This window comes from Denitrobaculum tricleocarpae (assembly GCF_007004665.1).
GTDB lineage: Bacteria > Pseudomonadota > Alphaproteobacteria > Kiloniellales > Kiloniellaceae > Denitrobaculum > Denitrobaculum tricleocarpae.
In genome coordinates this window covers 391,996-506,247 of record NZ_ML660054.1, presented here as the reverse complement: position 1 = coordinate 506,247, position 114,252 = coordinate 391,996, and the positions used below count along the sequence as shown (strand labels likewise).

Below are 114,252 nucleotides of genomic sequence, written 5' to 3'. Positions count from 1 at the left end.
AAGACCTACGGACCAGTGGATATCTACCGCTCGAACTTCCGGCCCATGAAACACACGCTTTCCGGACGCGACGAGAAGACCATGATGAAACTGGTCGTTGACCGGGCAAGTCAGCGTGTGGTGGGGGTCCATATGGTCGGTCTCGACGCACCCGAGATCGTTCAGGGGCTCGCGGTTGCTGTCAAAGCCGGCGCGACAAAGCAGATGTTCGATGCCACCGTCGGTATTCATCCCACGGCCGCTGAAGAGTTTGTCACCATGCGTGAGCCCGTCCCGGAAGCAATTGAAAAAGCTGCGGAATAGAGGCTAGTTCACGCAAAATTTGAATTCCTGGTGAGAAATCGGGGCCCGGCGCGCTAAGTCTTATTCAGGCAGGCAAGAAAAGGCCTGGTTGCTGGGGTGCAGTTTGCCCTGCGCACAAGCACTGCCTTTTCGGGTGGTAAAGGCGCTGAAAGCCTTGTAAAACCCTCGCTCCGTGCCGTTTTGCGATTGCGGTGCCCGTTGAAATTGATGAAGAACGAGGCCGGTGATGACCGCCAACTGGACCCCTGTTTCCTGGCGTGACAAGACGATCCGTCAGGTTCCGGAATACCCTGATCAGGCTGCCGTGACGGCAGTCGAAGAGACTCTTGCCGCTTATCCGCCGCTGGTGTTTGCAGGTGAAGCCCGCAAACTCAAAAGGCATCTTGGCGAAGTGGCCGAGGGGAAGGCCTTTCTGCTGCAGGGCGGCGACTGCGCGGAAAGCTTCGCTGAGTTCCATCCCAATCATATCCGCGACACCTTCAAGGTGCTCCTGCAGATGGCGGTGGCACTGACTTTCGGGGCGGCCTGTCCGGTCGTGAAGGTGGGGCGTCTGGCGGGTCAGTTCGCCAAGCCAAGGTCCGCGGGGACCGAGACCATCGATGGTGTGGAGCTGCCGAGTTACCGGGGCGACATCGTCAATGGTATCGAGTTTACCGATGGTGCGCGCCAGCCGGATCCTGAGCGTCTGCTGCGGGCCTATAATCAATCCGCTTCGACGCTCAACCTCTTACGGGCTTTCGCCCAGGGCGGTTTCGCGGATCTGCATAAGGTTCATCAGTGGAATTTGGAGTTCGTGGCGGGTTCCGCCCAGGGCGAGCGCTACGCGGAGCTGGGACGGCGGATCGACGAGACGATCGCCTTCATGAAGGCCTGCGGCCTGACGCCTGAGAAGAGCCCGGAACTGCGTGAAACCGACTTCTATACCAGCCACGAGGCACTGCTGCTGAACTATGAGCAGGCGCTGACCCGTGTCGATAGCCTGAGTGGCGAATGGTATGACTGCTCGGCGCATATGGTCTGGATCGGCGACCGGACCCGAAACATCGATGAAGCTCATATCGAGTTTGCGCGCGGTATCAAGAATCCGATCGGGATGAAGTGCGGTCCCTCCATGGAAACTGACGACCTACTCCGCCTGATCGATGTTCTTAACCCGGAGAACGAGGCAGGCCGCCTGACCCTGATCGCTCGCATGGGCCATGATCAGGTCGAGGAGAAACTGCCCCGGCTGGTGCGCGCGGTGGAACAGGAAGGCCGCAAGGTCGTCTGGTCCTGCGATCCCATGCACGGCAATACGATCAAGTCTTCCAGCGGCTACAAGACCCGGCCCTTCGACCGGATCCTTGCGGAGGTCAAAGGCTTCTTCAACGTCCATCGCGCAGAAGGAAGCTATGCCGGCGGCGTTCATTTCGAGATGACCGGGCAGGATGTGACCGAGTGCATCGGCGGCGCGCAGGCGATCAGCGAAGACCGGCTCGGCGACCGTTATCATACCCATTGCGATCCGCGGCTGAATGCCAGTCAGGCCTTGGAACTGGCATTTCTCATTGCCGAGCAGTTGAAACAAGAACGTGAAGAGCTGCGCAACGGCAACGGTGTGATTGCCGCCGCTTCGTAACAGCTGCACGCAGCGGGGATTTAAAAGCCAGGGCGGTTTTTGTTGAATGAACTCGACAAAGCCGCTCTACTTTTATCTGCCGAATTTCTCCTGCCGGGACAGCAGGCTAGCTGTGCCCGCTCAAATCAAAGGGACGGATCAGTCTCATGCCAGATGATGCTCTGGAACGCCAAGCCGGACCCGACAATTCGCACAATGCCTCTGAATGGCCGGTGCGTGAGCCGGATATCGTCAATTGGACCGACCACTACTTTCTAAGGACGAAGAAGTCGGTTGAGAAGTTTGGCGATGTTTCAGCGGTTTATGCCCTGTTCATGCGCCGCCCGGTCATCTCTGCCCCGCGCCTTGCGATCGACTGGCTCAATACGATTGCCAGGAAACGCGGCACGGAGTTCGAAATCGACCTGCGCTTCGAGGAGGGCAGGTGGGTCGGTGCCGGCGAGCCGATCATGTATGTCTCCGGACCTCTTTATCATCTCGTCGACCTCGAAACCCTGGTGCTGCAAAAGCTTGGACCGACATGTGTCGCGGCCTACAACGCTTTCACCATGTGTTCCGATCTGCCGAAGGTCGGTTTCCTGGCGATGGACGCGCGGCACTGCGCGGGCACCGAGATGGCGGAGCTTATGGCCTATGCGGCCTCGGTCGGATCGCAACGGGCAAAACGAAAAGCCGGAGCCGTCGGCTTCATCGGCAACGCAACCGACGCCACGGCGCCGTACTTCGGCACGGACGGCGGTAAAGGGACCATGCCGCACGCCTTTATCGGCTATGCCGGCTCGACCCTGCGCGCCGCCGAGATGTACGACGAGGTCTTCCCCGATGACCCCATGACGGTCCTGGTCGACTATTTCGCCCGAGAGATAACGGATTCCCTGACGGTCTGCCGCCGCTTTCCTGAGCGTGCAGCAAACGGCCAGCTTGCCATTCGCCTCGATACGGCGGGCAGCCGTTTCGTCGAAACCCTTGACCCGCCGAGTTCCTACGCCGTTCTGGAGCGCAATGTGCCACAGGCAGTACGGGGATACAGAAACGAGGCGGAGCTGCGCCATCTGGTCGGGCCCGGTGTTTCGGCAGCCGCCATCTGGAAGCTGCGCGAAGTTCTCGACAACGAGGGTTTCTCCAAGGTGAAGATCGTTGGTTCTTCCGGTTTCAGCCCTGTGAAGTGCCGGATGATCGCCGAGGCCCAGGCACCAATTGATATTGTCGGGACCGGAAGCTATTTACCTAGTAGCTGGTCCGAGACCTACGCGACCGCGGATATCATCGAGTATGATGGTGAGCCGCGGGTGAAGGTCGGACGTGAGTTTTTGCTCCGCAAGTAGCTGACGGATTACGCTTTTGACGCAGGGCTCGCGCACATAGTCTTGCGCGGGGATTGAAGATGGATAGTGAAGGCATGGCGATCACATCGGTTGACGAGTTGGTCGAGAACTTTGAGTTCCTTGACGACTGGGAGGATCGCTATCGCTACATCATCGATCTGGGCCGCAAGCTGCCCGAATTCGATGAGGCCGACAAAAGTGAGCAGAACCGTATTCAGGGCTGTACCAGCCAGGCCTGGATTATCGCCGAGGTTTCGTCAGACCCTAAGCCGATTATTTCTTTCCGGGCGGATAGCGACGCGCATATCGTCCGGGGGCTCTTGTCCGTGCTGCTATCGATCTACTCCGGCCGGACCGGTGAAGAGATCCTGGCGGTCGATATCAAGGACGTGCTGCGCCGGCTCGACTTCGAGGCCCAGATCAGCCCGAACCGCGCCAACGGCTTTCACTCGGCAATCGAACGTATCCGGGCCTTGGCCCGCTTGAACGCGGGGGCCGCGACGGAAGCCGGCTGACGGGAGACTCTCAACTCTTTCATGCGCCTGCGGAGGGGTGCTTGTTCCAGCGCTCGACCGTCTTCGACGTCACCATGTCTGCAACCTCTTTATCGAAATTGAGAAAATGCTCGCTTTTGAGGTGCAGATCGAATGCCGCCTCGTCACCGTAGATTTCGTAAAGGAAAAAGCGGTTCGGCCGATCAGGGTCGCTGCAGACGTCAAACAGCAGACAATCCTGCTCCTTCGTGACTGAATTATGGGCCTGCGTCCTCAGAGCTGCGGCAAAGCTCTCCCTCTGCTCGGCATGGCATTCGAAAACGACCGTAATGACAAACATATCTCTCAGCTTTCCTGTTGTTATCCTGATTCGATGCGATAGTGACGTGAGACCAAATTCCCGGAGTTGGGTTCGTGTTTCCAGCGGCTACAGTCAACGGCGTAAAGAGTCTCCAAAGAACACTCAGTCGGGAAGAGGTCCCTTCGACTTTTTTTATCGTGCAATAATGCATTAGATAATGTATGCATTATTTTGTCATGGCAAGTTGATTGGCGGAAAGTCTGGCGATTGGTAACCCTCGTGAAAAAAAGCGGGGCGCCGAAATGAAAGAGCGCTATGGAGCGTGATTGAGAAAAATGGAGTCACGTTTTTCGCTGGTCCGGTAAAGAATGAAAAGGCTCACGAGTGAGAGCTATTGGGCAGGTGATGGGTATTTGGGAATCGATGTCGGAACTGACGTTCATTGGATTTTTGGGGGAAGGGCTGAAGCGTCCGGAGTGTGTACTCTGCACGTCTGACGGCCGGGTGCATGCGTCGAACTGGGATGGCGGAGTCAGTATTCTGCCGCCTGACGGTGTGCAGGTCGACCTGGTTGGCCAAGCCGGCGGGCTCGAGGTGAAACCGAATGGCATCTGTCTGATGCCCGACGGCTCCTATCTTCTGGCCCATCTCGGCGCGGAAGAGGGCGGTGTTTTCCGGATCGATAGGACCGGCGTCATTCGACCGTTTCTTCTGGAGGTGGACGGGGTCCCACTGCCACCGACGAACTACGTGCATCTGGATGCCATGGGGCGCGTCTGGATTACGGTCAGCACGCGCAAGATGCCCAGGAGTCTCGGATACCGGCCTGATGTCGACGACGGCTTCGTTGTTTTGGTGGATGACGGAAAGGCCCGCATCGTCGCTGATGGCTTAGGCTACACAAACGAATGCATTGTTCACCCGGACGGCCGGCGTCTCTTCGTGAATGAGACCTTTGCCCGGCGCTTGTCGTCTTTTGATATTGCAGATGATGGCAGCCTGACCAATAAAACGACCGTTGCGGAGTTCGGAATGGGGACCTTCCCGGACGGTTTGACTTTCGATCAGGAAGGCGGGATCTGGATCACCAGTATCGTCAGCAACCGGGTCATCCGCATCTCGCCCGATGGTGAACAGCGGGTCGTTTTGGAAGACAACGATCCGGCACATCTGGCATGGGTCGAGGCGGCTTATCTGAACGGCACGATGGATCGGCCGCATCTGGACAATTGCCAGAGCGAGCGGCTTAAAAATATCTCGAGCCTCGCGTTCGGCGGTCCTGATTTGAAACGGATCTATCTTGGCTGTCTGCTGGGCGATGCCGTGGCGATTTATGAGTCCCCGGTCGCCGGGTATGCCCCCGCGCATTGGAAGTTTTAAGGTCAGACACGAACGCGGCGGTCGTGAAACGCCGGCGCGATAAACAAAGTCCTTTCGGACAAAAAGCAAATGCTTGCTACAAGCGGTGTGAGGTACGGATGTCTTCGTCAAATTCTCTTTCGGTTGCGGTGTTACCCGGTGACGGGATCGGGGCAGAGGTCATGGGCCCCTGTCTCGAAGTCATCGATGCGGTCACGTCACGGGTTGGCGATATTTCGCTCTCGTTCAAGGAAGTGCCTGCCGGAGCTGCCTGTTACCGAGACCACGGCGAAGCCTTGCCGAAGGAGACGCTTGAGGAAGTCCGAAATGCGGACGCGATCCTGCTGGCGGCCATGGGCATGCCGGACATCCGTTATCCGGATGGGACGGAGATCGCGCCGCAGCTGGATATCCGCTTTGAGCTGGACCTCTATGCCGGTGTGCGCCCGGTTCGCTCTATTCCCGGCGTGCCCGGCCCCCTGTCCGACCCGCGGGCGCAAGCGCTGGATTTTGTGCTGATCCGCGAGTCGACGGAAGGGTTGTTCGCTTCCCATGGCAAGGGAACCATCGAGGATAACCGCATTGCCCGCGATACCATGGAAATCACACGCGAGGTTTCGGAGAAGCTGTTCGATTTCTCCTTCAACCTCGCCCGCAAACGCAAGGCTGCCGGCCATGAGGGACGCTTGACCTGCGTGGACAAAGCGAACGTCTTCACCTCTTTCGCATTCTTCCGCAGCATTTTTGACGAGCGGGCGGCTGAAAACAACGATCTGATCGCCGACTACGCCTATGTCGATGCCATGGCGTTAAATCTGGTGCGCAACCCCTGGGTCTACGACGTGGCTGTCACTGAAAACATGTTCGGGGACATTCTCTCGGATCTCGGTGCAGCCCTGATCGGCGGTATGGGCATGGCGCCTTCCGCGGATGTCGGTGACGAACATGCCGTTTTCCAGCCCTGCCACGGCAGCGCGCCCGACATTGTCGGCAGTGGTAAGGCCAACCCGACCGCCATGTTCCTCTCCGCCGGCATGATGCTCGAATGGCTTGCAGACAAACATGACCGGCCCGCATACGGCAAGGCGGGGGCGTTACTGACCGCCGCTGTCGATAAGGCCTTTGCGGCCGGTAATCTTTTGCCATTCGAGTTGGGCGGCGAAAGCGGGACAACTGACGTGACCAATGCAGTGATTGCTGCTGTCGATCAGGTCTGTGACGAGATGGATTTGGGTTAAGCGGGCGGAATGGAAATATGACGGATGCCGCGAACAAACTTTTGAGGGTTGCCTGTGTCGGGGCCGGCTATTTCAGCCAGTTTCAGTACGAAGCCTGGCATCGGCTGGAGGTCGATCTGGCTGCCATCTGCAACAAGACCGAGGCGAACGCCCAAAAAATTGCCGATAGCTATGGCATCGAACAGGTTTTCACAGACTTCGAGCAGATGCTCGACAGCGTGAAACCGGACCTTGTGGACATCATCACGCCACCCTCGACTCATGTCGCCTACATCGAATTGGCGGCGGCCCGCGGAATCCCGGTGATTTGCCAGAAGCCCTTTACGCCCAGTCTTAAGGAAGCCGAATACGCGACGAAGCTGATGGAAGACGCCGGGGCGATGCTGGTCATCCATGAGAACTTTCGCTTTCAGCCCTGGTACAGCGAGATCAAACGTGTCCTGGAGGCCGGCACTCTGGGCGATCTCTATCAGGTGGCTTTTCGTCTGCGGCCCGGCGACGGACAGGGGCCCGAGGCCTATCTTGCCCGGCAACCCTATTTCCAGGAGATGGAGCGCTTTCTGGTCCATGAGACGGCTATTCACCTGATTGATGTCTTTCGCTATCTCTTTGGCGAGATGCGATCGGTGACCGCGGCGCTCAGACGACTGAACCCGGCGATCAGAGGTGAAGACACCGGCGTGATGCTGTTCGAGTTTGAGAATGGGGCGGCTGGCCTCTTCGATGGCAACCGGCTTGCCGATCACCCGGCCAAAAACCGCCGTCTCACCATGGGCGAAATGCTGTTGGAGGGATCAAAAGCGAGCCTGCGGCTTGACGGCGATGGCCGCTTGTTCCTGCGTCAGCATGGTGAAGACCAGGAACGCGAGATCGACTATGAGTGGCAAAACCGGAACTTTGGCGGTGATTGCGTTTTCGCGCTCCAGCGGCACGTGGTCGAACACCTTCAAGATGGCGCGCCATTGATGAACCGCGCCCGCGATTATTTGACCAATATACGAATCGAGGAAGCAGCCTATAGTTCCAGTGAGCTCGGCAAGCGAGTGACGTTATAGGTTAGAAGCATCGAGGTCATAGATGGTCAGTGAACTGGCGGGTTTGAAACAAGCACTGTCCGACGCGGAGACGGCGGCTGCCGGTCTGCCGGGACGACGGCTGTCTTACTCGGATCAAGCCTATAGTTTGCTGCGGCGCAAGATCCTCGACAACGAGATTTCAGCAGGGTTCCAGGCGACCGAGCAGGAGATTGCCCAGGCGCTTGGCATGAGCCGGACTCCGGTCCGCGAAGCATTGGTCCGCCTTGCCAACGAAGGCCTGGTCGAGGTGCGCCCCCGCCACGGCATGCGGGTCTTGCCGGTTTCGGGCGAAGATATGCGCGAAATCTACGAAATCCTGACCGGCCTCGAAACCGTCGCGGCCGAATCCGTTGCACGCATGGGGCTGAGCGAGGCTCAGACGGCCGGTTTGGAGCAGGCCGTCACCGATATGGACGAAGCTCTGGCGCGTGAGGACCTGCGGGCCTGGGCGGAGGCTGACGAACGTTTTCACATGCTGTTGGTTGATTTCTGTGGGAATCGCAGATTGCGGTCCCTGGTCGGAACCTATTGGGATCAGGCACACCGGGTACGGATGATCACGCTTCGATTGCGTCCGAAACCGACAAAATCCAGCCAGGACCATGCAGATCTGCTAGATGCGCTGCGCCGGCGGGATGGTGAGGCGGCCCGCCGCATCCACCGAAAACATCGCGAAGGCAGCGGCGAAATGCTGATTGAAATTCTTGAAACCCACGGTTTAACGGCCCTCTGATACCGCTTGATTTGGATGGTGACGCCGGGTTTTCTTGAAAATCGGACCTCAGGCCTTTTTCTCATCCTTGCTGTGATCGTCCGGTAGAGCTAAGTAATCTGCTATGACTGACATGCTGAAAATATGCCTCGCCCAGCTCAATCCTACCCTGGGCGATATTGAGGGTAATCTCGCGAAAATCCGTGCGGCGCGCGTGGAAGCTGGGGCGCAGGGCGCCGAGCTGATGGTGGCCAGCGAGATGTATATCACCGGGTATCCCGCCGAGGACCTTGTGCTGAAGCCCATGTTCCTGGATCGGGTCGATGCGGCGCTGGAAGCACTGGCCGCCGATACGGCCGATGGCGGGCCGGGGCTGCTGATCGGTGCGCCCTGGCGCGAGGACCGTTCTGCCCGTTCGCCCCTGCGCGGAAAGGTCTTCAACGCTGCGGTCCTGATGGATGATGGTCAGATTTTGGGCACCCGCTACAAGCATGACCTGCCGAACTACGGTGTGTTCGATGAGGTCCGCCTCTTTGCCGCCGGTCCTTTGAACGGTCCGATGAACTTCAGGGATGTCCGCCTTGGGGTCATGGTCTGCGAGGACATGTGGTTTCCGGAGGTCTCAGAGTGCCTGACCGAGTCCGGCGCGGAGATTCTGATCTGCATCAATGGTTCGCCCTACGAATTGGAAAAAGAAGACGAGCGGCTTCAGTTGGGCGTTGCCCGTGTCGTGGAGACGGAACTGCCGCTGGTCTATGTGAACCAGGTCGGCGGTCAGGATGAACTGGTCTTCGATGGCGGGTCTTACGTGCTTGGGAGCGACAGCGATCTGCGGGTAAAGCTCGCCATGTACAGTGAGGCGGTCGTCACCACTCAGTGGGAACGTGCGGCAGATGGTTGGGTCTGCGAAGAGGGCCCGCGCGTTGCGCCCGCACCGAAGCTGGAAACCATCTACAGCGCACTTGTTCTGGGCCTGCGGGATTATGTCGAGAAAAACCGCTTTCCCGGTGTCCTGCTCGGACTTTCGGGAGGCATCGATTCGGCGCTGTCCGCGGCCATTGCCGTCGATGCGCTTGGGGCGGATCGTGTGCATTGTGTGATGATGCCGTCTCCCTACACCAGCCAGGAAAGCCTGGACGACGCAGCCGAAGCCGCCGAGCTCCTTGGGGTCAAGCTGGACAGCGTCAGTATCGAGCCGGCGATGGACGCCTTCGATGCCATGCTCAAGCCGCTCTTTAACGGCACGACGCCGGGCATCACCGAAGAAAACATCCAGTCGCGCTCGCGTGGACTGACCTTGATGGCCTTGTCGAACAAGCTGGGACATATGGTGCTTTCCACAGGCAACAAGTCAGAGGTCTCGGTCGGCTACGCGACGCTCTATGGCGATATGTGCGGCGGCTACAATGTCTTGAAGGATCTTTACAAGACGACGGTTTTCGAACTCTCGCGCTGGCGCAATCAGTCCCAGGCCACCGGTCTTTTGGGGCCGGAAGGCCGAGTGATCCCCGAGAGGATCATTACGAAACCGCCCACTGCCGAACTTAAACCCGACCAGAAAGACGAAGACAGCCTGCCGCCCTATGACAAGCTGGACGATATCCTTGAGTGCCTGATCGAGGGTGAGGCGGGGATCGACGAGATCGTAGCGCGTGGGCATGACCGGGAAACCGTCAACCGGATCTGGCGCCTTCTGGAACTCGCGGAGTACAAGCGGCGCCAGGCCGCGCCCGGCGTGAAGATCACGCGCCGGGCATTCGGGCGGGACCGCCGTTATCCCATCACCAATGCCTTTAAAGGTCCTTTGTAAGCCATGAAAGTCCGGTTCGCCCCCAGTCCGACAGGTCTGCTTCATGTTGGAAATGCCCGCCCGGCGTTGCTGAATTGGCTTATGGCGCGCAACGCCGGTGGTTCGTTTCTGCTGCGCATCGACGACACCGATAGCGAGCGCTCGCGCGACGAATATACCCAGGCAATCAAGGATGACCTTCTCTGGCTGGGTCTGGAGTGGGACGAGGTTGCGACACAGTCGGAGCGTCTGGAGCGCTACGATCTTGCCGCTGAAAAACTGAAGGCCGCCGGGCGGCTTTATCCCTGCTACGAGACACCCGAGGAACTCGGTCTCAAGCGCAAAATCGCTCTGCAGGCAGGGCGCCCGCCGATTTATGACCGCGGTGCCCTGAAACTGAGCGATGATGAGCGGACGAAGTTCGAAGCCGAGGGCCGGAGGCCCCACTGGCGCTTCAAGCTCGAGCATGAGGACATCGAGTGGGAGGACCTGGTTCGTGGTGCGGTGCATTTCAACGGCGCGCACCTGACCGATCCGGTCCTGATCCGCGAAGACGGTCGGCCGCTCTACACGATCTCGTCGGTGGTCGATGACATTGAACTGGACGTCACGCATATTCTGCGCGGTGAGGATCATGTCTCGAATACCGCCGTCCAAGTCCAGCTCTTTGAGGCGTTGGGCGGCAGCATTCCGACCTTCGCGCATCTGCCGCTCGTGGCCGACGCGAGCGGGCAGGGGCTGTCCAAACGGATCGGCAGCCTGAGCCTTCAGTCGCTGCGCGAGAGGGGCCTGGAGCCCATGACCCTGAACAGCTATCTGGCGCGTCTGGGATCGTCGGACGCCATCGAGCCGGTGACGGATCTGAGCCAGCTGGCGAAACAGTTCGACATCACCCACTTCAGCCGGGGTACGCCGCGCTTTGACCCGGAGGAGCTGGATCTTTTGAACGCACGTCTGCTCCATCTGATGAGCTTTGAGTCGGTTAAGGCGCGCCTGTCCGATGACTTCAACGAGGTGCTCTGGAACGCCGTGCGGCCCAATTTGACCAAGTTGAGCGACGCCAAGCTGTGGCACGATATCTGCCGGGGTGCCGTGAAGCCGGTCATCGAGGACGCGGACTTCACGCAGTCCGCCGCCGAGCAGCTTCCGCCCGAACCTTGGGATGAGGCAACCTGGGGCAGCCTGACGGGCGCTTTGAAAGCTTCCAGCGGACGCAAGGGGAAGGCGCTCTTTATGCCGCTCCGGCTCGCGCTCACAGGTCTTGATCATGGACCAGAGCTCAAGGTTCTGCTGCCGTTGATCGGACGGGAACGGGCGGCGGCACGCCTCAAAGGCGAAACCGCCTAGATTGGCGGCTTGACTTGTTTTCAATCAGTCCGAATTAATGTGGCCGCATACCTGCGCTCAACAGCCCTACCGGTGAAACATGGCACTTCAGATATACAATACGCTTGGACGCAAAAAGCAGCGCTTTGAGCCGATCGATCCGTCGAATGTACGGATGTATGTCTGCGGGCCGACCGTCTACGATTTCGCCCACATCGGCAATGCGCGCCCTGTGGTGGTTTTCGATGTGGTCTTCCGCCTGCTGCGTTGGATCTACGGCGAGGATCACGTCACCTATGCCCGCAACATCACCGATGTCGAAGACAAAATCATCGATGCCGCCAAGGCAAAGGGTGAGTCGATTGAAGACGTCACAACGCGGACCACGCAAGCCTATCACGATGACATGGCCGCACTCGGAGCTTTGCCCCCGAGTGTAGAGCCGCGTGCGACCGACCATATCGCGCAGATGATCTCGATCACCGAACAGCTGATCGAGAAGGGCCATGCCTATGCGGCTGAAGGTCATGTGCTTTTCAACGTGCCCTCGATGGCGGACTACGGCGCGCTGTCCGGGCGGAACCGCGATGACATGGTTGCGGGGGCGCGGGTCGAGGTTGCACCTTACAAAAAAGACCCCGCCGATTTTGTTCTCTGGAAACCCAGCTCTGAGACCCAGCCCGGTTGGGACAGTCCCTGGGGGCGCGGCCGGCCCGGCTGGCACATCGAGTGCTCGGCCATGTCCGAAGAGCATCTGGGTAAAACCTTTGATATCCATGGCGGCGGTCTGGATCTGACCTTTCCCCACCATGAGAACGAGCTGGCGCAGTCAAGCTGTGCGCACGGCGTGTCTTACGTGAACTACTGGATGCACAACGGCTATGTAGTGGTGAACGGTGAAAAGATGTCGAAGTCGCTCGGCAACTTCTTCACGGTCCGTCAGTTGCGGGACGAGGGGCTTTCGGGCGAAGCGATGCGCCTCACCCTGCTCTCGGCGCATTACCGCCAGCCCTTGGACTTCACCCGGGAAAAGGTAGCGGAATCGAAAAGCCAGCTGGATCGTCTTTATGGTGCCTTGCGCACGGTCGAGGGGATCGCGCCAAGCGGATTGGAGCCGCCTGCGGCGCTTGTTGCCGCCCTTGAGGACGACGTCAACACACCCTTGGCGCTTGCCGCTCTGCACGAAGTCGGCACGGCGCTCAACAAGGCGGCCCATGCCGAGGCCCGCGACGAAACCTTGCTTGCCAGGCTGAAGGGCGAGCTCTTGGCTGGCGGGCGGTTGCTCGGTTTGCTGGAGGGCGATCCCGAAAGCTGGTTCCAGGGCGATGCAGGCGATGACGATGCGGCAGAGATCGAAGGCTTGATCCTTGCGCGCGCTGAAGCCCGCAAGGCAAGGGACTTCGCCAAGGCCGACCAGGTCCGCGATCAGCTCGATGCCATGGGGATCGTCCTGGAGGACGGCGCCGGCGGGACGACCTGGCGCCGGAAGTGAAGCTTCTTAAAGGCCAGTTTCGATAGTCTGTTCATTCAAATGTCCCAAGCAGGACCGGTGCCATAGAGGCCGCCAGCAGGACGGCCATGAAGATGTTGAAAACGGCGACTTTGCGGCCATCACCAAGGAAGTGTTTGAGGGCAACACCTGAGGCTGCCCAGAGGCTTATGGAAGGAACGTTGACCAGCGCGAAGAGAAGGATCATCACGATCAGGCTGGGCATATAGTTCTCCGGGTCGGTGTAGGAGACTGTCACTATCAGCGCCACCGCCCAGGCCTTTGGGTTGACCAACTGAAAAAGAGCCGCCTGCAGAAAGGAAATGGGCTGGCCCAACTCATCCTGATCTTTACTCCCTAAAGAACGGCTTCTCGCGATCTTCAACGCCAGCCAAAGAACGTAGGCTGCACAGGCGAATTTCAGTATCGTATAGATAATGGGCGCCCGCTCCAGAACCTGCCCGAGCCCGAGACCAACGCAAAATACCATTGTCAGAAATCCCGAACAGATCCCGAGGATCAGCGGGACAGACCGCTGGAAGCCGAAATTGACGCCGGAGGCCAGCAGTAAAAAATTACCGGGACCAGGCGATACGGACATCACGAAAGCGAAGCCCATGAGGGCGATAATGGTCTCTTGCGGCATGCAGGTTCCTCCCGTGAATTCAGGCAACCTTGACATGCCGGCAAAGGCAAAACACTCTGACATCATCTCAGTTTTTTATCCAATCGTCTCAAGATGTAGGAAAATTGGACAATTTTGATGTTCTTTCTGACGTTTTCTCAAACCTGAGAATTCGCAGCAGCCTCTACTTTCTGGCCAAACTGCGTGGCGACTTTTCGATCGAGGTGCCGCCCGAGCGTCGCCGCATCCGGTTCCATTTTGTTCGGGAAGGGCGTTGTTGGTTGCGCATGCCTGACGGAGAGGCCAGGGAACTGAGCGATGGCGATCTTGCCATTGTACCGAATGGGGCCGGGCAAGTGCTCTCAAGCGCACCGGCAATCGATCCTGTGCCTCTGGCTGAAGTTGTTGCTGACGGCGCGCTTGAGCAAGGTGTTCTGACTTATGGCCAGGGCAGCCGCCGCACACGACTGCTTTGCGGGTTCTGTCACTTTGACGAAGTGATCGAGCATCCTGTCCTCGCGAGCTTGCCTGAGATTATGATCCTGCGTCCGGAAGACTTGGGAAGAGAACCCTGGATAAGCGCGGTGCTCAGACTTCTTGCCATGGAAGCCGAGCTCGACGGGCAGGGAACGACGGGCATCCTGACGCGCCTCCTGGAAGTGCTGTTCATCCAGACGGTCCGACGGATGGCCGCCGCGGCTGAACGAGAGAGCAATCCCGGCAACTTCGTCATGGCACTCTCAGATAGACAGATCTCCAAAGCGCTTCACGCAATTCATCAGCAGCCCCATCGGAGTTGGAAAATTCAAGGACTTGCCGAAATCGCGGGCATGTCGCGCGCCCGTTTCGCCCAGCGCTTTAGCGACGTGGTTGGGATTCCGCCGATCGGCTATCTAACGCGGTGGCGCTTGATCAAGGCTCGAAACCTGCTGGTGAGCTCTAACCTCGACATGGCGGAGATTGCCAGCCGCTGTGGTTATGCCTCGACACCCTCGTTTTCCCGGCGCTTCAAGGAAACCTATGGTGTTGGACCGGGCGCATTCCGCCGGGCCGGCATAATGATGTGAGTTGACGTCATCAGGGAGAAGGCAATGTATCTGTGCGTTGACAGCTTTTAGGCGTCTGCGATATCCGGTGCGGATTTTTCCAGCTCCTCGAGCCGTGCGATGCCGTGACGCATGTCACTCATGATAAAGTCAGCCCGCGCCACGACTGCTGCGCCCTGGCTGATGGTGCCGAACTTTGTCTCCCACGCATCCATCTTGGTGGTGAGGCCGCAGAGAACGCCACCGACCGTCTTGTGATGGCTTTTGATCATGGTGCGGATGCGCTGAAAAGAATTGGCGGAGACATTGTCCCAAAGATTTTTCGTATGCTGATCGAAGCGTTCGAAGCGACCTGTGATCGACGTGATGATGCTGTTTAGGCGCGGTTCCATGAAATCGCAGGTCTCGAGAAAACCCGTGGTGCGTTGCAGCTGCAGATTCGATTTTAGATCGCCGATATTCTCCAGAAAGGACATCACATCGGGGACCACCTGGTCCATGCACTCCTTAAAGTAGGCCAGCGACAGGAAAGTGTCTGCGTAGTCTTCCAGGAAGGCCGGTACTTCCATCAGGTCGATTTCCAGCTTGTCTGCCAGCTTTTGCAGGTTCCGTTGGGCTTCCTCGCGGTTTGGGGAGGCGAACATCGCGACCAGCTGGCCAAAGTCCTGGATGTTCTCTTCGCCGGAACCGTAAACCTGCTGCAGGAGCGGACCGGTAAAGGTCTTCATATACCCGGCCAGCTCTTTGCTCTTTTCTTCCGAGAGGGTCAGAGCCTCGTGGTCGTTCACGTCGATGCCCAGGCGCCTGAGTTCGATACGCAGGCTGTAAACGTCATAGCTGCTGAGGCTCGCCAAAGCGCGGATGCGCCGCAGGTCGACATGTTCTTTGTTCGGATCCCAGCCGTAATAGGTCGGCAGCTGATCCGGCTCCAGCTGGCCGCTGCCGGTGCTCTCATCCTGAAACATCTCGACGACACCCTGGAGATGTACGTTTTTTACGATCCGCGCGCGCTGAAGCGGCGCTGTCTCCAGTGGAATGCAGGACAAGGGCAGAATGCGCAGCGAATCCCGCGCAAGCAGATCGGCTGCTTTTGAATTCTCGTCCTGTTCGGTTTCGACCGCCGCTTGAGCTTGAGACATCTGTACCCGTCGTGTTTCCGCAAAACTGCTGCAACTTGGTAAAATGCCGGAAAGGTGTTGAGGATGGATTAAGCTCGAAAGATCGCCGATGGCGAAGAATGCATGGAAAATGAAGAGCTTATACACTCTCGGTGGTGTTCTGGCTGAGGCTGTTCAATCGCAACTTCTGGATCGTAGCCTTTGCCGAAAGAGCTATCCATAGCAGCAGAGCTGATCTTTGTCTTCGCGCGATGCTGTTATCGCAGATAAGAGCGCAAACCCTACAGCGATGTGCGCAGATTCCAGAGTTCCGGGAAGAAAGTGTAATCCAGGGCCTTCGAGAGATAGTTGACCCCGCTGGTGCCGCCCGTCCCGCGCTTGTGACCGATGATGCGGCTGACGGTTTTCAGGTGCCGGAAGCGCCATTGCTGGAACGAGTCTTCCTGGTCGACCAGCTTTTCGGCCAGATCGTAGAGTTCCCAATGGGTTTCGGGCGAGCGGTAGACCTGCAGCCAGGCCTCTTCAACCGAGCGTGCGGCCTTATAGGGTTGGCTCCAGTCCCGGTTGGTGACTTCACTGTCGATGGGAAAGCCCCGGCGCGCCAGCAGGAGCACGACCTCATCGTAGAGGCTCGGCGCGTCGAGAACGGCCTTCAGACGATCATGGATTTCCGCTTTGTGGCGGTGCGGTGCCAGAAGTGCCGGTTTCTTGTTCCCCAGCAGGAACTCGATCTCGCGGTATTGAAAGGACTGAAAGCCGGAGGACAGACCGAGCTGGTCCCGGAACCGCAGATAATCGGCGGGGGTCATGGTGGAGAGGACGGACCAGGACTGAATCAGCTGGGATTGGATGCGCGCGACCCGCGCCAGCATCTTGAAGGCGGGTGAGAGGTTGTCGGCGCGGATGCAGGTAACGGCGGCGTGCAACTCGTGCAGAATCAGCTTCATCCAGAGTTCGGTGGCCTGATGGATGATGATGAAAAGCTGTTCGTCATGTTCCGCGCTGACGGGATTTTGACTGGTAAGCAAACGATCCAGGCCGAGGTAATCGCCGTAACTCATGGACTCGGTAAAATCGCTGTGTGCGCCGTCCGGGAGACTTGCGGCGGTGGCTGTGGACTTTTTGTCTTCAGGCATCTCGTCCCTCTCACTTCCAACAGACATGGATCGGGTCGCGGTTAAAGTGACGGCCTGGTCAAGTGACCGCCTGGCGTTTATGGAACTTTGGCTGGTCCCAGCTTCCTTCGGTCATGATATCACGCAGGATCTGAACCGCGTCCCAGATGTCGCCGTAGCGCAGATAAAGCGGCGTGAAGCCGAAGCGCAATATATCCGGCGCGCGAAAGTCGCCGATGACATCCTGTTCGATCAGTGCCGCCATGATCGGATAACCCTGTTGGTGTCTGAAGGAGACCTGACTGCCACGGATCTCCGGATCCCTTGGGCTAAAGAGTTCGAAACCGAAATCCGCGCAGTGTGTCTCCATCAGTTCGATGAAGAGCTCGGTCATGCGCACAGACTTTTCCCGGATCGCCGTCATGCCGGCCTTCTGCAGGATGTCCAGCCCCGCATCGAGCGCCGTCATGCTCAGGATTGCGGGGGTCCCGCAGAGATTTCTGGAGATCCCTGCCGCGGGGCGGTAGTCGCGGTCAAACTGGAACGGAGCCTCATGGCCCATCCAGCCGGAAAGTGGTGGGCGCACCTGATTTTGGTGCTGTTCGGCGACAAAGAGAAATGCAGGCGCGCCGGGGCCGCCGTTCAGGTATTTGTAACCGCAGCCGACCGCAAAATCGGCCTTTGCGCCTCGCAGGTCGACGGGGAAGGCGCCCGCCGAGTGCGCCAGATCCCAGAGCACGAGCGCGCCCACACCATGCGCTTTCGACGTTATCTCCGCCATATTGTGACGGCGGCCGGAGCGGTAGTCCGTTTGCGTCAGCATCACAAGCGCGACACTGTCGTCGATTGCCTCCAATGCTTTTTCCGGTTCGACCAGACGCAATTCATGGCCTTTGTCGAGAAGTTCGATCAGGCCCTGGGCGACGTAAAGATCCGTCGGAAAGTTTCCTGTGTCGGACAGGATTACTCTGCGGTCTGGCCGCAGGCGAAGCGCGGCGGCCAGCAGCTTGAAGAGATTGACCGAGGTGGAATCGGCAACCACGACCTCATGTGCCGCGGCGCCGATCAGATCGGCGATCTTGGCGCCGCAGCGCTGGGGCAGCTCTATCCAGCCGTGTTTGTTCCAGCTCCTGATTAAATCCTCGCCCCATTCTTCCTCAACGGCTTTGGCGACGCGTTCAGGGGTCGTGCGCGGCATCGGTCCCAGCGAGTTTCCATCCAGGTATATAGTACCGGCCGGGATGCGGAATTGCGCACGCATGGGGCCAAGGGGGTCGTTGCGGTCCCACTCCAACAGGTCTTCTCGGGTGACAACACTCACGATGGTATTGGTCCTCTCAATACGGCGCGCACCGGCGCAGCGTCCAGATTGGCAAGCTTGATCGGCAATGCGATGAGTTCGTAGCGGCCTTCAGGCACGTTGTCGAGTACCAGACCTTCGAGGATCGCCATCCCGGCTCGGCGGACGGCATGGTGAGCATCCATGGTTTTGGAGGTCTGTGGGTCCAGGGACGGGGTATCTGTTCCGATCAGTCTAACGCCTGCCGCCGAAAGTGCATCGATGCTCTCGGGTGCGACCGCCTTAAATTCCTCGTCCCATTGTTCCAGCGGCGTTTCCTCATAGGTCTTCAGAAGAAGGCGTTCCACGGGTTGCTCAAACGCGGGCGCAATATCTGTCGGCTGAACAACACGCCCGGCGCCGGTCACATCCAGAACGACGCAGGGACCAAGATAGAAGCTTAAGTCGACCTGGCCTGACGGCAGGCCCGCGGGATCATAATGCAGCGGCGCGTCTGCATGGGTGCCGCTGTGCGTTGACAGCGTGACTTTGGACACGTTCACCGGACAGTTCTCGTCAATCTGCCAGGTCCGCTCTTCGCGGTAGGCTGTATCGCCGGGCCAAACCGGGAGGCCGGGTCGAAGCGGTTGCGTGATGTCCCAGAGTTTCATGCGCGTCAAAAACCCCTGTGGTGGCAGTTCATGGATTAGCTGCCATCAGGCCCTGGATGGCCTGCCGCAGAATCATACGGCTTCGGAAAATGACCATTTCCTGCCAGTCAGGCGTGCCCGGGTAATAATGATTTTTGAGCCTCTTTTTGATCGCGCGGGTCTCCTCTGCTTGCCAGTCCACATCTCCGCGGGCATGGAGCCAATGGTCGGCACGGAGCGCGGCGCGGCCTGCGTCGGGGCTATAGGTGCCATATTCAAGCGCGACGTAGGTATGAATGTCACCCACGATGCCGGTCCAGCCATACTCGGAGAGTCCGACTTTCGGCACGGATGAGGAGGTTCCGAGATCAGGCTCCGTCAGGGATTGACCGTACCAGTTCTTGGCACGCTTATGGCCGGGTGTGTGTGGTTGGTTTCCGCAGATGGGTTCGCCATATCCGAAGGGGCCGAGGCCCGTGTGGTAATCAATGATTGCGATTTGATCGCGTTGCGGCAGGTCGTAGTCGCGCATAATGCTCTCCAGCGTCCGGCGTGACCAGGTGGGCGCGTTGCCGCCGTAAAACATACCTTCCGGGTGGCTGTATTGCCCGCCGCCGCGGGCAACATGAAATGCCGTCTCTCCGTGTTCGGCACGCCAGCGCGCAATTTTTTCTTCAGCCGCATCGAAAAGCGGGCCCGAGAGCTCTGGCGGTAAAAGGACATCTCGCAGAGCCTCGAATCCCGGGTTCACCGGGTGCGGTTCATCAAAGTCGATCCAGTTACGGTTGAGATCGCAGCCTTCCTCGGTGACCCGGCGCAGCCAAGCGAAGCCGTGTGGGTTGATCGCGTGGACGATCAGCATCGCAATGCCGTCGGGCAGGCTCCCTGGGCCTTTGTTGCGCATCCAGTCCAGTTGCGCGCCGGAACCGCAGAAGCCTTCCACACCATGGGTTGCCGACAAGGTGACGATGACATTCCGCGCGTCTTTATCGCCGATCCAGGCGGTATCCGCCGCCAGTTCCTCTCCCTCGGGTCCTAAATTGGGGTTCTGGTATGACCGCACCTCCAAGCCGAGCTGCCGGCAGTGGGTAAGAAACCTCTGGCGGGCAGACGCATAGTCTGGGGCGAAACAGGCTTGCAGTTCGGTTTCCACGTTGCGGTATGCTCCGGATCAACTTGTGATTTCCGTAAAATAGAGCAATGGGGCGTAGACGAAAGAGGGAACCTCCAATCTTGTCCCAAGGCGTCAACGACACGAAGAAGGGCGGGCGGCTGTGAATGATAAGCCGCCCGCCCCTGAAGGTAAGACTTTCAGTATTTGAATTCAAAAGCGTCGCGAGACGCCGATGCGGATCACAGCGGCACCGATGCCGATGTCATGCTCCGACCCCGCTATCCGGCGGTCGTCTTCACCGAAGCTGTAGCTGATGCCTTCGAGACGGCCCGACCAGTTTTTGTCGATTGCGTATTCGGCACCAAGCCCGAGAGCCAGACCGGCACGGACACCATCGTCATCATCTCCCATGGTCTCAACGTGGATATCCGAGAGAGCAAGACCAGCAGTTCCGTAGAGGTGCAGGTACTCCCAGGCATAGCCGGCACGGACGCGTGTCGATGCGACCCAGCTGCTGTCGAGAGTCGCGGTGCCCAGGACGGAGTCGTTCGCACTATCGTCACTACCCAGAAACTGCGCATCAACTTCGGCGCCGATCAGCCACTGTCCGCTGTCGGAACGGCCGAAGGGCGAGAAGTTGTAACCACCCAAAAGACCGATCGCGACACCGCTGTCATCCAGGTCCAGGTCTTCGCCATTGGCATCACTGTCGATCGACGCCGCGGTTCCCTGCAAACCAAGGGTCAGGCCGACGTAAGGTCCCGTCCAATTGTCTTTCACCTCTTGCGCCGAAGCCGTGGCCGGCGACAGACACAGAGCTGCCAGGCTCAAGAGAATCGAGCTTGAGTGTGATTTGGCCCCTGATTTGGCCGCAGTGGCGGCGCTCGAAAGGGAGGATTCCCGCTTCAAGAAGTTCATTTTAGATCCCATTGCTATGTGTTAAACGACGCTATACATTCGTCGAATGAGAAATAATTATTGTTTTACGATAAAAAATACAAGAAAAATAATAATTATAGACCTCTTGTGCCTTGAGCGCTGCCGAGTGGAGCCTGAAAGAACGGCGTGCTGGAAAGCACGAAAGCGCGAATTTTTTTGGCGGCCCATGGTGCGCCGCGAGTTGGAGAGACTTTTAATGATGATGCAAGAGACGCTATCGGAGCGGGTGCAGGCAACGAGCCGGATACGCTCCTGGGCGCGGGGTGCAGAGATTGTGACGTTTATCGGGATGGCTGTTATCGTCTGGTATTGCGGTGACGCGCTCTATTCGCTGATTTTTGGTTCCTCTGAAGATGAAAAATTGCTCACTTTTGTCTATTCCTTCCTGGAGACCAATCCGGAGTTCGCGCCGGTGTTCGAGGCCGGACAACCAAAGTATCCGCCACCGGAGAAGTATTCTCTGACGGCGCGCACAGTCATTTTCCTGAGTTCGAACCTTATCAACGTTCTGGTGCTCTTTGCCCTTTACTGGGCACGGGAGCTGTTCCGGGGCTATGGGCGCGGCGAGATCTTTAACGAGATCTCCGCCCAGCGCCTGGGACGGGTCGGATGGATGATCACCTTCCTCGCGCCGGTGGGCTTCATCTCCGATTACACTCTATTGAAGACAATCCTCGTTGCCGCCGCTCCGGGAGAAGCCGCGCTGACCTTCGGTGCTCCGGATTTAGCGCTGATTGCATACATCAGTGTGGGCGAACTTGACGCCTTTGCAATTGTGATCGGGCTCCTTATCGTGTTGGTGGGCCGAATCCTCAGCGAGGCGTCGAAAATCTCGGACGAGAACAGGTCGTTTATATGAAGGCGTTATGGGATGGCATTCGGACTCTTGCCGTCGCTGCCGTTGAACAAGGACAGAAACCGGCCTGATTATGCCGATTGTTGTGACCCTCGATATCATGCTCGCCAAGCGCAAGATGCGCTCAAAGGATCTTGCACGCCATGTCGGGATTACCGAGCAGAATATCTCCCTGCTCAAGTCCGGGAAGGTCAAGGGCATGCGTTTCGAAACCCTGGACAAGATCTGCGAAATCCTCGAATGCCAGCCGGGGGATCTGCTGGTCTACGAGCCGGAGTGTGAGCCCTAAGACGGCAGGCGCGAGTTTGCTGGAGCCGCAAATGCCCAGGCCGTCGGCGGCGAAGCGGGTGTCGACAGAGACCTCGCCGCTGTTCGCTGTGAACTCGACTGCATTGGACAGCAGATTCGGAAGCATCTGCCGGTTTGCGTCCTCGGCCTGCTTAGTGGCGATCTGCAGGGACTTATCGGTTGCCTAGCGTGCGGTATAGTCCTCCATTGTCTGAAGTACGCGACCCCAGTCGTGCTCGCGACCGCGTGCAATGGAGGTGGTGGTAGCGATGTAGATAACCGAGCCGTCGTGTTCAGAATCGGGACCCTCTGTCTCGATAGGTGCGACCTTGAGAAGCGATAGGACGCATTAACCAAGATGATTACCAAGCATTAGCAGCGCAAAATGACGAGACGTCTCCCTTAGGCTGGCGCTGCGAAAGTTGACGCTTCGCCGCCCATGTGGTGAATAGCGCGGGCATTCAATCCATGGTGACGGACCAATGACCGACAATCGTGTCTACCTCTTCGATTCCACATTGCGCGATGGCGCGCAGACTCAGGGCGTTGATTTCGGAGTTGCCGACAAGATTGCCATTTCCATGGCTCTGGATGCCATTGGCCTCGACTACATCGAGGGGGGCTGGCCGGGCGCCAATCCGACCGACGATGCCTTTTTCAAGGATCCGCCTGCGTTCGAAAAGGCCGGTTTCGTTGCCTTCGGCATGACACGGCGTCCAGGGCGCAGCGCGGAGAACGATCCGGGTCTGTCTGCGCTCCTTAACTCCAAGGCCGATTCCATCTGTATGGTGGGCAAGGCCTGGGATTTCCATGTGGACGTGGCCCTCGGGATTTCGCAAAGCGAAAACATCGACATGATCGGCGAGTCCGTGGCGCATTGCCTGACCCGAAAGGGCGAAGCCATGTTCGATGCCGAGCACTTCTTCGATGGTTACAAGTCCAATCGCCAGTTTGCGATGGATTGCCTGAAGGCGGCACACGGCGCGGGGGCGCGCTGGGTCGTGCTCTGCGACACCAATGGCGGCACCTTACCGGCTGAAATTGAACGTATCGTCGGGGAAGTTTGCGAAGAGATCCCGGGCACCCATGTGGGCATCCACTGCCACAACGATACGGAAAACGCGGTGGCCAACTCGCTGCTGGCCGTCAAGGCGGGTGCCCGTCAGGTGCAGGGGACGCTGAACGGCCTGGGCGAGCGCTGCGGCAATGCCAACATCGTCTCTCTGATCCCCTCCCTGATGCTCAAGACCGATTTCGAAATCGGCGTGTCGGATGCAAACCTGAAGCAGCTGACCCACATTTCGCACCTGCTGGATGAGCGCCTGAACCGGGCGCCGGCGCGAAATTCTGCCTACGTGGGTGAGAGCGCGTTCGCGCACAAGGGCGGGTTGCACGTTTCGGCCGTGGAGAAGGATCCGCGGACGTACGAGCATATCGATCCGGCGCTGGTCGGCAATCAGCGCCATATCGTCGTGTCCGATCAGGCGGGCCGTTCGAACATCCTTGCGCGTCTGCGGGAGATCGGCATTAACATCGACAGCGGCGACGCCAAGGTGTCCGCCCTGGTCGAGCACGTCAAAGCCCGGGAGTACGAGGGCTACGCTTACGACGGGGCCGAGGCGAGTTTTGAACTGCTGGCGCAACGGGCGCTGGGCGCGGTGCCGGAGTACTTTTCGCTCAACCGCTTTCGGATCATGGACGACCGGCGCTGGAACGCACGCAATGAGCTGGTGACCGAATCCGAGGCAACCGTGACCCTTGAGGTTTCCGGACAACCGAAGATGGAAGTCGCCAACGGAAACGGCCCTGTTAACGCGCTGGATACCGCTCTGCGCAAGGCGCTGGTGCCGGTCTATCCGAGCCTGGAGGACATGCACCTGGTCGACTTCAAGGTCCGTATTCTGACGCCCGCTGCAGGCACCGGTGCCGTGACCCGGGTGATGATCGAGAGCGCGGACGGCGAGGGGCGCCGCTGGACCACGGTCGGCGTTTCCACCAACATCATCGATGCATCGTTCAACGCGCTGCACGACGGCATTACCTGGAAGCTGATGCAGGACGGCGCCGCGGTGCCCTCCGGCCGGTAAGGACAGGGGTCGAACGGTGGCCGGAACCAACAAAACCGAAGCACTTATGCAGGGTGGCCCTGCCGTCATCCTGGTCAATCCGCAGTTGGGTCAGAACATCGGCATGGTCGCGCGGGCCATGCTCAATTGCGGCCTGACGGAACTCAGGCTGGTTGCGCCGCGGGACGGTTGGCCGAACCCGGATGCCGAGGCCTCGGCGGCGGGCGCGACGCTGGTTCTGGAAGAGGCGAAGGTGTTCCCCACGACCGGCGAAGCCGTCGCCGATTTGCAGCGGGTCTACGCCACGACCGCGCGTGCCCGCGGCATGACCAAGGTCGTCGAGACGCCCCGCGCCGCCATTGGCGGAATGCGCGCGGTCTCGGCAAAGGGACAGTCAGTGGGTGTGCTCTTCGGTCCTGAGCGCGCCGGTCTCAAGAACGACGATATCGCCCTGGCGGATACGATCCTCGAAGTGCCGCTGAACCCTGGCTTCTCATCGCTCAATCTGGCCCAGGCCGTCTTGCTGGTGGGCTACGAATGGTTCCAGGCCGCCGATGAAACACCCGCCAGCGAGCTGGTGCTCAATTCGACCCGTCCGGCCACCAAGGGCGAACTGATCAACTTCTTCCAGCGGCTCGAAAAGGCCCTGGAAGACTCCGGCTTCCTTTATCCCCCCGAGAAGACCCCCATCATGGTGCGCAACATCCGCAACATGTTTCAGCGCGCTGACCTGACGGAGCAGGAGGTGAACACCCTGCATGGGATCATCTCGGCGCTTTGGGAGAAGCGGCGTTAGAGTGGTTTGTAGGTCTTGGCGTTTGTGGGGTGTGATTCCGTTGTCGCTAAGATGTTCTGTTGATGGCTAGGAGAATATATTTACTTACTATACAACTCAGAATAAACTCTAGCGAAGCGGATTTCTGATGAACGGTTTAGGAATGGTTTTCGAAAATACTTACGCGCTCTTGATAACAATATCCGCAAAGACTGTCGAAAAAATTGTTTTCATTTTGACGAGTTTTGCATTTGTCTTCGCTTCAGGTATTGCTTCCACATCAGTTTTCAGCTCAGAGGAATATATTTATTCAGTCAATGATAAGAAAATAAACATCGAGGAGTTTATAGATTTTATTGCAAATGTTGATTTAAATACACAAGATAGTAATTTAGATCGAATTATAAAAATTCCCAAATATCTTTTAAATAGATTTAATTGGGTCGACGAAGCTTGTGTGTTTTTGTCGGACGAACAGAATTTGCGTGATTATGGTTCGTTTCCAGAAATGAATGAAGAGTTTCATCTTAAGCTAGTTTCGTTTGAGATGCGACTCTGTACCCGAGTATTGGCACAGCGTATTGATAAAGCTGATGTAATCTATGCTGGTGTGATTGACGAATTTGAAAATCGTATTTTAGATCGTGCCGAAGAATGTGGCTACAATAATAGTCAAGATTTTCCGTCTTATGCAGCTGGTTATTTGATTTTAGGTCGTCAAGATTTCGAAAAAATAGATGGCTTTGTTTGTGGCGATTATGTTGCTTCTCCTGATTATTACCATGAAATAGACTTTGTTCTGAATGTTTTCGTTGTTAAGTACATATATATGAATAAAATTTTTGGAGATAAAGTCTTGGCGGATAAGTATTTTGCTTATGAAAAGAGAGTCATAGAAAATCGCAAACGCGAATTTCAGGAATACCTTGCAACGCCAGAGGGCCAGAAGCAGCTGCAAGAAATGCAAGCATTGGAGAAAGAAGAAAACGAACGACGACGTATGCCGAGAGATATCGAGAATTAACTAGTGAGGCCGAGGGGAGAACAAGAATGGCTGACAACCGACATGGCGATATTAGAGACGTAGCACCTCATGTAGGCGCCATAACTAGAGTCAAAACCTTAGAACACTACATTAGCAACGATTTGATTATAGGAAGTGTTGCGACTCTGCCAAGTGATGTGAAGGTTTTGTATCCCGCTTTCCCGAGCCAGATCATGAAGGAGTATGCGAATTATCAAGAAGCGTACTATTTGAGATCCAAGCTGCCAAAAAGCAGCGAGCTTTGGTATGAGAGACCAACCGGTAACTTTGTTGGTCAATTCATGTACGCCGAGGTATCGGATATTTATGTTGACCATCACGGAAACTATTACCGCGGCCATATGAAAAAAACTTTCGTGAAACAGCACGAAAGTATGGGGGACCAGTTTTCGGACGGACGAACGGCTTTTCCTGACCCCGACAGCCCATTCGCCAAACAACTTCTCCCGGGGCACACGTACCCTGTTGAAGTAGATGAGTTTTTTAGCATAACCGAACCAACGCCCGATGAACTTATCGAAGCGAAAGCTCATCGACAGAAAGCGCTTGATGACGGTTGGATCACGAAAGAGCATGAGCTGCTTTTTGAGCAACCGCCAGAACCTTTGCACTGTTTTTTAGCGGGTACGGAAGTTGATATGTGGGATGGCACCACGAGGCCGATAGAGGAAATCAATCTTAACGATTTGGTCGTATCGTACGACGATTCTGGCAATCTCGTGCCTGGTCGGGTGACGCGGACCTTAGTCAATGAAGTTCGGCATATACTTGATCTGCACGGCCTTATGATCACGCCAGGTCACGTGACACTTTGTGGCGATGGTGAATTTGCCGGTCAGCATGTGCCGATCATAGATATTCTGCGTACAGATGGTGCATTGGTTGAGAAGAACGGTAGTCTGGTTCGTGCCGCGACTGGTTCGCCCGTTGGCTCAATCGAAGACAGAAAAGTCTGGGCGGTTGCCGGCACAAAGAAAGGCAATAAGATAGAGGTCGCTGATAAAGGTCAGATCCGTCTTGGCACGCGATTCTTAACGCAGGATGGTCGGGATCTGTCCGTTTTAGATATGATTGAAGAGATGGGCGCGGTCTTAAACGATGCCGGAATGCTGGTTGGAAAAGGCGATGGCGCTCGGGGTTTTGTGTTCCATTGGGAACACACGCCAATGTTGCCTAAACCCGAAGACTATGTGCTTCAGCGGAGTGAACTTAGCCTCAACGACATTTACGCCATTAATGAGTGGGAGGCGGTTGGACCACAAACACCTGCTCCTTCGCTTTTGGGCTCTGCGGATAGCTTGAAGATAAAAATGTAGCGCTCAATGTGTCGTCGCCGTCACAGGCACAGATTACAGTCCAGTTTGGCGTCGCGTGTTTTGTTGCTATTCATCCCTTCGCAACAGCATTGCGACGCCGGTATCTTTGTAGGCTGTACATCGAGTGCAGGAAGAGGGTCGTGACCACCACCGCCCCGCCAATCAGGCTGTAAAATCCCGGTTCCTCGGAAATCACCATCCAGACCCAGAGTGGGCCCAGCACCGTCTCGATCAGCAGCAGCAGGCTGACCTCCGGTGCCGGCAGATAACGCGGGCCGATGGTGATCAGGGCGAAGGAGAGCGGGGCGACGATGAAGCCCATGGCGCCGCCCGCCAGCATCTGCGTCTCGCTCATATCGGGGAAGGCGGCGAAGGGCAGGGCGACGCTTGCCGCCATGATCCCGCTGACCGCCATGGCCGGGATCATATTCACCTCACGCGAGGCCCGGACAATGGTGAAGTAGGCACCCATGAGGGTGGCAACACCCAGCGCGGCGAGATCTCCCATGAGCGACCCGCTGCCGCTGCTGTCCAGGGTGAGCAGTGCAATCCCGGCAAAGGCGACGAAAATGGCAATCCAGGTGTGGCGGCCGACCGCTTCCTTCAGGAAGATCAGGCTGAAGACGGCGGCGAAGAAAGGCGCGGAAGCAAGGATCACCAGGGTGTTGGCTACCAGGGTGTAAGACACCGAGATGATAAAAAGGATCGTGCTGAAGCAGAAAACCGTTGCGAGCAGCAGTCCGAGCGTTCCGATCGAGCGGAAGACTTCGAAGGTCCGCTGGCGGTAGACGAGTGAGATCAGCAGGAGTAGCCCCAGGAACTGAAGCGAGCCACGCCAGACCACAACCGTCCAATGGTCAACCTGCATCAAGCGGATCAGCAGGGAATCAGGCGTCAGGATCAGAACGCCCAGCGCGGTGATCAGCAGGCCTTTGGAATGGTCTGAAAGGGCGTTCAGAGGGGGCTCCTGTGGCAGAATTCCGGGATTTTCCAGCTTATTGGGGTCGGAGATGGATGTCTGTTTGACATTTGCCGGGCGATTCGTATAGTCCCGGCTTCAATTCCCGGGAAAGTGGGCCAGAGAGACTGCTCTGAACCCCGTCCGGAGCGCAACTGAAGATTGTCGCGCGCCAGGGCCTACCGGGACAACATGGCCTCAAATGGGCCGCAAATAAGGAATGAGTTCGTATGTCGAAGCGTCTTGCCTCGAAGTATAAGATCGACCGCCGCCTGGGCGTCAATCTCTGGGGCCGTCCCAAAAGCCCAATCAACAAACGTGAATACGGCCCCGGCCAGCATGGTCAGCGCCGCCGTAAGCCGTCCGATTTCGGCACGCAGTTGATGGCCAAGCAGAAGCTCAAGGGTTACTACGGCAACATTGGTGAAAAGCAGTTCCGGCGTTATTTCGCCGAAGCGTCGCGCCGCAAGGGTGATACGGGTGAGAACCTGGTCGGCCTGCTCGAGCGCCGCCTGGATGCCGTGGTTTACCGCGCCAAGTTCGTTCCCACCGTCTTCGCTGCCCGTCAGTTCGTGAACCACGGTCATGTCACGGTCAACGGCAAGAAGGTCAACATCTCTTCCTATATGGTCAAAGACGGCGACGTGGTTCAGGTCAAGGCAAAGAGCCGTGAACTGCCGCTGGTTCTCGAAGGTGTCGAGTCGGTCGAGCGTGACCTGCCCGACTACATCGAAGTTGATCACAAGGACATGAAGGCAACCTTTGTTCGCGCGCCCAAGCTGGCCGACGTGCCTTACCCGGTTCAGATGGAACCGAACCTGGTCATCGAGTTCTATTCGCGCTAACGCCGCGAAGAGTTTCGCCGGAAACGGCAAAAAAAAAGGGACCCCCGCTGCATCTCCGCAGCGGGGGTCTTTTTTTTGACCGGGCGGCGTGTGTTTACTCGAACAGCAGGAAGGTCGAGTAGGCCACCAGGATCGCCGGAATGGCACTGTAAAGCGTTGCCACCATGGCGGCCTTCGGCGCCAGCGCCAGAGCCGGGAAGAGGGCGTCGCCGTCGTTGGAGATAGCGTTGCCCAGCTGTGCAGATAGCGGGATGGTCCCGGCCAGATAGAGCGTTGTGACCACGACCTGCGGGCCGCAGCCGGGCAGGAACCCGACCAGAACGGCGAGCAGAGGGACCAGCGGCGCCCAGGTCTGGGCCATCACCGACAGATCCCAGCCGGTGGCATAGACACCAACCTCGTAGATTAGGAAGCCAACGATCACCCAGACGGAGACGAAGTTGGTCGTGCTCACCACGCGTGAGGAGGGGGAACCCGTCACCAGCTTGTTTTCAACGCCGCGCGCTGTGAAGCTCCACATCAGGATCGAGAGCACCGCGCCGATCAGGCCAATGGTCTCCGTCGGCTGATAAGCCTGCAGTGCGCCGAATAGGGGATCAGAGTCGATCTGAAGCAGTTGCAGAATGCCAAGCGCCAGTCCCGGCAGGATCAGTGCCACCCAGATCAGTTGGATTTTACCCGGCTTCCAGCCGGATTCGCTTGCGCAGGCCGCAACTGCCTGCGGCCGCTCCGGGCGCATGAAATCCACACCGTGCAGCCGGTCGACCACATAGCCGGATACGACACCAATCAGTGCGCAGAACGCAAAGATCATCGTACCGTCCAAGGGAGCCTGAGCCAGCAAGAGGAATGCAGGGTCACCCATCGTTGCTGTCAGAACGGCCACAAGGGCGCCGAAAGAAAGGCGCCCGTTGACGAACTGGGTCACCACCATGACCGCGCCACCGCAGCCGGGTATGGCGCCCAGCATCGCGGCAATCGGAATTTGCCAGGCTTTGTGACGCTCAAGCAGCTCATCGGTCCCGACTTTCATCCGGCTCTCGATCAGCGCGAAAATGGCGAGGGTCGCTGCTACAAAGACGCTAACCTGCAGGTAAGCGTCCGCCATCGCCGGGATTACGACCTCCGGCAATGCGAGCAAGGCCGCAAAGATGAGCCCTGCAAGCAGAAAACTGCCCGCTTTTTGCGGCAGGCCCGATTGTTTGATCTGGTTTGCGCAGGCCCTGGTGGAGGCGACGAGAACGGTCATTGAATTACTCGATCAAGGTTGAAGCTTGATCCAATATTAGACGGCCCAACTGCAATTGCAAATTAAAATTATTCTAAACTACAAAACTTCCCGAGAATATTTTTGTGAAGCGTTGGGGGAGATCAGCTATCTGTTGAACAGATATTATTTAACCAAAACAGGGGATTGTAGGGTTTTTCAAAGAAAAAGGCTTCGCCAAAACGAAGCCTTTTCATAGGGACCATCACGGACGACGTTCCAAATCACGCGGCGGTCTGGGTCTCCACGCCTGCGTTCGCGAGGTGATCCTGCAGTTCACCCGACTGGAACATTTCGCGGATGATGTCGCAGCCACCGACGAACTCGCCCTTTACATAGAGCTGCGGAATGGTCGGCCACTCGCTGAATTCCTTAATGCCCTGGCGGAGGCCGGGGTCCTGCAGCACGTCGATCCCTTTGAACTTCACACCCAGGTGCGAGAGAACCTGGACCACGGTGGCGGAGAAGCCGCACTGGGGGAAAACAGGCGTTCCCTTCATGAAGAGAACCACGTCGTTATCCGAGATATCTTGCTTGATGCGCTCTGCAACGGGGTTATCCATCTTACTCTTTCCTCTGAACGGGGCCACTTGGACCTGGATTTCTACCAATCGGCGCGCATTCGCTGCGCCGGATCATACTTCATTTGTGAACGGCGTCAGCCGTCCGAAGGGGTCGAGGTTTGCAGGGCCAACGCGTGCAGTTCGTTACCCATGCGGCCCCGAAGCGCCTGATACACCATCTGATGCTGCTGAACCCGTGACTTTCCCTGGAATGCCGCTGAAACCACATAGGCGGCATAGTGATCGCCGTCGCCGCGAAGATCTTCAATTCTGACCTCTGCGTCAGTAATCGATTCTTTTATCAAGCCTTCGATTTCAGCCGGATTCATTGGCATAGCGATTATCCTCGTCTTGTCTTTTGCAGGGCGGCTTTTGGCATCCCAACGCCGATGATTTCCTGATTACAGGATTCGTCTCAGTTAACTGTACCTGCCATGTAATCAGGGAGCCAGCCCTCATGCGCGCGCGACAAGTCGCCCAGGGATATGGGGCTGCCACCCGGCAAGGTCAACGTTTTCCCGCCGGTTCGCCCGATTATGCCAGCAGGAACACCAGCCGCCTGAGCGGCCTCCAGCAGTGTCTGGGCATTGGGCGTCGCAATCAGATAACGCGCCTGATCTTCCCCGAACAGCCAGGCATGGGTCGGAAGGTCACTTTCCGCAGCTTGTTCGAGCGTGGCACCGATCCCGCCTGCAAGCGCCATTTCAGCCACGGAGACAGCAAGCCCACCGTCTGAAAGGTCATGGCAAACAGTGACTTGTCCGGAAACGATAAGCTGGCGCACGAAGTCGCCGTTGCATTTTTCCCGCTCAAGATCGACAGCAGGCGGTGCACCATCAGACCGGCCCTCGATCTCGGAAAGATAGGTCGTGGATCCCAAATGGCCCGTCGTTTCGCCGATTAGCAGGATATCTGCGCCTTCTTCGGTAAAGGCGATACCGGCCGTTTTGGCCGCGTCCTCGATGACGCCCACGCCGCCGATCGCGGGGGTCGGCAGGATCGCGGCGCCATTGGTCTCGTTGTAGAGCGAGACGTTGCCGGAGACCACGGGGTAAGCCAGGGCGTCACAGGCCGCGCGCATGCCCTCGATACAACCAACGAACTGGCCCATGATTTCGGGGCGCTCCGGATTTCCGAAGTTCATGTTGTCGGTGATGGCTAGGGGGGTCGCGCCGACGGCGGTCAGATTCCGCCAGGACTCGGCGACGGCCTGGGCGCCGCCACGGGCCGGATCGGCCACGCAGTAGCGCGGCGTGCAGTCCGTCGAGATCGCGAGCGCACGTCCGGTGCCGTGCACACGGACCACGGCGGCATCGCCGCCGGGGCGGGCCTGGGTATCGGCCATGACCATGTGATCGTATTGCTCCCAGATCCAGCGCCGCGAACAGAGGTTCGGAGAACCCATCAACTGATACAGCACCTTGCCGGTATCGCCGGGCACCGGAAGGTCTTTCGCATCCAGTTCTTCACGCGCCGGGGTCGGAACCCAGGGGCGGTCGTATTCCGGAGAAGCCTCGGCCAGAGGGTCGATGGGCAGGTCGCCGACCACGTCGCCATGCATGCGCAGGACCATGCGTCCGGTCTCGGTCAGGCTGCCGATGACGGCGAAGTCCAGATCCCACTTCTCCATGATACCGCGGGCCATGTCCTCGTTGCCCGGCTTGAGCACCATCAGCATGCGCTCCTGGCTCTCCGAGAGCATCATCTCGTAGGGCGTCATGCCGTCCTCGCGGCAGGGCACCTGGTCCAGGTTCAGTTCGACGCCCATGCCTCCCTTGGAGGCCATCTCGAAGGAGGAAGAGGTCAGACCGGCGGCGCCCATATCCTGGATTCCGATAATGGCGTCGGTTTCCATCAGTTCCAGACAGGCTTCGATCAGCAGCTTTTCGGTGAAGGGATCGCCGACCTGCACGGTGGGCCGCTTCTCGTCCGAATCGTCGTCGAACTCCGCCGAGGCCATGGTCGCGCCATGAATGCCGTCGCGTCCGGTCTTGGAGCCCACGTAGATGACCGGATTGCCGACACCCTGGGCGGCAGCCTTGAAGATCCGGTCGGCAGGCGCCAGGCCCACGGTCATGGCATTGACCAGAATATTGCCGTTGTAGGAAGGGTCGAAGTTGACTTCGCCGCCCACGGTGGGCACGCCGACGCAGTTGCCGTAGCCGCCGATACCCGCCACCACGCCGGAGACCAGATGCCGGGTCTTGGCGTGTTCGGGGGATCCGAAGCGCAAGGCGTTGAGGTTGGCGATCGGACGTGCACCCATGGTGAAGACGTCCCGCAGGATGCCGCCGACGCCGGTGGCCGCGCCCTGGTAGGGTTCGATGAAGCTCGGGTGGTTGTGGCTCTCCATCTTGAAGACGGCGGCCAGGCCCTCGCCGATGTCGATGACGCCCGCGTTCTCGCCCGGGCCCTCGATAACGTGCGGTGCCTCGGTCGGAAGCGTCTTGAGCCACTTCTTGGACGACTTGTAGGAGCAATGCTCCGACCACATCACGGAAAAGATTCCAAGCTCGAGCAGGTTCGGCTCCCGCCCCATGATCTCGAGGACCCGTTGATACTCAGTCTCGTTCAGGCCGTGTTCCGCCACGACCTCAGGGGTGATCTCGCTCACGAAAGGCTCTCCAGCAGGCTTTGGAACATTCCCTTGCCGTCGGTTCCGCCGAGTTGCGGATCGGCGAGGCGTTCGGGATGGGGCATCAGGCCCAGAACGGTTTTACGCTCGTTGTAGACACCGGCGATGTTGCGCGCCGAGCCGTTGGGATTGGCGTCGGGATCTAAGGCACCGTCCGGTTGCACGTAGCGGAAAGCAATCTGGCCGTTGCCCTCCAGCCGGTCGAGTTCGTCCTCGCCCGCAAAGTAATTGCCGTCATGGTGCGCCACCGGTATCCGCACCACCTGTCCGGCTTCATAGGCGGAGGTAAAGAGGCTCTGGCTGCTCTCGACCTTCAGATGGACGTCCTTGCAGACGAATTTCAGATTGGCATTGCGCATGAGTACGCCCGGCAGCAGACCGCTCTCGGTCAGAACCTGAAAGCCGTTGCAGATCCCCAGTACCGGCACACCGGCTCCTGCGCGCTTTACGACTTCGCGCATGACCAGGGACTTCGAAGCCATGGCGCCGCTGCGTAGGTAATCGCCGTAGGAAAAACCGCCCGGCAGGACGATCAGATCGACATCTTCGAGGCTGCTCTCCTTGTGCCAGACCATGACCGGTTCGACACCACTGACGTCGCGCAACGTCACCTGAACGTCACGATCGCAGTTCGATCCGGGGAAAACGATAACCGCGGCTTTCATTGCGTGAATTCCTGTTTTTGGGCTGTTTCCCGGCGGACACTCTGTCGCGTAGAGATGCCTGAGCCTGAAAAGGCGCCGCTGTCTGTCATTGGCCGCAAACTCTAGCGCAAGCGCTCAGTCAGCAAGCTCGATCGTGTAGTTCTCGATCACGGTGTTTGCGAGCAGCTTCTCGCACATGGCCGCGACGTGGCTGCGGGCCTGTTCCGGATCGGATTCGCTGAGATCGAGTTCGATCAGCTTGCCCTGGCGGACTTGTTCGACACCCTGAAAATCGAGGGCGGAAAGGGCATGCTCGATGGCTTTGCCCTGAGGGTCGAGGACACCGTTTTTGAGGGTGACGTATACGCGAGCTTTCACGCGGGACTCCGTGGCATTTGTGGCTATGGAAGCGCGCGAAATCTAGCGACAGACCCCCGCTGTGACAAGGCGGCTTGAGAGCCTTTTCCTCACAAAAAACACCTCTTTAGGCCGTTTTGTGAGACTTGGCACAAATCCTTTACGTCTGTGTCAATATATTGACGTCTCTTGCAACCCAGCGGGACTTGGCGGCTTATGAGAGCCTGGTCTGAAGCGGGGGAGTCGGGTCCGGTGTAAGACTTCGCGGCGCGAGTTGATCTCGTGTGTGCGATAATGCGACGGCAACGCGGAGAAAGAGAATGACACGGCCCGTAATTTCACCCGTAACTTCAATCTTGATGGCATACCTGTTGCTCATGCTTTCCGCGACCAGTGCCGGGGCGCAGGCGGCGGACGAGGGCGCAGCGAAGTTCGTGCAAGACATGGGCGATCAGGTGATCTCCATCGTCGCCGCGGAGGATATGACCGCGGATTCCCGCAAAGAGGCTTTGGATGCCGTTTTGCGCAATGGCGTTGGGATCGAACGAATTTCTGAATACGTCGTTGCCGGGCAATGGGAGAAGGCCAGCGCAGACGAGCGTGCCCGATTCCAGGACGTCTTTTCGGATTATCTGGTTGCCGCCTATTTACGTCTGGTGACCGATGCGGGCCCCAAGAGTTTCGCGGTGACCTCGGCGAGGGAACAGGGGGCGGGGCGAAGCAGTGTCGCAACCTACATCGAAAATACCTCGGGTGAGCCGCTCAGTCTTTCCTGGATTGTCTCGGACGAGAGCGGAAACTATGAGATTACCGATGTCATGGTGGAAGGCGTCAGTCAGGCCAAAACCTACCGCGACGAGTTTGCCGGAGTGGCGGCCAACAGAGGTGTCGACGGACTGACCGACGCACTTGAGCGAAAAGTCAAAAAATCCAATTAAAGGTCTGATAGTAAACCGGAAATCTGCGTTCTCCATATATTGGATTAGGCGGACATCTGGCGTTTCGCGGCTTCCAGCTTATCGAGAACACCGTCTGTCAGCTCGATGTTCTTGCCCGAACCCGTGACGGCGGCTTCCGCATCCTGCTTGATCTGATCGAGGCGATCGGCGACCGAACTGAAACGTTCGGCCTGGGCGCCGGCCTGGCTGGCGGTCTGCTTGGCCACATTAACCGCTTCGTCAATGGCTTCGGAGATTTTTCCGGTCTGGGACTGGCCCTGCGCACTGGCTTCCAGCGCGTGTTTGAGATTCTTTGAGAGCTGTTCCAGGTGCTTGAGAACCTCATCGATACTCTGTGAAAGATCGCCCAGGACGCCGTTTATCTGTTCGGCGGACTGTCCCGCGTTATTGGCGAGGGTCTTTACCTCTGCGGCAACGACGGCAAAGCCCTTGCCGGCGTCCCCGGCACGGGTCGCCTCGATGGTCGCGTTCAGGGCCAGCAGGTTGGTCTGTTTGGCAATAGCGCCGATCCCCTGGGAAATCTCCGTAATCTGGCTGAAGTCTTCTTGCAGCCGATTGATGGAGGTGACGACGTTGTCCGAGAGGGTCACGCCTTCTTCCGCGTTGGAGGCAATACTGCGGGCATGAATGACAACTTCGCCGGCATTTTGGTGGGCGGCATGCAGGCTGCTGTCGATGGCGGAGGCAAGATCCTGGATGGCGCCGACCTCGCTTTTTACGTCCTGCGACGCCGTGATCAGGTCGGTGATGAAGGCGATTCTGGCCTTGGATGCGGTGTTGACCTTGACGGCGTTGCCCTTGATCGTCCCGACCATCTCACTGGCCTCAGTCAGCAAACCGGGATGGAGGGTGGGCCTGGAATGGCCAGAATCAACGAGAGTGCCGCGCTGTGGCGCGGGTGTGACTGGCGGCTCGGCAGAGGCGCTGGCTGCGTGGTTTGGCGACGGCGCATCAGAAGAACGCTGCAAAGCGCCTGAACGCTTCGCCTGAACCGCTCCGGCCGTCGCGACGACGAAGGGGACGACAAAGGTCAGCGCGGCTTTTCCAAAATCGAGTCCGGCTCCGGCCAGGATGGCGTCACCCTGGTTGATCGCCGTCAGGACCGGACCGACGACGAGGGCTGTCACGAGGGATCGTAGCGGTGTCCCGTCTGAGACCGCGAGCTGGAGAAGGGAAGGCTGTGACATCGGTACCCAACGGCAAGGAGTTCAGTGCGAACCTTCGTCAAACCGCATTTGAGCGAACATTCGTACAGGCATAATCGGCATAAACTAAGATGCCTTGCCTTAATCTAGGGTAAATGCCGGTTTAACCATGCCAAGAATAGCCGCAATCACGGGGTTTTGCCGGGGCGTGAGCGCGTCAAAGGGCAAAGGGCCGACCCTGGTCGGCCCTGCTCATTACTGCATGACCTGGGGGCCTTGCATATCAACCGGCCCGGCCTCGGGCAGGACTCCTAAGCGGCGCGCCACCTCCTGATAGGCCTCTTCAACCTTGCCGAGGTCTTTGCGAAAGCGGTCCTTGTCCAGCTTTTCATTGGTGTTGATATCCCAGAGACGGCAGGAGTCCGGGCTGATTTCGTCGGCCAGGACAATGCGCATTTCTTCCTCGTCCCAAAGCCGGCCGAATTCCAGTTTGAAATCCACCAGTTTCATTCCGATGCCGTAAAAAAGGCCGGTCAGGAAATCGTTGGAGCGCAGAGCATACTGCATCATTTCGTCGAGATCCTGGGTCGAGGCCCAGCCAAAGGCCGTCACATGCTCTTCAGAGACCAGCGGGTCTCCGAGCTCGTCGTTCTTCAGGTAGTACTCGACGATGGAGCGGGGCAGCGGCGTGCCTTCCTCGACACCCAGTCGTTTGCAGATCGTGCCTGCGGCGACATTCCGCACCACCACTTCGATGGGAATAATCTCGACTTCGCGGACCAGTTGTTCGCGCATGTTGAGGCGCCGTACGAAGTGGGTCGGGATACCGATTTCCGCCAGACGCAGCATCAGGTGTTCGGAGATACGGTTGTTCAGAACCCCTTTGCCGGTGATGGTGCCCTTCTTCTGGTTATTGAAGGCCGTTGCATCATCCTTGAAATACTGCACTACCGTGCCGGGCTCGGGACCCTCGAAAAGGACCTTGGCTTTACCCTCATATATCCGTCTGCGTCGCATCTTTTTTGTCCGATCGGGAAAGGTTCGCCCTGGTTCGAAATCCAGCCGGTAGCGCTGTAGAACGACCGGTTTGTAACGGCAATCGACCATGACGGGGAGCACCATATAGCAGGTGATCCGGCCCGGCACAAATGGGCTGTTGGAAGCGGTGCCGGGCTGAGATTGGCTGGAGGTTTAAGTCTTTGTTTTTCTGATTCTTTCGCGGTGTAGAATATAGAGGCCACTGGCGACAACCACACCGGCGCCCGCGAAGGTCCAGCCGTCGGGAATGTCGCCCCAGATGACCAGTCCAAGCAGAACGGCCCACAGCAGGCTGACGTATTTAAAGGGAACCACAAGAGCAGCCTCGGCGAGCCGAAAGGCCTCGATCATGAGGAAATGGGCGAAACCAAGCAGGATGCCGCACAGCAGGAAGAGGCCGAGATCTGAAGTTTGAACCGGTGCCCAGCCGCCTAAGAAAGTCATGCCGCCTGCGAACGTCACCGCCAGCGTAGAATAGAACATGACCGCGACCGAGCTGTCATGCTGCGACATCTTCCGTGTCAGGATATCCCGCAAAGCGCCGGTGACGCTGGCGGCCAGCGGAAATATCGCGGCCCATTGCGCCACCTCGCTCGTGGGCCGGATGATGATCAGAACGCCGATAAAGCCGATGATCACAGCCAGCCAGCGCCGCCAGCGGATCACCTCACCCAGCAGTGGGGCGGCCAGTGCGGTGACGAAGAGCGGTCCGGCAAAGGTAATCGAGATGGCGTCGGCAAAGGGCAGGTGGCGCAGGCCGTTGATGAACAGGAAAGTTCCGGCAACCATCAGAGCGCCGCGCAGCAGGTGAGGCTGGATGCGTCTGACGCGGAGGCTTTTCGCTCCACCAGCCTGCCAAACGAAGAACGCGATGGGCAGAAAGACGAACACGCCGCGCAGGAACATAATCTGGCCAACGGGGTAATCCCCGGTCAGCCATTTGAGCACCGCGTCGTTGAGGGTGAGGAAAAAGCCTGCGCCGATCATGCAAACTACGCCCTTGAAAGGCGAAATCGATCCGAGGGATATGCGCTGCGCCCTCACGCGTCGTCCAGTTGGAGTGGTTTGTAAGAAGTGGTGCGCGGAGATCCGTCGGCATAGAGCCAACGGATACGCGCCTTTTCAGGCTCTTGGCTATGATACTCGGCGGAGGGTAGCGCAATCAGCGAGCTCGAAACGGTCTCGAAGCCGTTGTCCAACTGAACGGACATGGCGGCGTAGGGATCGCCGCCTGAAGCGCTCGCGTCGCGGCGCAAGAGACGATGCCAGGTCTCCCAGCCGCTGGGCATGAAGTTGCCGTCATTGCGCGCATCGGACTCCGGATCCGGTGCTTCGGCATCCTGGAAGTCTCTCAGATGCTGCCGGCTACGGGCAGATTCCGGATCGTTCAGGTCGTAGGCCGAGATCATCGAGAGGCCCTCGGGGATCGGAAAGCACTCGACTTGGCGGGTGTTTTCCCTGCCCATGTTCCTGAGCCAGAAGGCGTCCCGGTTGTCTGCGACGATCAGATTAAAACTGCGGTAGGCCGCGGGATTGAGGTTGGAGAGCGCGTCCGCCGCGGTTTCGGCGTCGCTGTGCTCCATGGCTTCCAGCACCAGCTCGCCGCGGCTGCGTTTGCCGTCCTGCGGCCCCAGGCTGCCGATCCGGTTGAGAACGCTGGCAAGAAGGCCATGTTCGTTGACCGCGAGCCAGGTTCCTCCTGCTGTTTTGTCCAGGCCGCCGACCACGGAAGGCCGGTCGTTCCAATGCTTTGCCGGGGCCGCCGAGGGGCGATCCCGCATTTCGTCGCGATTGCCTGCAAAAAGAAGCGGCCACTTCTGTCCGGGCCGCCGGAGAATGACAGCGGTGCACATTATAAAAGTGCATCCATTAAAACTGGAGAATCAGAGCGCAAATCGGTTTTCCTGAAGTTGTTTAATGACTATATGTGAGAAAAGACCTAAACGCCTAACACCTGTGACCGCTGCGAAGCGAATGTCCGCGGCAGTCACACTTAAGCAGCGAGGAGAGACGGCGAGATGAGCACCTTCAGTGAACGCGAGAAAGCGTTCGAAGACAAATATAAGCACGATCAGGAATTGCAGTTCAAGGTCGAAGCGCGCCGCAACAAGCTGGTTGGACTTTGGGCCGCCGAGCAAATGGGCCTCAGCGGCGGCGATGCCGATGCCTACGCCAAGGAAGTCGTCATGGCCGATATGGAAGAGCCGGGCGATGATGATGTGAAGCGTAAAATTCTGGCCGATTTTAGCGAGAAGTCAGTCAATATCTCAGCCCATCAGCTCGACAAGAAGATGGAAGAGATGATTGCCGCGGCCAAAGAGCAAGTCATGGCCGAATAGCGGCCGCGTTCGGATGAAAAAGAAAAGAGCCATCGGTGTGACACCGGTGGCTCTTTTCTTTTCTGCGCACTCTTGGCAGGACCGTGATTAAGGCGGAAAACGGCCGCGTGGACGAATTCTCTCAGCTGGAACTGCAAGTCCCTCTTGTTGCCTGTTGAAGTTCTCAGCGCGTCCTGTGATCAATCCGATCCGAAGACCCGCTCGAAGATCACGTCCACCCGCCTGGTGTGATAGCTGTCGTCGAAGCAGGCTTCCAGTTCGCCGTCGTCCATCTTGCCCGCCACATCGGCATCGGCGCGCAGCAGGCTCAGAAAATCAGCCGATTCCTGCCAGACCTTCATGGCATTGCGCTGTACGATCAGATAGGCATCCTCGCGGCTGATCCCCGCTTGGGTCAGGGCCAGCAGGACCCGCTGGGAATGCACGAGGCCGCCGAGCTGATCCAGATTCTTCTGCATGTTCTCCGGGTAGATGTACATCTTCTCGATGACACCGGCCATCCGCGAGAGGGCGAAGTCCAGCGTGATGGTGGCGTCGGGGCCGAAGACCCGCTCGACGGAGGAATGCGAAATGTCCCGTTCGTGCCACAGCGCCACATTCTCGAAAGCCGGCGTGACGGCGGCGCGGACGACGCGCGCCAGACCGGTCAGGTTTTCGGTCAGGATCGGGTTGCGCTTGTGGGGCATGGCTGAAGACCCCTTTTGACCCGGTGCGAAAAACTCTTCCGCTTCGCGGACCTCGGTCCGCTGCAGGTGCCGGATTTCAACGGCCAGGTTTTCCAGCGAGCTGGCGATGACCCCGAGAGTCGCGAAGAAGGCGGCATGCCGGTCTCTGGGAATGACCTGCGTGGAGATCGGTTCGACCTCTAGGCCCATCTTCTTGGCAACGTGGGCTTCGACCGCGGGGTCGATGTTGGCGAAGGTGCCGACCGCGCCCGAGATGGCGCAGGTGGCGATTTCCTTACGCGCCTGAACCAGCCGTTCGCGTCCGCGCTTAAAGGCCGCGTAGTGGGTGGCGAGCTTGAGCCCGAAGGTCGTGGGCTCCGCGTGAATGCCATGACTGCGGCCGAGGCAGACCGTATCCTTGTGCTCCAGCGCCCGTTTCTTGAGGGCCGCCAGAACCCGGTCCATGTCGGCCAGCAGGATGTCGGTGGCCTGGGTCAGCTGGACCGCGAGGCAGGTATCGAGCACGTCGGATGAAGTCATGCCCTGATGGACGAAGCGCGCTTCCGGTCCCACATGCTCGGCCAGATTAGTCAGAAAGGCGATGACGTCGTGCCTGGTTTCCCGCTCGATCTCGTCGATCCGCGCAACTTCGAAAGCACCCCGGTCCCAAACCGCCTTGGCGGCGTCCTTCGGGATCACGCCCAGTTCAGCCTGCGCGTCACAGGCATGAGCCTCGATCTCGAACCAGATGTGAAAGCGGTTTTCCGGCTCCCAGATGCGGGTCATTTCAGGGCGGCTGTAGCGGGGGATAGACATGCGGTGCGGTTCCGTTTTTTCAGGCTGGAGAAACTGGCGCCAAACAAGCGGGCGGGCGGGGCTTTGTCAAGGTCGGGCGGGGGAAAAGGCTACAAGGCCTTAGGTTCAACGTAGCGAAAATGGATCAGAAGACAAAACAAGAAGAGGACAATATGAATCAGTACGAAACTCAATGCGTCGATAGTCGCTACGGAGAGATCTCCAGTGTAAACGATTGCTCCAACACCGTAATAAAGATCAAGTGCTTCCGCAGACCTTGTGTCAAAAATGAGCAGATTCCAGTTCCATCCAATGTGAAGACCGATTGAGTACTCCAAGCGCCCCGTTACGAGAGCAACTCCTGTAAAAAGAAGGCCAGCCAAAATATAATGAAGATAGGCAAACCAGCCAAAGATCTCGATTTCAGGATTGGCAAGGTGGAAAAACAGGAATAACGCTGTGACCGAGATCAAGATAATAAACCATGATTTAGTCCAGCGACCGATCAGTTGAATTACGAAACCGCGAAAAAAGAGTTCTTCCGTTGTTGCCTGAAACGCTATGAACAACATGATCGCAGGTAAATAGCCAAAGGCTCGAAATGGAAGCGGGTCAAACTCCACGTCGTCTGGATTGTAATAAATCCAGATTTCTACAAAACCTAGAGCGGTTATGAACACGAAGACGAGGATCGCAGTCTTTGCAACCAAGTGCCACATCGGCTTTCTACCTGGTGCAACGATGCCAGCCACGTTCAGGCCCAAAAACGACAGGCTAATGGCGACAACTGGTAGTAGAGATGTGTAAAAGGCGAAAGCGACGGCTGTCTGTAATAAAGCAATCCCTCGCGCGTTATCAGCTCCTCCGATAATTAAGAACGAGAGCGGACCTTCGTTATAAGAATGACCGATAAATCCCCAAGCCACGACGAGCAACGCAGTATAACCGGTAACAAGAACGATACCGGCAAGCACCCAATCCCAGAAACCAATGGTCGTATCATCCACCACCGATAGTAACCGGGCGGTCCCACTCCGCATGTATTCCACAGATTTTCCGAACGCTGATTTAAAACGCCGCGAGCATATCGGCGCAGCTTGTCTTTGTCATTTTCAATCTCAGGTTATAGGGTCCGGCGTGTGCGATTGCTTTGAAAGCACGAATAGCCTGCTTGGAGCTCAATAGAACCAGAGTTTAGAGAGTTTCTGGCTGGGGGACCTGGATTCGAACCAGGGCTGCTCGGGTCAGAGCCGAGAGTTCTACCGCTAAACTATCCCCCAACGAAGATGGCCCGGTTTCAATGAATGGGCGATCAATCGATGTGCGGCCCCTATGTAGTCCCAGTCCGCCGCGCTTTCAACCGCTTTTCTGCAGCGTTTGAAATTTCCTTACTTTGTACTTTCGGCAGCCTGCGTGCAGAGACGCTGGCTTGTTTTAGGCCGCTGGGGTTAAACTGGCGTAAAGGCGGTCGCGATAGAACCGCCGTCGATGAACGTTGGGAGGCTGGATTGTTGAGGCCAAGTACGGGGGCGTGAGCGCTGACTCACAAAGCCGGACGAGCGTTGCGTGTGCCCGGTCCGGCGCAGAAACTGTCGTGGATGCCGGCGCAGAGAATGGCGCTGGAACCGGCACGGAAGAGCGTGTCGGCATCGGGAGAATCGATGCCGCTGCGACGCTGAAGCAAAAACCTGGCCGAGGGATCCGGGGCAGGGTCTTCGGTGCGCTGGATCTTGGAACCAATAATTGCCGTTTGCTGGTGGCCAAACCAGCGCGGCAGGGCTATCGCGTGGTCGATAGTTTTTCCCGAGTGGTCCGCTTGGGAGAGGGTCTGAGCCATTCGGACGTTTTGTCCGAAGCCGCAATGGAGCGCACTTTGCGCGCCTTAAAGATCTGTTCGAGCAAAATGCAACGCCTTGGTGTAACAGAGGCGCGCTGCGTTGCGACCGCGGCCTGCCGGCGCGCCGTCAACTATCCGGCCTTTCGCGACCGGGTCGAAGCAGAGTTTGGTTTGAAGCTGGAAGTGATCTCGAGCCGTGAGGAGACCCGGCTTGCCGTCTACGGCTGTGCGCCGCTCTTCGACCCGGACGTTGAGACGGCGCTGGTTTTCGATATCGGTGGCGGCAGCACCGAGGTCTGCTGGGTTGCACTGCCCGGGCATCCAAATGGTCACGCCCGCCCGGGTAACGCTACAGATGCCCAAAACGCTTCGGCGGTGAGGCCGGGACGACGTTCGCCGATCCGGCATGGCCAAGCCATCCATCCCAAAGTGCTGGCCTGGAAATCCCTGCCCATGGGTGTGACCAATCTGGCTGAGCGCTATGGTGGAGGCGACATCTCGGAAACGAGCTACCGGAAGATGGTGGCTGATGTCCTGGACTCTCTTGACCCCTTTGAACGGGAGAACGGGATACTGGGGTCCGTGACGGGCCGAAAGGTTCAGATGCTTGGCACGTCGGGCACGGTCACGACCCTGGTTGGCATTAAGAAAGATCTGGCCCGCTACGACCGGCGCCGAGTCGACGGCTGTTATCTGTCGCTGGATTCAGTCGAAGGCCTGAACAGGCGCGTTGCCGCCATGAGCTATGATGAACGGGTTGCCCACCCCTGTATCGGCCGCCACAGAGCCGATCTGGTCGTGGCAGGCTGTGCGATCCTGGACGCCCTCTGCAGGACCTGGCCGGTGGACCGGCTGCGGGTGGCGGACCGCGGTTTGCGGGAAGGAATTATCTTCACCTTGATGCAGGGATTGTGACTCTTGGCCGCCTGATGTAAGCCTCTGCGTTCAGGCAGCATTGATAGCACTGGATTTCTCTCGTTATGACCGGCTCGTCAAAAGGCAAGGGTGGAGGTCGCGGCAAGTCCGGCGCTGGTAAGTCCGGTGCGGGGAGATCCAGGCCCGGAAAACCCGTCTCCCGCAAAACCGGCGCGAAAAGGTCCGGGCCCGGACAGGCCGCTGCAGGTGCCTCGGGCGGCGCAAGCAGCGAGGGCAGCCTTTCCGGACGCGGCCTCAAGGTTCGGGTGAAGACCGCAAAACGGCGCTCGAACTCCTCCGCGCGCTGGCTGCAGCGGCAGCTCAACGACCCCTACGTGGCAGAGGCCAAGAAGCGCGGATACCGCTCGCGGGCGGCGTTCAAGCTCCTGCAGATGGATGAAAAACACGGATTTCTTGCCAAGGCGCACCGGGTGGTGGACCTGGGGGCAGCCCCCGGCGGGTGGACCCAGGTTGCGCTGGAACGGGCGGCCCCGGACTGTAAGGTGGTCGGTATCGATCTTCTGGAAATCGAGGAGATTCCCGGCGCAATCCTGTTGCAGGGTGATTTCCTGGACCATTACGCGCCGGACCGGCTGAAGGCTGAGATGGACGGACCTGCCGATATTGTCCTCTCGGATATGGCGGCCGCTACGATCGGACATGCGAAAACGGATCACCTGCGAATCATGGGCCTGGTCGAAACGGCGCTGGATTTCGCGGTTCAGATCCTGGCACCGGGCGGATCCTTCGTCTCCAAGGTCATCCAGGGCGGCGCGGAGCAAACCCTGCTGAACAGTCTGAAGCAGCATTTCACCAAGGTGCGGCATGTGAAGCCGCCCGCAAGCCGCAGCGACTCGGCGGAGATGTATCTTGTTGCAACCGGCTTTCGCGGCTTGAAAGCCGGGGATTGACCGTAGAGCGCTGGAAGCCCGACACTAAACAACCATAAGCTCTTGATTTCGCTCGGATGCGCCTGTCTTGGTTTCGTCTTTAAAGAATCATGTGCAATCCGCTTGGCAAGTGATTGCCTATGTGTATGATGCAGCGCCAATTCGACCCTGGAGCGCGACCGTTCCTGATGAGTGTCATCAAGCCCGACTCACGTCGTCGGGAATACAGGCCGCCCCGTCACACCTAGATGTTGAGGCTGATTCGCGGATTTCGCCGATCCGGTGAAATTCAATCAGTTTCTGGAGAATTGGCATGGAAATCCGCGAAGCACTGACCTTTGACGACGTTCTTCTTGAACCCGCGGCATCCTCCGTTCTACCCGCCCAGACCGATACGCGCACCCGCCTGACCCGCAGCATCGAGCTGGGCATTCCGCTTTTATCCTCTGCGATGGATACGGTGACCGAGAGCCGGCTTGCGATTGTCATGGCCCAGGCCGGCGGGATGGGCGTGATCCATAAGAACCTCTCCATCGAGGAACAGGCCGAAGAGGTCCGGGCGGTAAAACGCTTCGAGAGCGGCATGGTGGTCAATCCCGTGACCATTCACCCGGATCAGCCTCTGGCCGACGCGCTCTCTTTGATGGAGTACCATAAAATCTCCGGCATTCCGGTGGTCGAGCGCGGCACCGGCAAACTGGTGGGTATCCTGACCAACCGGGACGTCCGTTTCGCCGAGAACCAGCGTCAGCCGGTCAGTGAACTGATGACCAAGGAAAATCTGGTCACGGTCAAGGATAATGCCGATCACGACACGGCGCGCCGCCTGCTGCATCAATACCGGATCGAGAAGCTTCTGGTCGTCGATAACGATTACCGCTGTGTCGGCCTGATCACCGTGAAGGACATGGAGAAGGCCATCGCCTATCCCGATGCCTGTAAGGACGAACAGGGCCGTCTGCGCGTAGCAGCTGCGACCGGTGTCGGCAATGACGGCCTGCAGCGCGCTGAAGCTCTGATGGAGGCGGGCGCCGATGTCATCGTCGTGGACACGGCGCACGGGCACTCCAGCGGTGTGATGACGGCGATCGGTGCGGTGAAGCGGCTTTCGAATGAAGCTCAGGTGATCGCCGGCAATGTGGCGACCGCTGAGGCGGCCCGGGCTTTGGTTGATTCAGGTGCTGACGCCATCAAGGTCGGGATCGGGCCCGGTTCGATTTGCACCACGCGCATGGTTGCCGGTGTCGGTGTGCCGCAGCTCACGGCTCTGTTCGATACGGTCGAAGCCTGCCGGGTAAGCGACACGCCGGTGATTGCCGACGGCGGCATCAAGTTTTCCGGCGATCTTGCCAAGTCTATCGCCGCCGGGGCCGATTGCATCATGATCGGATCCTTGCTGGCCGGGACCGAGGAGAGTCCGGGCGAAGTCTTCCTCTATCAGGGCCGGTCCTACAAATCCTATCGCGGCATGGGGTCCCTGGGAGCCATGGCCCGCGGGTCCGCGGACCGCTACTTCCAACAGGAAGTCTCGGACAGCCTGAAGCTGGTTCCCGAGGGAGTTGAGGGCCGGGTCGCCTACAAGGGGCCGGTGTCAGCCGTCATCCATCAGTTGATCGGTGGCCTGCGGGCGTCTATGGGCTACACTGGAAATGCGACCATCGCCGACATGCGCGGCGGATGCCGGTTCCTCAAAATCACCAACGCGGGCCTACGGGAAAGCCATGTCCATGACGTGTCGATCACACGCGAAGCGCCCAACTACAGGAATTCCGCCTGACCGGGCCGGGTCTTTGCCTGCATTGCCACCTTTGGCTTTGAAGCGGCCATGAGACCGGGTGCGAGAGTCGGGGCCGTTATCGAGATCCTGCAGGAACTCGAAAAGACAAACCTGACCGCGGACCGGGTGGTGACGTCCTACACGCGAAGCCGGCGTTACATCGGGTCGAAAGACCGCCGGGAAATCGGAAATCTCGTCTTTTCGATCCTGCGCTCCAAACTGCGCCTGACCTGGTGGTTGGAACGGGCGGGGCATGCCGAAATCTCACCCCGCGCCCTGGCAATTGCCAGTCTGAGCCTGCAGAGTGGCCAAACACAGGGGGACGTGCCGTCGCTTTTCAGCGGCGAGGGCTATGGTCCGCCGGAACTGACCTCCAAAGAAGAAACCCTGATCGAGGCTTTGAGCGGATCGGAACTCGTTCATCCGGATCAGCCTGATTGGGTCCGCGATGAGGTCGTGCCCTGGCTGCACCCGCGTCTCTTATCGCGTTTCGGGAGCAATATGGCCGCCGAGATGGCGGCTCTGCAGAACGAAGCCGACGTGGTGCTGCGCGTCAATCGCTTGAAGGGCACTCGATCCGGCGCGCAAAAGGCTTTGGCGCAAGAGGACGTGGCCACGCGCGAAACAGCTATGGCGCCCCTTGGACTGCGGGTCGAGGGCCGCCGTTCCTTGCGGGCGAGCCGGGCCTTTCGCGATGGCCTGATCGAAGTTCAGGATGAAGGCTCGCAACTCGTCGCCTTGCTTTGCGACGCCGCGCCGGGAATGGCGGTGGCTGATTACTGCGCGGGTGCCGGGGGCAAGACTCTTGCCCTGGCAGCCGAAATGCAGGGTAAGGGACGGATCACCGCGTTGGATTCCGATGCCAAACGCCTGGAGCGGGCCGGTCCCAGACTGGAGCGGGCAGGGGTTCAAATCGTCGAACTAAAGACCTTGCCGGATGACAGCTGGACAGCGAAAAGTGCCGGAAGCTTCGATCGGGTGCTGGTCGATGCACCTTGTTCAGGTTCGGGTGTCTGGCGCCGCCAGCCGGATGCCAGGTTGGCCCTCACTCCGAAACGGTTTGAGGGGTACCTTCAGGCGCAACGCGCGGTTCTGCAGTCGGCATCGCTTCTGGTCAGGCGGGGCGGCCGCTTGATCTACGCCACCTGCTCCCTGCTGCCGGAGGAAGACGAGCAGCAGGTTGAGGCTTTCCTGGCAGCGAACCCGGATTTCAGCCAGTTAATCCTGGCCGAGGTCTGGAACAAAGTTCTCCCCGACGTCGCTTGTCCCGCCGAAGGGTTTCATCTTCTCCTCACGCCGCGGCAACATGGAACGGATGGTTTTTTCGTTTCGATCCTGGAGCGAAGGCTCGAGGATACCTAAGTTTAGCAAATGACTGAGAGACTGAAACTGCGCAGAGCGCGTCTTCAAGACAGCCGCGCGTTGGCTCAGGTGCACATCGAAACCTGGCGCCACACATACGCTGGTATGGTTCCTGATCAGTACCTGGCCTCCATGACGCTCGACGAACAGGCACGTTGCTGGCGGCACTGGATCAACACCAGCGGCGCGCGGGAGTCGATCCTGCTGGTAGAAACCCTGCCGGAGGATAAAGCACCGGAGCAAAGCCGAATTGTGGGCTTCGGGCATGCCGGGCCTGCCCGTATCCGGACTCCAAACAGGAGTGGGGAAGTTTACACGCTTTATGTCGATGTCGATTGGCAGGGCCAGGGCATCGGCCGGCAACTCCTGCATCAGCTCTTTGCCGGTCTCATCGAGGCCGGTATGGATTCGGCGATGATCTGGGTGCTGGCGAGCAACCCCTCGCGGTTTTTCTATGAAGCGGTGGGCGGACAGCGAATCGCCGAGCGGCGGGAGCGCTTTGCTGGAGTCCTGCTGGACGAAATCGCCTACAGCTGGCCCGATCTGAACGCTTTGCAGGCCTTGAAACCTGGCGTTTGACGCTGCTTTGCCCGGCTCCGCCGGAAATCGGCGAGATTTTCTGCTTTGGCCGCTGTTGCGCGCTGGACTTGACCCGGCGCGCAGCCTAATTTCCCGCGCATGACAGACCGCATTCTTATCCTCGACTTCGGCTCGCAGGTGACCCAGCTCATCGCCCGGCGCGTTCGCGAAAGCGGAGTCTACTGCGAAGTGATTCCTTTCAATGCCGACCCTGCCAGGGTGCGCGATTTCGATCCGCGCGGCATTATCCTCTCCGGCGGCCCGGCCTCTGTTACCGCGAGCGATACTCCGAGGGCGCCCGATGTGGCCTTTGACCTTGGTGTCCCGGTCTTGGGGATCTGCTATGGCATGCAGACCATCTGCGCCCAGCTCGGCGGGCAGGTCGATCCCTCTGATCATCAGGAATTCGGGCGGGCCTATGTGGACGTCACCGATGACTGCGGTCTTTTCGAGGGTCTCTGGTCCAGCGGCGAGCGGCATCAGGTCTGGATGAGCCACGGCGATCGCGTGGTGAATCTGCCCGAAGGCTTCCGGATTGTCGGAACTTCGGACGGCGCCCCCTATGCGATGGTGGCGAACGACGAGCGCAAGATCTACGGCGTTCAGTTCCACCCGGAGGTCATGCACACGCCGGACGGCGCGAAGCTGCTCTCAAACTTTACGCATAAAGTGGTCGGCTGCGGCGGTGACTGGACCATGGCCGCGTTTCGGCAGCAGGCCATCGAGCAGATCCGGGCTCAAGTCGGGTCCGGCCGGGTGGTGTGCGGATTGTCGGGTGGCGTTGATTCTTCGGTGGCGGCTGTCCTGATCCACGAAGCGATCGGCGATCAGTTAACCTGCATCTTCGTGGACCATGGACTGCTGCGGCAGGACGAGGCGACCCAGGTGGTTGATCTCTTCCGCGATCACTACAACATTCCCCTGATCCATAGGGACGCCAGCGATCTCTTCCTGGGCAAGCTTGAAGGCGTGTCCGATCCGGAGACCAAGCGCAAGATCATCGGCGGTACTTTCATCGATGTCTTTGACGAAGAGGCCAAGAGCCTGGGGGGCGCGGACTTCCTCGCGCAGGGCACGCTCTATCCCGACGTCATCGAATCGGTCTCCTTTACCGGCGGTCCCAGCGTGACCATCAAGTCACATCACAATGTGGGCGGCTTGCCCGAGCGCATGAAGATGAAGCTGGTCGAACCGCTGCGTGAGCTCTTCAAGGACGAGGTGCGCGAGCTGGGCCGGGAACTCGGCCTGCCGGAGAGCCTGATCGGCCGGCATCCCTTCCCGGGACCGGGGCTTGCGATCCGCATTCCCGGCGACATCACGCGTGAGAAGTGCGAGATCCTGCGCAAGGCCGACGCGGTTTATCTGGACGAAATCCGCAAAGCCGGACTGTATGATGCGATCTGGCAGGCCTTTGCGGTGTTGCTACCGGTCAAGACCGTGGGCGTGATGGGCGACGGTCGCTCGTATGACTATGTTTGTGCGCTGCGGGCCGTGACCTCGACCGACGGCATGACCGCCGACAGCTATCCCTTCGACCACGAATTCCTCTCCGGTGCCGCGACCCGCATCATCAACGAGGTGCGCGGCATCAACCGGGTTGTCTACGATGTGACCTCGAAACCGCCGGGAACCATCGAGTGGGAGTAGAGTTTCTTTCGTAAATAATTGATTTCATTTAATCAAATGCTTGCGCGTTGGTTTCGAAAACTCAAATCAATCGTTGATTTGATTGAAGATTTTTCTTATAGCTACACAAAATGTTGCACAAGTATGCGGCTACCGAAAATCGTAGTAACTCGTCAGCAAGAATATGGCACTGAAGAAACAGCACTGTGCTGGAGGCGAAGTACCAATGTTCGATGAAACTTGTGTCTACAAGCGAAGTGAGTATCGGCATTTTCGTGTGTGGTTGCCAAAAGAAAACAGGTACGCACGAAAAAGCTTACACACACGCAGCGAAGCAACTGCAATTGAAAAAGACAAAGCAGCGCACTTAGAGATTTACGCTAACTTGCAACAAGGCAAGATTCACTTTTCCATAACCACAAAAGAAGGTGTGGAGAAGTGCTTGAGTTTCCGCAAACGTGACGTTGAGCTAGGGCGTATTGTAAAGGGACGGCACACGGCAATAGCCACGCAGCCACAGCACTTGCTTAGCTACATTGGTAAAGACATCAAGCTGAAAGAACCAGAACGCACTGACTGCGAAAACCACTACTGCTTTCGCAACAAAGCCACCAACAGAACCGTCAAACAAGTCACAGTCCAAAACGAGCAAAGTACCATAAATGCGCTGATGAAATGGCTGCATAAGAATGGTGAACCGCACGTTGATGGCTTTGACTTTAAGAAGCTACAACGCTTAGGTCGCGTTGAAAAAGTGGGTTTCCATTTGCATCGAATGCTGCTTCAACAAACTCAAAAACTCGCGCCGACTGGCAACCCTCTATGAAAAAAACGCAGACAGCTATCGCGGCTTCATACACATCATCACCCTGCGTCTCTCGATCAGACACTTTGTAACAAGGCCTGAACAACAGATGTGCGAAAATAAGTCTTATGAAGAGTTGAAAGCTGATATGGAAGCTATCCAACAGCAGATGGTTGATGCAAAGAAAGCTGAACGTACTAATGCGCTCAAAGAAGTTAAACGCTTGTGTAAAGACTCTGGCTTCACAGCTGGGATGCATAATCTATGTAAGTTAAAAGCAGTAATTATAGAGAGCTTTCTAAGTGCGAGTGACAAAAAGGAAAGTTGTGTTTAAGGCTTAAATCTCTGTTTTATAAGGTTTAAAGCTGGCTAGTGGCAAAAGCGCCCAAGACAGGAATAATAAGGAAAGTATTTATGTTGAGCGTTGATGAAGCACTCCACGAATTGCTGAGAAAAAATATTGAAGAACCTGAATTAATCAAGTTTATTTCGTTATTCGCGAGGAGAATGTACGCTACTCGAACATTGGGGCATTGGGAAATATTTAAACAAATACAAAACGTACCCGGTGACATAGTTGAATTAGGCGTCTACAAGGGCGAAACTTTGCTAAATTTTGCAAGGTTTTTAGAAATTCTGTGCCCAGGAGATAGAGAAAAAGTTATTTATGGTTTTGATCACTGGCAGGGATTGAGAAATTTTACACAAAAAGATGGATGGTACCCAGATAGTGGTAACGAAGAAGGAGGATGGAACCCAAAAGAATTTAAATCCACTTTACTTAAAATAATTGATCTTTTTCATCGCGACTCATTTGTGCCAGGAAAAGCGCGAATAAAACTGGTTGATGGTAATATAATAGAAACTGCCCCTGATTTTGTTAAAGAAAATCCAGGTGTTAGAATTTCTTTATTGCACTTTGACTGTGATATGTATGAGCCTACGCTCGCCGGTCTAAAGGCTTTTTATTCCAAAGTTGTACCGGGAGGCATCGTTCTTTTTGATGAGTATGGATGCAAAAACTGGCCGGGAGAGACGAGCGCGGTTGAAGAGTTTTTCGGCCCTCGCCTGCCAAAGATGCAAAAATTTACTTGGCAATCGACCCCGGGTGCATGGTTTGTAAAACAAGATGGAACTGTTCAATGACCCATGCAATTATACAAAATGTAATTCCAGAAAGTGTGATACAGGAATACTTGAAAAATATTTGGGAAGTTAATAGGTATTTTAATGATTCTCCAACTGAATTTACTTTGGCAGGAAAAACTTACGATATTGCCAACACCTTAGCTGATAAATATCGAGTGCATGATTTTGTGGTGGGGCCAGCTCAAGAATTCGTTGGTTCAGAACGAATTTTTGCTTCTGGCTGGCAACTACGGTTGGATCGACCGTCAAATGCCAGCGAGTTACTTGAGTGGCACAGAGATTATGATTACTTCCAAAAACTTGGGCCGAGAGGCTGTGTTGCCTGGATTCCATTAACTCAGTTGTCCGAAGAATCCGGTGGTATTGAGGTCGCAAACGGCTCGTTTACTCTGGAAAATTTAACCTCAGAGAAAAAAATTAAAAGTTGGGAAGGTAGAAAACCTCATCAGGTTTGGGAATGTAATTATCAAGGGGGCGATACCATTACTGCAATGTGCAATCCAGGCGACATAGTATTTTTTGATTTACTAACACCACATAGAAGCCTGCTAAACCGTTCGTCAAAAACAAGAACTACTCTGCAAATTAGGTTTTTTGCCTGGGATGAAAATACTAACGCCACTAGATCCGATATAGAGAAAATGGTTTGAGTTTCTAACGACCGTTTGATGTTTCAATATAAACTAAATAACAGAAAAATACTTAATCCAAGTATAACGATCGTCTTAGCGCACTCAAAGAAGTTACACGCTTGGACGCCTCTGTTTACCGGTTTTTCGTCATGAATGCTCGGCAATGACCGCCGTTGCCTGATGAGGACGACATTCGCCAGGTGATTTTAAGGCTGTTTGCGCCGGTCAGTTCGCCGGTCGGCGCTCTGCTTCGGCTGCTTTCGGCATCATGCGGGCGCAGTTCGCCCCTGGTGCCAGACGTAGCGGGTCAGATTGTAGGCGAGATTGGCCATGCCGATCTTCGTCCTGGCCCGCTCGATACCGATGGTGTGCACAAACAGGCCCAAGCGGGATTTCTGCTGCGCGAGGACGTGCTCAACGAAGGCCAGGATCCTGGAGCGCCGGCCGTTGGCGCGTGCCGTCGCCTCGCTCATCGGCCGCCCCTCCGGCATCTTGCCGCCGAGCCCCAGTCCAGGAAAGCGCATGAACGACAGCCGGTCCTGGATCTGGAACTCCGCCTGATCATCAGACAGGCTGTAGAGCGCCTGCAGAACCATGATCTTGAACATCAGCACTGCGTCGTAAGGAGGCCTGCCGCCCGATGCGCCGTCCGATCGTTTCAGCGCCTTGGCCAGCGGCTTGCGGAATACATCCCGCGGAACAACCGCGTTCAGCTTCTTCAAAGGATTGCCAGCTTCGCTTCGCCGAACATACCGCTCGTCAATGTCCAAAAACCGGCCTGTCCCTGCATCCATCGCCCCCGCGCAAATCACATCTGTGCGCGGATTGATTCAAAACCTGGTCAGATTGGCGAGATTTTTAGAGGTGTCCAGGTGTCCAGCTTTTGACATCTTCTGCCGGTGGTTCGCCCGCGATGTATCCTTCGCGCGTCGGCGCAAACGGCAGGACTAGGATGTAGACCACATTCACCAGGGGCGTGAAGGAAAGGAAAGCCACTGCCTTGCTGTAGCCCGCGTCAAGCGTTGGGCCCGTGATCCGGCGCACGAAAGAGAACCAAAAACTGTAGAGCGCGAGCGCGGGCATAATTCCGATTGTCCCGTACCCCCCCCAACTCCAGGTACACCTCCACAGCAAGCAACACGCCGAGCCATCCCAGAGTCCAGTATAAAAACTCTCACTGTTCCACGCGATTTTTGCTGATGAAAATCGCAACCGCGCACAGTCGAACCGCGACGAAGCCAAAGACAATCAGCCAGTGCCATGTTGACAGGTCGAGCATGCCTGTCCCCGTGAATGTGGCGCGCCATCTTTTCGGGGAGACATGCACAAGAACCTCCTGTTGAATTGCGGCGGATGTTAGCAGCAGATCCAGTTGAGGCGCAAAGGGACAGCAATCCGGGCGTCGTCGTTTCGATTCTCCGGCGCGAGGTCACGAAACAAGCTGCCAATGCTCCATTTTGGACAAAGTTGTGCACGTAACGGACAAAACGCGCTCCACCCCTTCTCATCACCCGATATAGCTGCCTCTAATCTTTCAGCGTCAGAACCGATCGGCCCCGTATTCACTTTGTCAGCTGTGGTTTCGGTCCGATCGTTCCCGACTCTCTTCCATCCGCGTTTCCAAGTCTAAGCAGACCTATGAAGCGTTCACTTTCGGATCGAGATTTTGGCAAGTGTCAATCGTCAGCAAGGGTTGAGAGAAGGCTCCGTCGAGCAGTTGCTCCGTGCGACCATTCTTGGCTACAGCCTTCGCCAGATTGCTGCAGCTTTGGCTGCGGGACTCATCTGCGGATTACTGGCGGTGATCTTTGCGATTTCCGATGCGGCTCTGCTCTTTTCGGGCGATCTGAGCCATCACGTCACGATCGGTATCGGGATCTGCCTTTTCAGTACGATCGTGCTGGCAGCCGTGGTGGCTCTCGGCAGCTCCTATCCGGGAATGCTGGCGCTTTCCCAGGAAGTGACGATCGTGACGCTCGCGGTTATCGCGGCATCCATGCATACGGCCATGGAAGGCATTCGCAGTGAGGAGGAGATCACCCTCACAATCGTGGTAGCCATCGGCCTGGCGACGTCAGTTACAGGTCTTTGCCTCTTCACACTGGGCATATTTCGCTTGGGGCGCTTTGTCAGGTTCATTCCCTATCCGGTCATTGGCGGCTTTTTAGCGGGAATGGGCTGGCTGATCGTTCACGGTGCGCTCGGGGTGATCATCGGCGAGACACTGACACCGGATAACGTCTCTAGCATGTTCGATCAGGCAAGTGTCGCTAAGTGGGCGCCCGCGGCCCTCTTTGCAGGCCTGCTGTGGGTTTTTACCCGCGGCGACGGCGGAGCGGTCGTCCTGCCCATCGCCCTGGGGGTTGCTTTGCTGCTGTTCCACGGTGTTGCCTGGCTGCTGGGCCAGTCACAGGCCGAGCTCCAGGCCGGAGCATGGCTTTTCCAGACATCTCATCAAGACCGCCTCTGGCCGCCACTTCCTGACGTACCTCTCTCGCAGATCGATTGGCCGGTGATCTGGGCTGAAGCGCCGAAGGTTGCGACGATGGTTGTCGTCACCGCAATTTCCGTCCTGCTTGCATCTAGCGGTGTGGAGCTGACGGTGCGGCGCGATGTTGAACTCAACCGGGAGCTCCGGGCGGCTGGTGTGGGCAATTTTTTTGCCGGGCTCGGCGGCGGAGCCGCGGGTTTTCAGGGACTAGGGTTGTCTTTGCTAGGGCACAAGCTGGACGCGCCCTATCGCCTGGTCGGACTGATCGCCGCGGTTGTCTGCGCCGCCATGCTGTTCTTTGGCACCGCACTCTTGGCGTACATGCCGATCCCGCTCTTTGGCGGCCTCCTGCTCTGGATCGGCTTTTCTCTGCTTCACGAATGGCTGGTCGGCTCGTTTTCCAAAATGCCGTGGCGCGAATACCTGATCATTCTCGTTATCCTGTTGGTGGTCGGTACGGCTGGTTTTCTCGAAGGGGTTATGGCCGGGCTGATTTTCGCGGTGGTTTTATTCGTGCTGGACTACAGCCGGGTCGAGATCATCCGATACGCTGTGACCGGCGAAAACCTCCGAAGCAGCGCTGATCGCACGACCGACGACCGGCAGTTTCTGATGGCCCGGGGGCAGGAAGTCCTGGTTCTCCGGCTTCAGGGCTTCGTATTCTTCGGCACCGCGCACAAGCTGCAGGCTTTTGTCCGCGAACGGATGTTCGACAAGGCACAGCCAAAGCTTCGTTTTCTGGTGCTCGATTGTGGCGGCTTGACCGGACTGGATTCCTCGGCGGTCCGCAGTTTCATCAAGATTGCACAGTTGACGGACGGAGCCGGTACGATTCTGCTTCCGACGAATCTGGATGAAAGCGTTTCACAGATGCTGGCGGCAGGCGGTTTCGGGCCACAGAGCGGATTGAGTATCCGCACGTTCCGGGATGTGGATCAGGCTTTGGCCTGGAGCGAAGACTGCTTGCTCGAGGAGAAGCAGCTCGCGCTGACGCGAAGGGAAGATGACGGGATCGAAGATCTGCTGGCCGAGGCAATCGGAGACCCGCAAGTATCGTTGAGCCTGTTGTCTTATCTCGAGAAGAGGGAATGCGTTCCCCGGGACATCATCATTCACCAGGGCGCGGAACCTAAAGCCCTTTATTTCATAGAACGCGGCAGAGTGAATCTGCTGCTGAAAACGCCTGATGGGTCCAGCATTTGTCTCAGAACCTTCAGTGCGGGTGTGGTTGTCGGAGAGCTTGCATTCTACCTCAAGCAACCGCATTCAGCGTCGCTTGTGACCGAGGGTGACGCGATACTCTGGCGCCTCAGCCGTGGCGCTCTCGCAAAAATGGGACATGAAGCACCTGCGACCTCCGCGGCCTTTCATCGATACCTGGTGCGAATCCTCGCCGAGCGCCTGAGCTTGCGGACACGTTAGTCTGCTGGTCCTGAGGTGAGTTTCACTGCCTTAGCTGTAACCGTGTGAGAAGCCTGTCACCGGACGGGGTTGTTCGACACCGTCGACAAGAATCCGGTCGACGAATTCATTCGCAAAACAATAGAGCCCCTTGATGCGTGTGGCCTCCTCGATGGGTTTCGGGTAGGTCCAGACGATATCGTCGTGCATCTTGTTGCCGACACGGGCATGGCAGTAAGAGGCCTGACCCTTGTATGGGCACTGGGTCGCGCTGTCGCTGGGATGAAGAAGTTCCCGGCGAACGTCTTCCTGCGGCAGGTAATAGCGGGTGGGTTGGCCCGTCTCGAAGAGAAACACGCCATTCACAGAGTCAGCAATTTCCTCTCCAGCAAGGAAAACCTGTACCCGGCGGCTCGACGGCAGGCAATCGACACGCCGGTATGGATCTCGGGCATGGACGAAAATCTCTTCATCTTCTTCAAACCAATGATCGACCCGGTCCCAGTAAAACGACACGTAGTCACCGATGGCCGGGCAGGCAGGGATGGGTGCTTCGTAACGCCACATGATGTTCGTGTCGTCCCCGGCCTGACCCTTCAAACTGTAGTAGCTGGCTTTGCCTTTGTAGGGGCAGGAGGTTTGGTGATCACTGCGCTCGAAGAGCTCCATACGCACTGAGCGGCACGGGAAATAGTAGACCGGCAGGTGATCGGACTCGAACAGGATGAGCCCGTCGGTTGTGTCGGCAATGACCTCGCCGGCGGCTTTGACGCGCAGGCGTTTGGGCGCGGGCTGAGTGAAAACGACGTAACCCGGTTCGAAGTCATATTGGGTGACCTGATCCAGGACCGGAAGATCCGGACCGCGGCCGCGAAGATGAGGTTTGCGCATCGTTTTGACCTATTGGTGTTTGCCGTTTGTCTGTCTGGCCTGAGCCATTGGAGATTTCCGTGTAAGGAGCGCCGCGAGTTAAAGCAATTTGCTGATGGAGAGGCAGCAGCTTTTGAGATGCCATGATTCAAGAAAAACGCAATTCGCTATAGTACCCTCGTCAAGATCAGGAATGGGCGCTTGCTCAGGCTTAGCGGAGTGTTAGAAAGATCCTATGACACAGGAACTTCAGACTAGACTCGATTCACTGGAAACGCACGTCGCCGAGCAGGAGCGCACGATCCAGGATATGAGTGATGAAATGGCCAAGCAATGGACGAGTCTGGACGCGGCGGCGGCTAAGATTGACCGTTTGCTGGATCGCATTCGTGCCCTTGAGGGACAGATCGATGGGTCGGACGATGATACGCCGCCGCCGCACTACTGATGTTTCAAAACAGTCAGGTGTCCCAGCCGCAGGACATGGCTTTTAACGCCCGCGCTTTTCAGGTTTTGCCGGCGTTCCGTGTCAGGCAACGCTGAAATTGCTTTTTCCGTGGTTGTCTTTTTCGCTCACGACCCGGTTGCGGCCATCCTGTTTTGCTTTGTAGAGCGCTTTGTCGCTGCGTTGGATCAGATCCTCCGGCGGCTCGCCAGCATGATATCTGGCTACCCCGACAGAGACGGTGAGTTTGCCGAATGATTCGCCGGTCCGCAGATTCTTTAAAACCTGATTGGCGAGATTGACGCGAATGTTCTCAGCCAGCTTCACGGCGATATCCAGTTTGGTGTTGGGTAGGATCACGGCGAACTCCTCGCCACCGTAGCGGGCGGCGGTGTCCTGTCCCTTGAAGGTCTTGTTGAGTATCTGCGCGACGAGTTTCAGGACCTGGTCGCCGATCTGATGACCGTGGGTGTCGTTGAAGGTCTTGAAGTGATCGATGTCCATAAGCATCAGTGAGAGTTCTTCCCCAGTCTCCTCTGAGCTGCTCATGCCCTCCGCGAGGCGCGCATCGAAACACTTGCGGTTTGCAAGGCCGGTCAGGCCGTCGGTTTGGGCTTCCTGCCGCGCCTTGATGAGGTCTTCGTGCAGGCCGTCGATTTGGTGTGCAGAGGTGTGCAGACGGGCTTCCAGGTCCTTGTTGCGTTGAGCAACTTTCTGGGTTTTCACCATGACATCGCGAATGACGCCGTTCAGCTGATCCGAGCTTCGGTCCGCAGCTTTGGCCAGCTCTCCCGAGAAGTCGCCAAGAGTTTTGCTGTAGTCTGTCGTGATGTCGGTCGCGCTTTTGAGCTGTGTCACGACCTGCTCGGTAATACTTTGGATTTGGCCACCGACCTGATGCAGGTCCTGGCTGCTTTTCTTGACGCCGAAGTGTTCGATGTAGAGGTCGGCATTCTCCGCGTCGGTGAATTCTGCCTCTTTTTCGACCAGGCGTTCGACCGCTTTGGAGAGAACGGGATTCCCACCATTGCAGTAGTCGTACCAGATATTGAAGTTTTCCGGAGTCATCGGAATCTTCCTGGCACGCATTTCGGCGAATGCGGCGTTGGCAATTTTTTCAGAATGATCGAAGTCGTCGGTCATACTGCAGTCCCTGCTTTTACGTTAACCATTCCATTTAAGGTAGGTGTCTCTTGCCTGCCAAAACGAGAAAGGCTCTGCTCATGGGACAGGAAGATAGGGGAAAAGTCTTAGGGAAGCGTTATAGCCGTTGAATTTGAAAGGCTTGTTTGTTCGCCTAGGAGGCGATTTTTCTGATGTGAAAGTGGCTGAAATTGGCACTTGCGGTGCAGAATCTCTGTGTTTTCTTAAAGTTAGTTCGTTAACGTGCATCGAAAAATTAGTTTACAGTTCAATCATTATTGAGCGGCAGCCTGTTTATTCGTCCTGTGGATCAAGTACAACCTGGGCGAGTTGAAGTCCGGTTGGCACCAGTTCCGTGACGACGGTGCTGGCACCGATGCTTTCCAGCTCCTGCGCGTGTGCAAGATCACGCGCGCGGGCGTGGATTTTGAGATCGGGAAAAATATAGCGCAGGATTGCGACGATCTGCAGCGACACATGCTTATCGTCCAGTGCCACCACGACGGCGCGCGCCGCCTGAACATTGACCGCTTCCAGGATATCCGCACGTGTGACGTCGCCGTAATAGACCGGCAGGCCGCGTTTTTGCGCCTGCAGGATTGTGTGAGGGTCCATGTCGACGGCCAGGAAGGGGACTTTGGCTTCCATCATTTGTCTGGCTACGATTGCGCCGACACGGCCAAAACCGGCGATGATGACATGGTCTTCGAGTTTCGAGTCGCTGTCCGCCAGCTCTTCGATACTGGGAACCTCGTTCCGCTCGATACGGTTGGAAGCCCTCTGTCCCAGGCCCGCCAGGAACGGTGTCGCCAGCATGGTCAGCGCAACGACCACGATGACCATCTGACCAAGATCCGGGTCGACGACGCCCTGACTCATGGCGGCGCCGACCAGGACAAACGCGAACTCGCCGCCCTGGGCCAGCAGCACGCCGAGATGCACGGCATCGGCCGTAGACATGCGGGCAGCCTTGGCCAGCAGAATCAGGATCAGGGCTTTCCCGCCCAGCAAGGCGATAACAAGAAAGGCTATCGTTGCGCCGTTGTCGAAGATGAAAAGCGGATGGATCTCCATGCCGACAGTCATGAAAAACAATCCGAGGAGCAAGCCGCGGAAGGGCTGGATTTCGGCTGCGACCTGATGGCGAAACTGGGTTTCGGCCATGAGCATACCCGCGAGGAAAGCGCCAAAGGCAAGGGAGAGGCCCACATGCTCGGTGGCCACGCCGGTCCCCAGAACCACGAACAGTGTCATGGCGGCGAAGATCGCCGGTTCGCGGGTTGCTGCGACCTGAGTGAAGAGGTGTCGCAGCAGAATCCGGCCAATCCCGAGTATCAGGACGACGGTAACGAGCATCTTGAGCGCAGCTTCGCCAAGCAAAGGCAGCAATTCGTTGCTCTGATCACCGAGTGCAAAGACGCCGACCAGCAATGGGCCGACCATCAGATCCTGCACAATCAGAATGGCGAAGGCGGCACGCCCGGTCTGTGAAGTCAGGCCGCCTCTGTCGGACAGGAGCCTGAGAACAATCGCCGTGGAGGATAGGGCGACCCCGAAGCCGATGATGCCCGCGGCTTCGGGCGTCACGCCCATCGCAGCGACCGCGGCGGAGATCAGCGTGCCCGTGATGAAAACCTGCGCGATTCCCAGGAGGAACACGCGAAAGGGCATGACGCGAATCCGTGCGATCGGAAGTTCGAGGCCGACCGTAAAGAGCAGAAAAACAACACCCAGTTCGGCCAGCGCGTGAATGGTGGCGAGCCCCTGAACCAGCCCCAGGCTGTAGGGACCGATGACGGCACCAGCACAGAGGTACCCCAGGACCGGGTCCAGTCTCAGGCGCCGAAACAGCGAAACCGAGAGGACCGCCGCAACGAGAACGATAAGAACCTCGAGCAGGTAGCTCGATTCAGCCATTGAGCAGTACTTTCGTTAGCCGGACGTCGATCACAGTACCAGATGTGGTTTCTGCGGGGCCTTTCATCGCAATGCCATAAACCCGGATGTTTTTACTCCACCCGGCAGTGCATACCTTCCGGGGCCCCCGAAAACGCCCAGTCACCATAGCTTTCCCACCCGAATCGCGTCGGGCGGGATTATAGGCCTCCTTAGCCTTGTCCGACAGCTTAGGGCCTTCTTTTTTCGCAGGTGCGAAAGCATTCGTTCCTTTATCTGTCCCTTGCGCCACCTCAGATAGTGATCGCTCTGCGCAGAGATGCCGAAATGGTCAAAAGACACCTCAATATGCTAGTCTCAGGCGCCGAAGTTACTTCGGTCGCGGTATCACACAGGCTATCTCGGGCTCACGGGGAAAATGTGCGGGCTCGACTCATCCAGGAGAAAACGATGCGAAGTCTGTTGTGCTGTCTGGCCGTTGCCGCCCTGCCAAGCCAGGTCTATGCCGCCTGTGATTGGCTGGCGAAGCCGGATCCGGACGCCCATAGCATTATATCGTCTCGCCTCGCGTGTCTCAGCGATCCCTACTCTCTGGCCTGCGTCGAGTTTGACGAAGTGCCGAGGACGGAGCGTGAAGCTGACCGTTTGCGCCGGATCGCTGCGCTGGAACTTGATGACACCGATGCGGCGAATCTCGAGGAGCGGGGCGTCTGGCTCGGCGCGACCCGGGAGATGGTGTGTCTGGCCTGGGGGAAACCCCATAGGGTTGAGGAGGTTGCGCGGAATCCCTTTGGCCAGCTCTGGTTCTACGGCGAAGTCGACAGATTGGAATTCGATGGAGATGCCATCGTAGAGATCAAGACTGTGACGACAAACCTCAAGGCCGGCAATTAGGAACAGAAGCAGGATTAGCCCCCTGGCATGGCTCCCAGAGGCTCCGCCTGGGACGTAGCGCTGTTTGCCAAGGAATGCCCCGCCAAGATTGCTCTACCAGCTGTTTCTGAGTTCCCGCAGCTTTATAAAGACGGTCTTGGGGTCGGGATTTTCCGGCAGGTCCGGAAAGGACTCCCGCAAGGCCGCGATGACGCTGGGGCTGTGCAGCCGGAAGAAGGTGTTGACCTCCTTTTCCATGGCCAGCGTGGAAACGAGTGCGTCGTCGGTGTTCTGGTCCGCAATCTGATCGAGTAACTCTGCCGCGCGTTTGTTGTCGGGCTCCCGGTCCAGGGTGAATTCCAGATTGTTGGCGATGTAATCATGGCCGGGGTAGATCCGGGTTTCGTCCGGAAGCCTCGCGAGCTGAGTGGCGAAGGTTTGATAGAGCTCGTTTGGATGCCCGCCGTTGTGGCAGTTGCCGGCACCGGCGTTAAAGAGCGTATCGCCGCAGAACAGACCTGCGTGGTCTCCCCTCGAGAGCAGGCAAACATGGCTCATGGTGTGTCCCGGCGTGTCGAGCGCTTCCAGCTCGACCGAACGGCCGACACGAACCACGTCTCCCGCATCCAAGCCCTTGTCCATGCCGGGAATCCTGGACTTCGCGTTCTTGTGGGCCAGCAGCTTGGCTCCGGTTGCCGCGATCACGGCGTCATTGCCGCCGATATGATCATGATGCTCGTGGGTGTTGAGCACCTGTGTGATGTTCCAGCCCCTTCGTTTCGCCATGGCAAGGCACTTCTCCGAGTCCAGAGGATCAATCGCGAGTGCTTCGCCGGTCTCGCCGCAGGCAATGAGGTAGTTGAAGTTCCGGTAGGCGTTGCCAGTCCAGATTTGCTCGACGATCACGTGGACATCTCCTTACTGCGGCGGGTTGCGTTGCCCCGGCGAGAGGAACAGCGCACTCCAGAAGCGGTGCTTGAATACTAGGAAGACTAGCGGGTAAGCGCCGGGAGTAAACCGCCTTTGTTGAGAAAGGCGCATTCAATCAATCGCGACCGCCGCCAGAGGTTCTGGTGAAGACAATGTGTGCTTACCAGGAGACCATTTTGGTCAGGAGATCACTCTGGGCTTTTTCTCGAGAATGGCCAGTGCTTCGGACATGGTTTGTGCCCGCTTCAGTTGACGGCGGCCGCTGTAAACGACGTATTCTTTATTGCGGCCGCGGCCTGCGATGCGCTTGGCGATCGAGAAGAGGGGGGAATCCAATGTGTGCCTGAAGACGGAGAAAGTGGCGCCCCCGCTATCCTGGTCGATTGCGTAGTCCCGCCATTCGCCGCTTGCCACTCTCCGGCTATATAAATTCAGCAGCTGACCGAGTTCCTGCCGATCGAAGAAGGTTGTTTTGCCTTTTCCACGACGTTCATCGAAGCGATACAGCTCTGCCATACAAGCCTTTGCCTCCCAAAGATTAGTGTAAGTTTCTCTGAAAATAGACGTGACGTCCAGTCGCTGCATGGAATTTAGGCATTGAAAACGGCCAAAACCCTACGATTTACACAAATTTTAAGTGTTTCGCGTCTGGCGCAGTGAGGGCGTGCTGGTCCTCGTGCTTCAGTAAACTCTGGTTTGAGCGCTGGCGGATTTATCCGGTTCCCGGTAACAGGAGACGCCGCCAAGGGTTCGGTAGCAGTGTAAAACCTTTTCCGGCGGCATCTTGGCTTCTTCGTCCTCGAACTCAATGCAGTATTCCTCGCCATTCACGTACTGCAGGGTCGAACAGTCCTTATCGAAGGCCCAGGTATTGAAATGATCGCCGAGGGTTTTCTTGGTGTGCGCAAGGCTTACCAGGCTCGCACCGGTCATCATGGCCTGAGTGGAGGGGTCACAAGCCGTTAAACCGAGAAGGCATGCGCCCAGTACGCTCATTCGCAACATGGTCTTCGTCACTCCTGCCAAAATACCTTTTTGACCTTCAAAGGCCTGCGCAGCGGCAATTCCGCGTCCATCAGTCTGATGGCTGCCGGTTAATAAAGACTTAGAGGTGGCGGTGTGGCTGTATCCGCCGCTTTCGCGCCAGACCGCGGTCGAGGCGACGTCGGATTTTGCCTTTTCACTCAGTTTTTGAAAAAAGATTCGTCTCTAGAGTGCTGGTTTGCTTTGTGTTTTTGGTCTCAAAACCCTATTTCCATTGCAATCCGGGCGAAATTCGTGTCACTGCCGGGCGAAACTGAGATCAGATGGTTCTGAAAGTGGCGGATATCCGAGAAAAAATCCGCTTTTTGCCGCAGTGCGCTTCCGGTTTGATCCCATGTCGCCGGGGCGTGGGAAAAACCTTATCAACGGGGTGTTGGCGAGTTATGTTAGCGCCGCTTCAATGCGGCAGGGCTAAGAACGGCAGATCTGTGCCAAAAAGTAGGTAGTAAGAGGAAAACGCGTGGCCGATATATTCCAGGAAGTAGATGACGATCTTAAGAAGGACAAGGCGACAGCCTGGTGGAAGCGCTATGGCCGCTATGTCATTGCTGTTGCCGTTTTGCTTGTCGCCGGAACCGCGGGATATCAGGCCTGGACAGCGTACGATCTGAATCAGCGCAGCGAACGCTCCGATGCCTATGCCGAGGCGCTGGCGCTGGCGGCGGAACCCTCGAGCGAGGCCGAAGCACTATCCAACCTCTCGGAAATTGCATCCAATGGCGACACCTACGGTATGCTGGCGTCATTTGAAGAGGCCCGTCTGCTTGCTGACGCCGACAGAACCGATGAGGCCGTCGCCATCTGGGACCGGATCGCTGCGGAGCAAGGGAATGACCAGGCTTTTGGTTCCGTTGCGACGCTTCTGGCCGTTATGCATCAAGTCGATGATGGCGACGTGGCGAGCTTGAAGGCGCGTCTCGAGCCTCTGGCGGTTACCGGGAGCGCTTTCCGACCCACGGCGACCGAGCTCCTGGCAACACTGGCGCTGCGCGAGAACGACAAGCAGACGGCGCGGGATCTCTTCACGGAGCTGGCCGATGATCTTACGGCGCCGGCGGGCATCCGGGCGCGCGCGACACAGATGATCGAGGCCCTGAAGGACTGATTTCCATGTTACAGCGATTTTTGACTCTGGCCGCCTTTTGCGGTTTGGGCCTAGGACTCGGCGCCTGTGGCGTTACCGACTGGTTCGATTCCGCCGAAGAACCTCGCTTGCCGGGGGAACGCATTGCAATCCTGGCACTCGACAAGGGCCTGACTCCCGACCCCGAAATTGCCGATCAGCAGATCATTCTGCCCAAGCCCTTCGAAAACCAGTTCTGGACCCATGCGGGCGGGAACCCGCCCCACGCGATGTACCATCTCTCGATCAACGACGATTTGAGCGAGGCCTGGAGCGCTGACATCGGTGAGGGGTCCGATGACTCGCAGGCTCTGCTCGCCCAGCCGATCGTGGTGGAGAATGTGGTCTTTACGATGGACGCGCTCACTGATGTATCGGCCTATGATACGATAAGCGGCAAGCAGTATTGGCGGGTCGATCTGGATCCCGATGACCATGATGATGGCTACTTCGGTGGCGGAATCGCCTACGCTGATGGCCGGATCTACGTCACGACTGGTTTTGCCCGTGTTTTTGCGCTCGATGCACGCTCGGGCGCGATCATCTGGCAAAAGGACATGCCGGGGCCCATGCGCGCGGCGCCAACCGTTAATGGCGGTCGGGTTTTTCTAGTCACCCTGGACAACCAGATGCTGGCGCTTGCCGCGGATGACGGGCGGCGGCTCTGGAGCCATATTGGAATTCAGGAGGATGCATCTCTGCTGGGCGCGGCCAGCCCGGCGGTTGCCGGTGGGACTGTTGTGGTGCCCTTTTCGTCCGGTGAAATCATCGGATTGTCGGTGACTGATGGGCGCATGCTCTGGAGTGACAGTCTCTCCTCGGTCAATCGTATCGATCCGCTTGCAGACCTGGCACATATTCGGGGGCAACCGGTGATCGATCGGGGGGTGGTCATGGCGATCAGCCACTCAGGACGGATGATCGCACTCGATCTGGAGCGCGGTGCGCGTGCCTGGGATATAGATCTCGGAGGCGTACAGACCCCGTGGGTCGCGGGCGACTATGTCTTTGTCCTGACCAATGACGCGCAACTGGTGGCCGTGCGCAGGCGCGACGGCCGTTTGCGCTGGGTCCGGCCCCTGCAGCGCTTCGAGGACGTCGAAGATCAGGAAGACCTGATTCAGTGGGCCGGTCCGGTTCTGGCAAGCGACCGGCTGATTGTTGCCGGCTCCCACGGCGAAGCCATTTCGATCTCGCCCTACACCGGCGAGGTTCTGGGCTTCATCGAACTGCCCGACGGAGCTGCGTTGCCCCCGGTTGTTGCAGGCAATAGCCTTTATTTTGTGACGGACAGTGCGGAACTCGTTGTACTGCGCTGACGTCTTTTCAGGCCCTTTGCCTCCTGGAGGCTGAAGGCAAGTAAGTAAGAAAATGGATTTCAAGGTAGCCATCATCGGCCGGCCGAATGTCGGCAAATCGACGCTGTTCAATCGGCTGGTCGGCAAACGTCTTGCCCTGGTCGATGATCAGCCGGGCGTAACGCGCGACCGCCGCGAGGGCACAGCGAAGCTCTATGACTTGACCTTTACGGTGATTGATACCGCGGGCCTGGAAGAAGCTTTCGACAACAGTCTGGAAGCGCGCATGCGCGTGCAAACCGAGCAGGCGGTCGACGAGGCTGATCTCGCTTTTCTTGTTGTCGATTCGCGCGCAGGGATCACGCCGTTGGACGAACACTTTGCCCAGTGGCTGCGGAAGTCTCCGACGCCGGTTTTCGTCCTGGCCAATAAGTGCGAGGGACGCCAGGGCGACAGCGGGTTCATGGATGCCTACCGTCTCGGCCTGGGAGAGCCGGTTCCCATCTCCGCGGAGCATGGGCTCGGCATGACTGATCTCTACGATTTCGTCGACGAGCAAATGAAGCGCCAGCAGGAGGAAAGAGCCGCGGTCCAGGGCATGCTTGCGGAGGATGCCGCAACCGATGGCGAAGAGACCGATGAGGAGGAGATTGATAACCGCCCGCTTCAACTTGCTATCGTCGGCCGCCCCAATGTCGGCAAATCGACCCTGATCAACCGGCTGATTGGCGAAGACCGGCTTCTGACCGGTCCGGAGGCGGGGATCACGCGAGACTCCATCGGGGTCGAATGGACCTACAAAGACCGCGCGATCAAGCTTTTCGACACCGCCGGCATTCGCAAGCGCGCCAGAGTGCAGAGCAAGGTGGAGAAGCTCTCGGTCGCTGACAGCCTGCGTGCCGTCAAGTTCGCGCAGGTGGTGGTCCTGGTACTCGACGCCGAAGCGGCGCTGGAAAAACAGGATCTGACCATCGCCCGATTGGTTGAGGAAGAGGGGCGGGCGCTGGTGATCGCAGTCAATAAGTGGGATGCCTGCCGCAATCGCGACGAGGTCATCCAGGATCTGCGCGATCGTCTCGAGCGTTCATTGCCCCAGCTCACCGGTGTCCCCGTCGCCACCATCTCGGCGCTGCGCGGCCAGAATCTGAACAACATGCTCGACCGGGTCCTGGATGCTTACAAGGTCTGGAACAAGCGCGTGTCGACCTCGGCGCTGAACCGCTGGCTCGAAGCCGTGACCTCGGCCCATCCGCCGCCCGCGCCCGGGGGACGCCGCATCCGTCTCAAATACATGACTCAGGCCAAGACCCGTCCTCCGACCTTCGCGATTTTCTGCACCAAGGCGGATGACCTGCCGCTGTCCTATGGCCGCTATCTGGAAAACACCCTGCGGGCGGATTTCGATCTCTATGGCACGCCAATCCGCCTGAACTTCAAAAAGGGTGATAATCCTTACGCCAAGGATGGGCGCTGACCGAAGGGTCCGGAAACACCTAAGGGCAATTCTTTTGCATCCTTTTCCATGTGCCAGCGTCTTATGAGGTGTAACAACTTTCATAAGGATAAAGGCTATGCGCCTTCAGTTGGCCCTGAACGTCCGTGATATTGATGAAGCGGTTGATTACTACAGCAGGCTTTTCGACAGTCCGCCGCATAAGCGCAGGCCGGGCTACGCAAACTTTGCCATATCCCAGCCGCCCCTGAAGCTTGTCCTCTTTGAGAATCCCGGGGCGCCGGAACTCCTGAACCATCTGGGCGTGGAGGTCCAGGATGCGGATACCTTACAGTGTGTCGCATCCCGGCTTGAGCAATCCGGGTTGCTTGAAAGTCTGGAGCAGGGGCGGACCTGTTGCCACGCCGAGCAGGACAAAGTCTGGAGCCGGGACCTTCAAGGATTGCGCTGGGAGTGGTACCGTATCACCGACGATACGCCGGAAGTGGCGCGACAGACACCCATTGGCAGATGTTGCACAGGTGCGGCAACTGAAAGCTGTTAATCTGGTCCGGGTCATGAACCGAAGCAGGATCTTAAATGCAAGCGCGACATAAGAAGGAACTGGACGAGGCGAGCTGGCGGCGTTTTCAGACACGCCTGCGCACCTATATCGGCAAGCGGGTTCAGCGGGGCGATGTCGACGATCTTGTTGGCCAGGTTTTGCTCAAGCTCGTCAGATCGCGAGAGACACTGGAAGCCGCGCGCAATCCTTCCGCCTGGATGATCCGCGTTGCGGCCAACAGTATCAGCGATTACTACCGGCAACGCTCACTTGAGCAGGCCCGCCGATCGTCAGCCGACTATGGCGGCGTCCTGACATCGAAGAGCGCGCAAAAGGGTGCGGTGGAAGGCGATCGTGATCTGACAGCTGAATTTGCGGCCTGCATGACGCCCTTAATCCGAAGCCTGCCGAAACGCTATGCCGAGACCCTTCTCCTCACGGATATCGATGGGATGACGCAGGCTAAAGCGGCGTGCCGGCTCGGATTATCGCTCTCTGCCATAAAATCGCGAGTCCGGAGAGGGCATCGTAAACTGAAAGATGCCTTGCTGCGCTGCTGCGCTCTAGAGCTGGACCGGTACGGAAACATCATAAGCTACCAGCAACGCGGTCCCTGTTGCGCGAGGGAGTAGTGTTACTGCGGCACCCGGACGATCTCGCCGTTGCGCTGACAGTCGGCGGACGCAAGCTCGACGAAAAGATCGGTGATCTCTTCGGGCGCGCGCAGCGTGTTGGGATCTTCGCCCGGAAAAGCCTTGGCCCGCATGGTGGTGCGGATCGGACCGGGAGAGAGAAGATTCGCGCAGATGTTGGTCTTCTGATTTTCCGCCGCGTAGGTTTTGACCAGAACGTCGAGCGCCGCCTTCGAGGCACTGTAGATCGCCCAGTAGGCGCTGGCTTTCGTTGCCGCACCGGAGGTCACGAAGATGGCGCGTCCCGCGTCCGAGAGCTTGAGCAGGGGATCGAAGCTGCGCAGCAGGCGATAGTTGGCCGTCAGATTGATGTCCAGCGTCTCGCTCCAGACTTTCGGATCGATGTGGCCGACCGGCGAGAGCGTACCCAGCAGGCCCGCGTTGCCCACCAGAATATCGAGGCGGCCGAAGCGTTCATAGAGAGAGGCGCCCATGTGATCGATGGCGTCGAAGTTCCGCAGGTCCAGGGGTACGAGTGTTGAAGGCGCGCCACCGGCGGCACGGATCTCATCGTCGATCTCTTCAAGACCGCCGACGGTCTTGGCGACAAGGATAAGATGCGCGCCCTCCGCGCCAAAGCGCTTTGCCACGGCGGCGCCGATGCCGCGCGACGCGCCGGTAATGACCGCGATACGGCCGGCGAGGCGTCCGCTGCTCTTGGTTTCAGGGCCGGTTTGTGTCGTGTTGTCGTTCATTGGGGTGCTTTTCGACGAAAGAGAGAAGGGATCGAACGGAGGCTTCTCAGCAGGATGATGGCCATAAGAGCGCCAATTCCGGCATAGATAAAACCTTCCGGCGTGATCGGGACGGCGGGCTGATAGGCCGTCGCCGCAGCCTGCAGTATATCGGTCTCGGCCTGAGAGGCCATCAGGAATGGCCGCTGCCAGACCGGGGATTGCGTCAGGCTCTCCAGACTTTGGCGCAGGCGGTCGGCTTCGCCCAGTTCCACCTGAAGGATTTCTCCCTGGCGGCGGTGAGCCGAGATCTGGCTGTTCAGAAAGCTGTCGAGATAAGCCTGCAGTGAGAGCTTCTCAGCGGCGGCGGCGTCCCTGATCCGTGCCGCCTGAATGGCGGCCTGGTCGGCGTGGCCGCCCAGGCGCTGCAGGTACTGCTGAAAGAACTCGGGAAACTGCGAGGTCGCCGAGCCGCCTGCTGCCGCGGCAGCCAGATAGAGTGTCCGCGCGATCATCGGCATTTTCTGCCTTCGTGCGGTTGCGGCTCGATCCGGGACAAGGCGTCAGCCGAGTTCGGCCAGAAGCGAGAGTTGCGGAACGGTCACAGGCTCCTCGTGGTCCGTCAACTGTGTCGGATAGTCACCTGTAAAACAGGCATCGCAGAACTGCGGCGAGGCGTTGTTGCGGCCCTCTTCGCGCATGGCCCGGTAAAGACCGTCCATCGAGATGAAGGCCAAGCTGTCGACACCGATGTGGGTCGCCATTTCCTCAACGTTCATGCGTGATGCGAGCAGCTCGCCGCTCTCCGGGGTATCGATGCCGTAGAAGCAGGAGTGCGCCGTCGGCGGTGCGGCGATCAGCATATGGACCTCGGTCGCCCCGGCGGCGCGGACCATCTCCACAATCTTGATGGAGGTTGTACCGCGCACGATCGAGTCATCCACCAGAACAACCCGCTTGCCCTCGATCATGCCGCGATTGGCGTTGTGTTTCAGGCGCACGCCTAAATGCCGGATCTGCTGCCCCGGCTCGATAAAGGTCCGCCCGACATAGTGGTTTCGGATAATCCCGAGCTCGAAGGGGATGTTTGCGGCGGCCGCATAACCGATTGCGGCAGGGACACCGGAATCCGGAACCGGAATGACCACGTCGACGTCGATGGGGTTCTCGATCGCCAGCTCGGCGCCGATGCGTTTGCGCGCCTCGTAGATGCTGTGACCTTCCATCACCGAGTCGGGTCGGGCAAAGTAGATGAACTCAAAGATGCAGGCACGCTGTTTCATAGGCGGGAAGGGCCGCATGGAGCGTAAACCTTCGGCGTCGAGCACGATCATCTCACCGGCCTCCACGTCGCGGATGAAATCGGCACCGATGATATCCAGAGCGCAGGTCTCCGACGCCACGACGTAGGCCTCGCCGAGCTTGCCGAGAACCAGAGGACGAACGCCCAGCGGGTCGCGCACGGCGATTACGCTGTTGTCGGTGATGGCGACCAGGGAATAGGCACCCTCAATCTTGCGGACCGCCTCGATCATCCGGTCGATCAGCGTCACGCCGCGGGAGGTCGCGATCAGGTGGATGATAACTTCGGTGTCCATGGTCGACTGAAAGAGGGAGCCGCTGCGCACCAGATCCGTCCGCAGGAGCCGGGCATTGGTCAGGTTGCCGTTGTGGGCCAGCGCGAAGCCACCGTAATGAAGATCGGCGAAGAGGGGCTGCACATTTCGCAGCGCTGTCTCGCCAGTTGTCGAGTAGCGGACATGGCCAATCGCCGAGGCGCCGCCCAACCTGGTCATCACATCGCCCGAGGAGAAGATATCGCCGACGTGCCCGAGATCCCGGTGCGCGTTGAATTGTTCGCCGTCGAAGGCGACGATTCCGGCGGCTTCCTGGCCGCGGTGCTGCAGGGCATGGAGACCGAGGGCTGCAAGGGCCGCAGCATCGTTGTTTCCGAAAATACCGAAAACACCGCATTCCTCGCGCAGCTTGTCGTCGTCGAAGGGATCTGTCGTGATCATTGGGCCTGCTCCCGCACTGGCTCTTGGTCTCCGGCTGCCTCGATGGCGCGGCGCATCTGCTCGCGCATCAGACGGTTGTACTCGGGTTCACCCTCACTGGCTTCCGCCTTGGGGCGCGGTGAAACGATGTCCTGGAAGGTCTGGTTGGCATCCTGAAGATCCTGCGCCTTGTCCACTGCATCGCGCGCGGAGTCTTCCGCTTGGCTGCGGTACTGCTCGGGAATGAGCGCATTCAGCATGACGGCGCCTTGCTCGACCAGAGGCTTGGTGCGTGCTTCTTGGATCCAGACCGGATGGTCCTGTTGCGGAACGGCGTAGGTATAGCCGATCCAGGCCAGGCAGACGATGGCGGCTCCTCGGACGAAGCCGAAGAGCATGCCCAGTGTCCGGTCCAGTGGCCCGAGGCTGCTGTCCTTGACCCGCTGTGACAACATGCGGGTGAAAATCGTCAGGATGACCAGCACGGACACGAAGAGCAGGATACCGGTGGTGACCTCGGCGAAAAGATCGACGGTGATCACCTGCTTGACGTAGGGCAGGGCGTAAGAGAAGCCGTAAAGGGTTGCAAAGCTGGCGCCGATCCAGGAGCCGACCGCCAGAACCTCGTGTACCAGTCCACGGAACAAGGCGAGGATACCGGAAATCACGACAACGGCGATGACGGCGATATCCGCAATGTTGATGGGCAGGCTATCCATGCTCGTCTCGGACTCTGTTCATATGATGCGTCATTCGTCCCCGGTGTCCCGCCGTTGGACAGATTTTGCAGCAAACATAGCTACGAGATCCTGCAGATGCTCGATTTCCCTGATCTCCAGGCCGTGATCCGACTCGCGTTTCTTGGTTCTGGCGCGTCTGGGTGGAATCAGGGCGCGTGTAAAGCCCAGTTTCGCGGCCTCTTTCAAGCGCGTGTCCGCTTGGCTGACCGCGCGAACTTCGCCGGAGAGGCCGATTTCGCCAAAAACCACAGTTTCATCCGTCACCGCCTGATCCGTCGCAGCGGAGACCAGAGCCGCCGCCACCGCCAAGTCCGCGGCGGGCTCACCAATCCGCAACCCGCCGGCAACGTTTAAATATACCTCATTGCCGGCTAATGCCAGCCCGCATCTGGCCTCCAAGACCGCTAAAACCATGGCCAGCCGGCCCGTGTCCCAGCCGATTACAGCCCGTCGTGGTGTTGCCTGCGGCGAAGGCGAAACCAGGGCTTGTATCTCTACCAGCACCGGCCGCGAGCCTTCGAGGCCGGCAAAGACAGCCGAGCCCGAGACGTTGCCGCGCCGCTCGGCCAGGAACAGCGCAGAGGGATTGGCGACTTCGCTCAGGCCGTCTTCGGTCATTTCGAAGACGCCGATCTCGTCGGTGGGTCCGAAACGGTTTTTAACCGCCCGCAGGATCCGGAAGGGATGCCCGCGCTCACCCTCGAAGGTCAGCACGGTATCGACCATGTGTTCCAGGACCTTTGGCCCGGCGATCACGCCTTCCTTGGTCACATGTCCCACCAGGAGCAGCGCAAACCCCCGCCTTTTGGCCAGCCGGATCAATTCCTGGGCCGATGCCCGGACCTGGGTTACGGTTCCGGGCGCCGAGTCGAGGCTGTCGACGTACATGGTCTGGATGGAGTCCACCACCACGATCCGCGGGGCGTCCTGGCTGTCGAGGCTCGCCGCGATATCCCGCACCGAGGTTGCCGCCGCCAGCAGAATATTCGTCCCGCCCAATCCCAGACGCCGTGCCCGGAGCCGCACCTGATCAACTGCTTCTTCGCCGGAGATGTACGCGCACTTCACCGGCGGCCCTCCCGCGCCGGATCCCAGAGCCGCCACCGCTTGCGTCAAAAGCGTCGATTTTCCAATGCCCGGATCACCGCCGATCAGGACGGCCGACCCGTTCACCAGTCCGCCGCCGCAGACCCGGTCAAATTCGGCGATTCCGGTCGGCAGGCGCGGAGCCTGCTCACTGGTTCCCTGGAGCTCGACAAACTCCAGGCGCTGGCCCGCGCTGCGCCGTCCGCCGGACAAACCCTTGCTCTGTCCGAGACCGCCCGGGACGCTCTCCCGGGGCGTTTCCTCGATGATGGAATTCCATTCACCGCAGGATTCGCAGCGGCCAAGCCATTTTGCAGTCACGGCACCGCAGGACTGGCAGACGTAGCGGGATTGAAGCTTAGCCATTCGGCGAGGCGTACCTTATGTTTCCTGGCGGGCCGCCACGCAGTTCCGGCGTGCTCGAAACCCGGTCATAGAGAACGGACCTGCATCTGGATCGGACCTTCGGAGTTGCCATTGATAAACTGCTCGACGTAAGGATTGCCGGAGTTATCGATGGACTTGGTCGGTCCCGACCAGATGATTTTGCCCTTATAAAGCATAGCGATTCGGTCAGAAATACGGCGTGCACTTGCCATGTCATGGGTGATCGACAGGGTCGAGGCTCCCAGTTCTCTGACACAGCTGACGATCAGCCGGTCAATCACATCACCCATAATCGGATCCAGACCCGTGGTCGGCTCATCGAAAAAGATGATCTCCGGATTGCTGGCGATGGCGCGCGCCAGACCGACGCGCTTGCGCATACCGCCGGAGAGTTCCGCAGGTGAGAGCTCGGCGACGTCCTCGTTCAAACCGACCGAAGCGAGCTTCTCCAACGCGACAATCTTGGCGTCTTCCCGATTCATGCCCTTGCCCTGGATAAGACCGAAAGCCACGTTTTCCCAAACCGGGAGGGAATCGAATAGCGCCGCGTTTTGGAACAGCATGCCAAACTTGGCGCGAACCTCCTCCAGGGCTGAGCCGTAAAGACCAACGACCTCCTGACCATCGACCAGGATACTGCCGCTATCGGGATGCAAGAGACCGAGAATACACTTCAGCAAGACGGACTTGCCCGACCCCGAGCCTCCGATCACCAGCACGGACTCGCCGTTGCCGACATCCAGATCCACGCCATCCAGGATGACCTTGTCGCCAAAGACCTTCCTCAGTCCGCGGATCTGAATCTTGGGTGTCTGGTTTGTGGGCGTGGCATCGTTCATTGGGCGAAGAACAATTCAGTGATGAAGTAGTTGAAGCAGAGGATCAGGATCGACGCGGACACCACGGCGTTGGTGGTCGCGGTGCCGACACCCTGAGCGCCGCCGCGCGAATGGTAACCATGGTAACAGCCCATCAGTGTCACGAGAAAGCCGAACACGGCGGCCTTGACCAGCCCGGAGACCACGTCCTGGACCTGGACGAAATCGATGGTGTTCGCGATATAGGTGGCGGGGTTGAACCCCAGTTTATAAATCGACACCAGATAGCCGCCGAAAACACCAATGATATCGGCGATCAGGACCAGGATGGGCAAGGTCACAACACCGGCAATCAGGCGGGGCGCAACCAGGTATTTGAAGGGGTTGGTTGCAAGCGTATAGAGCGCATCGATCTGCTCCGTGACCCGCATGGTTCCGATCTCGGCTGCCATTGCGGCGCCGACCCGCCCGGCGACCATCAGTCCGGCTAGCACGGGGCCCAATTCCCGGGTAATGGAGACGATGACCACGTTTGGAATGGCGCTTTCCGCTGAAAAGCGCGCAAAGCCGGTATAGCTCTGCAGCGCCAGCACCATGCCCGTGAAAATCGCGGTCAGGCCGACGACCGGCAGGGAATAGTAGCCGACCGCCATCATCTGACGGCCGATCAGCCGCGGATAAATCGGTGGGCGAAAGCAATGGGCGATCGCCATGATGGCAAAGAGGGTCAGACGTCCGGCGGCCCCCAGAAAAGCAATGAATGTGCGGCCGACAGGTTGGAGGATCGGCATAAATCAGTCGCCCAGATATTCGCGGTGATAACGTTGCCCGAGCGAGGTCAGGATCTCGTAGCCTATGGTTCCCGCCTCGGCGGCGAGCGAATCCGCACCTGTTTCCGGATCGAACAAATCGACAAATGTGCCGGGCACCGCGGCATCACCGGGAATCGCCGTCACATCAAGAGCCAAGAGATCCATGGATACGCGTCCCACCACATCAATACGGCGATCGCCGATCCAGGCGTGCCCTCTGTCAGACAAAGCACGCAAATAACCATCCGCGTAACCCACAGCCACCGTCGCGATCCGCATCGGACCAGCTGCCTGATAAGCCGCACCATAACCAACGCTCTGAGGGGCGTCAATCTCGCGCAGCTGCAGGATTTTGCCTTGCAGTCGAACCACTTGCCTCATGGGGTTCACGCGGCCCGGCAAGGGATTTATGCCGTAGAGCGCGACACCGGGCCGTGCGACATCGAAATGGTAATCCGGGCCGAGAAAGATACCTGATGAGTTTGCGAAACTGGCGGGTGTATCCGCGAAGGCGGCCCGGATTTCCTTGAAGGCCGCAAGCTGCTGTTGGTTCAAGGGATGATCGGGCATGTCCGCGCAGGCCAGGTGGCTCATGATTACGCGAAGATCGATCCCCTTGAGCCGGGCTCTCGAGGACATGAGCGTCTGGAACTCATTGTCCGGCAGGCCAAGGCGGCACATTCCGGTGTCGACATGAAGCGCTGCCGGTAAGGCCTTGTCCGCCGCGGCTGAGGCCTTATGCCACTGGTCGACTTCGCCCAGGCTGTTAAGTACCGGTCTGACGTCTTCCCCTAAGTAGTCCGCGCTTGGTGCAGCGATCAGGCCGTTCAGGACAAAGATCTCGCAGGCGGCAACGACAGCGGAGGGTGTTCTGGCCGCCAAGGCGCTTTTCAGTCTCAGAGCTTCATCAAAGTGCGCGACAAAGAACCGCCGAACGCCGGCATCCGCGAGGGCGGGACCCACTCTGCCGATTCCCAAACCGTAACCGTCGGCCTTGACCGCTGCCGCGCAGGCGACACCCGGGCCGATTTCCTCGCAGAGCCTCCGGTAGTTTGACTTGAGCGCGGCGAGATCGATTGTGAGCCTGCCACCGGCGCGTGCCGCGGCTGCGCTCTGTAAAGGGGAACTCATGCGCTGCTCTTGCATCCGGGCACTAATAATTTGAATCTGGGAGATGGTCGTCGGTGATTAAATCGCTGAATTGGGTAAATTCACCGTTAAAGGCGAGCTCAACCGTCCCGATCGGCCCGTGGCGCTGCTTCGCAATGATGACCTCGGCCTTGTTGCGGGCCGCTTCGAGATTCTCGTCGTACTGCGCCATACGCTCCCGGAACTTATCTGGCGTTTCGTTGGCACGGGCGCCCGGTTTCTCGCGGGCCAGGTAGTATTCCTCGCGATAGAGAAACACCACCATGTCGGCGTCCTGCTCGATCGAGCCTGATTCGCGCAGGTCGGCCAGCTGCGGGCGCTTGTCGTCGCGCTGCTCGGTTTGGCGCGAGAGCTGGGAGAGGGCGATGACCGGCACATCCAGCTCCTTCGCGATTCCCTTCAGGCCACGGGTGATTTCCGAAACTTCCTGCACGCGGTTTTCGCTGCGGCGTCCAGGCGGGCCTGACATGAGTTGGAGATAATCGATCACGATCAGGTCCAGACCATGCTGGCGTTTCAGGCGGCGTGTTCTGGTCCGCAGCGCCGGAATGTTCAGGGCGGGCGTATCGTCGATGAACATCTTGAGGCTGTGCAGCTTTCGGCTGGCCTGAAACAGGCGTTCGAATTCCGTATCGTGAATCTCGCCGCGCCGCATGGAATCCGAGCGCACGTGGGCCTGCTCGGAGAGAATTCGTGTCGCGAGCTGCTCGGCGGACATTTCGAGAGAGAAGAAAGCAACAACCTGCGGCACCTCGACCAGTTCGCCGGAGGGGTCCTTGGTCAGTTTCTTGTTGGATGCCGCATGAAAGGCCACGTTGGTCGCGAAAGTGGTCTTTCCCATGGAGGGACGCGCGGCCAGGATGATCAGATCCGAATTGTGCAGGCCACCCATAAGCTTGTCGAGATCCCGGAAACCGGTCGGCACGCCGGCGACGCCCGTCTCCTGCTTCATGGCGGTTTCGGTCATGTGAACCGATTCGATCACGGCGTCTTTGAAGCTGGTGAAACCGCCCTCGGTCTGCCCGACCTCCGCCAGGCTGTAGAGTTTCGCTTCCGTCGCTTCGATCTGCTGTGAAGCGCTCAGATCCAGATCGTGATCGAAGGCGTCGTTCACGACCTCGCTGCCCAGATCGATCAGTTCCCGGCGCAGAAAAAGGTCGTGAATCGTCTTGCCGTAGTCCAACGCGTTGATGATCGTGACATAGCTGCTTTGCAGCTTGGCAAGATACTGCGCCCCACCGACCTCGGCCAGATCCTCATCGCCCTCGAAGAGGTTCTTCAGGGTGACCGCATTGGCGATCTGTCCGCGCTCGATGATCCGGCCACAGGCATCGTAGATCCGGCCATGAACCGGGTCGGCAAAATGATCCGGGTGAACGAAATCGGACACGCGCTCGTAGGCCCGGTTATTGGCCAGGATCGCGCCCAGCAGTGCCTGCTCGGCCTCGTAATTGACAGGGGGGCTGCGGAGGAGATCGCTCTCGTGTTCGTCTTCGGCGACGGAGAGGGGCGCAAACGCGGATGACTGTGTGTTTTCCATAGCGTCAGAAACTAACAGAACAAAGCCCGAATCACACGATTCGAAATGCCGATTTCTCTGTGGGTAACCCAAAAGAACGGGGATAACTTGAAATGATAATTGCGGCGATTTCCAGGCGTAGAACGAGAAACGGCGGCCCGTTTAAGGACCGCCGTTTCTCTCATCAGTATGATGAAGGATCAGGCTTTCGCCTCGTCCTCTTCTTCAGCCGGTGCCTGAGCCTCGGCTTCCGCTTCAGCTTCCGCGCGGGACTCGGCTGCCTCGGCGGCAATCTCCTGAGCGACGGCGGCGTCCTCGGCGTCACGCAGTTCCGCTGCGTTGAAGGCCGCGCCGGTCTCAGCCTGCGTCTCGGCTTCCTCGGCGGAGCGGGCAACGTTGGCGGTCACTTCGACCGAGACTTCCGGGTGCAGCACGACTTTTACGTTGTGCATGCCCAGGGTCTTGATCACCGCGGTCATGGTGACCTGCTTGCGGTCAATCGTGAACCCGGCTTCGGCCACGGCCTCGGCGATATCGCGATTGGAAACCGATCCGTAGAGCTGGCCCGATTCACCGGCCTGACGGATGATGATGACCTTGAGGCCATCGATCTTCTCGGCAACCTTCTCGGCTTCGCTCTTGCGCTCGAGGTTTTCGGCTTCGAGCTGTACGCGCTGGGTTTCGAACTGCTCCAGGTTCGACTTGGTGGCCCGGAGAGCCTTCTTCTGCGGCAGCAGGTAGTTGCGTGCAAAGCCCGGCTTTACGCTGACGACTTCGCCCATCTGCCCAAGCTTCTCAACGCGTTCGAGTAGAATGATATCCATAATAATCGTCCTTGCGTCTTACTTCAGCACGTAGGGCAGGAGGGCGAGGAAGCGGGCACGCTTGATCGCCTTGGCGAGTTCGCGCTGCTTCTTCGTCGAGACTGCGGTGATCCGGCTTGGCACGATTTTGCCGCGCTCGGACACGAAACGCTGCAGAAGACGAACGTCCTTATGATCGATCTTGGGCGAATTGGGACCCGAGAAAGGACAGCTCTTGCGGCGGCGGAAGAAAGGCCGGCGTCCGCCGGAACCCTGGCTGACAACACGAATGGTCATGCGCTTTCTCCTTCAGCGCTGGCAACTGGCTTGGGAGCCGAGTCATGGGAACGGGGCGGACGGCTGTCGCGGCCACCGTCGCGGCCTCCGCGATCGTCACGGCCACCACGGCCACCGCGGCCACCGCGCTCGTCACGGCTGTGACGGTTCTGCATCACGATGGACGGACCCTCTTCGACCTCGTCAACCCGCGTGGTGAGATAGCGCAGCACATCGTCGTTCAGGCGCATGTTGCGTTCCATTTCGTGGACCGCTTCGGCCGGCGCGTCGATGTTGAGCAGGACGTAATGTCCCTTGCGATTCTTTTTGATCCGATAGGCGAGGTTACGCAGGCCCCAGTATTCCTGTTTGGCCACAGAACCCTGATTATCGGTAAGGATGGTGCTGAACTGTTCGACCAGGCCTTCAACCTGGGTCGACGCAATGTCCTGGCGCGCGATAAACACGCACTCATATAATGCCATGTTTGAACTCCTCACGGCTGTTATCGGGCCGGAGCTGGTGGTCTTAACACTCAGCCGATCGGCCCTAGCCGGCAGTGACGTGTTCCGCGCACGCTTGCCGGCAAGGAGTAGGTCGTATGTGCGGATACTTCGAAGAGCGGGAATATACAGAAATGCCCGGGTGGTGCAAGCACCGAGTGTTTAGCCGTAAAAAGCCCGGAAATGAGCGCTTTTTCAAGCCACTGGCGCAAGAAAAGCCTGGTCGGCGGGTGGAAAGCTTGACAGGGCAGCGGGCGCGAGTATGTCTGGGCAGGAAATTAAGCATAATTCGGACTGGAGTATAGGGTATGAGCCGGGCGTTTGTTTTCCCTGGTCAGGGATCGCAGGCCGTGGGGATGGGCAAGGATCTGGCTGAGGCCTTTCCTGTCGCCAGAGAGGTCTTCGAGGAGGTTGATGACGCCCTCGGGCAGCATCTGGCGAAGCTCATGTTCGAGGGCCCGATCGAAGAGCTGACCCTGACGGAGAACGCCCAGCCGGCGCTCATGGCCGTTAGTCTGGCGGTTGTTCGGGTCCTGGAAGCCGAAGCGGGCATCGATCTTGCCGACAAGGCGGCCTTTGTTGCCGGTCACTCCCTTGGAGAGTATTCGGCTCTCGCGGCTGCGGGTACCTTTACGCTTTCCGACGCGGCCCGCCTGCTGAAACTGCGCGGCCAGGCCATGCAGCGCGCCGTTCCGGTGGGTGAGGGCGCTATGGCGGCGGTCCTGGGGCTCGATCTGGACGTCGTCCGCGAAGTGGCCGAGGAAGCCGCGCAGGGCGAAGTCTGCGCGCCCGCCAACGACAACGCGCCCGGACAGGTGGTGGTCAGCGGCCACGCCGCCGCCGTGGAGCGCGCGATCGAACTTGCCAAGGAGCGCGGTGCAAAGCGTTCTCTGCTGCTGCCGGTCAGCGCGCCTTTCCATTGCAGTCTGATGGCGCCCGCGGCCGAGGAGATGAAGGAGGCTCTGGACAAGGTCAGCCTGCAAGCACCAAAGATGTCCCTGGTCGCCAACGTCACTGCGAGCTCGGTCAATGACCCGGAAGCCATCCGCCGTTTGCTGGTTGAGCAGGTCACCGGTGCCGTGCGCTGGCGTGAATCGGTCCTTTATCTCAAAGGACAGGGCGTTGCCACGCTCGTTGAACTGGGGGCCGGAAAGGTGTTGGCGGGCCTGACCCGCCGAGTCGACCGGGAAATGAACGGGCAGGCCGTTGGCACCCCGGCGGACATCGAGGCAATTCTAAAGGACTTGTAGGAGAAGCCGGCGCAATGGATTTGGCGGCCTTAAGCTGCTAACACACACGCCGATAGTGCTTCCCCCTCACCAACTGGCCATTTCTGGTGGCTCGAAATTTAAGTGATCGGAGTAAGACCTATGTTTTATTTAACCGGCAAGGCGGCCCTTGTCACCGGCGCGTCGGGCGGCATTGGCGGTGCCATTGCCAAGGCTCTGCATGAGAGGGGCGCGAGTGTTGGTCTGAGCGGGACGCGCGCCGAGGCCCTGGAAGCTCTGGCTTCGGAGCTCGGGGAACGGACAGCCGTTTTGCCCTGTAACCTCTCCGACCGGGATGCGGTTGCGGCTTTGCCCGGGCAAGCCGAGGCAGCACTGGGCAGCCTGGATATCCTGGTTAACAACGCGGGCCTGACCCGGGATAATCTGGCAATGCGGCTCAAGGACGACGACTGGGACCAGGTCGTTGAGGTTAACCTGACGTCCAGCTTCAGGCTGGCCAAGGCCTGCCTGCGTGGAATGATGAAACGCCGCTGGGGCCGGATTGTCGGCATTACCTCGATCGTCGGGGTCACCGGAAATCCGGGACAAACGAACTATGCCGCGTCAAAGGCGGGCATGATCGGGATGTCAAAATCCCTGGCCCAGGAGATCGCCTCGCGCGGGATCACCGTGAATTGTGTCGCGCCGGGCTTTATCAAAACGGCCATGACCGACGCGCTGGATGAAAAGCAGCACGAACTTCTCCTGAGCGGAATTCCAGCGGGCCGTCTTGGCCTGCCGGAAGATATCGCCGCGTCGGTGGTATATCTCTCGAGCGAGGAAGCGGCCTACATGACCGGCCAGACCTTGCATGTAAACGGCGGAATGGCCATGATATGACGGAGTTTTGGGGGCGTTTCGGATATTCTGGTCCGTGACCGTTGGCAAACCCGGAAAAACTATGATAAGAGGCGGCGCTCTGCTGCACCGCAGGAGACAAATCGACCGGAATCGGTCTCCGCTTCCCGCCACGAAGCGCTAGCGAAATCTGAGGGCTAAGGTTTATGAGCAACGATACTGCAGAACGTGTAAAAAAGATTGTCGTCGAACACCTGGGTGTTGATGAGGCAAAAGTTTCCGACACCGCGAGTTTTATCGACGATCTTGGGGCTGACAGTCTCGATACCGTCGAACTCGTTATGGCTTTCGAGGAAGAGTTCGGGTGTGAAATCCCGGATGACGCTGCGGAGAAGATCGTTACCGTGAAGGATGCGATTGACTTCATTCAGGACAATGCCTGAAGTTTCGGATTGGCCGGTGCCGGGCTTTCCCCGGTGCCGCTTCCGGAAAACGCAGTTTCCTGTAATTATTGATTGTAAATTATGAGACGAGTCGTCGTCACGGGTCTCGGACTTGTTACCCCGCTTGGATCAGGCGTTCCCTACGTTTGGGACCGCCTGTTGAATGGTAACTCAGGCATTCGGGCCGTCACAGAGTTCGATGTTTCGGATATTCCATCACGAATCGCAGGCGCGGTCAGTGGCGGAGATACTAACGAAGGTCACTTTAACGCCGACGATTACATGGCGCCGAAGGACCAGCGGAAAGTTGACCGTTTCATCGTGTACGGAATGGCAGCTGCCCAGCAGGCGGTCGAAGATGCCGGATGGACGCCGGAGGACGAGGAGAGCCTCCTGCGCACCGGCGTCATGATCGGTTCGGGCATTGGCGGTCTTCAAACCATTGCGGACGGCGCCGTGACCCTGAAAGAACGGGGCGCCAGAAGGTTGTCTCCGTTTTTTATTCCCGCCGCGCTGATCAATTTGATCTCCGGGCAGGTTTCAATCCGCTATGGCTTTCGCGGTCCGAACCACTCGGCCGTTACCGCCTGTTCGACCGGTGCGCATGCGATCGGTGATGCTGCCCGGCTGATTATGCTCGGCGACGCCGATGTCATGGTCGCTGGTGGGGCAGAGGCAGCCGTATGCCGTCTCGGCATGGCCGGATTTGCCGCGTCACGCGCCCTCTCCACGGGCTTTAACGATACGCCCGAGCGGGCTTCGCGGCCCTGGGATGTCGATCGGGATGGCTTTGTGATTGGCGAAGGCTCCGGTGTCGTAGTGCTCGAAGACCGTGAGCATGCCCAAAAGCGTGGCGCCAAGATCTATGCCGAAGTCGTTGGTTACGGTCTCTCCGGTGACGCCCATCACATCACAGCGCCGCCGCCGGATGGCAATGGCGGCTTCCGGGCCATGAGCGCGGCGCTCGCACGTGCCAACCTTAAGCCCGGCGATATCGACTACATCAACGCTCATGGGACTTCGACTCCTCTGGGGGACGAGATTGAGCTGGGCGCGGTCAAGCGCTTGTTCGGGGATGATATCGGTGGCTTGAGCATGTCCTCGACCAAATCCGCGATCGGGCATCTGCTTGGCGCTGCCGGCGCAGTGGAGTCTATTTTCTGCATCCTGGCGCTTCGGGATCAGGTCGTTCCACCGACCTTGAACCTCGATAAACCATCCGAGGGATGCGAGGGGGTCGACCTTGTGCCGCACGAGGCAAAGAAGCGGGAAGTGAAATACGCGCTTTCCAACTCCTTTGGCTTCGGGGGTACGAATGCGAGCCTGGTGCTCGCCGCGAATAACTAGAAGTTATGAGCTGGAAACGGTTTGGCGGCCTGGTCGCGATCACCGTTGTCATCCTGATTATAGCATCCAGTGTTGTCTGGTTTGAGGGCCGGGACCGCTTTGAGCGGCCCGGCCCTTTGCCTGAGCAGTCGATCGTTTTCATTCCGGCAGGCAGCGGCCTCGCTGGGATTGCCCAGTTGCTCGAAGACGAAAACGTCGTTGAAGACCAGCGCCTTTTTCAGATCGGCGTCCGGGTTCTCGGCCAGGCACGCTCGCTCAAAGCCGGCGAATACGCCTTTCCGGCCGCGGTCTCCATGCGTGGCGCCGCGGAGATCCTCGCCAGTGGCGAAGTCGTGGTGCGCCGGCTGACGATCGTTGAAGGGATCACGAGCCACGAAGCCGTTGCCCTGATCGAGGCTGCGGAGGGCTTGGAAGGAAGCTTGGAGGATGTGCCGCCTGAGGGTTCCTTGCTGCCGGAGACCTATCACTACCGGCGTGGCGACAGCCGCCAGTCCGTTCTCGAGCGGATGAAGGCGTCCCGGGATAAGGTTCTGTCGGAGCTGTGGGAGTCGAGGGCCGAAGGGCTGCCGATCAAAACACCCGAAGAAGCCGTTATTCTCGCATCTATTGTAGAGAAGGAGACCGGTGTCGCCGACGAACGCGCCCTTGTTGCTGGCGTTTTCGTCAATCGCCTGAACAAGGGTATGAGGTTGCAATCCGATCCCACGGTCACCTATGGCATTACCCTTGGTGTCCGTCCGCTGGGGCGAGAGTTGAGCCGTCGGGATTTACGACAGCCCTCCGCATACAATACCTATGTTATCAATGGGCTGCCGCCAGCGCCGATCGCCAACGCTGGACGTGCGGCCCTTGCCGCGGTTCTGAATCCGGAAGCGACCGGCTATCTGTACTTTGTCGCCGACGGCACAGGCGGCCACGCCTTTGCCAAGACTCTAAAACAACACAATAGAAACGTTGCCAAGTGGCGCAGATTTAAGAGATCGGGCGGCCAATAGGCGTTCCCGACAGTCGGAATTTCGATAAATCCGTTTTTTCTTGCCTGCAAGCATGGGTGGTCGTTAACCATAATGTAACTCAGGTTGCTGTAGTGTTAGTGTTGAAACGATTCTACTGGTGATAAACATGACTCAGCGGCATAGAGTGTTTTTATATCTACTCCGCTATCCCAAAAGCATACTCTTTGCGTACGTTGTTCTGGCTGCAGCCATTCTTGCGTCTGTGCTCATTCAGGGAAGCCGCCACATCCGCTCGGAAGTCGCGGTTGCCATGGCTTCGACCTACGCGGATTCAATTACCACCTTCCGGGAGTATTACTCTTCCGTTGTCGTAACGCGGGCGAACCAGTCGGGTGTGATGGCCTCGCACCGCTATTTGGAAGAAACCGATTCGATCCCGAATCCCGCAACCCTGGCTATCGAGCTTGGGCGGGAGTTGTCGTCTCGCCGGCTTGAGACCGGTTTCCGCTTTTACAGCGACTATCCCTTTGTAACCCGCGAGGACGGCGGCCCGAGAGATGAATTCGAACGCACGGCTTTGGAGGCTCTGAGCAAGGGAGGCGAGGGCAGCTACACGCAGCTGACCACGATTGATCAGAAAGATGTGTTGCGGCACGCGGTTCCGGTGACGATGACCGAGAGCTGTGTCGCCTGTCACAACAGTCATGAGGATAGCCCCAAAACCGATTGGCAGGTCGGCGATATCCGCGGGGTCCAGAGTGTCGCTCTCTTTTTGCCCCCGATCGACCCATTCGGGAATTCAGGATACTACCTGATGCTGCTGGGCTCCGTCGGCGCGATTCTCTGCGTGCTGGGGTTCCTTTATCTCAAGGTTCAGCGCTTTGTGCGGGATGAGCAAAGGCTCGCCGACCGTCAGGAAGCGGAAAAGCATATTCTTGCAAAGGAGAAGCAGGCCGCCGAAGAGGCCAATGCCTCAAAAACCGTCTTTCTCTCCAACGTCAGCCATGAACTCCGCACACCACTCAATGCCATCATTGGCTTTTCCGAGATGATCAAGACCCAGGCGCTGGGGACGATCGATAAACCGCGCTACATCGAATATGCCTCGGATATTCACCAGAGCGGTCAGCATCTGCTGGCTTTGATCAACGATCTGCTGGATATGAACAGGATTGAGGCCGGAGAGTTTGAGCTGCACAAACAGGATCTCGATGTCGATAAGCTGACCGTGGAGTGTTGCGACCTGATCCGGGGTGAAGCGGAAAAAGCGGGTGTTGCGCTCAAGAGAGAGGTCGATCCGAATCTGCCGCCGATAGAAAGCGACCCTCGCGTCATCAAACAGATCATCCTGAACATGCTATCCAACGCAGTGAAGTTTACACCGGCCGATGGCTTGGTCACGCTCCGGATTTCCTGCGATGAATCCAACCAACTGGTCATCGAGGTCAAGGATACCGGCATCGGGATCGCACGCGAGGACCTCGAGAAGATTATGAAGCCTTTCGGCCAAATCCGAAACGGCCTCTCTTCCAAGTACCGGGGGTCGGGCCTGGGCCTGCCCTTGATCGCTGAGTTCACCAAGCTTCTCGGCGGCGATTTTCAGCTTCAGTCAGAGCCGGGGCTGGGGACCGAGGTCAAGATCTCGCTCGCCTCCAGTGCTGTCGCAAACTGAAAGCCATAAACGCCGGTCAGTTTTTTTGTGGCAGACGGCGCAGAATCGGATCAATCAGCACTGAGGGCAGCAACGCCAGAGTCCAGACCACCGCATAAAGCCTAAGGGGGAAGGCGATGCGCGGACGGTTCTTTGATAAGCCGCGCTGGATAATCCGCGCCGCGCGGTCTGCATCCATCAGAAACGGCATCGGGAACTCGTTGACCGCCGTCATCCGGCTGCGGACGAACCCGGGACAGATCACCGATACGCCGATCCCCTGCGCAAAGAGTTCGCCGCGCAGGCTCTCTCCCCAAAGGCGCACGGCCGCCTTACTTGCGCAGTAGGCCGGTGCGCCTGGAAAACCGCGGAATCCGGCAAGTGAGGACATGATGGCGACCTGCCCGCTGCGGCGGTTTTTCATCTGCTCGACGGCGGGCAGGATGGTGTTGAAAACACCGTCGACATTGACTGCCATGATCCGTTTTGTCTGCTCCGCGGTTTCGCCCGCCCGCCCGGTGCCGGCCGAGACGCCGGCGTTGGCGATCACCAGATCGAGCGGTGCTGTCGCGTCGACTTCACGGGTCCAGGCACTCAACTCGTCGCGGTCCTGGACATCTACGAGGCAGGTGGTGACGTCAGCACCGGCCTGGCGGCATGCGCTTGCAACAGCTTCCAGGCGCTCAGAGTCACGCCCGGTGAGCGCCAGATGCACACCTGATGCTGCATACTGGCGCGCGAGCGCTTCACCGATTCCGCTGGAAGCGCCGGTGATCAGGATCGATTTAGGGTTTTGCATGTTCGCCTTGGAGCGTTGAGTGTTTGAGCTTCTCGGGATCTGAGCTTCGCATTATCGGGGATTCGCGGTGTCGGGGCAGATGTTGTTGTCGGGCAGCGCCGCGTATATAAAGGCTGCGCATTGAAATCATATTCGTATCGGGGCGTGTCGAGTGTCGGGAAATACAGGTGTTCTGTCCAGCATGACGGGGTTTGCCCGTGCAGACGGCGGCGACGGCTCTGCGTCCTGGTCGTGGGAAATCAAGAGCGTGAACGGCCGCAATCTGGATCTCCGCTGCAGATTGCCGAATGGATACGAGGATCTCGATCCGGTCGTCCGCTCGACCATGTCGGAGGCTTTCGCCAGAGGAAACTTTCAGTTGAACCTGTCTTTGGACATGGGCAAGCAAAACACGAGTTTCCAAATTAACCGCGAGGTTCTCGACCAGATCAGGGACGTGATCGCGGAGCTGGAGACCGAGGTGCCGAGTGCGCCCGCGCGGCTTGATGGTTTGCTCGGCTTACGCGGGGTGATCGAGGCCGTCGAGGACGAGGAAACCGAGGAGCAGATTCAGTCGCGCAAAGAGGCCATGAAAGCCGATCTCTCTTCAGCCATCGCCAGGTTACGCGAGGCACGCCAGGAAGAGGGACAGCGTCTGGATTCAGTTGTGCGTGCGATGCTGGAGCGCATTTCGGATCTGATTTCAAGCGCGGCGGATCTCGCGGCTGTGCAGCCCGATGCACTCAGGGCACGACTGCGTGAACAGGTCGCGGCCTTGCTGGAAGCATCGCCCGCGCTGCCTGAAGAGCGTCTCGCGCAGGAGGCGGCTCTGCTGATCACCAAAGCTGATATCCGCGAGGAATTGGATCGTTTGCGCTCACATGTTGAAGCGGCGCAGGAACTCCTGAAGCAGGCGGGGCCCTGTGGCCGTCGGCTCGACTTCCTCTGTCAGGAGTTCAACCGTGAGGCCAACACGCTATGTTCAAAATCCTCAGACGTGGAACTGACCCGGATCGGGTTGGAGCTCAAGGCAACGATCGAGCAGTTCCGCGAGCAGATACAGAATCTGGAATAGCTCTATGGTTCGGGCCACAATGAAACATGGCGACATTCAGCGCCGCGGACTGATGCTCGTTTTCTCCTCGCCATCGGGGGCGGGAAAGACAACGATCTCGCGCAAGCTTCTTGATAAAGACGACAATCTCGAACTCTCCATCTCTGCGACCACACGGCCACGCCGTCCGGGTGAAGTGAATGGCAAGGACTACTTTTTCGTTTCTTCCGAGCAGTTCGAGGCCATGGTCGCGCGCGGAGAGATGCTCGAGCATGCTCAGGTCTTCGATCACCGCTATGGAACGCCCCGTGAGCCGGTCGAGAAGGCTTTGCAGGCGGGCCGCGATGTTCTTTTCGATATCGACTGGCAGGGCACGCAACAGGTTGCGGATAAGGCCCCGAGGGATCTGGTCCGGGTGTTTGTCCTGCCGCCCTCGGTAAAGGAGCTGGAGCGCCGTCTCTATGCCCGCGCCCGGGATCCGGAAGATGTCGTGCGCAGCCGGATGGCCAAAGCGGCTGACGAGCTCAGTCACTGGGCCGAGTACGATTACATCATCGTAAATCATGACATCGATCAGAGCCTGGCGGATGTGCAGTCGATTCTGCACGCCGAGCGCCTCCGGCGTGAGCGGCGTGTCGGGCTTCGCGATTTCGTGGAAACGCTCCGCGCGCCTTAGCCGAAACCGGTCAAGCCTGCTCCAACGCTAATGTCCGGGGTTTGTTTTTCCTTCATCAACCGCGCGCGCGAGGGCGCAAAACTCCTCGACTGTGAGCTCCTCGGCCCGCTTCGTCTCATCGATAGCACAGCCCGCCAGAAGACCTGTCACGTCCTGTGACGTGCTTTTCAGGCTTTGTCTCAGCATCTTGCGGCGTTGACCGAAAGCGGCTGCAGTTATCCGTTCCAGCGTCGGCATCTGTGCCGGAGAGAGAGGTTCTGACCTTGGTTTCAGGCTGGCGATGGTCGAAATCACTTTCGGTGGTGGTGTGAAAGCCTGTTTCGGCACATCAAAGAGCAAACGGATTTCACAAAGCCACTGGGCCAGGATCGACAGGCGCCCGTAGTCTTTACTGCGCGGAACGGCCGCCAGCCTCTCCGCCACTTCCTTCTGAAACATCAGTGTCAGGCGTGTGATGGCCGAGGCATCTCTATCGATGAGCGTCAGCCATTGAATGAGCAGGGCTGTCGAGACGTTGTAGGGAAGATTGGCGACGATCTGGCGGGGGCCGTCGCCAAGCCGGCTGATGTCGATTTCCAGAGCATCCGCCTCAATCAGCTCAAGCCGACCGGGGTAGGCGGCGGCAACTTCCCGCAAGGCCTCGAGGCATCGGCTATCCTTCTCAATCGCAATGACCTTCCGCGCACCTTCCTGCAGGAGCCCGCGCGTCAGTCCTCCCGGACCCGGCCCAATCTCAATGACGGTGCCCTGGTCCAAAGGTGCCGCCGCGCGGGCGATCCTGCGTGTCAGATTGATATCAAGCAGGAAGTGTTGCCCGAGGGCTTTGCGGGCGCCCAGCCCGTATTTGGCGATGGTTTCGCGCAAGGGCGGCAGCTCTGTTCGCGCTGGGGGCCTGTCGGATGGCGGCGGCATTGCCGTGGTGTCCTATAAGCTCGAAGTCGACCGGCTTGCAACCATGGCGCCTGCCATCTGCAATGCGGCGATCATGCTGTCTGGCCGGGCCTCTCCGCTTCCCGCAATTCCCAGTGCCGTGCCGTGGTCGGGCGATGTCCGGACAAAGGGAAGGCCAAGGGTCACGTTGACACCCCGGTCAAAGTCGATGGTCTTCAGGGGGATGAGTGCCTGGTCGTGGTACATGCAGAGAACCGCGTCATAGCGCCTGCGCGCGTCGGCGTGGAACAGCGTGTCGGCGGGCAGGGGGCCGGTGATATCTATGCCCTCTTGGGCAAGGCGCTCGACAGCGGGTTGGATGATCTCGATTTCCTCACGTCCCATTGCGCCGTCCTCGCCGGCGTGCGGATTGAGGCCTGCGACGGCGAGCCTGGGAGTCGCGATCCCAAAGTCGCATACAAGAGCCTCTGCCGTCGTGCGGCCCGCATGCAGGATAGCGTCTTCGCTCAAGCTGACAATCGCGTCCTTGAGGGCCAGATGGATTGTAACCGGTATGACCTTCAGGCCCGGACAGGCAAGCATCATGACCGCCGGTTTGTCCGAGCCCGCTAACTGGGCGAGGTACTCCGTATGACCCGGGTGCGCGAAACCGGCCGCGTAGAGGTTCTTTTTATGAATGGGATTGGTGACGAGTCCGGACGCCTCGCCGGTTTGTATCAAGTCTACCGCGCGTTTGATGCTCGAGAGAACGGCCGGGGCATTTGCCGGATCCAGGTGACCTGCTTTTACGTCCCTTGGCAGGGTAAGGGGAAGCACCGGCAAGGCGGTGTTGAAACACCCGTGTGCTTCATCCGGTGCGGAAATCTCCCGGACCACGACCGGAAGCTCCAGTCTGTCCGCGATTGATTGTAAGCGTGCCGGGGCGTCGATTGCGAAAAAGGGGTGTAGGTCGTTTGCGGACGCAGCCTGCCAGGCTTTGAGGAGGATTTCTCCTCCGATTCCCGCCGGTTCCCCCATTGTGACGGCGAGCGGTCCAGAGCCAGTCCCAGACCCCATAGTGTCCCGGGTCCCGACATCTGCGCTCATATACGAATATCCACGTTGGCTGCTCGCCGCAGGTCCTGAAGATAGCGTTGCGCCAGCACATCCAGCCGCTGGTTGGTCAGGGTCCTCACGATCCGTGAGCGATCGACACTCGAGTCGTTGCCACTGCGGCTGCAAACCATCAGGACCGAGATGCCGCCCGATACCTCTACCGGCTGGCTTGGTTCGCCGGTTGCCAGATCACTTACGGCAGTTCTCAAAGCCGGGGGAAGATCAGTCGTCTTGACTGCTCCAAGGTCACCTGAACCGGGGCTGCCAATGGCCGTTGCAACCTCGTCGGTGGCTTCGCAGCTGATCATTTGCGCTCTCGCTCCCGCCGCACGGGCACGTGCGCCCTCAATTTGTTCCGCCGTCGGTGAGGCCGGCAGCGCGAAGAGAACCTGCTTCAGGTTGAGCGTCTCCTCCTGGCCACTCTGCCTTTGTTCAAGGTAATTCAGAAGATAAAAGCCGGAGGTCGTCTGGATCGGACCGACGACGCTGTTGGGTGTCGCGGCTGCCAGAGCCTCGTCGAGTTCCGGTTGGAGTTCGCCTTGGGCAACCCAGCCAAGATCACCGCCGAGAGAAGCGCTTGCGGCTTGGGAAAACTGCCGTGCGAGAGTCCCGAAATTTGCCCCTTCGCGCAAACGCGTGATCAGGCGGTTCGCATTTTCCCGGACTTCCGCTTCGCGTTGGGCGTTTTCGACCGTCAGGAAGATCTCGCCGACCCGGCGCTGTACAGCGCCGGTGTCAGTTGCAACCCGGTCGACAACCTCCTGTATTTCCTCGTCCGAAATATTGACCGAGGGACGAAGGCGACGGGAAACCACGATTGACCAGGCGATCTGTGCGCGGATCTGATCGGAAATCGTTGTTGCGAGAACACCTTGCCGACGGAGAAAGCTTACGAACTGGTCGCGGCTCATCTTGTTCTGGTTTGCCAGATCGGCCAGCGCCGCCTCGACCTGCCGGTCGTCTACTACGATTTCCAGCCGTTCGGCTTCCTGCAGTTGAAGACGCTCATCCACCAGGCGGCGGAGGACCTGCGGGATCAGGCGGCGCCGGACCTCCGGCCCATCCTGTTGACGCGTTGCGAGCAGGGTCAGTCGCGCCCGTTGTGTCAGGTCGAGGACCGAGATGACCTCATCGTTTACAACCGCTGCGGGGCGCAGCATGTCTTGCGCCGAGGCCGGTGTGACCAGAGCCAATGTGATCCAAAGAGCAAGTGTGAGTGCGTGTCTCGGTCGGAAAAACGTCATTATGTCGGTGCCGCTGTGAGCCATATTAAATCGATATACATTATAAGCTCAGCTAACTACAGCTTCCAGCGGTCTCGAAAGAGTCACTTTCTGGTTTGGCTTCGGCTTACATTCGGTTCAGTTGGTAGAAAACTCACCTAAGTGTTTGAAAACAAAGCGCACCGCAAAGGTGTCCTCAGGCTCGAGATCGCGATCGGTGAAGAAAGTTCGCTCAACTATGCCTTCGATCAGAAAGCACTCATCCTGATAGGTCAGGCCGACCCGTGTTTCCAGCGAACTCTTCTCCTCCAGATCGCGGCGGTGCGACGCAAAGGCCGACCAGTATTCGCTGAGTTGCGAGTTGACGCGGACCGTGAGTTCTTCGCGGTCATCGAACTCGTCAACTTCGTTCGTATCGCCCAGGAAGAGATAGTTGACACCAAAGTTCAAGAGCCGTGGACCGACACTGAGATCAATCTCGTTCCGACGGGCTTCAAAATCCTCGTCATCGACTCTGAAGCGGTACAGGAGGTCGATTTCGTCAATTGGGCTTATCCGGACGCGCCCGACAAAGTCGGAGAAATGATCCGACAGACCGGAGTCTTCGCTGAAATCATCGTTTTCTTTCAGCGCGTAACTCTGTCCAATGAAGGCTTCGCTGGAGCCGGAGCCAGAGCCCTGGAAAAGGTTCCACTTGAAACCATAGTTTACTCGGCTTCCGGAATCGACACGATCAAGTCCGGCAAAGCGGTTCAGGCTGAAGAGGTTTGTGTCGTCAAACTCGAAGTCGCGGCTGTCTTCGTTTGGAATTTCACCAGGGTTGGAGCCGTTTGGTCCGGCAATAACCTGTACAATGGGCTCGATGACCTGGCTGAAGCTCTCATTGTTCTGGATCCAGGGATAGCGCCATTCTGCGGCCAGCTGCGGGAAGACGCGGCCCGTGAAGCCGTCGAAGGTCGAGCCGTCCGGATTGACAGCGTCACTGTCGGGGTCGACGCCATCGACCCAGTAGGCGTCGGCCTGCACCTGCGCCGTGATTTTGTAGCTGTCACCCAAGGGTGAGGTGAAGGGAAGATCCCAGCCACCGATGATCGATGCGCGCCGGCTGTCACGACCTTCGGGGCGCGTCAGTGCCAGCAGGTTGGCGTCAAGCCGTGCGACGCTGTCCGCGACCAGGGGTTCGCTGATGAAGTTATAGTCGGCCAAGGGCAGGATGATGGGCGATTCATCGCTTTTGTCGCTCTCTCGAAGCCCCTGGAAAGCGAAGCTGTTGACCGCGGCGTAGTTGCGGCCCCTGAAACCCTCAACAAAGGCGCGACTGGTCAGGGTCCGTTCAGATCCGAAATCGTATACCCGCTGGTAGGTGTCGTCGCTGCTGCGTCTCGCATCGAAGCCCCAGCGCCAGGTTTCGTCGATGTCAAAACGGCCTTCAGCGTCAATGTGTCCGCGAAATCTGTTTCCCTCGACCTCGTTGTTGCTGTCCTCCCGGTCCGCGATTGTCGCGCTGCCACTGATGTCGAGCGTCCCATTGGTAAAGAGGTGCCGGTATTCGCCAGCGGCAACTGGTCCTTGTTCCGATGTGATGATCGGCGCAAAGGTCAGGTCCTGATTCGGGGCGATGTTCCAGAAATAAGGAACCTGGGCGCTGAAGCCGAGGGTATCGGAGTTGCTGAAAGCCGGGGCGAGAAAGCCGCTTTTCTTTTTGACCGTCGGATCCGGGTGCGAGAGATATGGGGTGTAAGCCACGGGTATGCCGAAGATTTCCATCCTGGCGTCGTAATAGCGTATTTCCTTCTCGGCCTGATCATGGACGACTCTGTTCGCCTTGAGCTGCCAGAGCGGTGCTTTGTCCGGGTCTTCCTTGCACAGATTACAGGGACTGAAAATGGCTTTGTTGAGAACCGTCCGGTTGCCGCCGCTTCGTTGACCCTGTGCAGCGGCCAGGCGGCTGCGGTCGGAGAGAAGAACGCGAATGTCGCGAATGAAACCCTCACTCAGGTCTTTGGTCAGTTCGATATATTCGGCGAAGACAACGTCGCCGGTCGGTTCCAGCAGAGCGACATTGCCCGTAGCCGAAACCACGTTCGTATTCATGTTGTAGGAAACCGCGTCGGCCTTGACGACCCTGTCGCCTTGCGAAATCTCGACGTTGCCCGAGGCCGTCACGATGTTCAGTTTTTCGTCGAACGTGACCTGATCTGCGCTGATCAGTGCCGGTGTGTCGCTGTCGAGCTCATCGACGGAGAATTGCGCGGCAGCCGGCTGCACTAAGGCCGCAAAAATGACCGTCAGCGCTACCGTTAGGTAACCCCTGAAACTGTTCCCCCGAACAATCACTATCCTAGCCATCCTCCAGGTGTAGGAGTGCCGCGACACCCAGCATCATACTGACCCCTGACGGCAGCCAGGCCGCCAATATGACAGGAATTTTGCCTGACAGTCCGAGTGTAAACACGAAATTGGAGACGAAGTAGAATAGAAACCCGGTCATGACACCGCCCAGGAGAACGAGACCGACGCGGCCCCGCCGCTGAGGCCGGAGTGAAAAACTCGCGGCCAGCAGGATCATGGCGATCAACAGGAACGGGGTTGCCAAAAGCCGGTGGAACTGGAGCTGATGTCGGACGGCCGAGAAACCTGCTTCCTTCATCAAGGCGATGAAACTCGGAAGGCTCCAGAAGGAAATCGTCTGCGGATCTGCCAGGCTTTCCTGGATTTTCTCGATGGTCAGATCTGTGCTGAGATCCGTGCTTTCGAAGAACTCCGCCGGTACACCCGGAGCGGTCTTCCAGGCTTCAAAAAGGATCCAGCGTCCGTCCCGTAATTCCGCGGTTTTTGCGTCAATCCGCCCGATGAAGCGATCGTCCTCTTCGTACTTGAAAACGATCACGTTGTTCAGAACCATCGTGTCCGGCGTGACCGATACAGCGTGGATGACCGACTGTCCGTTTTCTCCGGGTTGCCCTTTTTCTCCGGGCTGGCGCAGCCAGAGGCCGGTTTTGGAGATCGAGAAGGTCGAGCTGGATTTGCCCTTGAAGGTGCTCTCAAGCGCTTCGTAGCGACCCAGCAGGATCGAAGCGACAGGGTTGAGCAATGACGTGGTTACCGCGCCCAGCAGTAAGCCTGCGATCAGCACGGGCAGCAGGAATTGCCACACCGAGACACCCGCCGAGCGCGTTACCACCAACTCGTGAGATCTGGTGAGGCGCCAGAAGGTGGTCAGGGCCGCGAAGAGGGCCGTAAACGGCATGACCTCCTGCGTCAGATACGGCAGTTTCATGAAGGCGAGCTGCAGCATGGTTGCCAGGTCGGCGCCTTTGCCCGACACCCGGTCGATGACATCGACCACGGTGATCAGAAGGATCACGGTTGCCAGACCGAAAAAGAACATCAGGAAGAGGCTGAGATATTGCCGCCCGATGTACCACAGAAGCGTCGGTGAAAGCCGCAGGTTTCGCGGCGAAGGAGTCGCTGTAGCTATCATGCGCCGGCCATGGCTTGTTCACCTGGCGGCGAGACCGCTTTGCGCCGGCTGTCCCGGAGCACGAATATAAGGGCCACGGCGATTGCGCTAAGTGGCGTGGCGTACATCGCCGGGATGACGGAGAGCGAGGCTTTTGCGTAATCATTCAAGGTCAGCAAAGTGATCTGGAGCAAGGCCACGCAAAGGATCGCCGCCACGACGCGTTTCACCTGGCCGCGGCGCGAGAACTCCCCGGAAAGCAACGAGGCAAGCGCCACCAGGACAAAGGCAATCGTATAGAGCGGATAGGCCATGCGTTGATGGGCTTCCGCGATGTGCGTGCGTTGGGTGCGCGCCGGTAGTCGGGGGTCGGGGTTTAAGAGCTGAATAATTGTTTGCTCGCGCCGGCTCAGATCCCGCCCCTTGGAGGCTGTTTCGAATTGGCTCAGATTAAAGGAGTACTTGTCAAAGTAGAGCATCTGCAAACGGCCGTTCTTGATGTCAACCACCTGCCGGTTGCCGTTTTGCAACACGATATGAGGGCCTTCGTCGCTGCGCTGGAGCGTCCCAGTCTCGGCCATCATGGTGACCGGATTATCGAGATCCCGGTTGTCGTGGGCCAGAATGCCTTTCAGAGCACCGTTCAGGCTGCGTTCACGCACGAAAATCGTGATGCCGTCGGTCAGTGTATTGAAAACGCCTTCCTGCAGGATTGCTGCGGAATACTCGTTGCTCAGCTGATACTTCAGGTCCCGGAATTCACGGTGAGAGACGGGCAGCAGGTAGACCGATATCAGATAACCGACCGCCGTGATGACGGCCGCCAGGATGATTGCAGGCCGCGCCAGGTCCGACTGAGAGAAGCCTGCCGAGCGCATCACGATCAGCTCGCGGTCCGCGGTCAGCTTGTAGTACACGAAGAGTGTCGCGCAAAAGGCGGCAATCGGCAGAACGATACTGAGAAAGGAAGGCAGGAGGAGCGCCACAAAATAGAGAAACGTCGTCGCCTGGAGGCCGCGATTGACGATGTAGTCAAGCAGCCGCAGTGACTGCATAAGCCATATGGCACAGGTCAACGCCAATGTGACGGAAAGGGTGGCGGCGGTCAGCTGCCCCAGTATGTGACGCGTGAGGGTATGCATTTACTCTTCGATCAGCCCGATGCAGCTAGAGAGATAGCCGGAACTGACTCCTGACGTCCAGACCTTTTGCCAGATCTTTTATTGATAATGGAAGCCTTTAGCGGATCAGACTTAACTCGAGAGTCCGCCGCCCGCTGCTTCCAGGGTTCATCTGGGGCCCTCTCAGGGCCTTGCGGGCAGCATTTGGCGTCACAAACTCATCATTGACAGGGAAATGAGTGACCGATATCGCATTAATGAGTTAATTTGTCGCTGGTCATCACAAATCCGTTTCCCACCTTCCACAGCAACAGTCCGAGAACCCCATCATGAAAATTTCCTTCGCTGCGCCGGCCCTCCCGAAAAGTGCCGCAATCGTTACGGGTGTTATGAAAGGTGGCAAGCTATCTCCGACCGCCGCCCAGCTCGACAAATCCACCGGCGGCGCCGTCTCCAAGGCCATAAAGGCAAATGCCTACAGCGGCAAAAAGGGTGAAATGCTTGAGGTTCTGGCACCTGCCAACATCGCAAACAGCCGGATACTGCTCGCAGGCCTGGGTGATCCGGCTGAAATGACGGACCGGGACCTGGAGAACCTGGGGGGCTCGATTTACAAGCACCTGGTGTCGGTTGGCGAGAAGGAAGCTGCGGTGATCATCGATTCAGTGGCCGGCGGCGCGCTTGATCCGACGGAACGGGCCGCGCACAGCGCTTACGGCGCACTGCTGCGCTCTTACCGCTTCGATAAGTACAAAACCAAAGAAAAGCCCGAGAAGAAGCCGAAGCTCTCCAAACTCACCTATATGGTCGAGTCTGCGCCCAAGGCCCGGAAGATCTTCGGGACCCTGAGCAAGATCGCCGACGGTGTTTTCATGACGCGCGATCTGGTGTCCGAGCCTGCCAACATTCTCTATCCCAAGACTCTGGCTCAGCAGGCAAAGGAACTGACGTCCCTGGGCGTAAAGGTGCAGGTGCTTGGTGAAAAAGAAATGACCAAGCTTGGCATGGGCGCCTTGCTTGGGGTCGGGCAGGGCTCTGAGCGCGAGTCTCAGTTGCTGGTCATGCGCTGGGATGGCGCCCCCAAGGCCAAGGACAAGCGCCCCGTCGCCTTTGTCGGCAAAGGCGTCACCTTCGATACCGGCGGTATTTCGATCAAGCCCGCCGCCGGCATGGAAGATATGAAATGGGACATGGGCGGTTCCGGCGTCGTGGTCGGCCTCATGAAGGCCCTGGCGGGCCGCAAGGCCAAGACCAACGTGGTCGCGGTCTGCGGACTGGTGGAGAATATGCCGTCCGGCAATGCACAACGTCCCGGCGACATCGTGACCTCCATGTCCGGCCAGACCATTGAAGTCTTGAACACCGATGCCGAGGGGCGTCTGGTTCTCGCCGATGCCCTCTGGTACACCCAGGAGAAGTTCAAGCCACGGATGGTGATCGATCTCGCCACGCTCACCGGCGCCATCATTATCGCGTTGGGCAACAGCCACGCAGGTGTCTTCTCGAATGACGACGATCTGGCCGAATCTCTCGGAAAAGCCGGGAAGTCGGTTGGCGAGAATGTCTGGCGGATGCCGCTGAGCGAGGACTACGACAAGCTGATCGACTGTGATGCGGCGGACATGAAGAATATCGGTGGCCGGGGCGCGGGTTCGATCACCGCGGCGCAGTTCCTGCAGCGCTTCATCCAGAAGGATGTGCCCTGGGCGCATATCGACATCGCGGGTGTGACCTGGTCGTCCAAGGACGCACCGACGGTCCCACGGGGCGCCACGGCCTTCGGCGTACGGCTTCTCGACCGTTTGGTCGCGGATCACTACGAGGGCTGACAGGAAGGCTGAACGCGGGCGCCATGACCGAGGTTCGTTTCTATCATATGACGCGCAGCACGCTTGAAGCCGCGCTGCCGCAGATGCTGGAGAAGACCCTCGAGCGTGGCCAGAAGGCCGTCGTGATGGCCGGTTCAGACGCCAGAGTCGAGGCCCTGAACGGCCATCTCTGGAGCTACCATGACCGGTCTTTCCTGCCCCATGGTTCCAAGAAGGATGGATATCCCGAGCGTCAGCCGGTTTGGCTGACGATCGAGGATGAACGTCCCAACCAGGCCGAAGTTCTTTTTCTGACCGATGGGGCGACCTCGGAACAACTGGAAGATTTTCAGCTTTGTGCGGTTTTGTTTGACGGCAAGGCGCAGGAAGCAGTGCAGGCGGCGCGGGCGCAGTGGACCGGCTATAAAGACGCCGGACATAACGTGACCTACTGGCAGCAAGATGAAGAAGGCCGCTGGAGTCAGAAGGCCTAGCGCGTCGACCTTAGGCTTCGAGCCACTTCATCGCCGGTAGCTCCAGACGCCGGTCCGGACCACCATCGGATCTCGTGACTGTCAGCACCAGCCTGGGTTCCGAGCCAGCATTTTCCTTGCCAAGTTCGAGGATCTCCATATTCACCAGAGCCTGTAGATCGTCACTGAGCGGAACGCCGTCTGCGAGCGTGAGTTCCAGCTTTGCGATTTCGCTGAGACCGCCGGTAAGCTGGCGATTGCCGGCCCGGCCGTCCTGCCATTGGTCGGGACGGGCATTGCCGGGGGACATGAAAAGGAGCGGTTGCGCGGAATCGTCACTCGAACATGCAACAGGGATCGACATTCCGGCCGGAAGATAGGGCGGTTTGTAGTCCCAGGTCGGGAAAGGCGCAGCCGGAGCACCGCGCAGGGCAATGCCAAAGGGGTTCGCGCCGTTCTCGCGCCAGTCCGCGCGCTCAGACAGACCGGTTCGAGCCACGACTGGAGAGACTATGGCCGCCCTGTCGGTCACCCAGAGCAGCTCCAGGAAGGCGTTGTCGAAGCAATAGCAGACATTCGTTGTGCCCTGGCCAGGGTGATCCCGGCGGTAGCTTTCACGCAAGCCAAGGCGTTCCAGAGCTTCAGCTTCAGGTGCACCCGGCTCCACAAACATGAAAACATGGCAGAGTTCGGGAGCGGACACCTGTGCTTTCAGCCCTCTTCCAAAGCGCTCTGCGCTTCCATCCAGACCTGTTCCGCGTCGGCGATCGCCTTTGAAATCTGCCCGAACCTAATCTGCATGGCTTCAAGATCCGCCGTCGACGTATCGTAGAACTTCGGATCGGCCAGTTTGACCTCGAGATCCTTTTTCTGACGCTCGAGCCGCTCGACCTTCTGTTCCGCCGACTTGACCTTCTTGCGCAGGTCGGAGGCTGCGGCGCGCGCATCGGCGGCAGCCTTGCGCTTGTCCTTCTTACTCAGATTCTGTTGCTTGGCCGGGCTGGAGCCGTTCCCGCTTGATTCGCGTTCGCGCCGGTCGCTCCGGGCTTTGGCGCGTTCGTCCCGGCGCTGATCCAGAAGCAGTTGCCGGTAGCTCTCCATATCGCCGTCGTAGCTCTGAACGCCACCCTCCGCCACCAGCCAGAGCCGGTCCGCGGAGAGCTCGATCAGATGCGGGTCATGGGAGACCAGGATCACTGCTCCGTCGAAGCCGTTGATGGCCTGGATCAGGGCCTGCCGGGCATCCACGTCCAGATGGTTGGTCGGTTCGTCGAGCAGCAGCACGTGGGGCTTGTCGCGGGTCATCAGGGCGAAGAGCAGGCGGGCTTTCTCGCCACCCGAGAGCTTTCCGACCTTGGTTGTGGCGTGCTCCTGACCGAAGCCGAAACGGCCGAGATGGCTGCGCAGCTTGGTTTCCGTCTCCATGGGCAGAGCTCGGGCCATGTGCTCCAGCGGGGTCCCGTTCAGATCCAGTTCGTCGGCCTGGTCCTGGGAAAAGTAACCGACCTTGAGCTTAGAGGACTTCACCAGCCGCCCGGTCATTGGTTTAAGACGGGTTGCCAAGAGTTTGATAAAAGTCGATTTTCCGTTGCCGTTAGCCCCCAGCAGGGCGATCCGGTCGTCCATATCGATCCGCAGGTTGAGATTGGTCAGAACTGGCGTGTCCTGGCTGTAGCCGACTGCGGCGTCTTCCAGATTGATCAGGGGCGGCGAAAGCTGTACCGGGGTCGGGAAATCAAAGGTCGTGGTGCGCTCCTCGATCGCACTGGCGATGGGTTCCATCCTGGCCAGGGCCTTGAGGCGCGATTGGGCCTGACGGGCCTTACTCGCCTTGGCCCGGAAACGTTCGACGAAGCTCTCGATATGACGGCGTTCGGCGATCTGTTTGGTGCGCATGGCCGCCTGGCGTTCCTGGTTTTCTCGCCGGGTGCGCTCGAAGCGATCGTAGTTTCCGTTGTAGATATTCAGTTTAAGCTGTTCTAAATGCAGCGTTCTTTGTGCGATGTTATTCAAGAGATTCCGGTCGTGGGAAACCAGCAGCAGTGTGCCCGGATAGCCCTTGAGGTAGCCTTCCAGCCAGAGCGTGGCCTCCAGGTCCAAGTGGTTGGTCGGCTCGTCCAAAAGCAGTAGATCCGGTTCCGTGAACAGCAAGGCCGCCAGGGCAACGCGCATGCGCCAACCGCCGGAGAGCGAAGAACAGGGCTGCTGCTGGGCTTCTTCGCTGAAGCCAAGGCCGGCCAGAATCCGGGCGGCGCGCGCCGGTGCGGTTTCCGCCTTGATGGTAGCCAGGCGCTCATGAATCTCGGCGATACGTCCCGGATCCTCGGCGGTTTCTGCTTCGTGCAACAGCGATGCGCGCTCCACGTCCGCGGCCAAAACCGTGTCGATCAGGGAGGTCGAACCCGAGGGCGCGTCCTGGGCCACCGTGCCGACGCTGGCGCCTTTCGGAACCACGATATCGCCGCCATCGAGCGGCGTCGTCCCCATGATGAGGCGCAGCAAGGTGGATTTGCCGGAACCGTTGCGGCCGACGAAGCCGACCCGTTCGCCCTTGTGCACGACGGCGGTGGCCCGATCGAACAGCAGGCGGCCCTCAACCCGTTGGGTTATTTCTTTAATATGCAGCATGACAGGCGGGGTGATAGCACGGCGGGCAAAGGTGGCGAAAGACCCTCTGTATCCGAACCGCCGGCCCGCGCTGGCCGCCGATGCGTCCTGGCCTGGTTCCGGCGGCTTGGTCGCCGTGACGCAGTTATTGCAGTGGCATCTCTGTGAGGTTATAACGCGCGCGAAATTCAACGCCTATCCATACCTGGAGCTCGCCATTTGCGGGTTCAAGCAACCGAGGAGAGCCAAGAAGATGGCCATCGAGCGTACTTTTTCCATCATCAAGCCGGACGCCACCAAACGGAACCTGACCGGCAAGATCATCAGCAAGTTTGAAGACGCCGGCCTGCGTGTGGTCGCTTCAAAGCGCATTCACATGACTCAGGCTCAGGCCGAGGGTTTCTACGCCGTTCATAAAGAGCGCCCCTTCTACGGGGATCTTTGCAGCTATATGGTCTCCGGTCCGGTCGTGGTGCAGGTGCTTGAGGGCGAGGATGCCATTGCCAAGAACCGTGAAGTCATGGGCGCAACCAATCCGGCCGATGCGGCTCCCGGAACTATCCGTGCCGAATTCGCCGAATCCATCGAAGCAAACTCGGTGCATGGTTCGGACGCACCTGAGACGGCGGCTGAAGAGATCAAGTTTTTCTTTACCGACGACGAGATTGTCGGCTAGCGCAGTCAAAAGCGATATGCGCTGAGTTCATGCTCTAGACGTAAAAAAGGGTGGGACCGGTCACGGTTCCACCCTTTTTTATTCTTATTTACAGTCGTTTGCCGCTTTTCTTTAAAGCGTCACAATGGCCAGTAAAATCAGCAGGACGATGATGGCAGCGGTCGAGATCGTCGACACACGGACAAATCCGGCCCAGGCGCGTTGGTGTTCGGCAAGCATTTCGTCATCATTCATGGAACGGATTCCCCTCGCTAAGGCTCTATCGCCGCTGGAATAATATGCCGGAACTTACCCGGCGCTTTTTCGCAGCGCAAGTCCCAGAAAACGTTGGTAGGCCCATCAAGCTAGCTGGCCGGGCTTAAGAAAATCTGTGAGTTGGCCGCGGCCGGGCCTTGGATTCTCGCGATGTCCCCTTCAACCTGAACCCGGCCTTCCGCGACGAGTTTGAGGCAGAGGGGATAGAGTTGATGTTCCGCGGTGAGAACGCGGGCGGCTAGCCCGTCTTCGTCATCGCCGTCCAGGACTGGAACGGCAGCCTGCCCGATGATCGGCCCGACATCGACTTCCTCGCGCACGTAATGGACCGTGCAGCCGTGCAGTTTGACCCCGGTGTCCAGCGCCCGTTGATGGGTGTCCAAGCCCGGAAACGCTGGTAGTAGCGAGGGATGGATGTTGATCAGCCGGTTATGCCAATGGGCCAGGTAATCGGCGGTGACAATCCGCATGAAGCCGGCATGACAGACAAGTTCGACGCCCGCTTGCTCCATCGCAGCTGTCAGCGCACGCTCGAAGCTCTGCCGGTCACCGAAGCCACGGTGATTGATGGTTTCCGTCGCGACACCGGCCCGCTCAGCGCGGCGCAGGCCTTCCACATCCGGATTGTTGGAGATCACCAGAACGATTTCCGCTGGGAAATCGGGCCGGGCACAGGCGTCGAGCAGGGCCTGCAGGTTGCTCCCGCGACCGGAGATCACCACGCCCACTTTCAGCCGATCCGTCATTTCCGGGCCTGATCGCTGGCCGCATGAACCTTCGCGCTTGGCCAGGCATCGGTGAGATCATGGAAAACGACGGCTGGCCCGTTGTCGGCTTTCTCGACCACCTGGCCGATCCGAAACACCGTTTCCCCGGCGGCTTCGAGGCACTCTGTGACGCCTTCCGCCCTCTCGGCTTCGCAGACGACCGCCATGCCGATGCCGCAGTTGAAGGTCCGGACCATTTCCTCCGGGACGATGCCGCCGAGCTCGGCGAGCCACGGAAAGACATCCGGCATCTGCCAAGGCAGGCCTTCGATTTCGATTGCCAGATGGTCCGGTAAGACCCGTGGCAGGTTCTCAATGAAGCCGCCGCCGGTGACATGAGCCAGCGCCGTCACGCCGCCGCCGCGGACCGCGTCCAGGCAACCGCGCACATAGATTCGGGTGGGTTCCAGAAGAGCCTCGCCAAGGCTTTGGCCTGATGAGAAGGGGCAGGGGGCCGCGTAATCGAGCCCGTTGTCCGCGATCACCTTGCGCACCAGCGAGAAACCGTTGGAGTGCAGGCCGCTCGATGCCAGGCCCAGGACGACATCGCCTTCGGAGACCCTGTCTTCGCTCAGCACCTGCTCCCGTTCCACCGCGCCGACCGCAAAGCCGGCAAGGTCATAATCGCCGCCTTCGTACATTCCCGGCATTTCTGCGGTTTCGCCGCCGATAAGGGCGCAATTGGCCTGTTTGCAGCCCTCGGCGATGCCGGCGATGATCTCCCGTCCGGTTTCCACGTCGAGCTTACCGGTCGCGTAGTAATCCAGGAAAAGCAGAGGTTCTGCGCCCTGGACCACGAGATCGTTCACACACATGGCGACCAGGTCGATTCCCACCCGGCTGTGCTGGCCGGCGGCGATGGCGATCATGAGTTTCGTACCGACGCCGTCATTGCAGGCGACCAACAAGGGGTCCTTAAAACCGGCTGCTTTCAGGTCGAACAACGCACCGAAGCCGCCGAGGCCCGCGTTTGAACCAGGGCGCGAGGTCGACTTTGCCAGCGGTTTGATGGCTTCAACCAAGGCATTCCCGGCATCGATGTCCACCCCAGCAGCCTTGTAACTTTGCTGTGTCGTGTTGCGCAGCGGGGTGTCCTGCTTCGATCCGCTTGTTATGGTGTCCTCCGGCGTCTTCGCGTAGTAATGTTGGGCGACGTGGGGCAAAAGGCCTTGTATCGTCGATTGCGACGCGAAAATACTTTATCCGGGACGGTTTGCAATGCGGTTTCGCCGCTTTACTAAAAGCACAAGCAGGTTTTTTTCGGCGCCGGTCCTGATGCTGGCCCTTCTTTGGGCTGCAGCTCCGCCGGAGACTGCCATGGCCGCCGAGGTCTTTACGGTCAGAAACGTGCCCGTCGACGCCACTGCGGCGGCGGCGGCCAGCGCCCGCGATGCGGCTCTGGAGAAGGGTTACGTCGATGCCTATGCGCTTCTGATGCAGCGACTGGTGCCAAATCAGGATCTGCCGAAGGTGCCGCAACTGACATCGAGCCAGATTGCCAATTACACGGTGGATTTCTCGGTTGCGCGCGAGCGGACGTCCACTGTCCGTTATCTTGCCGACATTACCTACCGGTTCCGGCCTGATGAGGTCCGGCGCCTGCTCCGGACCAACGGGATTGGCTTTGCCGAGACCAAAAGCAAGCCGGTCGTGGTTCTGCCGCTTCAGGAAACCGGCGACACCGCCGTCCTCTGGGAAGACGGCAACGATTGGCGGGATGTCTGGTCGCGCCGGGATGTGAGCGACGGCCTTGTTCCGCTGATCGTTCCGCTTGGGGACCTCAGCGATATCCTCTCGATCTCGGCGGAAGAAGTTGCGGCCGGCGATCTGCAAAAGCTTTCGGGTCTGGCCCAGCGCTATGGCGCCGGTTCGGTCCTGATCAGCCGCGCCGCTTTGCGTGGAGACGTTGAGGGTGGAACGGCAGAACTCGAACTCAATACTACCCGCTTCGATACGGATGGGACGTCCCAGCCTTTTCTTGCCGAGACCTATCGCCAGGAGACCGGCGAAACCCTGGAAGCCTTTATGTTACGCGCCTCTGATGCGCTCGAGGCTCTGATCCAGGAAAGCTGGAAGGCCAGTAACGTCATTCAGTTCGGCGTGCAGAGCGTAATCGAAGTCGACGTGCCCCTGACCGGGCTCGGTGACTGGGTCAAAATCCAGCAACGCCTGAGGAATGTGCCAGCGGTTGTCAGCAGCCAGGTTAAGGCGATTTCGAAACAGCAGGTTGATATGTCCATCACCTACGCGGGCGATGAAAAGCAACTGAGTCTTGCATTACGGCAAAATGATCTCACATTATCCTTGAACGAAGTTCTTGTGTGGGAGTTGCGTTTGATCGGTGCGGACAACCCGGTAACTGGCGGTTCTACAATGCCTTCCTCGCCAACCGCGCTGCAAAACGACGCTTCTCAGCTGCAAGGAGAACGACTGGTCCCCGGTTCGAGTGCTCCGATAAATCCCGATACGGGTGTTCAACCTGAAGGGGTTCCGTCAACAGGAGGCACGTCCGGCGCGATCAGCCCGCAACCTGTGGAATGAGCAACCGCCCTGTATGTCCTGGCTTCCCAATATTATAACCGTCGCGCGGCTCTTTGCGGTGCCGGTCATTATTGGTCTCATTCTCTTTGAAGAGTACACCGCTGCGTTCTGGGTCTTTGCCATTGCGGGCCTGTCCGACGCGCTGGACGGCTATCTGGCGGTAAAGCTGAAGGCCGTGACGGAGCTTGGTGCCTACCTGGATCCGATTGCCGATAAAATTCTGGTGGTCGGCCTCTGTCTCACGCTCGGTTTTCTTGGCCAGATCCCGGGCTGGGTGGTGAGTTTCGTGGTTTTGCGGGACGTCCTGATCGTGAGCGGAGCCTTCCTGGTTCTTATGGTCACGGGAAGCCTGAAGATGGAACCCCTGACCGTCAGTAAGCTCAATACCCTGGCACAGATCGTGATGGTGGGCCTGGTCCTGGCGGCGCAGGGCTTCAGCCTGGACGGTCAGCTGGATCTGGCCTGTGACATCGCGATTTACACGGTTGCCGCAACCACCTTCGCCTCGGGTGCCGCCTATGTCTATCTCTGGAGCAGACGGGTTGTGATGATGCAGCGCAGGGCATAAACAGAAGCCCGTGACCGCGGCGTGTTAGCGCTTTATAACGACGGACAGGCTGGCTGAATTTTGCGCGAACTTCGAATTGCTCCCCTTGAGATTGATTAAAGCTCTGAAGACGATGACGACAGGATTGGCGCTATGACGGCGGAACGGCAGATCCGGTTCTGGTTTTTCGGCCTCTTGGTCTTTCTGATTCTGCTGTTCTTCCTGAGCAGCGTCCTGCTTCCCTTCGTGGCCGGCATGGCCATCGCCTACCTGCTGGATCCGGTTTGCGACAAACTGGAGGCCATGGGCGCCTCCCGCACCATCGCGACTTCAATCGTCACGCTGATCTTCCTGGTCGTGGTCCTGCTGGTCATCCTGCTGCTCGTTCCGCTGATCGTGGGACAGGCCGCGCGCCTGCTCGAGAACCTGCCGGGATATCTCGAATTTGCCCGCGCGAAGGTCGCGACGCTGCTGACCATGATCGAAATGCGGGTCGACGATCAGATGCTGGAAAAGCTCAGGTCTGCGGTTTTAGGCTCGGCGGACAATGTCTTCTCCTGGCTGACCACCGCCTTTGTCGGCGTCTTGAGCGGCGGTGTCGCCGTCGTCAACCTGCTGTCTCTCATGGTGATCACGCCGGTGGTTTCCTTTTATCTGCTGCGGGATTGGGACAAGATTGTCGAGCGCGTCGACGGCTGGCTGCCGCGCGATCATGCAGAGCAAATCCGTGAACTGGTCAAAGAGGTCGATTCGACTCTCTCTGGCTTCCTGCGCGGGCAGGGGACGGTGTGCCTGATCCTGGGAGCATTCTATGCCATCGGGTTGAGCATTGCCGGTCTCGATTTCGGACTGATCGTCGGCATGACGGCCGGAATTCTATCGATTGTGCCCTATGTGGGGTCGATCGTGGGCCTTGCCCTGTCAGTCGGCCTTGCGCTCGGTCAGTTCGACAGCCTGACCCCGGTGATTGCGGTTGCCGCGGTTTTCTTTGCCGGTCAGATGCTCGAGGGTTACATCCTGACTCCCAATCTGGTCGGGGATAAGGTCGGGCTGCACCCGGTCTGGCTGATTTTCGGTCTGCTGGCGGGCGGCACGCTCTTTGGTTTCGTCGGTATCCTGCTGGCGGTTCCGGTCGCTGCGGTCATTGGTGTCGGGGTGCGGTTCGGTCTGGGGCAGTATCTGAGCAGTCATTACTATCAGGGTACGGGCCGGGCAGCGGCGCAGGAACCTGCCGCGTCCGCCGCCGCGGCTGATGCCCCAAGTGCGGCGCCTGAAGCCTCAAGTGAAGAAAAAGCCGAATCATGAGCCGGCCTGCGCAAATCCCGCTCGATCTCGGACACCGCCCGGCGCTTGGCCGCGAAGATTTCCTGGTGATGCCCAGCAATGAATTGGCGGTCGGGGTGATCGACAACTGGCCGCAATGGCAGGCCTTTGCCATTGCACTCTGTGGCCCGCCCGGCAGCGGCAAGTCCCATCTCTGTCAGGTCTGGCGCGCCAGCAGCGGCGCTGTCGAGGTCGATGCTCAATCCCTGGCACAGCACGAGCCGCCCGAACTGATCGGCGATGCGACCTGCTGTGTCGTCGACGGGGTTGAGGAAGCGCTCGCGACCAGCGCCGAATTGCAGCGCCGGCTGTTTCACCTCTACAACATGATGCGCGAGCGTGATGGTTATCTTCTGGTCAGCGGCCGCGAAGCGCCGGCCCGCTGGCGCTGCGGCCTGGCCGATCTGCGCTCGCGCCTGTCTACGCTGCCGGTATTCGAATTGGGCGCGCCGGACGATTTGCTGATCGAGGCGGTGCTGGTGAAGATGTTTGCGGACCGGCAACTTAAGGTCAGCCCGGAGGTCTTGCGCTACATTCTGCCCAGGATGGAGCGCTCCTTTGCCTGCGCCCGCGCCCTGGTGACGGCGATCGACGCATCGTCGCTGGAGCAACGGCGCGATATCACCATCCCCCTGGTGCGTGACGTCTTGGAATCTGATCGTCTTTCGCCGCGCCCGTGAGATGATGCTATGGAGAGAATGTCTGCGAGGCCTCACGGTATCGGCCCGCAGTTGATGTGACGGCTGCTTTGCCGGCCTGCAACGGTACAACGCCGGGCAGGATGTTTTGTTTGTATTGGGAGGAAATCCATGGATCTCGGAATTCGCGGCAAGACCGCGCTGGTTTGTGCGGCAAGTAAAGGCCTCGGTAAGGCCTGTGCGATGTCGCTGGCGCGCGAAGGCGTGGATGTCACGATCGTGGCGCGGACGGCAGGACCGCTGGAAGCGACCGCCGAGGAAATTCGTCAGGCGACGGGCGTTAACGTAAAGGCTGTCGCAGTTGACATCACCAGCCCCGAAGGCCGCGCCGCGGCGCTCGAGGCCTGTCCGAACCCTGATATCCTGGTGAACAACGCAGGCGGTCCGCCGCCGGGCGACTTCCGTGATTGGGAGCGGGAACACTGGATCAAGGCGATCGATGCCAACATGCTGACTCCAATCGAACTCATTAAGGCAACGGTCGACGGCATGATCGAGCGGCGCTTCGGACGGATCATCAACATTACCTCCGGGGCCGTTAAGGCGCCCATCGACATTCTCGGCCTTTCCAATGGCGCCCGGGCCGGTCTGACCGGATTCGTTGCCGGGATCGCCCGCAACACGGTGCGTCACAATGTCACCATCAATGGCTTGCTGCCGGGACCCTTCGACACGGATCGTCTTCAGGGAACCTTGGCGGCGGTCTCCAAAAAGACCGGACGGCCGCTCGAGGAGGTCCGGGACGAACGCATTGCGACCAACCCTGCCGGGCGCTTCGGTTACCCCGAAGAATTCGGTGAAGCCTGCGCTTTTTTATGTGGCCAGCATGCCGGTTTCATCACCGGACAGAACATCCTGCTGGACGGCGGCGCCTTCCCGGGCACGCTGTAGGAGAGACGCGCTCCCGGCACTTTTGCGTCGGGAGCGTGTGCTGCTTTGCATGCAGGTTGCTCGTGCGTGTCAATCTGCCGGGTTTGCCCTTTTACTCGCATGACTGACACAAAACGGTAATAATATCTGCAGTCTCGTATGCTATTAGCTGGATCGAACCCAGAGCGTCTCGAACGAATGGGGTAGAATGTGGACGAAACAGCGCAGATCGTTGTGGCAGAAGATAAATCTGGAAATGTAGTCCGTACCGGGAAAGACATCGGTATGGAGTCGCCGGAGCGTTTTATCAACCGCGAGCTTTCATGGCTGGCCTTTAATGAACGTGTCCTGGAGGAAGCCGGAAACAAACGGCATCCCGTGTTGGAGCGTGTCCGGTTTCTGGCGATCTCATCGAGCAATCTGGACGAATTCTACATGGTTCGGGTGGCGGGCCTGAAAGGTCAGTTGCGCGCCGATGTCACGGCCCGCACGCCGGAAGGTCTGACGCCTGAACAGCAACTCACTGCGATAAATGACCGGATAACGCAACTGCTGAAGGATCAGCAGGCGTCCTGGCGCGCTCTGGTAAAGGAGATGGCGCAGGCGGGCGTCGCGGTGCTGAGCAGTGACGAACTGACACCGGACGAGAAGAGCTGGCTCGACGATTATTTTACGGATCAGATCTTTCCGGTTTTGACGCCGATCGCCATCGACCCTGCGCACCCTTTTCCTTTTATGCCGAATCGCGGCTTTTCAATGGTTCTGGAGCTCAACCGGACCGAGGACAGCGCACATATCAATGGCTTGATCCCTCTGCCGTCCCAGATCGATCGCTTTATCCGCTTGCCTGGCGAGAACCTGCGCTACATTCGCTTGGAACAGGTCGTTCGACTGTACCTCGATATGCTGTTTCCCGGCTTCATCGTCATGGGACACGGATATTTTCGAATTCTGCGCGACAGTGACATCGAGGTGGAAGAAGAGGCCGAGGATCTCGTCCGGGTGTTCGAGACGGCTCTCAAGCGCCGGCGCAGGGGATCGGTGATTCGTCTGACGGTCGATAAGAACTTGCCGCCCGAGCTCCTGGAGTTCGTGGTGCGCGAACTCGATGTGGACAATGCTGACGTCTTCCAGCTGGATGGCTTGCTGGGGCTTGCCGATGCAACGCAAATCGTGCGGGACCGCAGCGATCTTCTATTCCCGCCCTATAATCCGAGATTCCCCGAACGGGTCCGGGATTTCGGCGGCGATTGTTTCGCGGCCATTCGGGCCAAGGATTTCGTGGTTCACCACCCTTATGAGAGCTTCGATGTGGTGGTGCAGTTCATCCGTCAGGCGGCGCAGGACCCTGCCGTGGTCGCCATCAAACAGACGCTTTACCGAACCAGCGAGGATTCGCCGATAATCAAGGCGCTGACCGAAGCGGCCGAGGCGGGCAAATCCGTGACGGCCCTGGTGGAGCTCAAGGCCCGCTTCGACGAGGAGCGTAACATTCGCTGGGCCCGGAATCTGGAGCGGGCCGGGGTGCAGGTCATCTACGGCTTTATTCAGCTCAAGACCCACGCCAAAATATCGCTGGTTGCCCGCCGCGAGGGATCGCACCTGCGGACTTACGTCCATTACGGCACAGGCAACTATCACCCCATCACGGCGCGGATCTATACCGATATCTCTTTCTTCTCCACCGATCCGGCTCTGTGCCGTGACGCTTCGCGGCTTTTCAATCACATGACCGGTTACGCCAAGCCGAAGCCGATGGAGAAGATCGCCTTCGCGCCGCTGACCCTGCGTCAGCAACTGTTGAGCCTGATTGACGACGAGATCGAGCATGCCAAGGCCAAACGTCCGGCGACCATCTGGATCAAAGTCAATTCTCTGGTGGATGCTGAGGTTATCGACCGGCTCTACAAGGCTTCGAAGGCGGGTGTTTCGATCGATCTGGTGATCCGGGGGATCTGCTGCCTGCGGCCCGGGGTGAAAGGCCTGTCGGAGAACATCAGGGTCAAGTCCATCGTTGGACGTTTCCTGGAGCATAGCCGGATCTTCTGTTTCGGCGCAGGCAAGGGACTGCCGTCAGCCGAGTCGAAGGTCTACATCTCGTCAGCCGATTTGATGCCGCGGAATCTGGACCGCCGGGTGGAAACCTGCGTTCCGGTCGAGAATTCGACCGCGCACAGGCAGATCGTCGAACAGATCATGATCGCGAATCTGAACGACGACGCGCAGAGCTGGGTTCTGGAGTCCGATGGCGAGTACCGGCGCATTCTGCCGGGACGTAAGCCGTTTTCTGCACACACTTACTTCATGACCAACCCGAGCCTCTCGGGACGAGGTTCAGCATTGCTGAAAACCAAGCGGGGCAAGAAAGCGCCGCGATTGGTTCTGAAGAAAAAGCACAGCAATTAGAGGGAATTTGGTTTTGCACGCAGTCGAGACTGTGCCGTTCGCCGGCGAGGAGCGGGTGGCCGTGATCGACATCGGGTCCAACTCGATGCGTTTGGTTGTGTTCGATGCTCTCAAACGGGCACCGGCACCGGTGTTCAACGAGAAGGTTTTCTGTGGCCTGGGACGCGGTTTGAAGCGGACCGGCAGTTTGGACGCGGATGGCGTCGTTTCCGCGCTCACCAATCTGGCGCGTTTCACCGGCCTTGTCCGCTCCATGGGCGTGACGGAGCTGACGCTTCTGGCAACGGCGGCCGTGCGCGAAGCTGACAACGGTGCCGATTTCGTCGGGCAGATCGCGGAACGCTTCGGACTGGAAGTCCAGGTCCTGAGCGGCAAGGCGGAGGCGCGTTTATCGGCTCTTGGCGTGATCTCGGGTATGCCTGACGCGGACGGCATAATGGGCGACCTGGGCGGCGGCAGTCTTGAGCTTGTGGAGCTGAAGGGCGGTAAGATCGGCCGCTCGGCAACGTTGGGACTGGGGCCCTTGCGGCTGATCGAACTCTGCCACGGCGACCGCAAGGCAGCCAAGGCGGAGATCAACCGGCAGCTCGAGACTGTCGAGTGGCTGACGGAAGCAAAAGGCCGCACCTTTTACCCCGTCGGCGGATCATGGCGCGGTTTGGCCCGCATCCATATCAAGCAAACGAAATACCCACTGACCGTCGTTCACGGCTACGAAATGCAAAGCGATGCGCTCCAGAGTCTGGCGTCGCTGGTCAGCGGCCTGGGGGCGGAGTCCCTCACTCAAACCTCCGGCGTGAACAGGCGGCGTGTTGAGACCCTTCCGTTCGGAGCTCTGGTGTTGGAGCAGGTCCTGCGGCGCAGCCGCTTCAAGCGAATTGTCTTTTCGTCCTGTGGTTTGCGCGAGGGCCACCTTTACGATCTTTTGCCCAAGAAAGAACAGGCCAAGGATCCGCTTATTGCGATTGCGCAGGATATCTCGGAGCGCGAAGGGCGCTTCCCCGACCTTGGACAGCCACTCGCCGACTGGTCCGCGCCGCTCTTTGAGAATGAAGATAAAGAGGAAGCGTTGCTGCGTCTTGCCGCTTGCCACCTGTCGGATTTTGCGTGGCGTGAACATCCCGAATACCGGGCCGAACAGGCCCTGTTCCGAATCCTGCACCACCCCTTCATCGGAGTGAACCACAGTGGCCGCGCCTTCATGGCTTACGCGGTCTTCCTGCGCTATGGCGGCGCGCTCAACTCGCGCAGGGTCGCGTCGATTCTGCCTTTGATGAAGCCGAAGATGCTGCGCCGCGCTCAAAGCCTGGGATTGGGGCTGCGCCTCGCATTCATGCTGTCCGGTGGGATGCGTGGGATTCTGGAGCGTACATCCCTGGCCATGAAACCCAACCGTGTAAACCTGGTGTTGCCGTCAGATGGTTCGATCCTGGCGGGAGATGTGGTCGAGCGCCGCCTGAAGGCCCTGGCGGACGTCTTGGAATTGAAGGCGGGGGTCGTCGTCGAGGACTAAACCGGATCTGGAGGAAGAACCGGTCAGCGAATTTCGATTTTTCTGATGATCTTGAGAACTTCGTCGAACTTTTCGCTGTCCGGCGCGACCGGACGTTCAAGAAAGTACTCGCCTTTGTAGGTTCCCGCTGGCCAGGCATCTGTGCCGCGGCGGCGCGGCAGGTACCATAGGCTGACCGGACTGTCTCTCTCGGCGCGTTGGATCGTCTCTGTCAAAACCGCGCCATCCGCATCGTAGAGGCGCATCCGGACGCGGTCACTGCGGCGAAGGCCCCAGATTTGAGTCCAGAATACCAGTTGTTCGGCCGTCGCCGGCAGGCGTTCATTTTTTTGCAGGCCGCGTTGTACCCTCGCCATTGAAGGTGCGATCTGGTCAAAACCCGCATTGAGCACGCCTGAGGGGCGGTAGGCCAGAATCTCCGCCGCTTCGTCGTCCCAGAAAGAATGATGAGCGCTCACACCGCAGCCGCTTCCCGGCAGCCTGCCGCTGTAAGGGTCAATCACGTCCTGATGGTGGGTCAATATAAAGTGCAGATGCGGAAAGCTCGTCGTGCCGGATGCGCCGATCAGGCCGAGTGGCTCGCCGCGCTTCAGTTTCTGTCCGTTGCGGACCCGGACACTGCCCTGACGCAAGTGCGTGTAATGGGTTGTCCAGCCGTTGCCGTGATAGATGGAAACGGAGTTGCTGGGCATGACCGGGCCCTTCAGGGCTTGGGGGATCTCGACCTGTTTGAGCAGCCGATCGGGAATGTCGTTGCGACTTGCGATGACCGTTCCATCCGCGGCGGCCAAGACAGCTACGCCGCGTTCCATCGTGGCGATCGACCTCAAGCGGATATCGATACCTTTGTGCCCGTTATAGGTCAGAGGACCGCAGGTGTGATCCAGTGCGCCGGGACCGGGGTCAAAATCTATGTAATTCTGTACGGAACAGAAGTCTTTGTCGGTGCAATCGACCGGCATGCTCAAAACTGGTGCATCGGCGAGCCGATAA

At 58.6% G+C, this 114,252-nt stretch carries 111 protein-coding genes, 1 tRNA gene and 1 pseudogene (2 of these 113 cut by a window edge); 58 read left to right on the top strand and 55 right to left on the bottom strand.

What is annotated here, in order from left to right; all coding sequences use genetic code 11:
• From gor to FKG95_RS11410, 4 genes are all read left to right on the top strand, one after another.
• On the top strand, positions 1–303 hold the end of the coding sequence (gene gor / locus FKG95_RS11425) for a glutathione-disulfide reductase (protein WP_142896470.1). Its footprint begins 1,074 nt before the window's first position; 303 of the gene's 1,377 nt are visible here — the last part of the coding sequence; the start codon falls outside the window, past its left edge; its stop codon occupies positions 301–303.
• 226 nt (positions 304–529) lie between these two features.
• Positions 530–1,921, top strand: coding sequence for a class II 3-deoxy-7-phosphoheptulonate synthase (locus tag FKG95_RS11420; RefSeq protein ID WP_142896469.1), 1,392 nt, complete (start codon positions 530–532; stop codon positions 1,919–1,921).
• Between the two features lie 146 nt (positions 1,922–2,067).
• Positions 2,068–3,246: a nicotinate phosphoribosyltransferase gene (locus FKG95_RS11415; protein ID WP_142896468.1), complete on the top strand. Its 1,179-nt coding sequence runs from the start codon at positions 2,068–2,070 to the stop codon at positions 3,244–3,246.
• A gap of 59 nt (positions 3,247–3,305) precedes the next feature.
• On the top strand, positions 3,306–3,761 hold the full coding sequence (locus tag FKG95_RS11410; RefSeq protein WP_246116742.1) for a SufE family protein: 456 nt from the start codon (positions 3,306–3,308) through the stop codon (positions 3,759–3,761).
• Positions 3,762–3,780: 19 nt separating this feature from the next.
• Here the strand turns inward: FKG95_RS11410 and FKG95_RS11405 are convergent, their stop codons facing one another.
• Complete coding sequence (locus tag FKG95_RS11405; protein WP_142896467.1) at positions 3,781–4,080, bottom strand: putative quinol monooxygenase; 300 nt, start codon at positions 4,078–4,080, stop codon at positions 3,781–3,783.
• 384 nt (positions 4,081–4,464) lie between these two features.
• On the opposite strand from FKG95_RS11405, the gene FKG95_RS11400 reads away from it, so the two are divergent.
• The 7 genes from FKG95_RS11400 (at position 4,465) to cysS (ending at position 13,033) form a co-directional block, all read left to right on the top strand.
• Positions 4,465–5,421, top strand: coding sequence for an SMP-30/gluconolactonase/LRE family protein (locus tag FKG95_RS11400; protein WP_142896466.1), 957 nt, complete (start codon positions 4,465–4,467; stop codon positions 5,419–5,421).
• 98 nt (positions 5,422–5,519) lie between these two features.
• The gene (locus tag FKG95_RS11395) at positions 5,520–6,638 is read left to right on the top strand and encodes an isocitrate/isopropylmalate dehydrogenase family protein (protein ID WP_142896465.1); all 1,119 of its coding nucleotides are present in this window, start codon (positions 5,520–5,522) and stop codon (positions 6,636–6,638) included.
• 17 nt (positions 6,639–6,655) lie between these two features.
• Positions 6,656–7,693 carry a Gfo/Idh/MocA family protein gene (locus FKG95_RS11390; RefSeq protein WP_142896464.1) on the top strand — a complete coding sequence of 346 codons (1,038 nt, stop codon included), beginning with the start codon at positions 6,656–6,658 and terminating at the stop codon, positions 7,691–7,693.
• 22 nt (positions 7,694–7,715) lie between these two features.
• Positions 7,716–8,447: a GntR family transcriptional regulator gene (locus FKG95_RS11385; RefSeq protein ID WP_142896463.1), complete on the top strand. Its 732-nt coding sequence runs from the start codon at positions 7,716–7,718 to the stop codon at positions 8,445–8,447.
• Between the two features lie 103 nt (positions 8,448–8,550).
• Positions 8,551–10,236: an NAD+ synthase gene (locus tag FKG95_RS29630; RefSeq protein WP_179954057.1), complete on the top strand. Its 1,686-nt coding sequence runs from the start codon at positions 8,551–8,553 to the stop codon at positions 10,234–10,236.
• 3 nt (positions 10,237–10,239) lie between these two features.
• The gene (gene gltX, locus FKG95_RS29625; protein WP_179954056.1) at positions 10,240–11,562 is read left to right on the top strand and encodes a glutamate--tRNA ligase; all 1,323 of its coding nucleotides are present in this window, start codon (positions 10,240–10,242) and stop codon (positions 11,560–11,562) included.
• A 79-nt stretch (positions 11,563–11,641) separates the two neighbouring features.
• Positions 11,642–13,033 (top strand): cysteine--tRNA ligase, encoded by a 1,392-nt coding sequence (gene cysS / locus FKG95_RS11375; RefSeq protein WP_142896462.1) that lies wholly within the window; start codon positions 11,642–11,644, stop codon positions 13,031–13,033.
• 31 nt (positions 13,034–13,064) lie between these two features.
• On the opposite strand, the gene FKG95_RS11370 is transcribed toward cysS, so the two are convergent.
• Positions 13,065–13,676 (bottom strand): LysE family translocator, encoded by a 612-nt coding sequence (locus FKG95_RS11370; protein WP_142896461.1) that lies wholly within the window; start codon positions 13,674–13,676, stop codon positions 13,065–13,067.
• Between the two features lie 104 nt (positions 13,677–13,780).
• On the opposite strand from FKG95_RS11370, the gene FKG95_RS11365 reads away from it, so the two are divergent.
• Complete coding sequence (locus FKG95_RS11365; RefSeq protein ID WP_142896460.1) at positions 13,781–14,722, top strand: AraC family transcriptional regulator; 942 nt, start codon at positions 13,781–13,783, stop codon at positions 14,720–14,722.
• Between the two features lie 47 nt (positions 14,723–14,769).
• Here the strand turns inward: FKG95_RS11365 and FKG95_RS11360 are convergent, their stop codons facing one another.
• From FKG95_RS11360 to FKG95_RS11335, 6 genes are all read right to left on the bottom strand, one after another.
• Complete coding sequence (locus FKG95_RS11360; RefSeq protein ID WP_142896459.1) at positions 14,770–15,840, bottom strand: hypothetical protein; 1,071 nt, start codon at positions 15,838–15,840, stop codon at positions 14,770–14,772.
• 260 nt (positions 15,841–16,100) lie between these two features.
• On the bottom strand, positions 16,101–16,955 hold the full coding sequence (gene kynA, locus FKG95_RS11355; protein ID WP_142896458.1) for a tryptophan 2,3-dioxygenase: 855 nt from the start codon (positions 16,953–16,955) through the stop codon (positions 16,101–16,103).
• 58 nt (positions 16,956–17,013) lie between these two features.
• Entirely contained in the window at positions 17,014–18,255 is a 1,242-nt protein-coding gene (gene kynU / locus FKG95_RS11350; protein ID WP_142896457.1) for a kynureninase, read from the bottom strand.
• The gene (kynB, locus tag FKG95_RS11345; protein WP_142896456.1) at positions 18,252–18,884 is read right to left on the bottom strand and encodes an arylformamidase; all 633 of its coding nucleotides are present in this window, start codon (positions 18,882–18,884) and stop codon (positions 18,252–18,254) included. Before kynB ends, kynU begins: the two co-directional genes overlap by 4 nt.
• Before the next feature lie 28 nt (positions 18,885–18,912).
• A complete protein-coding gene (locus tag FKG95_RS11340) occupies positions 18,913–20,016 on the bottom strand; it encodes a M14 family metallopeptidase (protein WP_142896455.1) in 1,104 nt (367 codons plus the stop codon).
• A gap of 171 nt (positions 20,017–20,187) precedes the next feature.
• Positions 20,188–20,895, bottom strand: coding sequence for an outer membrane protein (locus FKG95_RS11335; protein ID WP_179954054.1), 708 nt, complete (start codon positions 20,893–20,895; stop codon positions 20,188–20,190).
• A gap of 187 nt (positions 20,896–21,082) precedes the next feature.
• Between FKG95_RS11335 and FKG95_RS11330 the strand changes: the two genes are divergently transcribed.
• The 6 genes from FKG95_RS11330 (at position 21,083) to FKG95_RS11305 (ending at position 27,262) form a co-directional block, all read left to right on the top strand.
• Positions 21,083–21,775 carry a DUF2975 domain-containing protein gene (locus FKG95_RS11330; RefSeq protein ID WP_179954053.1) on the top strand — a complete coding sequence of 231 codons (693 nt, stop codon included), beginning with the start codon at positions 21,083–21,085 and terminating at the stop codon, positions 21,773–21,775.
• A gap of 70 nt (positions 21,776–21,845) precedes the next feature.
• Positions 21,846–22,061, top strand: coding sequence for a helix-turn-helix domain-containing protein (locus tag FKG95_RS11325; protein WP_142896452.1), 216 nt, complete (start codon positions 21,846–21,848; stop codon positions 22,059–22,061).
• 481 nt (positions 22,062–22,542) lie between these two features.
• Positions 22,543–24,147, top strand: a complete 1,605-nt coding sequence (gene cimA, locus FKG95_RS11320) for a citramalate synthase (RefSeq protein WP_142896451.1) — start codon at positions 22,543–22,545, stop codon at positions 24,145–24,147.
• Positions 24,148–24,163: 16 nt separating this feature from the next.
• A complete protein-coding gene (locus FKG95_RS11315; RefSeq protein ID WP_425456746.1) occupies positions 24,164–24,922 on the top strand; it encodes an RNA methyltransferase in 759 nt (252 codons plus the stop codon).
• Between the two features lie 127 nt (positions 24,923–25,049).
• Positions 25,050–25,925: a hypothetical protein gene (locus FKG95_RS11310; RefSeq protein ID WP_142896450.1), complete on the top strand. Its 876-nt coding sequence runs from the start codon at positions 25,050–25,052 to the stop codon at positions 25,923–25,925.
• A gap of 26 nt (positions 25,926–25,951) precedes the next feature.
• Positions 25,952–27,262: a hypothetical protein gene (locus FKG95_RS11305; RefSeq protein WP_142896449.1), complete on the top strand. Its 1,311-nt coding sequence runs from the start codon at positions 25,952–25,954 to the stop codon at positions 27,260–27,262.
• Between the two features lie 70 nt (positions 27,263–27,332).
• Here FKG95_RS11305 and FKG95_RS11300 read toward each other — a convergent pair whose 3' ends face one another.
• On the bottom strand, positions 27,333–28,184 hold the full coding sequence (locus tag FKG95_RS11300) for a DMT family transporter (protein WP_484068184.1): 852 nt from the start codon (positions 28,182–28,184) through the stop codon (positions 27,333–27,335).
• Between the two features lie 266 nt (positions 28,185–28,450).
• Between FKG95_RS11300 and rpsD the strand changes: the two genes are divergently transcribed.
• The gene (rpsD, locus tag FKG95_RS11295; protein ID WP_142896447.1) at positions 28,451–29,065 is read left to right on the top strand and encodes a 30S ribosomal protein S4; all 615 of its coding nucleotides are present in this window, start codon (positions 28,451–28,453) and stop codon (positions 29,063–29,065) included.
• 94 nt (positions 29,066–29,159) lie between these two features.
• Here the strand turns inward: rpsD and FKG95_RS11290 are convergent, their stop codons facing one another.
• From FKG95_RS11290 to purS, 6 genes are all read right to left on the bottom strand, one after another.
• Complete coding sequence (locus FKG95_RS11290; protein WP_142896446.1) at positions 29,160–30,314, bottom strand: putative manganese transporter; 1,155 nt, start codon at positions 30,312–30,314, stop codon at positions 29,160–29,162.
• Positions 30,315–30,556: 242 nt separating this feature from the next.
• Positions 30,557–30,895: a Grx4 family monothiol glutaredoxin gene (gene grxD, locus FKG95_RS11285; RefSeq protein ID WP_142896445.1), complete on the bottom strand. Its 339-nt coding sequence runs from the start codon at positions 30,893–30,895 to the stop codon at positions 30,557–30,559.
• A 95-nt stretch (positions 30,896–30,990) separates the two neighbouring features.
• Positions 30,991–31,230: a BolA family protein gene (locus tag FKG95_RS11280; protein ID WP_142896444.1), complete on the bottom strand. Its 240-nt coding sequence runs from the start codon at positions 31,228–31,230 to the stop codon at positions 30,991–30,993.
• Positions 31,231–31,310: 80 nt separating this feature from the next.
• Positions 31,311–33,509 (bottom strand): phosphoribosylformylglycinamidine synthase subunit PurL, encoded by a 2,199-nt coding sequence (purL, locus tag FKG95_RS11275; protein ID WP_142896443.1) that lies wholly within the window; start codon positions 33,507–33,509, stop codon positions 31,311–31,313.
• Positions 33,506–34,195, bottom strand: coding sequence for a phosphoribosylformylglycinamidine synthase subunit PurQ (gene purQ / locus FKG95_RS11270; RefSeq protein WP_142896442.1), 690 nt, complete (start codon positions 34,193–34,195; stop codon positions 33,506–33,508). Before purQ ends, purL begins: the two co-directional genes overlap by 4 nt.
• Before the next feature lie 114 nt (positions 34,196–34,309).
• Complete coding sequence (gene purS / locus FKG95_RS11265) at positions 34,310–34,552, bottom strand: phosphoribosylformylglycinamidine synthase subunit PurS (protein ID WP_142896441.1); 243 nt, start codon at positions 34,550–34,552, stop codon at positions 34,310–34,312.
• Positions 34,553–34,851: 299 nt separating this feature from the next.
• Between purS and FKG95_RS11260 the strand changes: the two genes are divergently transcribed.
• On the top strand, positions 34,852–35,469 hold the full coding sequence (locus FKG95_RS11260; RefSeq protein ID WP_142896440.1) for an MlaC/ttg2D family ABC transporter substrate-binding protein: 618 nt from the start codon (positions 34,852–34,854) through the stop codon (positions 35,467–35,469).
• Between the two features lie 44 nt (positions 35,470–35,513).
• On the opposite strand, the gene FKG95_RS11255 is transcribed toward FKG95_RS11260, so the two are convergent.
• From FKG95_RS11255 to FKG95_RS11240, 4 genes are all read right to left on the bottom strand, one after another.
• Positions 35,514–36,617 carry a methyl-accepting chemotaxis protein gene (locus FKG95_RS11255; RefSeq protein ID WP_179954052.1) on the bottom strand — a complete coding sequence of 368 codons (1,104 nt, stop codon included), beginning with the start codon at positions 36,615–36,617 and terminating at the stop codon, positions 35,514–35,516.
• A gap of 273 nt (positions 36,618–36,890) precedes the next feature.
• Positions 36,891–37,652 carry a phosphoribosylaminoimidazolesuccinocarboxamide synthase gene (purC, locus tag FKG95_RS11250; protein WP_142896438.1) on the bottom strand — a complete coding sequence of 254 codons (762 nt, stop codon included), beginning with the start codon at positions 37,650–37,652 and terminating at the stop codon, positions 36,891–36,893.
• Between the two features lie 174 nt (positions 37,653–37,826).
• Positions 37,827–38,717, bottom strand: coding sequence for a DMT family transporter (locus FKG95_RS11245; RefSeq protein WP_281281443.1), 891 nt, complete (start codon positions 38,715–38,717; stop codon positions 37,827–37,829).
• Positions 38,714–39,526 carry an NRDE family protein gene (locus FKG95_RS11240; RefSeq protein WP_142896436.1) on the bottom strand — a complete coding sequence of 271 codons (813 nt, stop codon included), beginning with the start codon at positions 39,524–39,526 and terminating at the stop codon, positions 38,714–38,716. The genes FKG95_RS11245 and FKG95_RS11240 overlap by 4 nt, the downstream gene beginning before the upstream one ends.
• Positions 39,527–39,691: 165 nt before the next feature.
• On the opposite strand from FKG95_RS11240, the gene FKG95_RS11235 reads away from it, so the two are divergent.
• Positions 39,692–40,012 (top strand): DUF1476 domain-containing protein, encoded by a 321-nt coding sequence (locus FKG95_RS11235; RefSeq protein ID WP_142896435.1) that lies wholly within the window; start codon positions 39,692–39,694, stop codon positions 40,010–40,012.
• 179 nt (positions 40,013–40,191) lie between these two features.
• On the opposite strand, the gene purB is transcribed toward FKG95_RS11235, so the two are convergent.
• The 3 genes from purB to FKG95_RS11220 form a co-directional block, all read right to left on the bottom strand.
• Positions 40,192–41,493 carry an adenylosuccinate lyase gene (gene purB, locus FKG95_RS11230; RefSeq protein WP_142896434.1) on the bottom strand — a complete coding sequence of 434 codons (1,302 nt, stop codon included), beginning with the start codon at positions 41,491–41,493 and terminating at the stop codon, positions 40,192–40,194.
• 89 nt (positions 41,494–41,582) lie between these two features.
• Complete coding sequence (locus tag FKG95_RS11225; RefSeq protein WP_179954051.1) at positions 41,583–42,479, bottom strand: CPBP family intramembrane glutamic endopeptidase; 897 nt, start codon at positions 42,477–42,479, stop codon at positions 41,583–41,585.
• 199 nt (positions 42,480–42,678) lie between these two features.
• Positions 42,679–42,752, bottom strand: a tRNA-Gln gene (locus FKG95_RS11220).
• Positions 42,753–43,066: 314 nt separating this feature from the next.
• Between FKG95_RS11220 and FKG95_RS11215 the strand changes: the two genes are divergently transcribed.
• The 11 genes and pseudogenes from FKG95_RS11215 (at position 43,067) to FKG95_RS11170 (ending at position 53,062) form a co-directional block, all read left to right on the top strand.
• The gene (locus tag FKG95_RS11215; RefSeq protein ID WP_218940161.1) at positions 43,067–44,224 is read left to right on the top strand and encodes a Ppx/GppA phosphatase family protein; all 1,158 of its coding nucleotides are present in this window, start codon (positions 43,067–43,069) and stop codon (positions 44,222–44,224) included.
• Between the two features lie 65 nt (positions 44,225–44,289).
• Complete coding sequence (locus tag FKG95_RS11210; protein ID WP_142896432.1) at positions 44,290–45,135, top strand: RlmE family RNA methyltransferase; 846 nt, start codon at positions 44,290–44,292, stop codon at positions 45,133–45,135.
• Between the two features lie 292 nt (positions 45,136–45,427).
• Complete coding sequence (guaB, locus tag FKG95_RS11205) at positions 45,428–46,891, top strand: IMP dehydrogenase (RefSeq protein WP_142896431.1); 1,464 nt, start codon at positions 45,428–45,430, stop codon at positions 46,889–46,891.
• 48 nt (positions 46,892–46,939) lie between these two features.
• Positions 46,940–48,253, top strand: coding sequence for an RsmB/NOP family class I SAM-dependent RNA methyltransferase (locus tag FKG95_RS11200; RefSeq protein WP_142896430.1), 1,314 nt, complete (start codon positions 46,940–46,942; stop codon positions 48,251–48,253).
• A 9-nt stretch (positions 48,254–48,262) separates the two neighbouring features.
• A complete protein-coding gene (locus FKG95_RS11195) occupies positions 48,263–48,832 on the top strand; it encodes a GNAT family N-acetyltransferase (RefSeq protein ID WP_142896429.1) in 570 nt (189 codons plus the stop codon).
• A gap of 99 nt (positions 48,833–48,931) precedes the next feature.
• On the top strand, positions 48,932–50,479 hold the full coding sequence (gene guaA / locus FKG95_RS11190; protein WP_142896428.1) for a glutamine-hydrolyzing GMP synthase: 1,548 nt from the start codon (positions 48,932–48,934) through the stop codon (positions 50,477–50,479).
• A 163-nt stretch (positions 50,480–50,642) separates the two neighbouring features.
• The gene (locus tag FKG95_RS11185) at positions 50,643–51,284 is read left to right on the top strand and encodes a hypothetical protein (protein ID WP_218940160.1); all 642 of its coding nucleotides are present in this window, start codon (positions 50,643–50,645) and stop codon (positions 51,282–51,284) included.
• Positions 51,229–51,357, top strand: a pseudogene (locus tag FKG95_RS30150) (IS5/IS1182 family transposase); the annotation flags it as partial. The gene FKG95_RS11185 and the pseudogene FKG95_RS30150, both read left to right, overlap by 56 nt.
• A 15-nt stretch (positions 51,358–51,372) precedes the next feature.
• Positions 51,373–51,597: a hypothetical protein gene (locus tag FKG95_RS11180; protein WP_142896427.1), complete on the top strand. Its 225-nt coding sequence runs from the start codon at positions 51,373–51,375 to the stop codon at positions 51,595–51,597.
• Between the two features lie 80 nt (positions 51,598–51,677).
• Positions 51,678–52,409: a TylF/MycF/NovP-related O-methyltransferase gene (locus FKG95_RS11175; protein ID WP_142896426.1), complete on the top strand. Its 732-nt coding sequence runs from the start codon at positions 51,678–51,680 to the stop codon at positions 52,407–52,409.
• Positions 52,406–53,062: a phytanoyl-CoA dioxygenase family protein gene (locus tag FKG95_RS11170; RefSeq protein WP_179954050.1), complete on the top strand. Its 657-nt coding sequence runs from the start codon at positions 52,406–52,408 to the stop codon at positions 53,060–53,062. The genes FKG95_RS11175 and FKG95_RS11170 overlap by 4 nt, the downstream gene beginning before the upstream one ends.
• A gap of 248 nt (positions 53,063–53,310) precedes the next feature.
• Here FKG95_RS11170 and FKG95_RS11165 read toward each other — a convergent pair whose 3' ends face one another.
• Together FKG95_RS11165 and FKG95_RS11160 are read right to left on the bottom strand one after the other, a co-directional pair.
• Positions 53,311–53,838 (bottom strand): transposase, encoded by a 528-nt coding sequence (locus tag FKG95_RS11165; protein ID WP_142896424.1) that lies wholly within the window; start codon positions 53,836–53,838, stop codon positions 53,311–53,313.
• Positions 53,839–53,902: 64 nt separating this feature from the next.
• Positions 53,903–54,127, bottom strand: coding sequence for a hypothetical protein (locus FKG95_RS11160; protein ID WP_142896423.1), 225 nt, complete (start codon positions 54,125–54,127; stop codon positions 53,903–53,905).
• A gap of 583 nt (positions 54,128–54,710) precedes the next feature.
• Here FKG95_RS11160 and FKG95_RS11155 point away from each other — a divergent pair.
• Positions 54,711–56,957 carry an SLC26A/SulP transporter family protein gene (locus FKG95_RS11155; RefSeq protein WP_142896422.1) on the top strand — a complete coding sequence of 749 codons (2,247 nt, stop codon included), beginning with the start codon at positions 54,711–54,713 and terminating at the stop codon, positions 56,955–56,957.
• A 30-nt stretch (positions 56,958–56,987) separates the two neighbouring features.
• Here the strand turns inward: FKG95_RS11155 and FKG95_RS11150 are convergent, their stop codons facing one another.
• The gene (locus tag FKG95_RS11150; protein WP_142896421.1) at positions 56,988–57,827 is read right to left on the bottom strand and encodes a DUF427 domain-containing protein; all 840 of its coding nucleotides are present in this window, start codon (positions 57,825–57,827) and stop codon (positions 56,988–56,990) included.
• A 214-nt stretch (positions 57,828–58,041) separates the two neighbouring features.
• Between FKG95_RS11150 and FKG95_RS11145 the strand changes: the two genes are divergently transcribed.
• A complete protein-coding gene (locus FKG95_RS11145) occupies positions 58,042–58,254 on the top strand; it encodes a SlyX family protein (RefSeq protein ID WP_142896420.1) in 213 nt (70 codons plus the stop codon).
• 81 nt (positions 58,255–58,335) lie between these two features.
• Here the strand turns inward: FKG95_RS11145 and FKG95_RS11140 are convergent, their stop codons facing one another.
• Together FKG95_RS11140 and FKG95_RS11135 are read right to left on the bottom strand one after the other, a co-directional pair.
• Positions 58,336–59,394: a GGDEF domain-containing protein gene (locus FKG95_RS11140; protein WP_142896419.1), complete on the bottom strand. Its 1,059-nt coding sequence runs from the start codon at positions 59,392–59,394 to the stop codon at positions 58,336–58,338.
• Between the two features lie 294 nt (positions 59,395–59,688).
• Complete coding sequence (locus FKG95_RS11135; protein ID WP_142896418.1) at positions 59,689–61,311, bottom strand: cation:proton antiporter domain-containing protein; 1,623 nt, start codon at positions 61,309–61,311, stop codon at positions 59,689–59,691.
• A gap of 429 nt (positions 61,312–61,740) precedes the next feature.
• On the opposite strand from FKG95_RS11135, the gene FKG95_RS11130 reads away from it, so the two are divergent.
• Positions 61,741–62,184 (top strand): hypothetical protein, encoded by a 444-nt coding sequence (locus tag FKG95_RS11130; protein WP_142896417.1) that lies wholly within the window; start codon positions 61,741–61,743, stop codon positions 62,182–62,184.
• A 93-nt stretch (positions 62,185–62,277) separates the two neighbouring features.
• On the opposite strand, the gene FKG95_RS11125 is transcribed toward FKG95_RS11130, so the two are convergent.
• From FKG95_RS11125 to FKG95_RS11115, 3 genes are all read right to left on the bottom strand, one after another.
• Positions 62,278–63,069: a hydroxyacylglutathione hydrolase gene (locus FKG95_RS11125; protein ID WP_142896416.1), complete on the bottom strand. Its 792-nt coding sequence runs from the start codon at positions 63,067–63,069 to the stop codon at positions 62,278–62,280.
• 204 nt (positions 63,070–63,273) lie between these two features.
• On the bottom strand, positions 63,274–63,609 hold the full coding sequence (locus FKG95_RS11120) for a DUF2794 domain-containing protein (RefSeq protein ID WP_142896415.1): 336 nt from the start codon (positions 63,607–63,609) through the stop codon (positions 63,274–63,276).
• A gap of 165 nt (positions 63,610–63,774) precedes the next feature.
• Positions 63,775–64,098, bottom strand: coding sequence for a hypothetical protein (locus FKG95_RS11115; protein ID WP_142896414.1), 324 nt, complete (start codon positions 64,096–64,098; stop codon positions 63,775–63,777).
• Positions 64,099–64,597: 499 nt separating this feature from the next.
• Here FKG95_RS11115 and FKG95_RS11110 point away from each other — a divergent pair, with 499 nt between their 5' ends.
• The 5 genes from FKG95_RS11110 to FKG95_RS11090 all read left to right on the top strand — a co-directional run bounded on the left by FKG95_RS11110 (position 64,598) and on the right by FKG95_RS11090 (position 69,187).
• Entirely contained in the window at positions 64,598–65,242 is a 645-nt protein-coding gene (locus tag FKG95_RS11110) for a tetratricopeptide repeat protein (RefSeq protein WP_142896413.1), read from the top strand.
• Between the two features lie 5 nt (positions 65,243–65,247).
• Entirely contained in the window at positions 65,248–66,579 is a 1,332-nt protein-coding gene (locus FKG95_RS11105; protein WP_142896412.1) for a PQQ-binding-like beta-propeller repeat protein, read from the top strand.
• Positions 66,580–66,631: 52 nt separating this feature from the next.
• On the top strand, positions 66,632–68,032 hold the full coding sequence (gene der / locus FKG95_RS11100) for a ribosome biogenesis GTPase Der (RefSeq protein ID WP_142896411.1): 1,401 nt from the start codon (positions 66,632–66,634) through the stop codon (positions 68,030–68,032).
• 97 nt (positions 68,033–68,129) lie between these two features.
• Complete coding sequence (locus FKG95_RS11095) at positions 68,130–68,555, top strand: ArsI/CadI family heavy metal resistance metalloenzyme (RefSeq protein WP_142896410.1); 426 nt, start codon at positions 68,130–68,132, stop codon at positions 68,553–68,555.
• Positions 68,556–68,590: 35 nt separating this feature from the next.
• Positions 68,591–69,187: a sigma-70 family RNA polymerase sigma factor gene (locus FKG95_RS11090; RefSeq protein ID WP_142896409.1), complete on the top strand. Its 597-nt coding sequence runs from the start codon at positions 68,591–68,593 to the stop codon at positions 69,185–69,187.
• A 2-nt stretch (positions 69,188–69,189) separates the two neighbouring features.
• Here FKG95_RS11090 and FKG95_RS11085 read toward each other — a convergent pair whose 3' ends face one another.
• The 12 genes from FKG95_RS11085 to rpsF all read right to left on the bottom strand — a co-directional run bounded on the left by FKG95_RS11085 (position 69,190) and on the right by rpsF (position 79,993).
• The gene (locus FKG95_RS11085; protein WP_142896408.1) at positions 69,190–69,942 is read right to left on the bottom strand and encodes an SDR family NAD(P)-dependent oxidoreductase; all 753 of its coding nucleotides are present in this window, start codon (positions 69,940–69,942) and stop codon (positions 69,190–69,192) included.
• On the bottom strand, positions 69,939–70,436 hold the full coding sequence (locus tag FKG95_RS11080) for a DUF2937 family protein (RefSeq protein WP_179954049.1): 498 nt from the start codon (positions 70,434–70,436) through the stop codon (positions 69,939–69,941). Before FKG95_RS11080 ends, FKG95_RS11085 begins: the two co-directional genes overlap by 4 nt.
• 48 nt (positions 70,437–70,484) lie before the next feature.
• Positions 70,485–71,939 carry an amidophosphoribosyltransferase gene (purF, locus tag FKG95_RS11075; RefSeq protein ID WP_142896406.1) on the bottom strand — a complete coding sequence of 485 codons (1,455 nt, stop codon included), beginning with the start codon at positions 71,937–71,939 and terminating at the stop codon, positions 70,485–70,487.
• Entirely contained in the window at positions 71,936–72,637 is a 702-nt protein-coding gene (locus FKG95_RS11070; RefSeq protein ID WP_142896405.1) for a CvpA family protein, read from the bottom strand. Before FKG95_RS11070 ends, purF begins: the two co-directional genes overlap by 4 nt.
• Positions 72,638–72,667: 30 nt before the next feature.
• A complete protein-coding gene (radA, locus tag FKG95_RS11065) occupies positions 72,668–74,110 on the bottom strand; it encodes a DNA repair protein RadA (protein ID WP_142896404.1) in 1,443 nt (480 codons plus the stop codon).
• Positions 74,111–74,175: 65 nt separating this feature from the next.
• Entirely contained in the window at positions 74,176–74,970 is a 795-nt protein-coding gene (locus FKG95_RS11060) for an ABC transporter ATP-binding protein (protein ID WP_142896403.1), read from the bottom strand.
• Positions 74,967–75,740 carry an MlaE family ABC transporter permease gene (locus FKG95_RS11055; RefSeq protein WP_142896402.1) on the bottom strand — a complete coding sequence of 258 codons (774 nt, stop codon included), beginning with the start codon at positions 75,738–75,740 and terminating at the stop codon, positions 74,967–74,969. The genes FKG95_RS11060 and FKG95_RS11055 overlap by 4 nt, the downstream gene beginning before the upstream one ends.
• 3 nt (positions 75,741–75,743) lie before the next feature.
• Entirely contained in the window at positions 75,744–76,892 is a 1,149-nt protein-coding gene (gene alr, locus FKG95_RS11050) for an alanine racemase (protein ID WP_142896401.1), read from the bottom strand.
• A gap of 22 nt (positions 76,893–76,914) precedes the next feature.
• Entirely contained in the window at positions 76,915–78,450 is a 1,536-nt protein-coding gene (locus FKG95_RS11045) for a replicative DNA helicase (protein ID WP_142896400.1), read from the bottom strand.
• 179 nt (positions 78,451–78,629) lie between these two features.
• Positions 78,630–79,253 carry a 50S ribosomal protein L9 gene (gene rplI / locus FKG95_RS11040; RefSeq protein WP_142896399.1) on the bottom strand — a complete coding sequence of 208 codons (624 nt, stop codon included), beginning with the start codon at positions 79,251–79,253 and terminating at the stop codon, positions 78,630–78,632.
• An 18-nt stretch (positions 79,254–79,271) separates the two neighbouring features.
• A complete protein-coding gene (gene rpsR / locus FKG95_RS11035) occupies positions 79,272–79,529 on the bottom strand; it encodes a 30S ribosomal protein S18 (protein ID WP_142896398.1) in 258 nt (85 codons plus the stop codon).
• A complete protein-coding gene (gene rpsF, locus FKG95_RS11030; RefSeq protein WP_142896397.1) occupies positions 79,526–79,993 on the bottom strand; it encodes a 30S ribosomal protein S6 in 468 nt (155 codons plus the stop codon). The genes rpsR and rpsF overlap by 4 nt, the downstream gene beginning before the upstream one ends.
• Positions 79,994–80,319: 326 nt before the next feature.
• Here rpsF and fabD point away from each other — a divergent pair, with 326 nt between their 5' ends.
• From fabD to FKG95_RS11000, 6 genes are all read left to right on the top strand, one after another.
• Positions 80,320–81,261 carry an ACP S-malonyltransferase gene (fabD, locus tag FKG95_RS11025; protein ID WP_142896396.1) on the top strand — a complete coding sequence of 314 codons (942 nt, stop codon included), beginning with the start codon at positions 80,320–80,322 and terminating at the stop codon, positions 81,259–81,261.
• 120 nt (positions 81,262–81,381) lie between these two features.
• A complete protein-coding gene (gene fabG, locus FKG95_RS11020) occupies positions 81,382–82,119 on the top strand; it encodes a 3-oxoacyl-[acyl-carrier-protein] reductase (RefSeq protein ID WP_142896395.1) in 738 nt (245 codons plus the stop codon).
• Positions 82,120–82,283: 164 nt separating this feature from the next.
• Positions 82,284–82,520: an acyl carrier protein gene (locus tag FKG95_RS11015; RefSeq protein WP_142896394.1), complete on the top strand. Its 237-nt coding sequence runs from the start codon at positions 82,284–82,286 to the stop codon at positions 82,518–82,520.
• Positions 82,521–82,601: 81 nt separating this feature from the next.
• Complete coding sequence (gene fabF / locus FKG95_RS11010; RefSeq protein ID WP_142896393.1) at positions 82,602–83,867, top strand: beta-ketoacyl-ACP synthase II; 1,266 nt, start codon at positions 82,602–82,604, stop codon at positions 83,865–83,867.
• Positions 83,868–83,872: 5 nt separating this feature from the next.
• Complete coding sequence (mltG, locus tag FKG95_RS11005; protein WP_142896392.1) at positions 83,873–84,862, top strand: endolytic transglycosylase MltG; 990 nt, start codon at positions 83,873–83,875, stop codon at positions 84,860–84,862.
• Positions 84,863–85,007: 145 nt separating this feature from the next.
• Positions 85,008–86,495: an ATP-binding protein gene (locus FKG95_RS11000; RefSeq protein ID WP_179954048.1), complete on the top strand. Its 1,488-nt coding sequence runs from the start codon at positions 85,008–85,010 to the stop codon at positions 86,493–86,495.
• Between the two features lie 16 nt (positions 86,496–86,511).
• Here the strand turns inward: FKG95_RS11000 and FKG95_RS10995 are convergent, their stop codons facing one another.
• Positions 86,512–87,273 carry an SDR family NAD(P)-dependent oxidoreductase gene (locus FKG95_RS10995; protein ID WP_142896390.1) on the bottom strand — a complete coding sequence of 254 codons (762 nt, stop codon included), beginning with the start codon at positions 87,271–87,273 and terminating at the stop codon, positions 86,512–86,514.
• 151 nt (positions 87,274–87,424) lie between these two features.
• On the opposite strand from FKG95_RS10995, the gene FKG95_RS10990 reads away from it, so the two are divergent.
• Together FKG95_RS10990 and gmk are read left to right on the top strand one after the other, a co-directional pair.
• The gene (locus tag FKG95_RS10990; RefSeq protein ID WP_342779222.1) at positions 87,425–88,327 is read left to right on the top strand and encodes a YicC/YloC family endoribonuclease; all 903 of its coding nucleotides are present in this window, start codon (positions 87,425–87,427) and stop codon (positions 88,325–88,327) included.
• Positions 88,328–88,331: 4 nt separating this feature from the next.
• Positions 88,332–88,982, top strand: coding sequence for a guanylate kinase (gene gmk, locus FKG95_RS10985; RefSeq protein ID WP_218940159.1), 651 nt, complete (start codon positions 88,332–88,334; stop codon positions 88,980–88,982).
• A 27-nt stretch (positions 88,983–89,009) separates the two neighbouring features.
• On the opposite strand, the gene rsmA is transcribed toward gmk, so the two are convergent.
• The 6 genes from rsmA to lptF form a co-directional block, all read right to left on the bottom strand.
• Complete coding sequence (gene rsmA / locus FKG95_RS10980; RefSeq protein ID WP_142896389.1) at positions 89,010–89,894, bottom strand: 16S rRNA (adenine(1518)-N(6)/adenine(1519)-N(6))-dimethyltransferase RsmA; 885 nt, start codon at positions 89,892–89,894, stop codon at positions 89,010–89,012.
• 12 nt (positions 89,895–89,906) lie between these two features.
• A complete protein-coding gene (gene pdxA / locus FKG95_RS10975; protein WP_246116741.1) occupies positions 89,907–90,959 on the bottom strand; it encodes a 4-hydroxythreonine-4-phosphate dehydrogenase PdxA in 1,053 nt (350 codons plus the stop codon).
• On the bottom strand, positions 90,956–92,212 hold the full coding sequence (locus FKG95_RS10970) for a peptidylprolyl isomerase (RefSeq protein ID WP_179954047.1): 1,257 nt from the start codon (positions 92,210–92,212) through the stop codon (positions 90,956–90,958). The genes pdxA and FKG95_RS10970 overlap by 4 nt, the downstream gene beginning before the upstream one ends.
• 117 nt (positions 92,213–92,329) lie before the next feature.
• Entirely contained in the window at positions 92,330–94,459 is a 2,130-nt protein-coding gene (locus FKG95_RS10965) for an LPS-assembly protein LptD (RefSeq protein ID WP_179954046.1), read from the bottom strand.
• A 73-nt stretch (positions 94,460–94,532) separates the two neighbouring features.
• A complete protein-coding gene (lptG, locus tag FKG95_RS10960) occupies positions 94,533–95,675 on the bottom strand; it encodes an LPS export ABC transporter permease LptG (RefSeq protein ID WP_142896386.1) in 1,143 nt (380 codons plus the stop codon).
• On the bottom strand, positions 95,672–96,796 hold the full coding sequence (lptF, locus tag FKG95_RS10955; RefSeq protein WP_142896385.1) for an LPS export ABC transporter permease LptF: 1,125 nt from the start codon (positions 96,794–96,796) through the stop codon (positions 95,672–95,674). Before lptF ends, lptG begins: the two co-directional genes overlap by 4 nt.
• A gap of 308 nt (positions 96,797–97,104) precedes the next feature.
• Here lptF and FKG95_RS10950 point away from each other — a divergent pair, with 308 nt between their 5' ends.
• Together FKG95_RS10950 and FKG95_RS10945 are read left to right on the top strand one after the other, a co-directional pair.
• On the top strand, positions 97,105–98,604 hold the full coding sequence (locus FKG95_RS10950) for a leucyl aminopeptidase (RefSeq protein ID WP_142896384.1): 1,500 nt from the start codon (positions 97,105–97,107) through the stop codon (positions 98,602–98,604).
• Between the two features lie 23 nt (positions 98,605–98,627).
• A complete protein-coding gene (locus FKG95_RS10945; RefSeq protein ID WP_142896383.1) occupies positions 98,628–99,077 on the top strand; it encodes a DNA polymerase III subunit chi in 450 nt (149 codons plus the stop codon).
• A 10-nt stretch (positions 99,078–99,087) separates the two neighbouring features.
• Here FKG95_RS10945 and FKG95_RS10940 read toward each other — a convergent pair whose 3' ends face one another.
• Together FKG95_RS10940 and FKG95_RS10935 are read right to left on the bottom strand one after the other, a co-directional pair.
• Positions 99,088–99,759, bottom strand: coding sequence for a VOC family protein (locus FKG95_RS10940; RefSeq protein WP_142896382.1), 672 nt, complete (start codon positions 99,757–99,759; stop codon positions 99,088–99,090).
• 8 nt (positions 99,760–99,767) lie between these two features.
• Complete coding sequence (locus FKG95_RS10935; protein ID WP_142896381.1) at positions 99,768–101,684, bottom strand: ABC-F family ATP-binding cassette domain-containing protein; 1,917 nt, start codon at positions 101,682–101,684, stop codon at positions 99,768–99,770.
• 232 nt (positions 101,685–101,916) lie between these two features.
• Between FKG95_RS10935 and ndk the strand changes: the two genes are divergently transcribed.
• A complete protein-coding gene (gene ndk, locus FKG95_RS10930; protein ID WP_142896678.1) occupies positions 101,917–102,339 on the top strand; it encodes a nucleoside-diphosphate kinase in 423 nt (140 codons plus the stop codon).
• A 111-nt stretch (positions 102,340–102,450) separates the two neighbouring features.
• Here the strand turns inward: ndk and FKG95_RS10925 are convergent, their stop codons facing one another.
• The 3 genes from FKG95_RS10925 to purM form a co-directional block, all read right to left on the bottom strand.
• Positions 102,451–102,573, bottom strand: coding sequence for an aa3-type cytochrome c oxidase subunit IV (locus tag FKG95_RS10925; protein WP_142896380.1), 123 nt, complete (start codon positions 102,571–102,573; stop codon positions 102,451–102,453).
• Between the two features lie 110 nt (positions 102,574–102,683).
• On the bottom strand, positions 102,684–103,340 hold the full coding sequence (gene purN, locus FKG95_RS10920) for a phosphoribosylglycinamide formyltransferase (protein ID WP_142896379.1): 657 nt from the start codon (positions 103,338–103,340) through the stop codon (positions 102,684–102,686).
• A complete protein-coding gene (purM, locus tag FKG95_RS10915; RefSeq protein WP_218940175.1) occupies positions 103,337–104,476 on the bottom strand; it encodes a phosphoribosylformylglycinamidine cyclo-ligase in 1,140 nt (379 codons plus the stop codon). The genes purN and purM overlap by 4 nt, the downstream gene beginning before the upstream one ends.
• A gap of 160 nt (positions 104,477–104,636) precedes the next feature.
• Here purM and FKG95_RS10910 point away from each other — a divergent pair, with 160 nt between their 5' ends.
• From FKG95_RS10910 to FKG95_RS10880, 7 genes are all read left to right on the top strand, one after another.
• Entirely contained in the window at positions 104,637–105,902 is a 1,266-nt protein-coding gene (locus FKG95_RS10910) for a DUF2066 domain-containing protein (RefSeq protein WP_179954045.1), read from the top strand.
• Between the two features lie 13 nt (positions 105,903–105,915).
• Complete coding sequence (locus tag FKG95_RS10905) at positions 105,916–106,470, top strand: CDP-alcohol phosphatidyltransferase family protein (protein WP_142896377.1); 555 nt, start codon at positions 105,916–105,918, stop codon at positions 106,468–106,470.
• Between the two features lie 132 nt (positions 106,471–106,602).
• Positions 106,603–107,754 carry an AI-2E family transporter gene (locus tag FKG95_RS10900; protein ID WP_142896376.1) on the top strand — a complete coding sequence of 384 codons (1,152 nt, stop codon included), beginning with the start codon at positions 106,603–106,605 and terminating at the stop codon, positions 107,752–107,754.
• On the top strand, positions 107,751–108,452 hold the full coding sequence (locus tag FKG95_RS10895; RefSeq protein ID WP_142896375.1) for an HdaA/DnaA family protein: 702 nt from the start codon (positions 107,751–107,753) through the stop codon (positions 108,450–108,452). The genes FKG95_RS10900 and FKG95_RS10895 overlap by 4 nt, the downstream gene beginning before the upstream one ends.
• Before the next feature lie 129 nt (positions 108,453–108,581).
• Positions 108,582–109,361 (top strand): SDR family oxidoreductase, encoded by a 780-nt coding sequence (locus tag FKG95_RS10890; RefSeq protein ID WP_142896374.1) that lies wholly within the window; start codon positions 108,582–108,584, stop codon positions 109,359–109,361.
• A gap of 213 nt (positions 109,362–109,574) precedes the next feature.
• The gene (locus FKG95_RS10885; protein WP_281281449.1) at positions 109,575–111,746 is read left to right on the top strand and encodes an RNA degradosome polyphosphate kinase; all 2,172 of its coding nucleotides are present in this window, start codon (positions 109,575–109,577) and stop codon (positions 111,744–111,746) included.
• Between the two features lie 13 nt (positions 111,747–111,759).
• Complete coding sequence (locus FKG95_RS10880; protein ID WP_246116740.1) at positions 111,760–113,259, top strand: Ppx/GppA family phosphatase; 1,500 nt, start codon at positions 111,760–111,762, stop codon at positions 113,257–113,259.
• Positions 113,260–113,282: 23 nt separating this feature from the next.
• Here the strand turns inward: FKG95_RS10880 and FKG95_RS10875 are convergent, their stop codons facing one another.
• Positions 113,283–114,252, bottom strand: partial view of a M23 family metallopeptidase gene (locus FKG95_RS10875; protein ID WP_142896372.1) — the 3' portion only. Its footprint extends 89 nt past the window's final position; only the last 970 of its 1,059 coding nucleotides appear in the window; its start codon lies off the right edge, out of view — the gene reads right to left on this strand; the stop codon is at positions 113,283–113,285.

Coding starts and splice junctions, on each gene's coding strand:
- FKG95_RS11420 (WP_142896469.1), top strand. CDS start 530: ATGACCGCCAACTGGACCCCTGTTTCCTGGCGTGACAAGACGATCCGT.
- FKG95_RS11415 (WP_142896468.1), top strand. CDS start 2,068: ATGCCAGATGATGCTCTGGAACGCCAAGCCGGACCCGACAATTCGCAC.
- FKG95_RS11410 (WP_246116742.1), top strand. CDS start 3,306: ATGGATAGTGAAGGCATGGCGATCACATCGGTTGACGAGTTGGTCGAG.
- FKG95_RS11405 (WP_142896467.1), bottom strand. CDS start 4,080: ATGTTTGTCATTACGGTCGTTTTCGAATGCCATGCCGAGCAGAGGGAG.
- FKG95_RS11400 (WP_142896466.1), top strand. CDS start 4,465: ATGTCGGAACTGACGTTCATTGGATTTTTGGGGGAAGGGCTGAAGCGT.
- FKG95_RS11395 (WP_142896465.1), top strand. CDS start 5,520: ATGTCTTCGTCAAATTCTCTTTCGGTTGCGGTGTTACCCGGTGACGGG.
- FKG95_RS11390 (WP_142896464.1), top strand. CDS start 6,656: ATGACGGATGCCGCGAACAAACTTTTGAGGGTTGCCTGTGTCGGGGCC.
- FKG95_RS11385 (WP_142896463.1), top strand. CDS start 7,716: ATGGTCAGTGAACTGGCGGGTTTGAAACAAGCACTGTCCGACGCGGAG.
- FKG95_RS29630 (WP_179954057.1), top strand. CDS start 8,551: ATGACTGACATGCTGAAAATATGCCTCGCCCAGCTCAATCCTACCCTG.
- gltX (WP_179954056.1), top strand. CDS start 10,240: ATGAAAGTCCGGTTCGCCCCCAGTCCGACAGGTCTGCTTCATGTTGGA.
- cysS (WP_142896462.1), top strand. CDS start 11,642: ATGGCACTTCAGATATACAATACGCTTGGACGCAAAAAGCAGCGCTTT.
- FKG95_RS11370 (WP_142896461.1), bottom strand. CDS start 13,676: ATGCCGCAAGAGACCATTATCGCCCTCATGGGCTTCGCTTTCGTGATG.
- FKG95_RS11360 (WP_142896459.1), bottom strand. CDS start 15,840: ATGTCTCAAGCTCAAGCGGCGGTCGAAACCGAACAGGACGAGAATTCA.
- kynA (WP_142896458.1), bottom strand. CDS start 16,955: ATGCCTGAAGACAAAAAGTCCACAGCCACCGCCGCAAGTCTCCCGGAC.
- kynB (WP_142896456.1), bottom strand. CDS start 18,884: ATGAAACTCTGGGACATCACGCAACCGCTTCGACCCGGCCTCCCGGTT.
- FKG95_RS11335 (WP_179954054.1), bottom strand. CDS start 20,895: ATGAACTTCTTGAAGCGGGAATCCTCCCTTTCGAGCGCCGCCACTGCG.
- FKG95_RS11330 (WP_179954053.1), top strand. CDS start 21,083: ATGGTGCGCCGCGAGTTGGAGAGACTTTTAATGATGATGCAAGAGACG.
- FKG95_RS11325 (WP_142896452.1), top strand. CDS start 21,846: ATGCCGATTGTTGTGACCCTCGATATCATGCTCGCCAAGCGCAAGATG.
- cimA (WP_142896451.1), top strand. CDS start 22,543: ATGACCGACAATCGTGTCTACCTCTTCGATTCCACATTGCGCGATGGC.
- FKG95_RS11310 (WP_142896450.1), top strand. CDS start 25,050: ATGAACGGTTTAGGAATGGTTTTCGAAAATACTTACGCGCTCTTGATA.
- FKG95_RS11305 (WP_142896449.1), top strand. CDS start 25,952: ATGGCTGACAACCGACATGGCGATATTAGAGACGTAGCACCTCATGTA.
- rpsD (WP_142896447.1), top strand. CDS start 28,451: ATGTCGAAGCGTCTTGCCTCGAAGTATAAGATCGACCGCCGCCTGGGC.
- FKG95_RS11290 (WP_142896446.1), bottom strand. CDS start 30,314: ATGACCGTTCTCGTCGCCTCCACCAGGGCCTGCGCAAACCAGATCAAA.
- grxD (WP_142896445.1), bottom strand. CDS start 30,895: ATGGATAACCCCGTTGCAGAGCGCATCAAGCAAGATATCTCGGATAAC.
- FKG95_RS11280 (WP_142896444.1), bottom strand. CDS start 31,230: ATGCCAATGAATCCGGCTGAAATCGAAGGCTTGATAAAAGAATCGATT.
- purQ (WP_142896442.1), bottom strand. CDS start 34,195: ATGAAAGCCGCGGTTATCGTTTTCCCCGGATCGAACTGCGATCGTGAC.
- FKG95_RS11260 (WP_142896440.1), top strand. CDS start 34,852: ATGACACGGCCCGTAATTTCACCCGTAACTTCAATCTTGATGGCATAC.
- purC (WP_142896438.1), bottom strand. CDS start 37,652: ATGCGACGCAGACGGATATATGAGGGTAAAGCCAAGGTCCTTTTCGAG.
- FKG95_RS11240 (WP_142896436.1), bottom strand. CDS start 39,526: ATGTGCACCGCTGTCATTCTCCGGCGGCCCGGACAGAAGTGGCCGCTT.
- FKG95_RS11235 (WP_142896435.1), top strand. CDS start 39,692: ATGAGCACCTTCAGTGAACGCGAGAAAGCGTTCGAAGACAAATATAAG.
- purB (WP_142896434.1), bottom strand. CDS start 41,493: ATGTCTATCCCCCGCTACAGCCGCCCTGAAATGACCCGCATCTGGGAG.
- FKG95_RS11210 (WP_142896432.1), top strand. CDS start 44,290: ATGACCGGCTCGTCAAAAGGCAAGGGTGGAGGTCGCGGCAAGTCCGGC.
- guaB (WP_142896431.1), top strand. CDS start 45,428: ATGGAAATCCGCGAAGCACTGACCTTTGACGACGTTCTTCTTGAACCC.
- FKG95_RS11200 (WP_142896430.1), top strand. CDS start 46,940: ATGAGACCGGGTGCGAGAGTCGGGGCCGTTATCGAGATCCTGCAGGAA.
- FKG95_RS11195 (WP_142896429.1), top strand. CDS start 48,263: ATGACTGAGAGACTGAAACTGCGCAGAGCGCGTCTTCAAGACAGCCGC.
- guaA (WP_142896428.1), top strand. CDS start 48,932: ATGACAGACCGCATTCTTATCCTCGACTTCGGCTCGCAGGTGACCCAG.
- FKG95_RS11185 (WP_218940160.1), top strand. CDS start 50,643: ATGGCACTGAAGAAACAGCACTGTGCTGGAGGCGAAGTACCAATGTTC.
- FKG95_RS11180 (WP_142896427.1), top strand. CDS start 51,373: ATGTGCGAAAATAAGTCTTATGAAGAGTTGAAAGCTGATATGGAAGCT.
- FKG95_RS11175 (WP_142896426.1), top strand. CDS start 51,678: ATGTTGAGCGTTGATGAAGCACTCCACGAATTGCTGAGAAAAAATATT.
- FKG95_RS11170 (WP_179954050.1), top strand. CDS start 52,406: ATGACCCATGCAATTATACAAAATGTAATTCCAGAAAGTGTGATACAG.
- FKG95_RS11165 (WP_142896424.1), bottom strand. CDS start 53,838: ATGGATGCAGGGACAGGCCGGTTTTTGGACATTGACGAGCGGTATGTT.
- FKG95_RS11160 (WP_142896423.1), bottom strand. CDS start 54,127: ATGCCCGCGCTCGCGCTCTACAGTTTTTGGTTCTCTTTCGTGCGCCGG.
- FKG95_RS11150 (WP_142896421.1), bottom strand. CDS start 57,827: ATGCGCAAACCTCATCTTCGCGGCCGCGGTCCGGATCTTCCGGTCCTG.
- FKG95_RS11145 (WP_142896420.1), top strand. CDS start 58,042: ATGACACAGGAACTTCAGACTAGACTCGATTCACTGGAAACGCACGTC.
- FKG95_RS11140 (WP_142896419.1), bottom strand. CDS start 59,394: ATGACCGACGACTTCGATCATTCTGAAAAAATTGCCAACGCCGCATTC.
- FKG95_RS11135 (WP_142896418.1), bottom strand. CDS start 61,311: ATGGCTGAATCGAGCTACCTGCTCGAGGTTCTTATCGTTCTCGTTGCG.
- FKG95_RS11130 (WP_142896417.1), top strand. CDS start 61,741: ATGCGAAGTCTGTTGTGCTGTCTGGCCGTTGCCGCCCTGCCAAGCCAG.
- FKG95_RS11120 (WP_142896415.1), bottom strand. CDS start 63,609: ATGGCAGAGCTGTATCGCTTCGATGAACGTCGTGGAAAAGGCAAAACA.
- FKG95_RS11115 (WP_142896414.1), bottom strand. CDS start 64,098: ATGTTGCGAATGAGCGTACTGGGCGCATGCCTTCTCGGTTTAACGGCT.
- FKG95_RS11105 (WP_142896412.1), top strand. CDS start 65,248: ATGTTACAGCGATTTTTGACTCTGGCCGCCTTTTGCGGTTTGGGCCTA.
- der (WP_142896411.1), top strand. CDS start 66,632: ATGGATTTCAAGGTAGCCATCATCGGCCGGCCGAATGTCGGCAAATCG.
- FKG95_RS11095 (WP_142896410.1), top strand. CDS start 68,130: ATGCGCCTTCAGTTGGCCCTGAACGTCCGTGATATTGATGAAGCGGTT.
- FKG95_RS11090 (WP_142896409.1), top strand. CDS start 68,591: ATGCAAGCGCGACATAAGAAGGAACTGGACGAGGCGAGCTGGCGGCGT.
- FKG95_RS11085 (WP_142896408.1), bottom strand. CDS start 69,942: ATGAACGACAACACGACACAAACCGGCCCTGAAACCAAGAGCAGCGGA.
- FKG95_RS11080 (WP_179954049.1), bottom strand. CDS start 70,436: ATGATCGCGCGGACACTCTATCTGGCTGCCGCGGCAGCAGGCGGCTCG.
- purF (WP_142896406.1), bottom strand. CDS start 71,939: ATGATCACGACAGATCCCTTCGACGACGACAAGCTGCGCGAGGAATGC.
- FKG95_RS11070 (WP_142896405.1), bottom strand. CDS start 72,637: ATGGATAGCCTGCCCATCAACATTGCGGATATCGCCGTCATCGCCGTT.
- radA (WP_142896404.1), bottom strand. CDS start 74,110: ATGGCTAAGCTTCAATCCCGCTACGTCTGCCAGTCCTGCGGTGCCGTG.
- FKG95_RS11060 (WP_142896403.1), bottom strand. CDS start 74,970: ATGAACGATGCCACGCCCACAAACCAGACACCCAAGATTCAGATCCGC.
- FKG95_RS11055 (WP_142896402.1), bottom strand. CDS start 75,740: ATGCCGATCCTCCAACCTGTCGGCCGCACATTCATTGCTTTTCTGGGG.
- alr (WP_142896401.1), bottom strand. CDS start 76,892: ATGAGTTCCCCTTTACAGAGCGCAGCCGCGGCACGCGCCGGTGGCAGG.
- FKG95_RS11045 (WP_142896400.1), bottom strand. CDS start 78,450: ATGGAAAACACACAGTCATCCGCGTTTGCGCCCCTCTCCGTCGCCGAA.
- rplI (WP_142896399.1), bottom strand. CDS start 79,253: ATGGATATCATTCTACTCGAACGCGTTGAGAAGCTTGGGCAGATGGGC.
- rpsR (WP_142896398.1), bottom strand. CDS start 79,529: ATGACCATTCGTGTTGTCAGCCAGGGTTCCGGCGGACGCCGGCCTTTC.
- rpsF (WP_142896397.1), bottom strand. CDS start 79,993: ATGGCATTATATGAGTGCGTGTTTATCGCGCGCCAGGACATTGCGTCG.
- fabD (WP_142896396.1), top strand. CDS start 80,320: ATGAGCCGGGCGTTTGTTTTCCCTGGTCAGGGATCGCAGGCCGTGGGG.
- fabG (WP_142896395.1), top strand. CDS start 81,382: ATGTTTTATTTAACCGGCAAGGCGGCCCTTGTCACCGGCGCGTCGGGC.
- FKG95_RS11015 (WP_142896394.1), top strand. CDS start 82,284: ATGAGCAACGATACTGCAGAACGTGTAAAAAAGATTGTCGTCGAACAC.
- fabF (WP_142896393.1), top strand. CDS start 82,602: ATGAGACGAGTCGTCGTCACGGGTCTCGGACTTGTTACCCCGCTTGGA.
- mltG (WP_142896392.1), top strand. CDS start 83,873: ATGAGCTGGAAACGGTTTGGCGGCCTGGTCGCGATCACCGTTGTCATC.
- FKG95_RS10995 (WP_142896390.1), bottom strand. CDS start 87,273: ATGCAAAACCCTAAATCGATCCTGATCACCGGCGCTTCCAGCGGAATC.
- gmk (WP_218940159.1), top strand. CDS start 88,332: ATGGTTCGGGCCACAATGAAACATGGCGACATTCAGCGCCGCGGACTG.
- rsmA (WP_142896389.1), bottom strand. CDS start 89,894: ATGCCGCCGCCATCCGACAGGCCCCCAGCGCGAACAGAGCTGCCGCCC.
- pdxA (WP_246116741.1), bottom strand. CDS start 90,959: ATGAGCGCAGATGTCGGGACCCGGGACACTATGGGGTCTGGGACTGGC.
- FKG95_RS10970 (WP_179954047.1), bottom strand. CDS start 92,212: ATGACGTTTTTCCGACCGAGACACGCACTCACACTTGCTCTTTGGATC.
- lptG (WP_142896386.1), bottom strand. CDS start 95,675: ATGATAGCTACAGCGACTCCTTCGCCGCGAAACCTGCGGCTTTCACCG.
- lptF (WP_142896385.1), bottom strand. CDS start 96,796: ATGCATACCCTCACGCGTCACATACTGGGGCAGCTGACCGCCGCCACC.
- FKG95_RS10950 (WP_142896384.1), top strand. CDS start 97,105: ATGAAAATTTCCTTCGCTGCGCCGGCCCTCCCGAAAAGTGCCGCAATC.
- FKG95_RS10945 (WP_142896383.1), top strand. CDS start 98,628: ATGACCGAGGTTCGTTTCTATCATATGACGCGCAGCACGCTTGAAGCC.
- FKG95_RS10935 (WP_142896381.1), bottom strand. CDS start 101,684: ATGCTGCATATTAAAGAAATAACCCAACGGGTTGAGGGCCGCCTGCTG.
- ndk (WP_142896678.1), top strand. CDS start 101,917: ATGGCCATCGAGCGTACTTTTTCCATCATCAAGCCGGACGCCACCAAA.
- FKG95_RS10925 (WP_142896380.1), bottom strand. CDS start 102,573: ATGAATGATGACGAAATGCTTGCCGAACACCAACGCGCCTGGGCCGGA.
- purN (WP_142896379.1), bottom strand. CDS start 103,340: ATGACGGATCGGCTGAAAGTGGGCGTGGTGATCTCCGGTCGCGGGAGC.
- FKG95_RS10910 (WP_179954045.1), top strand. CDS start 104,637: ATGCTGGCCCTTCTTTGGGCTGCAGCTCCGCCGGAGACTGCCATGGCC.
- FKG95_RS10905 (WP_142896377.1), top strand. CDS start 105,916: ATGTCCTGGCTTCCCAATATTATAACCGTCGCGCGGCTCTTTGCGGTG.
- FKG95_RS10900 (WP_142896376.1), top strand. CDS start 106,603: ATGACGGCGGAACGGCAGATCCGGTTCTGGTTTTTCGGCCTCTTGGTC.
- FKG95_RS10895 (WP_142896375.1), top strand. CDS start 107,751: ATGAGCCGGCCTGCGCAAATCCCGCTCGATCTCGGACACCGCCCGGCG.
- FKG95_RS10890 (WP_142896374.1), top strand. CDS start 108,582: ATGGATCTCGGAATTCGCGGCAAGACCGCGCTGGTTTGTGCGGCAAGT.